At 58.9% G+C, this 115,343-nt stretch carries 100 protein-coding genes (2 of these 100 only partly in view); 28 read left to right on the top strand and 72 right to left on the bottom strand.

Annotated elements, in window-relative coordinates:
• The 6 genes from UM93_RS05005 to UM93_RS04980 form a co-directional block, all read right to left on the bottom strand.
• On the bottom strand, nt 1–415 hold the 5' portion of the coding sequence (locus UM93_RS05005) for a GntR family transcriptional regulator (RefSeq protein WP_045074075.1). The gene continues 374 nt to the left of window position 1, outside the view; the window shows 415 of its 789 coding nt (coding positions 1–415); it begins with the start codon at nt 413–415; the stop codon falls past the left edge of the window.
• Nucleotides 416–517: 102 nt separating this feature from the next.
• Nucleotides 518–919: a cytochrome c oxidase subunit 4 gene (locus UM93_RS05000; RefSeq protein WP_045074073.1), complete on the bottom strand. Its 402-nt coding sequence runs from the start codon at nt 917–919 to the stop codon at nt 518–520.
• The gene (gene ctaD / locus UM93_RS04995) at nt 920–2,641 is read right to left on the bottom strand and encodes an aa3-type cytochrome oxidase subunit I (protein ID WP_045074071.1); all 1,722 of its coding nucleotides are present in this window, start codon (nt 2,639–2,641) and stop codon (nt 920–922) included.
• Between the two features lie 12 nt (nt 2,642–2,653).
• Nucleotides 2,654–3,526, bottom strand: a complete 873-nt coding sequence (gene ctaC, locus UM93_RS04990) for an aa3-type cytochrome oxidase subunit II (RefSeq protein WP_045074069.1) — start codon at nt 3,524–3,526, stop codon at nt 2,654–2,656.
• Nucleotides 3,527–3,756: 230 nt separating this feature from the next.
• Nucleotides 3,757–4,131 (bottom strand): HesB/IscA family protein, encoded by a 375-nt coding sequence (locus UM93_RS04985; RefSeq protein WP_157874102.1) that lies wholly within the window; start codon nt 4,129–4,131, stop codon nt 3,757–3,759.
• 234 nt (nt 4,132–4,365) lie between these two features.
• Nucleotides 4,366–5,793 (bottom strand): dipeptidase, encoded by a 1,428-nt coding sequence (locus tag UM93_RS04980; protein WP_045074067.1) that lies wholly within the window; start codon nt 5,791–5,793, stop codon nt 4,366–4,368.
• A 64-nt stretch (nt 5,794–5,857) separates the two neighbouring features.
• On the opposite strand from UM93_RS04980, the gene UM93_RS04975 reads away from it, so the two are divergent.
• On the top strand, nt 5,858–6,466 hold the full coding sequence (locus UM93_RS04975) for a DUF3043 domain-containing protein (protein ID WP_045074065.1): 609 nt from the start codon (nt 5,858–5,860) through the stop codon (nt 6,464–6,466).
• Nucleotides 6,467–6,567: 101 nt separating this feature from the next.
• On the opposite strand, the gene UM93_RS04970 is transcribed toward UM93_RS04975, so the two are convergent.
• Nucleotides 6,568–7,644, bottom strand: a complete 1,077-nt coding sequence (locus tag UM93_RS04970) for a quinone-dependent dihydroorotate dehydrogenase (RefSeq protein ID WP_045074063.1) — start codon at nt 7,642–7,644, stop codon at nt 6,568–6,570.
• Nucleotides 7,645–7,725: 81 nt separating this feature from the next.
• Between UM93_RS04970 and UM93_RS04965 the strand changes: the two genes are divergently transcribed.
• The 3 genes from UM93_RS04965 to UM93_RS04955 are packed head-to-tail and all read left to right on the top strand — an operon-like array spanning nt 7,726 to nt 11,457.
• On the top strand, nt 7,726–9,384 hold the full coding sequence (locus UM93_RS04965) for an FAD-binding dehydrogenase (RefSeq protein WP_045074061.1): 1,659 nt from the start codon (nt 7,726–7,728) through the stop codon (nt 9,382–9,384).
• Between the two features lie 7 nt (nt 9,385–9,391).
• Entirely contained in the window at nt 9,392–10,399 is a 1,008-nt protein-coding gene (locus UM93_RS04960; RefSeq protein ID WP_045074059.1) for an alpha/beta hydrolase, read from the top strand.
• A gap of 5 nt (nt 10,400–10,404) precedes the next feature.
• Nucleotides 10,405–11,457 (top strand): alpha/beta hydrolase, encoded by a 1,053-nt coding sequence (locus UM93_RS04955; protein WP_045074057.1) that lies wholly within the window; start codon nt 10,405–10,407, stop codon nt 11,455–11,457.
• 20 nt (nt 11,458–11,477) lie between these two features.
• Here the strand turns inward: UM93_RS04955 and UM93_RS04950 are convergent, their stop codons facing one another.
• The 4 genes from UM93_RS04950 to leuA all read right to left on the bottom strand — a co-directional run bounded on the left by UM93_RS04950 (nt 11,478) and on the right by leuA (nt 16,421).
• Complete coding sequence (locus UM93_RS04950; protein ID WP_045074055.1) at nt 11,478–12,293, bottom strand: isoprenyl transferase; 816 nt, start codon at nt 12,291–12,293, stop codon at nt 11,478–11,480.
• 7 nt (nt 12,294–12,300) lie between these two features.
• Entirely contained in the window at nt 12,301–13,056 is a 756-nt protein-coding gene (gene recO, locus UM93_RS04945; protein WP_045074053.1) for a DNA repair protein RecO, read from the bottom strand.
• A gap of 140 nt (nt 13,057–13,196) precedes the next feature.
• The gene (locus UM93_RS04940) at nt 13,197–14,390 is read right to left on the bottom strand and encodes a hypothetical protein (protein WP_052663633.1); all 1,194 of its coding nucleotides are present in this window, start codon (nt 14,388–14,390) and stop codon (nt 13,197–13,199) included.
• Nucleotides 14,391–14,672: 282 nt separating this feature from the next.
• Nucleotides 14,673–16,421: a 2-isopropylmalate synthase gene (gene leuA, locus UM93_RS04935; RefSeq protein WP_045074051.1), complete on the bottom strand. Its 1,749-nt coding sequence runs from the start codon at nt 16,419–16,421 to the stop codon at nt 14,673–14,675.
• A gap of 293 nt (nt 16,422–16,714) precedes the next feature.
• On the opposite strand from leuA, the gene UM93_RS04930 reads away from it, so the two are divergent.
• Nucleotides 16,715–18,676 carry a M13 family metallopeptidase gene (locus tag UM93_RS04930; protein ID WP_045074049.1) on the top strand — a complete coding sequence of 654 codons (1,962 nt, stop codon included), beginning with the start codon at nt 16,715–16,717 and terminating at the stop codon, nt 18,674–18,676.
• Nucleotides 18,677–18,789: 113 nt separating this feature from the next.
• Here UM93_RS04930 and UM93_RS04925 read toward each other — a convergent pair whose 3' ends face one another.
• The 5 genes from UM93_RS04925 to UM93_RS04905 form a co-directional block, all read right to left on the bottom strand.
• The gene (locus UM93_RS04925) at nt 18,790–20,343 is read right to left on the bottom strand and encodes an LCP family protein (RefSeq protein ID WP_045074047.1); all 1,554 of its coding nucleotides are present in this window, start codon (nt 20,341–20,343) and stop codon (nt 18,790–18,792) included.
• Nucleotides 20,344–20,440: 97 nt separating this feature from the next.
• Entirely contained in the window at nt 20,441–21,382 is a 942-nt protein-coding gene (gene era / locus UM93_RS04920) for a GTPase Era (protein ID WP_045074045.1), read from the bottom strand.
• Nucleotides 21,375–22,703 carry a hemolysin family protein gene (locus tag UM93_RS04915; RefSeq protein ID WP_045074043.1) on the bottom strand — a complete coding sequence of 443 codons (1,329 nt, stop codon included), beginning with the start codon at nt 22,701–22,703 and terminating at the stop codon, nt 21,375–21,377. Before UM93_RS04915 ends, era begins: the two co-directional genes overlap by 8 nt.
• Before the next feature lie 20 nt (nt 22,704–22,723).
• Nucleotides 22,724–23,197 (bottom strand): rRNA maturation RNase YbeY, encoded by a 474-nt coding sequence (gene ybeY, locus UM93_RS04910; RefSeq protein ID WP_045074042.1) that lies wholly within the window; start codon nt 23,195–23,197, stop codon nt 22,724–22,726.
• Nucleotides 23,194–24,246 carry a PhoH family protein gene (locus UM93_RS04905; protein WP_045074041.1) on the bottom strand — a complete coding sequence of 351 codons (1,053 nt, stop codon included), beginning with the start codon at nt 24,244–24,246 and terminating at the stop codon, nt 23,194–23,196. The genes ybeY and UM93_RS04905 overlap by 4 nt, the downstream gene beginning before the upstream one ends.
• A gap of 313 nt (nt 24,247–24,559) precedes the next feature.
• Here UM93_RS04905 and UM93_RS04900 point away from each other — a divergent pair, with 313 nt between their 5' ends.
• A complete protein-coding gene (locus tag UM93_RS04900) occupies nt 24,560–25,450 on the top strand; it encodes a GerMN domain-containing protein (protein ID WP_052663632.1) in 891 nt (296 codons plus the stop codon).
• Here the strand turns inward: UM93_RS04900 and UM93_RS04895 are convergent.
• Nucleotides 25,447–26,298, bottom strand: a complete 852-nt coding sequence (locus UM93_RS04895; RefSeq protein WP_045074037.1) for a LysR family transcriptional regulator — start codon at nt 26,296–26,298, stop codon at nt 25,447–25,449. The genes UM93_RS04900 and UM93_RS04895 overlap by 4 nt on opposite strands.
• Nucleotides 26,299–26,403: 105 nt before the next feature.
• On the opposite strand from UM93_RS04895, the gene UM93_RS04890 reads away from it, so the two are divergent.
• A complete protein-coding gene (locus tag UM93_RS04890; protein WP_045074035.1) occupies nt 26,404–27,129 on the top strand; it encodes an SDR family NAD(P)-dependent oxidoreductase in 726 nt (241 codons plus the stop codon).
• Nucleotides 27,130–27,165: 36 nt separating this feature from the next.
• On the opposite strand, the gene UM93_RS04885 is transcribed toward UM93_RS04890, so the two are convergent.
• The 3 genes from UM93_RS04885 to hrcA all read right to left on the bottom strand — a co-directional run bounded on the left by UM93_RS04885 (nt 27,166) and on the right by hrcA (nt 30,153).
• Nucleotides 27,166–27,909: a 16S rRNA (uracil(1498)-N(3))-methyltransferase gene (locus UM93_RS04885; protein WP_045074033.1), complete on the bottom strand. Its 744-nt coding sequence runs from the start codon at nt 27,907–27,909 to the stop codon at nt 27,166–27,168.
• Between the two features lie 61 nt (nt 27,910–27,970).
• A complete protein-coding gene (dnaJ, locus tag UM93_RS04880; protein WP_045074031.1) occupies nt 27,971–29,104 on the bottom strand; it encodes a molecular chaperone DnaJ in 1,134 nt (377 codons plus the stop codon).
• A 38-nt stretch (nt 29,105–29,142) separates the two neighbouring features.
• A complete protein-coding gene (gene hrcA, locus UM93_RS04875; RefSeq protein ID WP_045074029.1) occupies nt 29,143–30,153 on the bottom strand; it encodes a heat-inducible transcriptional repressor HrcA in 1,011 nt (336 codons plus the stop codon).
• A 198-nt stretch (nt 30,154–30,351) separates the two neighbouring features.
• Between hrcA and UM93_RS04870 the strand changes: the two genes are divergently transcribed.
• Nucleotides 30,352–31,176 carry a DUF3097 family protein gene (locus UM93_RS04870; RefSeq protein WP_045076894.1) on the top strand — a complete coding sequence of 275 codons (825 nt, stop codon included), beginning with the start codon at nt 30,352–30,354 and terminating at the stop codon, nt 31,174–31,176.
• Between the two features lie 43 nt (nt 31,177–31,219).
• Nucleotides 31,220–31,642: a DUF4870 domain-containing protein gene (locus UM93_RS04865; RefSeq protein ID WP_045076892.1), complete on the top strand. Its 423-nt coding sequence runs from the start codon at nt 31,220–31,222 to the stop codon at nt 31,640–31,642.
• Here the strand turns inward: UM93_RS04865 and hemW are convergent.
• Together hemW and lepA are read right to left on the bottom strand one after the other, a co-directional pair.
• On the bottom strand, nt 31,631–32,860 hold the full coding sequence (hemW, locus tag UM93_RS04860) for a radical SAM family heme chaperone HemW (RefSeq protein ID WP_045074028.1): 1,230 nt from the start codon (nt 32,858–32,860) through the stop codon (nt 31,631–31,633). The two genes, UM93_RS04865 and hemW, sit on opposite strands and share 12 nt — an antisense overlap.
• Before the next feature lie 24 nt (nt 32,861–32,884).
• A complete protein-coding gene (gene lepA / locus UM93_RS04855) occupies nt 32,885–34,747 on the bottom strand; it encodes a translation elongation factor 4 (protein WP_199921809.1) in 1,863 nt (620 codons plus the stop codon).
• A 70-nt stretch (nt 34,748–34,817) separates the two neighbouring features.
• Between lepA and UM93_RS04850 the strand changes: the two genes are divergently transcribed.
• Together UM93_RS04850 and rpsT are read left to right on the top strand one after the other, a co-directional pair.
• Entirely contained in the window at nt 34,818–35,234 is a 417-nt protein-coding gene (locus UM93_RS04850) for a type II toxin-antitoxin system PemK/MazF family toxin (protein ID WP_052663631.1), read from the top strand.
• A gap of 171 nt (nt 35,235–35,405) precedes the next feature.
• A complete protein-coding gene (gene rpsT, locus UM93_RS04845; RefSeq protein WP_045074025.1) occupies nt 35,406–35,669 on the top strand; it encodes a 30S ribosomal protein S20 in 264 nt (87 codons plus the stop codon).
• A gap of 492 nt (nt 35,670–36,161) precedes the next feature.
• Here rpsT and holA read toward each other — a convergent pair whose 3' ends face one another.
• The 5 genes from holA to leuS form a co-directional block, all read right to left on the bottom strand.
• A complete protein-coding gene (holA, locus tag UM93_RS04840; protein WP_045074023.1) occupies nt 36,162–37,175 on the bottom strand; it encodes a DNA polymerase III subunit delta in 1,014 nt (337 codons plus the stop codon).
• 79 nt (nt 37,176–37,254) lie between these two features.
• The gene (locus tag UM93_RS17045) at nt 37,255–38,946 is read right to left on the bottom strand and encodes a ComEC/Rec2 family competence protein (RefSeq protein WP_157874099.1); all 1,692 of its coding nucleotides are present in this window, start codon (nt 38,944–38,946) and stop codon (nt 37,255–37,257) included.
• 118 nt (nt 38,947–39,064) lie between these two features.
• Nucleotides 39,065–39,910, bottom strand: a complete 846-nt coding sequence (locus UM93_RS17040) for a helix-hairpin-helix domain-containing protein (RefSeq protein WP_052663629.1) — start codon at nt 39,908–39,910, stop codon at nt 39,065–39,067.
• 98 nt (nt 39,911–40,008) lie between these two features.
• Entirely contained in the window at nt 40,009–40,953 is a 945-nt protein-coding gene (locus tag UM93_RS04825) for a DegV family protein (protein WP_045074021.1), read from the bottom strand.
• A gap of 31 nt (nt 40,954–40,984) precedes the next feature.
• Entirely contained in the window at nt 40,985–43,492 is a 2,508-nt protein-coding gene (gene leuS / locus UM93_RS04820; protein WP_045074019.1) for a leucine--tRNA ligase, read from the bottom strand.
• Nucleotides 43,493–43,836: 344 nt separating this feature from the next.
• Between leuS and UM93_RS04815 the strand changes: the two genes are divergently transcribed.
• Nucleotides 43,837–47,289 carry a bifunctional proline dehydrogenase/L-glutamate gamma-semialdehyde dehydrogenase gene (locus UM93_RS04815; RefSeq protein WP_045074018.1) on the top strand — a complete coding sequence of 1,151 codons (3,453 nt, stop codon included), beginning with the start codon at nt 43,837–43,839 and terminating at the stop codon, nt 47,287–47,289.
• A 176-nt stretch (nt 47,290–47,465) separates the two neighbouring features.
• On the top strand, nt 47,466–48,506 hold the full coding sequence (locus tag UM93_RS04810; protein ID WP_052663628.1) for a PDDEXK family nuclease: 1,041 nt from the start codon (nt 47,466–47,468) through the stop codon (nt 48,504–48,506).
• A 73-nt stretch (nt 48,507–48,579) separates the two neighbouring features.
• Here the strand turns inward: UM93_RS04810 and glpK are convergent, their stop codons facing one another.
• The 3 genes from glpK to UM93_RS04795 all read right to left on the bottom strand — a co-directional run bounded on the left by glpK (nt 48,580) and on the right by UM93_RS04795 (nt 52,730).
• Nucleotides 48,580–50,094 (bottom strand): glycerol kinase GlpK, encoded by a 1,515-nt coding sequence (glpK, locus tag UM93_RS04805; protein ID WP_045074016.1) that lies wholly within the window; start codon nt 50,092–50,094, stop codon nt 48,580–48,582.
• A gap of 44 nt (nt 50,095–50,138) precedes the next feature.
• Nucleotides 50,139–50,891, bottom strand: coding sequence for an MIP/aquaporin family protein (locus UM93_RS04800; RefSeq protein WP_045074015.1), 753 nt, complete (start codon nt 50,889–50,891; stop codon nt 50,139–50,141).
• A gap of 81 nt (nt 50,892–50,972) precedes the next feature.
• Entirely contained in the window at nt 50,973–52,730 is a 1,758-nt protein-coding gene (locus UM93_RS04795; RefSeq protein WP_045074013.1) for a glycerol-3-phosphate dehydrogenase/oxidase, read from the bottom strand.
• A 73-nt stretch (nt 52,731–52,803) separates the two neighbouring features.
• Between UM93_RS04795 and UM93_RS04790 the strand changes: the two genes are divergently transcribed.
• The 4 genes from UM93_RS04790 to UM93_RS04775 are packed head-to-tail and all read left to right on the top strand — an operon-like array spanning nt 52,804 to nt 56,626.
• On the top strand, nt 52,804–53,790 hold the full coding sequence (locus UM93_RS04790) for a sugar-binding transcriptional regulator (RefSeq protein WP_045074012.1): 987 nt from the start codon (nt 52,804–52,806) through the stop codon (nt 53,788–53,790).
• A 9-nt stretch (nt 53,791–53,799) separates the two neighbouring features.
• Entirely contained in the window at nt 53,800–54,633 is an 834-nt protein-coding gene (locus UM93_RS04785; protein ID WP_045074010.1) for an aldo/keto reductase, read from the top strand.
• The gene (locus UM93_RS04780; RefSeq protein ID WP_045074009.1) at nt 54,630–55,544 is read left to right on the top strand and encodes an alpha/beta fold hydrolase; all 915 of its coding nucleotides are present in this window, start codon (nt 54,630–54,632) and stop codon (nt 55,542–55,544) included. Before UM93_RS04785 ends, UM93_RS04780 begins: the two co-directional genes overlap by 4 nt.
• A complete protein-coding gene (locus UM93_RS04775; protein WP_045074008.1) occupies nt 55,541–56,626 on the top strand; it encodes a glycosyltransferase family 4 protein in 1,086 nt (361 codons plus the stop codon). The genes UM93_RS04780 and UM93_RS04775 overlap by 4 nt, the downstream gene beginning before the upstream one ends.
• Before the next feature lie 31 nt (nt 56,627–56,657).
• Here the strand turns inward: UM93_RS04775 and UM93_RS04770 are convergent, their stop codons facing one another.
• The 7 genes from UM93_RS04770 to UM93_RS04740 all read right to left on the bottom strand — a co-directional run bounded on the left by UM93_RS04770 (nt 56,658) and on the right by UM93_RS04740 (nt 63,519).
• Complete coding sequence (locus UM93_RS04770; protein ID WP_045074007.1) at nt 56,658–58,691, bottom strand: primosomal protein N'; 2,034 nt, start codon at nt 58,689–58,691, stop codon at nt 56,658–56,660.
• Nucleotides 58,692–58,830: 139 nt separating this feature from the next.
• Entirely contained in the window at nt 58,831–60,033 is a 1,203-nt protein-coding gene (metK, locus tag UM93_RS04765; RefSeq protein ID WP_045074006.1) for a methionine adenosyltransferase, read from the bottom strand.
• Nucleotides 60,034–60,077: 44 nt separating this feature from the next.
• Nucleotides 60,078–61,385 (bottom strand): bifunctional phosphopantothenoylcysteine decarboxylase/phosphopantothenate synthase, encoded by a 1,308-nt coding sequence (locus UM93_RS04760; protein ID WP_045074005.1) that lies wholly within the window; start codon nt 61,383–61,385, stop codon nt 60,078–60,080.
• Nucleotides 61,386–61,399: 14 nt separating this feature from the next.
• On the bottom strand, nt 61,400–61,678 hold the full coding sequence (rpoZ, locus tag UM93_RS04755; protein ID WP_045074004.1) for a DNA-directed RNA polymerase subunit omega: 279 nt from the start codon (nt 61,676–61,678) through the stop codon (nt 61,400–61,402).
• 24 nt (nt 61,679–61,702) lie between these two features.
• Nucleotides 61,703–62,281 carry a guanylate kinase gene (gene gmk, locus UM93_RS04750; RefSeq protein ID WP_045074002.1) on the bottom strand — a complete coding sequence of 193 codons (579 nt, stop codon included), beginning with the start codon at nt 62,279–62,281 and terminating at the stop codon, nt 61,703–61,705.
• The gene (gene mihF / locus UM93_RS04745; RefSeq protein ID WP_045074000.1) at nt 62,281–62,616 is read right to left on the bottom strand and encodes an integration host factor, actinobacterial type; all 336 of its coding nucleotides are present in this window, start codon (nt 62,614–62,616) and stop codon (nt 62,281–62,283) included. Before mihF ends, gmk begins: the two co-directional genes overlap by 1 nt.
• A gap of 186 nt (nt 62,617–62,802) precedes the next feature.
• The gene (locus tag UM93_RS04740; RefSeq protein ID WP_045073998.1) at nt 62,803–63,519 is read right to left on the bottom strand and encodes a maleylpyruvate isomerase family mycothiol-dependent enzyme; all 717 of its coding nucleotides are present in this window, start codon (nt 63,517–63,519) and stop codon (nt 62,803–62,805) included.
• Nucleotides 63,520–63,804: 285 nt separating this feature from the next.
• Here UM93_RS04740 and UM93_RS04735 point away from each other — a divergent pair, with 285 nt between their 5' ends.
• Nucleotides 63,805–65,283 (top strand): MDR family MFS transporter, encoded by a 1,479-nt coding sequence (locus UM93_RS04735; RefSeq protein ID WP_045073997.1) that lies wholly within the window; start codon nt 63,805–63,807, stop codon nt 65,281–65,283.
• A gap of 100 nt (nt 65,284–65,383) precedes the next feature.
• Here the strand turns inward: UM93_RS04735 and pyrF are convergent, their stop codons facing one another.
• The 7 genes from pyrF to pyrR are packed head-to-tail and all read right to left on the bottom strand — an operon-like array spanning nt 65,384 to nt 74,196.
• On the bottom strand, nt 65,384–66,229 hold the full coding sequence (pyrF, locus tag UM93_RS04730) for an orotidine-5'-phosphate decarboxylase (RefSeq protein ID WP_045073996.1): 846 nt from the start codon (nt 66,227–66,229) through the stop codon (nt 65,384–65,386).
• Nucleotides 66,230–66,231: 2 nt separating this feature from the next.
• Nucleotides 66,232–69,549, bottom strand: coding sequence for a carbamoyl-phosphate synthase large subunit (gene carB, locus UM93_RS04725; RefSeq protein ID WP_045073994.1), 3,318 nt, complete (start codon nt 69,547–69,549; stop codon nt 66,232–66,234).
• A complete protein-coding gene (carA, locus tag UM93_RS04720) occupies nt 69,549–70,748 on the bottom strand; it encodes a glutamine-hydrolyzing carbamoyl-phosphate synthase small subunit (RefSeq protein ID WP_045076882.1) in 1,200 nt (399 codons plus the stop codon). The genes carB and carA overlap by 1 nt, the downstream gene beginning before the upstream one ends.
• Before the next feature lies 1 nt (nt 70,749).
• Entirely contained in the window at nt 70,750–71,295 is a 546-nt protein-coding gene (locus UM93_RS04715) for a PH-like domain-containing protein (RefSeq protein ID WP_045073993.1), read from the bottom strand.
• A complete protein-coding gene (locus UM93_RS04710; RefSeq protein WP_045073992.1) occupies nt 71,295–72,599 on the bottom strand; it encodes a dihydroorotase in 1,305 nt (434 codons plus the stop codon). The genes UM93_RS04715 and UM93_RS04710 overlap by 1 nt, the downstream gene beginning before the upstream one ends.
• The gene (locus tag UM93_RS04705) at nt 72,596–73,603 is read right to left on the bottom strand and encodes an aspartate carbamoyltransferase catalytic subunit (RefSeq protein ID WP_045073991.1); all 1,008 of its coding nucleotides are present in this window, start codon (nt 73,601–73,603) and stop codon (nt 72,596–72,598) included. Before UM93_RS04705 ends, UM93_RS04710 begins: the two co-directional genes overlap by 4 nt.
• On the bottom strand, nt 73,600–74,196 hold the full coding sequence (pyrR, locus tag UM93_RS04700; protein ID WP_045073989.1) for a bifunctional pyr operon transcriptional regulator/uracil phosphoribosyltransferase PyrR: 597 nt from the start codon (nt 74,194–74,196) through the stop codon (nt 73,600–73,602). Before pyrR ends, UM93_RS04705 begins: the two co-directional genes overlap by 4 nt.
• 134 nt (nt 74,197–74,330) lie before the next feature.
• Here pyrR and UM93_RS04690 point away from each other — a divergent pair, with 134 nt between their 5' ends.
• Complete coding sequence (locus UM93_RS04690) at nt 74,331–75,911, top strand: PrsW family intramembrane metalloprotease (RefSeq protein ID WP_052663627.1); 1,581 nt, start codon at nt 74,331–74,333, stop codon at nt 75,909–75,911.
• Between the two features lie 186 nt (nt 75,912–76,097).
• Here UM93_RS04690 and nusB read toward each other — a convergent pair whose 3' ends face one another.
• From nusB to rpsD, 13 genes are all read right to left on the bottom strand, one after another.
• On the bottom strand, nt 76,098–76,547 hold the full coding sequence (gene nusB, locus UM93_RS04685; protein WP_045073986.1) for a transcription antitermination factor NusB: 450 nt from the start codon (nt 76,545–76,547) through the stop codon (nt 76,098–76,100).
• Nucleotides 76,547–77,107, bottom strand: coding sequence for an elongation factor P (efp, locus tag UM93_RS04680; protein WP_045073984.1), 561 nt, complete (start codon nt 77,105–77,107; stop codon nt 76,547–76,549). The genes nusB and efp overlap by 1 nt, the downstream gene beginning before the upstream one ends.
• Before the next feature lie 86 nt (nt 77,108–77,193).
• Nucleotides 77,194–77,718, bottom strand: a complete 525-nt coding sequence (locus UM93_RS04675; protein WP_045073982.1) for a tetratricopeptide repeat protein — start codon at nt 77,716–77,718, stop codon at nt 77,194–77,196.
• Entirely contained in the window at nt 77,715–78,806 is a 1,092-nt protein-coding gene (aroB, locus tag UM93_RS04670; RefSeq protein WP_045073980.1) for a 3-dehydroquinate synthase, read from the bottom strand. The genes UM93_RS04675 and aroB overlap by 4 nt, the downstream gene beginning before the upstream one ends.
• On the bottom strand, nt 78,799–79,365 hold the full coding sequence (locus tag UM93_RS04665) for a shikimate kinase (protein ID WP_052663626.1): 567 nt from the start codon (nt 79,363–79,365) through the stop codon (nt 78,799–78,801). Before UM93_RS04665 ends, aroB begins: the two co-directional genes overlap by 8 nt.
• Nucleotides 79,362–80,561: a chorismate synthase gene (gene aroC / locus UM93_RS04660; RefSeq protein ID WP_045073979.1), complete on the bottom strand. Its 1,200-nt coding sequence runs from the start codon at nt 80,559–80,561 to the stop codon at nt 79,362–79,364. Before aroC ends, UM93_RS04665 begins: the two co-directional genes overlap by 4 nt.
• 31 nt (nt 80,562–80,592) lie before the next feature.
• Nucleotides 80,593–81,435 (bottom strand): shikimate dehydrogenase, encoded by an 843-nt coding sequence (locus tag UM93_RS04655; protein WP_045076879.1) that lies wholly within the window; start codon nt 81,433–81,435, stop codon nt 80,593–80,595.
• Between the two features lie 5 nt (nt 81,436–81,440).
• A complete protein-coding gene (gene mltG / locus UM93_RS04650) occupies nt 81,441–82,622 on the bottom strand; it encodes an endolytic transglycosylase MltG (protein ID WP_045073977.1) in 1,182 nt (393 codons plus the stop codon).
• A 44-nt stretch (nt 82,623–82,666) separates the two neighbouring features.
• Entirely contained in the window at nt 82,667–83,212 is a 546-nt protein-coding gene (gene ruvX, locus UM93_RS04645; protein WP_045073976.1) for a Holliday junction resolvase RuvX, read from the bottom strand.
• Nucleotides 83,212–85,902, bottom strand: coding sequence for an alanine--tRNA ligase (gene alaS / locus UM93_RS04640; RefSeq protein WP_045073974.1), 2,691 nt, complete (start codon nt 85,900–85,902; stop codon nt 83,212–83,214). Before alaS ends, ruvX begins: the two co-directional genes overlap by 1 nt.
• 66 nt (nt 85,903–85,968) lie before the next feature.
• Nucleotides 85,969–86,190, bottom strand: a complete 222-nt coding sequence (locus tag UM93_RS04635) for a hypothetical protein (RefSeq protein WP_199921807.1) — start codon at nt 86,188–86,190, stop codon at nt 85,969–85,971.
• A gap of 17 nt (nt 86,191–86,207) precedes the next feature.
• Nucleotides 86,208–86,585, bottom strand: a complete 378-nt coding sequence (locus tag UM93_RS04630; protein ID WP_045073973.1) for a DUF948 domain-containing protein — start codon at nt 86,583–86,585, stop codon at nt 86,208–86,210.
• Nucleotides 86,586–86,754: 169 nt separating this feature from the next.
• Nucleotides 86,755–87,381, bottom strand: coding sequence for a 30S ribosomal protein S4 (gene rpsD / locus UM93_RS04625; protein WP_045073971.1), 627 nt, complete (start codon nt 87,379–87,381; stop codon nt 86,755–86,757).
• A gap of 342 nt (nt 87,382–87,723) precedes the next feature.
• Here rpsD and UM93_RS04620 point away from each other — a divergent pair, with 342 nt between their 5' ends.
• The gene (locus UM93_RS04620) at nt 87,724–88,374 is read left to right on the top strand and encodes a hypothetical protein (protein WP_045073969.1); all 651 of its coding nucleotides are present in this window, start codon (nt 87,724–87,726) and stop codon (nt 88,372–88,374) included.
• Here the strand turns inward: UM93_RS04620 and UM93_RS04615 are convergent.
• Entirely contained in the window at nt 88,358–89,776 is a 1,419-nt protein-coding gene (locus UM93_RS04615) for a replication-associated recombination protein A (RefSeq protein WP_422784949.1), read from the bottom strand. The genes UM93_RS04620 and UM93_RS04615 overlap by 17 nt on opposite strands.
• Nucleotides 89,777–89,867: 91 nt before the next feature.
• Here UM93_RS04615 and UM93_RS04610 point away from each other — a divergent pair, with 91 nt between their 5' ends.
• Nucleotides 89,868–90,548: an acVLRF1 family peptidyl-tRNA hydrolase gene (locus tag UM93_RS04610; RefSeq protein WP_045073968.1), complete on the top strand. Its 681-nt coding sequence runs from the start codon at nt 89,868–89,870 to the stop codon at nt 90,546–90,548.
• A 30-nt stretch (nt 90,549–90,578) separates the two neighbouring features.
• Here UM93_RS04610 and UM93_RS04605 read toward each other — a convergent pair whose 3' ends face one another.
• Nucleotides 90,579–91,379: a hypothetical protein gene (locus tag UM93_RS04605; protein ID WP_045073966.1), complete on the bottom strand. Its 801-nt coding sequence runs from the start codon at nt 91,377–91,379 to the stop codon at nt 90,579–90,581.
• Between the two features lie 125 nt (nt 91,380–91,504).
• On the opposite strand from UM93_RS04605, the gene UM93_RS04600 reads away from it, so the two are divergent.
• Entirely contained in the window at nt 91,505–91,924 is a 420-nt protein-coding gene (locus UM93_RS04600; protein WP_045073964.1) for a GNAT family N-acetyltransferase, read from the top strand.
• Nucleotides 91,925–91,968: 44 nt separating this feature from the next.
• Here the strand turns inward: UM93_RS04600 and UM93_RS04595 are convergent, their stop codons facing one another.
• On the bottom strand, nt 91,969–92,781 hold the full coding sequence (locus UM93_RS04595) for a GNAT family N-acetyltransferase (protein WP_045073963.1): 813 nt from the start codon (nt 92,779–92,781) through the stop codon (nt 91,969–91,971).
• A 9-nt stretch (nt 92,782–92,790) separates the two neighbouring features.
• The gene (aspS, locus tag UM93_RS04590) at nt 92,791–94,569 is read right to left on the bottom strand and encodes an aspartate--tRNA ligase (protein WP_199921806.1); all 1,779 of its coding nucleotides are present in this window, start codon (nt 94,567–94,569) and stop codon (nt 92,791–92,793) included.
• Between the two features lie 161 nt (nt 94,570–94,730).
• On the opposite strand from aspS, the gene UM93_RS04585 reads away from it, so the two are divergent.
• Nucleotides 94,731–95,990 carry an APC family permease gene (locus tag UM93_RS04585; RefSeq protein ID WP_045073961.1) on the top strand — a complete coding sequence of 420 codons (1,260 nt, stop codon included), beginning with the start codon at nt 94,731–94,733 and terminating at the stop codon, nt 95,988–95,990.
• Between the two features lie 68 nt (nt 95,991–96,058).
• On the opposite strand, the gene hisS is transcribed toward UM93_RS04585, so the two are convergent.
• The gene (gene hisS, locus UM93_RS04580) at nt 96,059–97,408 is read right to left on the bottom strand and encodes a histidine--tRNA ligase (protein ID WP_045073959.1); all 1,350 of its coding nucleotides are present in this window, start codon (nt 97,406–97,408) and stop codon (nt 96,059–96,061) included.
• A gap of 194 nt (nt 97,409–97,602) precedes the next feature.
• Between hisS and UM93_RS04575 the strand changes: the two genes are divergently transcribed.
• The 3 genes from UM93_RS04575 (at nt 97,603) to UM93_RS04565 (ending at nt 100,840) form a co-directional block, all read left to right on the top strand.
• Nucleotides 97,603–98,403 (top strand): peptidylprolyl isomerase, encoded by an 801-nt coding sequence (locus UM93_RS04575; RefSeq protein ID WP_045073957.1) that lies wholly within the window; start codon nt 97,603–97,605, stop codon nt 98,401–98,403.
• 28 nt (nt 98,404–98,431) lie between these two features.
• On the top strand, nt 98,432–100,117 hold the full coding sequence (locus UM93_RS04570) for a DUF349 domain-containing protein (protein ID WP_045076872.1): 1,686 nt from the start codon (nt 98,432–98,434) through the stop codon (nt 100,115–100,117).
• 102 nt (nt 100,118–100,219) lie between these two features.
• A complete protein-coding gene (locus tag UM93_RS04565) occupies nt 100,220–100,840 on the top strand; it encodes a hypothetical protein (protein ID WP_045073956.1) in 621 nt (206 codons plus the stop codon).
• 10 nt (nt 100,841–100,850) lie between these two features.
• Here the strand turns inward: UM93_RS04565 and UM93_RS04560 are convergent, their stop codons facing one another.
• The 9 genes from UM93_RS04560 to pdxT all read right to left on the bottom strand — a co-directional run bounded on the left by UM93_RS04560 (nt 100,851) and on the right by pdxT (nt 110,764).
• Nucleotides 100,851–103,118: a RelA/SpoT family protein gene (locus UM93_RS04560; protein WP_045076871.1), complete on the bottom strand. Its 2,268-nt coding sequence runs from the start codon at nt 103,116–103,118 to the stop codon at nt 100,851–100,853.
• A 246-nt stretch (nt 103,119–103,364) separates the two neighbouring features.
• Nucleotides 103,365–104,393, bottom strand: a complete 1,029-nt coding sequence (gene secF, locus UM93_RS04555) for a protein translocase subunit SecF (protein ID WP_045073954.1) — start codon at nt 104,391–104,393, stop codon at nt 103,365–103,367.
• On the bottom strand, nt 104,393–106,177 hold the full coding sequence (gene secD, locus UM93_RS04550; protein WP_045073953.1) for a protein translocase subunit SecD: 1,785 nt from the start codon (nt 106,175–106,177) through the stop codon (nt 104,393–104,395). The genes secF and secD overlap by 1 nt, the downstream gene beginning before the upstream one ends.
• A 110-nt stretch (nt 106,178–106,287) precedes the next feature.
• Nucleotides 106,288–106,722: a preprotein translocase subunit YajC gene (yajC, locus tag UM93_RS04545; protein WP_045073951.1), complete on the bottom strand. Its 435-nt coding sequence runs from the start codon at nt 106,720–106,722 to the stop codon at nt 106,288–106,290.
• Between the two features lie 136 nt (nt 106,723–106,858).
• A complete protein-coding gene (gene ruvB, locus UM93_RS04540; RefSeq protein WP_045073950.1) occupies nt 106,859–107,977 on the bottom strand; it encodes a Holliday junction branch migration DNA helicase RuvB in 1,119 nt (372 codons plus the stop codon).
• Entirely contained in the window at nt 107,970–108,623 is a 654-nt protein-coding gene (ruvA, locus tag UM93_RS04535) for a Holliday junction branch migration protein RuvA (protein WP_045073949.1), read from the bottom strand. Before ruvA ends, ruvB begins: the two co-directional genes overlap by 8 nt.
• A gap of 84 nt (nt 108,624–108,707) precedes the next feature.
• Entirely contained in the window at nt 108,708–109,295 is a 588-nt protein-coding gene (ruvC, locus tag UM93_RS04530; protein WP_045073947.1) for a crossover junction endodeoxyribonuclease RuvC, read from the bottom strand.
• Nucleotides 109,296–109,326: 31 nt separating this feature from the next.
• The gene (locus UM93_RS04525) at nt 109,327–110,082 is read right to left on the bottom strand and encodes a YebC/PmpR family DNA-binding transcriptional regulator (protein ID WP_045073946.1); all 756 of its coding nucleotides are present in this window, start codon (nt 110,080–110,082) and stop codon (nt 109,327–109,329) included.
• Between the two features lie 34 nt (nt 110,083–110,116).
• Nucleotides 110,117–110,764 carry a pyridoxal 5'-phosphate synthase glutaminase subunit PdxT gene (pdxT, locus tag UM93_RS04520; RefSeq protein ID WP_234399382.1) on the bottom strand — a complete coding sequence of 216 codons (648 nt, stop codon included), beginning with the start codon at nt 110,762–110,764 and terminating at the stop codon, nt 110,117–110,119.
• 184 nt (nt 110,765–110,948) lie between these two features.
• Between pdxT and asnB the strand changes: the two genes are divergently transcribed.
• Nucleotides 110,949–113,615 (top strand): asparagine synthase (glutamine-hydrolyzing), encoded by a 2,667-nt coding sequence (gene asnB, locus UM93_RS04515; RefSeq protein ID WP_045073942.1) that lies wholly within the window; start codon nt 110,949–110,951, stop codon nt 113,613–113,615.
• Between the two features lie 95 nt (nt 113,616–113,710).
• Here the strand turns inward: asnB and UM93_RS04510 are convergent, their stop codons facing one another.
• Nucleotides 113,711–113,899, bottom strand: a complete 189-nt coding sequence (locus UM93_RS04510) for a YegP family protein (protein ID WP_045073941.1) — start codon at nt 113,897–113,899, stop codon at nt 113,711–113,713.
• 144 nt (nt 113,900–114,043) lie between these two features.
• Between UM93_RS04510 and UM93_RS04505 the strand changes: the two genes are divergently transcribed.
• Nucleotides 114,044–115,343 carry the 5' portion of a M3 family metallopeptidase gene (locus tag UM93_RS04505; RefSeq protein ID WP_045073939.1) on the top strand. It continues 734 nt past the right edge of the window, so 1,300 of the gene's 2,034 nt are visible here — the first part of the coding sequence; the start codon lies at nt 114,044–114,046; the stop codon falls past the right edge of the window.

Raw genomic sequence — 115,343 nt, 5'->3', positions numbered from 1 at the left:
GGAATCGAACCACTAACTGGCCTTCATGCAATTGCAGTTCCCGCGCAATGCTGGCGCCAGCTGGCACCAGTTCAAAGTCCAGCACCTTGGCGTCGGGCACCATGCCACGTCGCTGCATCTCCTCCGAGTAGGAGGTAAGTTTCACTTGTAGATCGACCTTGGGTCGGTGCACGAAGGTGCCGAGTCCCACCACGCGATCCAGGATCTCGGCGGAGACCAACGAGTCAATAGCTTGTCGCACCGTCATTCTGGCCAGGCCAAACCGAGCCGCAATGTCCCGCTCCGAGGGAATCGGTGAGCTCTGCGCCGCCCTTCCGGAGACGTAGTCGCGCAGGATAGCTGCTAGCTGCAGATATAACGGCGTCTTAGCCTGCCGATCAATCTCGCCAAGAATGTCCTGAGCCGAGTCCGCCATTACTACCCTCCTGTCGCGATCTAAAACTTAACTTAAAAAGTAAAGCTGTGTTGCCGCAGACCCACTATCCTGTCCGCGGCAACACAGCTTTAGCTGAATAACTTAGTGTGCGTGGTCACCGCGGCTGTATTCGAAAACCCAGCCAACCAAACCGATCACTGCCATACCGGCGGCGATGAAGACTACCCACCAGCCGACGGCCAAGCCCAGGAAGGCAGTGGCGCAGGATGCGCCGAGCACGAGCGGCCACCAACTCCACGGGCTGAAGTGGCCCTGTTCACCGGCACCCTCATGGATCTCACCGTCGGTGCGATCCTCAGGCCGCAAGCCCACTCGTTTAGCGGTGAAAGCCAGGTAGAAGCCGATCATGCCGGCCAGGCCGCCGACCAGCAGAATGCCGAGGATACCCACCCATTCATCCCAATGGGTCAGGAAACCGTAGATCACCGCGACTGGAACAAAGAAGAACGCGCCAATTCCGAAAAGTCGAGATTCGAGTTGCATTTATGCGTCCTTCTGGTCAGCCGGGCCGAATACTGCAGCGACCGGGTTGTTGGGCGTGTAGGCCTGCGAAAGCTCCGGGTGATGCAAGTCCAGAGCGGGGCGCTCCGAACGGATTCGCGGAATCGAGGTGAAGTTGTGCCGCGGCGGCGGGCAGGAAGTCGCCCACTCCAGCGAGGCACCGAAGCCCCAGGGATCATCCACCTCGACCTTGCGTTTGGAGCGCCAAGTGACGTAGACGTTCCAGAAGAACGGGATCAGCGAGGCACCGAGCACGAAGGAGGAAATGGTGGAGAACTGGTTCATCCAGGTGAAATTATCTTCCTGCAAGTAATCCGCGTAACGACGCGGCATGCCGAGCACGCCAAGCCAGTGCTGAATCAGGAAGGTGCCGTGGAAGCCGAGGAACAGCATCCAGAAGTGAATCTTGCCGAGCCGCTCATTGAGCATCTTGCCGGTCCACTTTGGCCACCAGAAGTAGAAGCCAGCGAACATCGCAAACACCACGGTGCCGAAGACCACGTAGTGGAAGTGCGCGACCACAAAGTAGGTATCAGAGACGTGGAAGTCCAGCGGCGGCGAGGACAGGATGATGCCGGTCAGGCCACCGAACAGGAAGGTGACCAAGAAGCCGATGCTCCACAGCATCGGTGTTTCGAAGGTCAACGAACCTCGCCACATGGTGCCTATCCAGTTGAAGAACTTCACCCCGGTGGGCACCGCGATCAACATGGTCATAAAGGCGAAGAAGGGTAGCAATACCGAGCCGGTGACATACATATGGTGTGCCCACACCGTGACAGAGAGCGCGGCGATACCAATAGTTGCGTAGACCAAGCCCTTGTAACCAAAAATCGGCTTGCGGCTGAATACCGGGAAGATCTCGGAGACGATGCCGAAGAAAGGCAGCGCAATGATGTACACCTCGGGGTGGCCGAAGAACCAGAACAGGTGCTGCCAGAGAATGGCACCGCCGTTTTCGGGGTCAAAGATATGCGCACCAAAGCGTCGATCAGCGCCGAGCGCGAACAGTGCGGCGGCCAGCGGCGGGAACGCCATCAGCACCAGGATTGAGGTAACCAGAACGTTCCAGGTGAAGATTGGCATCCGCCACATGGTCATACCGGGGGCACGCATACAGATGATAGTGGTGATGAAGTTGACGCCACCCAGAATGGTGCCGAAACCGGACAAGGCCAAGCCAAAGACCCAGAGATCACCACCGATACCCGGGGTAAACGTGGTGTTAGACAACGGCGCATAAGCGAACCAGCCGAAGGAGGCAGCCCCCTGCGGGGTGATGAAACCGGAGACTGCGATGGTGCTGCCGAACAGGAAGAACCAGAAGGCCAGTGCATTCAACCGCGGGAAGGCCACATCGGGAGCGCCGATCTGCAACGGCATGATCGCATTGGCGAAGCCCGCGAACAGCGGGGTGGCAAACATCAGCAACATCACCGTGCCATGCATGGTGAACAGCTGGTTGTACTGCTCTTTGGTCTGCAAGATCTGCATACCGGGCTCGAAGAGCTCGGCACGGATCAACAGCGCCATCACACCGCCGAAGCAGAAGAAGATGAAGGAGGCGATCAGATACATGTAGCCGATCGTCTTGTGGTCAGTCGAGGTGATCCAGTTGACGACAATGCGTCCCTTGGACACCGGTACAACGCGTTCTTCGCTCGCCGGTTCTGCAATGGCTGGGCGTTCGTAGGTAGTAGTCACCTGTCCGGACCCCTATTTCTTCTCGTTCAGATTGGGGTTACGGTCATACTCGCTACCGAGGCTACCGGTGTACCCAGCTTCTTTAAGTTGCTTCAAATGAGCTTGGAACTCTTCTTCAGTGACTACCTTGACTCGGAAGAGCATCTCCGAGTGGTATTCACCGCAAAGCTCAGCGCACTTGCCGTCGAAAGTCCCCAGCTTCTCCGGTGTGAAGTTAATGTAGTTGGTCTTGCCCGGGATCATGTCCCGCTTCTGCAAGAAGGCAGGGACCCAGAAGGAGTGAATCACGTCGCGGGAGTTCAGCTGTAACTCAACACTCTTGCCGACCGGCAAATACAGCGTAGGCAGCTTATCCTTATCGATCGAGTCACCATTCAGGTGAGCCTGCACGCCGCCTTCATAAACGGCTTCTTTGACCTCGTTGCCGGAGAGGTAGTTGAAGTCCCAGGCCCACTGCTTGCCCCGGACATCGATAGTGACCCCGGGGTTATCGACCCGGGCATCGAGCTTCTGCTGATCCTGATCGGTGAAGTAGAAGAAGACCAACACCATGAACAAGGGAATGGTTAAGTAGAAGATTTCCAACGGAAGGTTATAGGAAATCTGCTTCGGGTAGCCAGTGGTGCCCTTACGACGCCGGTAGGCGATGATGCACCAGATGATCAGGCCCCAGGTGAGTACACCCACCGCGAGGGCGGCGATCCACGAGTTCACCCACAGGGTGATAATCGAGCCGGTATGGTTCGTGACACCCGGCTCGGTCGGCAACCAGCCGTTCTTCATCTCCGGGGTACATGCCGACAAAACCAGTGCGCTGGCTACTCCTACTGCTGAAACAGCGAGGACTTTAGCGCGTCGGCTGCCGGTTCGATGCTGCGAACTCACAGACGGCCCTTCCTTTTTGTAACTGGCCTGGCTTGGGGTGCCGCGGCCACTTTCCGTGCTCATTACCGTATTAAAACTTATGTTCTACTACTGCGTGTAGAGAGTATTCCCTTAGAGCTTACCCCGCTCGGGAACTTTTTGCGCACACTGTGTCTGGCGCGGCGGCCGAAGCCACCGAGACATGAGAATGGCCCGGTTAAACCGGGCCATTCTGAATGCTTAGATCGCGCTTAGTGGAACGAGTCGCCGCAGGCGCAGGAGCCGCCAGCATTCGGGTTGTCAATGGTGAAACCCTGCTTGGAGATGGTGTCCTCGAAGTCGATGCTGGCACCGTCCAAATAAGGAACGCTCATCTTATCGACGACTACCTCGACGCCGTCGAAGTCACGTACCGCATCACCGTCGAGCATCCGCTCGTCAAAGTAAAGCTGGTAAATCAACCCCGAGCAACCGCCAGGCTGAACCGCTACCCGCAAGCGGAGATCGGTGCGGCCTTCCTGCTCGAGCAAGCTGCGAACTTTCTCTGCCGCCACATCGCTCAATGCCACGGCATGGGTCGGCAGCTCGGCCGACGTCTCTGGAGAGGTATCAGTTGTGGTCGTCATAGTGTCCATAATACTCTCAACCACACTTCCCGCTGAGATGTTCCCGGTCACATATCGATGTTCCGGTTTCCTGAGCTGGAGTCCAGCATTTTCCGCCGCTTAGACACGAGACTTCGCGTGTCGGCTTCGCCGCCACGCGGGAGCTCGCGAGGCGCGGCTAAAGAATGTTGGACTCCAGCTCAAATTAATAGTTCAGCCTTCCCAACGATGTTCACCTCGGCCCCAGACGATTTGTCAGCCGAGGTTGAGCTTCGCCATCAGCAAAGCTTCTGCTACTACCGCCTTTTCAAACTCCGCTAGATGCAGCGATTCATTGGCACTGTGGGCGCGCGAGTCTGGGTCTTCCACTCCGGTGATCAGGATCTGAGCCTCGGGGTAAAGCTCGGTAAGGTCAGCGATGAAGGGAATGGAACCTCCCATTCCGGATTCGACCGGCGGCACGCCCCAGGACTCCCCCAGTGCCCACAGCATGGACTGGGCCGCCGCAGCGGAGGTATCGGCAGCGAAAGCGTTCCCCTGCTCACCGGGGATGAAGGTCACCTTAGCTGTTGCCGGGATACGCTTCTCTACATGTGCCCGCACCGCCTCCATGGCTTTTGCCGGGTCCTGGCCGGGCGCGAGCCGCAAGCTGAACTTGGCGGTCGCCCGAGGCTGGATGGTGTTAGAACTGGTGGCCACCGCTGGTGCATCAAAGCCGATGATTGACAGTGCAGGCTTCGACCAAAGCCGACCAGCGATACTCCCGACTCCGGCAAGTTCAAGACCGTCAAGAAGCGAGGCATCAGCACGGAAATCAGCCTCCGGGTAATCAATGCTTGGCTCCTCGGCACTGTGCAGCCCCTCGATCGCCACGCTGCCATCCTCGTGGTGGAAGGTGGCGATCAGGCGAGCCAGCTGGGTCGGCGCATCAAGTACCGGGCCACCGAACATCCCTGAGTGCACAGCGTGCTCGAGTACCTGAACCTCTATGCTGCCATCGATGAGCCCACGCAGACTGGTGGTCAAGGCGGGTACCCCCACCTTCCAATTACCGGAATCAGCCACCACAATCACATCGGCGCGCAGTAACTCCTGATGCGCGGTGAGGAAATCGTGGAATGTCGGCGAACCGGCTTCCTCCTCGCCCTCGATAAAGAGAGTCACGCCGAGACCGAAATCGGCACCGAGAACTTCGCTGACCGCCCGCAGCGAGGCGATATGGGCCAACACCCCTGCCTTGTCATCGGCGACACCGCGCCCCCACAGCCGACCGTCGCGCTGCTCGGGCAGGAAAGGACTGGAATTCCAGAGCGACTCGTCTCCGGGTGGCTGCACATCATGGTGTGCGTAGAGCAAGATTGTCGGTTTACCGGGCTGCGCAACTTTGCGGGCCACCACCGCGGGGCCACCGGGAGTACCGTCGGCCTTCTCGACGCGCAGGATCTGGACGTCGTCAACCCCAGTGCTCCTAATCAGCGCCGCGACAGCTTCGGCGCTACGGTCAAGTTCGGCGGGATCGAAAGCAGCCCAGGCAATGCCCGGAATCTTTGCCAACTCGATAAGCTCTGTCACGGTTTGCTCAAAGCGGGCCTGCACCTTCTCACGCAGTTGTTCAACGACAGAGCTATCCGGAGTGTTCTGGGCAGTGGCGGTGTGCTGTTCTGAAGAGGGAATGCTGGTCATGATCCGAACCTTACCGCTCCCCTCCAATGAGTCCAAGACAGATGACAGCGGGTATCCTAGATAGGTGTTTGGAAGAAATAAAGAAGCCGCAACCGCCCAAGAAGTCGCCGATCAATTGGCCGCCGCCGATCAGGACGCCAAGCAGAAGGCCGATCCGCGAGCATCGAAGGGTGTGCCGACCCCTAGCCGTAAGGAGCAGGAGGCGGCACGCAAGCGCCCCTTAGTACCCAATGACCGAGCGGCCGCAAAAGTGGCTGATCGGGAAGCCCGGCGCGAGGCACAGCTGAAAACCCGAGCTGCTCTCGATACCGGTGATGAGCGATTCTTGCCGCTCCGCGATAAGGGCCCGCAGAAGCGCTTCACCCGCGATTTCGTCGACGTGCGCACCAGCATCGGCGAGTTCGTGATGTTCATTGCGCTAGCAATTGTGGTTCTTACCCTCTTCTTCCCCGACGCCTCAATGGTCTCCTGGGTCTTCATCTTGTTCTGGGTGATGGTGATCGCCGTGGTGATCGATTCGATCCTGATGGGCCGACGCCTGAAGAAACGACTCATCGCTAAGTTCGGCTCGGTGGAGCAAGGTGTGGTCTGGTACGGCACCATGCGTTCGCTGCAGTTCCGCCGGCTCCGGCTGCCCAAGCCGCAGGTCAAGCGCGGACAGAAGCTCGACTAAGACTTGACTCGCTGCGGTGCTTGGCTGAGCATTGCCCGCTGCAGTAAACCTGGCATCTGTTAATTCAGTGGTGGCGGTGTCGCTGCAGCGGTGTGGCGGCTTCAGGCGGCGTTACGTCGTAGCTTGAGTAGCCCTCGATTGATCCGGGAGACCCAGAACGGACCTTCGTAGAGGAACGCCGTGTAACCCTGGACCAGGGTGGCCCCTGCTTCCAGACGCTCCTGAACGTCAGCGGCTGTTTCCACTCCGCCCACCGAAACGATGGTGAGCGACTCCCCCGCAGCGGCGCGCACCCTGCGCAGCACCTCAAGCGAGCGTTCCTTCAACGGCGCGCCGGACAGCCCGCCCACGCCATAGCTCATCACTTCTTCGGCCGGGGTATTCAGGCCTTCCCGGGTGATCGTGGTATTGGTGCAAATAATGCCGTCCAAGCCCACTTCCAGCGCCAAGGCGACAACATCGTCGATGTCTTGGTCTGACAGATCCGGGGCGATTTTCACCAGCAACGGCACCTGGTAACCGGCTGATTCGTACGCTGTGCGCTGCACCTTGATGAGCAGCGGACGCAGCGAGCGGACATCCTGCAGCAATCGCAAGCCAGGGGTGTTGGGCGAGGAGACATTGACCACCAGATAGTCGGCCTGAGCGGCGAGTTCGCGGGTGCTGACCAGATAGTCTTGCACCGCCTCGGTCAATTCGACCTTCTTTGTCTTACCGATATTCACCCCGATCACCGGCCTGGCTTGACGGTATCGTCGCTCCAAAACCTTCTTCGCCGCCGCTAACCGGGGCGCCACCGTGGCCGCGCCGTCGTTATTGAACCCCATCCGATTGATCAAGGCACGATCATCTACCAGCCGGAAAAGCCGGGGCTTCGGATTTCCGGGCTGGGCCTGGCCGGTGATGGTCCCCACCTCGATGTGGCCGAAGCCTAGATTCGCCAAGGCCGCCACGCCATGACCTTCTTTATCGAAGCCGGCGGCCAGCCCAAAGGGCGAAGCAAAGGTCCTCCCCAGGGCCTGCACCCGGAGTTCGGCGGACGGCTGAGTGATCCTACGGAGCACCGGGCCGGCACCGAACCGCTCGGCGAGGCGGATCAAGGTGAAACCGATGTGATGGGCCCGTTCGGCGTCCATCCCGGAGAACACCACACGGAAAAAGGCAGGGTAAAAGCGCATGTTCTTCATTTTCCTGCCCAGCTACCAACAACAGCAAACTGATACTGCCCGGCCCGGCCATCCTTCGGGTTAGCATGAAATATGGCAACGGGGCAGCATTCAGCAGATCTTATTGTTATTGGCGCGGGCCTGGCAGGCTTGGTCGCGGCCTGTGAGGCGTATAACGCTGGCCGTACAGTGTTGATTCTTGATCAGGAACCAGAAGCCGCACTGGGTGGTCAAGCTTTTTGGTCCTTCGGCGGGATGTTCCTCATTGACTCTCCGGAGCAGCGTCACCTAGGCGTTAAGGATTCAGAGGAACTAGCGCTCTCCGATTGGTTCGGCACCGCGGGATTTGACCGAGCCGAAGACTACTGGCCGCGTGAGTGGGCCAAGGCCTATGTGCACTTTGCTGCCACTGAAAAACGTTCCTGGCTACATTCCTTGGGTGTCCGGTTTTTCCCCCTTGTACAGTGGGCGGAACGAGGTGGCTATGACGCACAGGGCCACGGCAACTCGGTGCCACGTTTCCACGTCACCTGGGGCACTGGCCCCGGGATTTTGGCTCCCTTCCTGGACAAGATCAAGGAGGGCATTGCCGCAGGCAGGGTTCGGATTGCCTATCGGCATCGCGCCACTGAGCTCATCAGCAGCGGTCCCCGGGTGAGTGGAGTGCGCGGCGAAGTCCTAGAACCCTCGACGGTGGGAAGAGGCGAGCAAAGCAGCCGTACGGTGGTGGCTGACTTTGAATTTTCAGCCCAGGCCGTGCTGGTCACCTCTGGCGGCATCGGTGGCAACCACCCAAAGGTGCGCGAGCAATGGCCCGCCGGAGCGGCCCCGGACTACCTCATTTCCGGTGTACCTGCTTCGGTCGACGGTGATTTCCAGGATGCCGTACTGCGCGCCGGCGGCAGCCTGATCAACACCGATCGGATGTGGCACTACCCGGAAGGCATTCATAACTGGGATCCGGTGTGGCCCAAACACGGTATCCGAATCTTGCCCGGACCCTCCTCGCTCTGGCTCGATGCCAACGGCCAGAAGCTTCCCACCCCACTTTTCCCCGGTTTTGACTCACTCGGTGCGGTTCGTCATATCGTCGCCAGCGGCCATCAACACTCCTGGTTCGTCTTGAACAAGACGATTATTGGCAAAGAGTTCGCCCTCTCTGGCTCAGAACAGAACCCCGACCTGACCGGCAAAGACATCCCCGCCCTGGCCAAGCGCGCGCTGGCCGGAGTGCCCGCACCGGTGCAAGCATTCCTCGACCACGGCGTGGACTTTTTGCAAGCGAACACGCCCGAGGAACTCGCGGAAAAAATGAACGACCTGATCGGTGAACAGCTGATTTCCGGTCCTGGATTGCGGGAAATGATCGAGGCCCGGGACCGTCAGGTCAGCAGCGGGCTGGGTAAGGACATGCAGCTGAACGCGATCCGGGAAGCTCGACGCTTCGCCACCGATAAGATCATGCGAGTCGTTCCACCGCATCAGATGCTGGGCAAGGAGCATGGTCCGCTCATAGCCGTGCGGCTATCGATCCTGACCAGAAAATCTCTCGGTGGGATTCAAACCAATCTGGCCGGCCAAGTGATCGGCCACGACGGCGACCCGATTGACGGCCTCTACGCCGCTGGCGAAGCCGCTGGTTTCGGCGGCGGCGGCGTGCACGGTTACCGGGCTCTGGAAGGCACCTTCTTGGGCGGCTGCCTGTTCTCCGGTCGTACCGCTGGCCGGGCGGCCGCCCAAGCCTGCCGCTGAGCTTGTTATGGTTAGTCAAAATTGGCAGCCTGATGTTCTCGGCACCGGATATGAATCAACTGTTCTCGACGTTGGTCGTCAGGGCGCTGAACACGAAATAGCCACCCTGATCAGGCACTTCCCCGAGTCTCAGGATTTCTTGCCGGATCAGGCGCTGCTGTTCATCCATGGCTGGAGCGACTACTTCTTCAATACCGAGTTAGCTGAGTTCTTCACCAACCTTGGTATCGCCTTCTACGCACTCGACCTGCACAACCATGGCCGCAGCCTGCGCACCAGCAGCGTCGGCGGCTTCGTCGGTGATCTGGCCGATTACGACACCGAGCTGCGGAAGGCACTAGAGGTGGTAGTCGAGGACCTGCATGACCACTACGGCGAAACTGGACAAGCACCGCGGATCGCCCTGATGGGTCATTCCACCGGTGGTTTGGTCGCCGCACTGTGGACAAGTCGGTTTCCGGAAACGGTCAGCCACCTGATCTTGAACAGCCCGTGGCTGGAAATGCACGGCAGCTCCTTCGTCCGGCATGGAATGTATTCCATGGTCGAACCGCTGGCTAAGTGGTGGCCACAGAGCAGAATCAAGGTGCCGGAACGAAACTTCTACTGGCGTTCCATCTCCTCCCGAGCCGAAGGCGAATGGGACCTCGACGACGAGCTACGACCACCACTAGCCTTTCCGATGCGCTGGGGCTGGATGAGTGCCATCCTAGCGGGCCAAGCCCAAGTCGCTAAGGGACTGGACATTCCCGTGCCTATTCTGGTGATGATGAGCGCACGCAGTCTGAACGGCCCACGCTGGCGTGAAGGAATGCGCAGCGCCGATGCGGTGCTTGATATTCAAACCATGGCGGCACGCGCCATTACCCTGGGCCAGAGCGTGAGCATTGAAAAAATCGACGGTGGTCTGCACGATGTTCTACTCTCTGAGAAGACCGTGCGCGAGGAGGCTTACCGGAGATTGCGTCGGTGGTTGCGAGGATATTTACTCACTGATACCGCGGAGAAAGGGTAAAAGATATGACGGTGGAGACCTCGACCCGCTCGCAGTGGGAACAAGACTACTTGGGACCGCACTACCAAAAGCTGAGCCTCAATCTGGGTGTCGACGACGAAGGGCCGGTAGTTGCCACCCTGGTGCGGTATCGGCCTAAGAACAGGTTGATTCCCGATCGCTCTTGGTGGCAGCGCGTTGTCGAACTCACCACCGAGGAGCCTCCGCAGCCCAAAGAAGCCGTGCTCTACCTGCATGGCTGGGCTGATTACTTTTTCCAGACCGAGTTAGCGGAGTTTTTCAGCAATCGAGGGGTGTCGTTTTATGCTCTCGACCTACGCAAATACGGCCGAAGCCTCAGAGAAGGCCAATCGGAGGGTTTCACCGAGGACTTAGCTATCTATGACGAAGATTTGGCCGCGGCGCTGGACGCCATCCGCGCCGATTTGGGTGAGGAGCACCGGGTACATTTGCTGGCACACTCCCTTGGCGGCTTGATCGCCGCGTTGTGGGCCGACCGGCACCCCGGCATGATAGCTTCACTAATCCTGAACGGCCCATGGCTCGAATTGCAAGGCAGCCGATTTCTCCGACAGATTGCCACCCATCTAGTCGATCCTTTTGTCAGGGCAGATCCTAAACGCATCTTTAACCATCCTGATATGACCGCCTACTGGCAATCGGTGAGCAGCACGGCACACGGTGAATGGGACCTCGATCCACGCTGGCGACCGGCGAATTCCTTCCCGTTCCGGGCGGGTTGGATCAAAGCCGTGTTGAACGGGCACGCCCAGGTTTCCAAGGGGCTGCGGATTGACGCCCCCATCCTGATGCTACTTTCCGAGCGCAGCCTGATCCAGGCCGATTGGAGCGAGCAGATGCAGGGCGTGGACGCGGTCATTGACGTGCAGCAGATGGCCAAGCTGGGTTTGCAAATAGGTCATCGGGTGATGGTGAACCGATACGCCGGCGGCCTGCACGATATTTTCCTGTCCCGCCAGCAGGTGCGGCTAGCCGCTTATGCCGATCTCGGTCACTGGTTGCGCGCCTACGGCCCGGAAAATCCAGCCAGCCACTGAGCGACCCCCACTAAAGCGTTCTAAGTCTGCACGGCGGAGGCATCGACAGCGCCGCCGTAGCGACGATCACGACTAGCGTAGAGGTCGACCGCTTGCCAGAGCGTTCGACGATCCACATCCGGCCAAAGCGTGTCAAGGAAGACGAACTCGGCGTAGGCGCTCTGCCAGGGCAGGAAGTTTGAGAGTCGCTGCTCGCCGCTGGAGCGCATGAAGAGATCAACATCGGGCAGATCCGGCAGGTAGAGATGCCGCTGGATGGTGCGCTCTGAGATGGCTGAAGATTTCAACCGTCCGGCTTCAACTTCACGAGCTATCGAAGCCACCGCATCGGCCAGTTCAGCCCGGCCGCCGTAGTTAACACACATGGTCAGCGTAATGGTGTCGTTGTCCTTGGTGCGTTCCTGAGCGACTTCCAATTCCTTGATCACCGAGCCCCAGAGCCGGGGTTTCCGTCCCGACCAACGGACTCGCACTCCCCAAGCATCCAGCTGATCGCGTTGACGGCGTAACACATCGCGGTTGAAGCCCATCAGGAACCTCACCTCTTCGGGTGAACGCCGCCAGTTCTCGGTGGAGAAAGCATAAACGGTGACGTACTTGATGCCCAGTTCAATAGCGCCGGCCACCACATCGAGCAGTGCTGGCTCCCCCGCTTTGTGACCTTCGATACGGGTTAAGCCACGCTGATTCGCCCAGCGACCATTGCCGTCCATCACGATGGCGACGTGTTGCGGGATCAACTCAGCGGGCAGCTCGGGTTTGATCGCCCCTGAAGGATGCGGCCAGGGCGCCTGGACCGGAGGCTTAGCTGTACTTCGAGTGGACCGTGGAGCCATTTACCTGCTAATTTCTCTCGACCAAACGCAAAGAACGGACATTCCGTTCAAGATGCCATTGCACAAAACTTGCCACCAAGCCTGCGGCCTCCCGACGATGAGCGGGTTCGGAGTTATCCGCCACTGACCAGTTACCGCTCAACAACGCCGCCAGCAGGCTCATGGTCTGAACAGCCGGGGATGGCGATCCGGGTGGTCGGCAGTCGTGACAGACCGCGCCGCCAAGCGCCGCCGAAAACGCCGAGTGCGGACCTTCGGTGCCGCAGCGCGCGCAGGCATCAAAACTTGCCGCCCAGCCAGCGGTGGCGAGGGCGCGCAGTAAGTAAGAGTCCAGGATCAACTCCGCCGCGTGCTCACCACGGGCAAGGGCTCCGAGTGCGCCTACCAGCAACCGGTATTGTGCGCCCGCCGATTCGGCATCGGCGTCGGTCAGTTTTTCAGCTGTCTCGGCCATCGCGGTGGCCACGGTATAGCGATCGTAGTGAGCCGCGATCGACTGGCCGTAGGGGCTCTTAGTGACCGCCTGGGAAATGATGTCTAAGGTACGACCAGAGACCAGTTGCAAGTCTGAAACCATGAACGGTTCAAGTCTTCCGCCGAATTTGCTTGAAGTGCGCCGCACTCCCTTGGCAACGGCCCGAATTTGACCGCGTTCGCTGCTCAGCAGAGTGATGATCCGATCGGCCTCCCCCAGTTTGTGGGTGCGCAGCACCACGGCGTCCACCCGATAGGTGTGCGCAGCAAATGAGGAACGACCGGACACCGCTCCATTCTGCCACTTAGCGAGCCGAGGCGTTGGATTGACAAGCGATTATTCGCCAGCAGACGAAGTTGAGGGTGTGGTCCAGGTGTATACACCCGGACCACACCCTCAACAATCAACGCTGCGAGTGATGCGTCATTTTAGTGCGCGGGCTTAATGCCCACTTTGAGCTTGTCCCAATCAGCCTTGGTCAGCTCATGTTCGTGATGCTCAACTTGCTGTTCAGCCGAGGGGGTTGCCGATTCCGCCAGGCTTCCGGCGCCACCGACCGCGCCGCCACCGAACTGGATTTCGGCCCAGTTATTGGAGGCTAGCAGCGTTGACTTGCTATTGCTTCGATTAATGTCAGTTGATACCGTGCCGCTCGCGGTACCGTTGCAGTTCCAGTCAATCGGCTGGTTCGCCGGACCGGTGTTGGTGACCGTGGTGGAGCCAGCGCAGTAGAACTTCGTCTTCCAACCAGCGGCGAGGCTGCCCAAGCCGTTTGACTCGTTCAGGCTGCTCTCGTTAAGCGAACCGGGGTTCACGTTTGAGTAGCCGAAGTAGAAGGTGCCATCGGTACGGGGCACGCCGGAGAACTGGAAGGAGTAGTTCATCACCGAAAGGTAATTCGGTTTGTAGTTACCGTCATCAGCACCGCCGTGGCGCAGGCCGAGGGTGTGTCCAAACTCGTGCACAAAGGTGCCCACCTGCATATCCTGCGTGGTGGTCCAACCACAGCGCGGCCCCATTGTGACAATGAAGGTGTCATTGGGCAAGGCGAAGGCATTGCCGCTGCTGCAGGAGCTATCGTAATCATCGGCCCAGAGCATGTAGTAGAACACCGCGGCGCGCTTCGAATCGAAATTAGCGGACTTGATCGCATTAGTCTGCGACAGCGCCGGGCTCAGGTTCGAATCGTAGGGAACCTGATTTCCGCCGCCCAGGTTGTAGTTGCTGCCACCCGCTGTACCGGCATCCAGATGAAGCTTAATACCGTTCACACCGTCCGGATTGGTCACCGGAGCGGTGGCAAAAACGTTCACCATCCGATCAAAGGCCACCGTGCTGGACGGCAAAAGCCCTTGCATGTAATCCATCTCCACGAAAAGATCCTTGTGGTTTGGGTTAGCTCCCATGGCGGGAAGATTGACGTCAATCACGCCATCCCCATTTGCGTCATAACCCTGGGTTTCCCAGATATCGGGTAGCTTATCGCCGTCGGTGTCGACCAGCGCTGCCGGGGCGGCATTGGCTGGTGCGGCAAAAAGGGCGGCGGCCCCGAAGCCGCTCAAGCCAAGTGCTAAAGCGGCGCTTACCGCTAAATACTTGGTCCGTGAAGATTTTTCTGACATGGTGAAGACCTTTCCTCCAGAGGATCTTGCCGTTGCCAGAACGCCTCCGTGCCCGGCTAGCACGTCATTGTGCAGCGGGTCGAAGAGGTTCCGTGTGCGGTAGCACACGCATAGAATTACCGAGCCAAGCTGAAAGCAAGCTGGGAAAAGCCGATGATTTTTCCCCCAAGCTGTGGTTTTGCTGGGATTTCAATGAACATCAGGTGTCGGTGGGCAGCCAAATCAGCTTGGCTGCCCACCGACAGTTAGACACTCACCTTGCGGCTTAGCGGAACCGGTCGCTTAGCTTTCCTGGCTGTCCCTAATAGCTCTGTTTACCGCTGAGATGACAGCTTTGAGCGAGGAAGTGGTGGTGTTCGGGTCGATGCCGACACCCCAGAGCACCCGATCTCCCACTGCACATTCAACATAGGCTGCGGCTTGCGCGCTACCGCCCTCGGAAAGGGCATGTTCGGTGTAGTCGAGCACGCGCAGATCAACGCCGTCTTCTCGCAAGATGGTCAGCAGGGCGGCGATCGGGCCATTGCCGGTGCCGCTACGGCGCTGTTCTACCCCGTCGATGACCATCGTCGCACTCAGCGTGGTCGAGCCGTCGTCGCCGGCTTCGACATTGGTCGCGCCGAGGGTGTATCGCCCCCACTGCCCGGCAGCACTTTCGGCCGGGCTCGGCAAGTACTCGTCAATAAAGATGTTCCAAAGCTCGCCACCGCTAACTTCGCCACCGGCAGTATCGGTACGCCGCTGAATCACTGAGGAGAATTCAATCTGAGCCCGCCGTGGCAAATCCAAATTGTGTTCACTCTTCAACAAGTAAGCGACGCCGCCCTTACCGGACTGCGAGTTCACCCTGATCACCGCTTCGTAGCTGCGTCCCAGGTCCTTAGGATCGACCGGCAAATATGGCACTGCCCAGACCATGTCTTTGCTGTCCTTACCCGCTGCCGCAGCGTCGCGTTCCAAGGCCTCGAAGCCTTTTTTGATCGCGTCCTGATGCGAGCCAGAGAAGGCGGTGAAAACCAGATCGCCGCCATAAGGCAGTCGCTCCGGCACCGGTAGCTGGTTACAATACTCAACGGTGCGGCGGATCTCATCGATATTGGAAAAGTCGATCATCGGATCCACACCTTGGCTGAACAGGTTCAAGCCCAGGGTGACCAGATCAACATTGCCGGTTCGCTCACCATTGCCGAACAGGCAACCCTCGATCCGGTCGGCACCGGCCAAATACCCAAGTTCTGCGGCGGCAACCCCGGTCCCCCGATCATTGTGCGGATGCAGGGACAAAATGATTCCCTCGCGGGGGTGCAGATTCCGGCTCATCCATTCGATTGAATCGGCATAGACGTTCGGAGTGATCATCTCCACGGTCGCCGGTAAATTCACGATGACTTGATTATCGGCTGATGCCTCAAAAATATCCGCAACCGCATTACAGACCCGCACCGCATAGTCCAGTTCAGTGCCGGTAAAGGATTCCGGCGAGTACTCGTAAGTGATCTTGGTGTCGGCCAAAGTTTCTTGGTACTTCTTGCAGAGCAACGCTCCCTGGGTGGCGATTGCCATCACGCCGTCCTGATCCTCATTAAAGACGACCCGGCGTTGCAGCACAGAGGTTGAGTTATACAGGTGCACAATCGCCTGCTTGGCCCCCATCAGAGCCTCATAGGTGCGCTCAATCAAATGTTCGCGCGCCTGAGTGAGCACCTGGATGGTGACATCATCCGGAATGTGATTGCCCTCAATCAGCTGGCGGACAAAGTCGAAATCCGTTTGTGAGGCGGATGGAAAACCAACCTCAATCTCCTTGTAGCCCATCCGTACCAGCAGATCGAACATTCGCAATTTGCGGGCCGGACTCATTGGATCGATCAATGCCTGATTTCCGTCGCGGAGATCAACCGCGCACCAACGCGGAGCCTTGGTGATCCGCTTATCGGGCCAGCTGCGATCGGGCAGCTCTACTTCAATCTGTTCGTGAAAGGGCAAGTAGCGGTGGATGGGCATTCCAGAGGGTTTTTGTGCGTTTCGCATGGCAGCAGGCCTATTCTTTGGGTTCTAAAGGATTCCGGGCCGGGTACAGCAAAACTCCGCGGCGAGGAATCGGCCTGCTCGAGATCAATCCGCTCTCAACACGGAGATTATCGAGTTCTGGCCTCGCCGCGGCAGCTAAGAAGGAGAGTTCCAGCGCGCACGAAAGTAGCGTAGCACGACGCGTAGGATGAGAGTGAACTAGGTTACATCGCTCTAGGAATCCGAGAGCTTAGGGCAACAGCAAAACTAGAAAACTCCGAGAAATTCAGAGAACTTAGGGGAAAGAGGCATTAATGACGCCGTCCGGCACTTCCGCAGGCATTGACCAAAGCACCTTCGAATCGACAGTACGTCCACAAGACGATCTATTTCGCTACGTCAACGGACGATGGCTCGACTCTCACGACATTCCTGCGGATCGAGCCTCTGTGGGTTCCTTTATCGATCTGCGCGATGCCTCTGAGCTCGCGGTCCGAGAACTCATCGAAGCGGCCGCCGCCAAGCCGGACGGCGATGTGCTAGAACGCAAAATCGGCGATCTCTATGCCAGTTTCATGGCCGAAGAAGCCGTGGACGCCGCTGGCATCACACCGCTTAGCGATGTCATCCGCGCGGTCTACGCGACTCAGAGCGCCAATGAGCTGCTCTGCCTCTCCGCCAAACTTCAGCGCGGAGAAACGTCGGGAGCTATCGGTTTCTACGTCTACAACGACCCGGGTGATCCTACCCGATACCTTTTCCAGTTGTACCAAAGCGGTTTGGGGCTACCCGATGAAGCCTATTATCGCGAGGAGAAATCGGCCGAGCTGCGGGAAAAGTATCAGCAACACGTGGCCAAAATGTTGGAGCTGGCTGGGGTGGCCGAGTCCGAGGAGGCTGCCGAGCGGGTGATGGGCCTGGAGACCGCTCTGGCCGCAGGCCATTGGGATAATGTCACCCTGCGTGATCCGCAAAAAACCTATAACTTGCTCAGCCGCGAGCAAGTGCTTGAACTCTTACCCGGCTTAGCTGGTTGGTTCGAGGCGCTCGGCGTTTCCGCTGAACAAACGGCTGAGGTTGTGGTGCAGACTCCTGACTTCTTCAGCACGGTGGCACAGCAGCTTAGCGAACAGCCGCTGCAAGCCTGGCAGGATTGGCTGGCAATGAGAGTGATTTCCTCGGCGGCCCCCTACCTTTCCTCCGATATTGTCGCTGAAAACTTCGCTTTCTACGGCACCGCACTCAGTGGAGCCACCGAAATTCGCGAACGCTGGAAGCGTGGCGTAGCTCTGGTCGAGGACGGACTAGGCGAGGCGCTCGGTCAGCTTTATGTCGCGAAGCATTTCCCGCCCGAACACAAAAGTCGGATGGAGAGTTTAGTTGCCGGACTGATTGAGGCCTACCGGGACTCCATCCAGTCGTTGGACTGGATGAGCGAGGAGACCAAAGCCCGCGCGCTGGAAAAGCTTGGCAAATTCGTGCCGAAAATCGGTTACCCGAATAGCTGGCGCGATTATTCGACCTTGCAGATTTCGGCCGATGACTTGTTAGGTAATGTGCAGCGCGCACACCTTTTCGAACTCAATCGGCAGCTGGCCAGAATCGGTCAGCCCATCGATCGGGAGGAATGGCTGATGACGCCGCAAACCGTCAATGCCTATTACAACCCGACGATGAACGAAATCGTGTTTCCAGCCGCGATTCTGCAGCCGCCTTTCTTTGACGCTAACGCCGACGACGCGGCGAACTTCGGAGGTATCGGGGCGGTCATCGGTCATGAGATTGGTCATGGATTCGACGACCAGGGTTCCCAGTTCGACGGTGAAGGTGCCTTGAATAACTGGTGGACAGATGCCGATCGTGCCGCTTTCGAAGAACGTACTGCGCAGCTTGTCGAACAATACGAGGCGCTTAGCCCGCTTGCAGCTCCGGAACATCATCTCAATGGGAAGCTCACCCTGGGTGAGAATATTGGTGATCTAGGTGGACTGAGCATTGCCTATGCTGCCTGGCAGCTAGCACTCGCTGGTGAACAGCCAGCTGAGATTGATGGGCTGAGCGGTGCAGAGCGGTTCTTCCTCTCTTGGGCCGAGTGCTGGCGAGGTAAGCACCGCCCAGAGGAAGCCATCAGGCGAGTTTCTACCGATCCGCACTCCGCCAATGAATGGCGTTGCAATCAGGTGGTAAAGAACTTGGACACTTTCCATCAAACCTTCGGCACAGTCGCCGGAGACGGCCTCTGGCTCGATCCGGCGAACCGAGTGCGCATCTGGTAAGCAACTGATTCGCAGCAGCTTGTAGCGCTGCGCAGAGGAAGTCAGACTGTCCTCCGCGCAGCGCTACTTTTGTCTTATCTATTTGCGCTGTTTGCCCAGTTCTGCTTTATGGCTCAGCGTGGCAGGTCGTTGACGTCCTGGCACTGAATGGGCTGATCTGCGGTACCGGCCACCACGTCCTTGGGGACTGTCACACTGCCGTATTTCGTTCCGGTAGCGAAGTCTGCGCCGACAATCAACTGAACTCCGTTCATGGCTGGTGCAGACACTAGTGAACTGGCGGGGATGCCAAACAGTGCTGCTACATCCTTCGCCACGTCGGCAAAACCTGTGCCATAGAGCAGTTGGCTGCTAGCCTGATTCGCCACTGCCTCGCCTTGCACCGATCCGGTATACCCCGCGGTGCCGAGCAGTTTGAGCAGCTCAGCCGCACGCTCGGGTAAGCCGGAGGCATTACTCACCACGACAGGCTGGATCGATTTGTCGTAGCTGACGGTGGCTGGCGCGGTCGTCTTACTGCTCGGTGCTGTGGGACTTTGAGTGCTGACCTTCGGTGAGGTTAGCGAAGTGTCACTCCGTACCGCCTGAAAGAGCTCGGCCGCCGTTGGTTCGCTGAGCACTAGGCGGTTACTGTCTGCCGGGTCCGCGCCGCTGGGAACCGTGACGAACGAGACTTGGGACAAGTCGATGTCCTTCAAACGGTTGGCCATTGTGATCAATGCAGCAGGGCTAGCCAAGCTAGTGTCGACGGTCAGATTTCGGGTCACGATATTGGCGATATTGTAAAGTTTCGGCAGGTCGGTGAGAGTTCCTTCACTCTTGATTTTCCTGGTCATTGAGGCCAGAAAAGCCTGTTGGGCTTTAATTCGGTCGGTGTCGCCGGCGTTACCGAAAGCGTGTCGGGTGCGCAGGAAAGCTAGCGCTTGTTCGCCCGAGATGCTTGATTTTCCGGCTGGCAGATCAAGTCCAGAGGCCGGATCCGTCACGGCTTTGCTGACACAAACATCGACCCCGCCCAGCGCCGCGGTCAGATCCTTGACAGCGGTAAAGTCCGCCAACATGAAATGGTCAATTGTCAGTCCGGTAAAGGCGTTAATGGTCGCCACAGTACAGCCCGGGCCACCGAGCGAAAGCGCCGCATTGAGCTGAATACTGGGCTGCGCTGGCAGCGGATCTCCACCGTGAGGGTTCTTGCAACCCGGGAACGGCACCATCAAGTCACGAGGGAAACTGATCACCGAAACGTTCTTGCGATCCGCCGAAAGGTTGAGCAGCATCATCACATCGGAATTGCCGTACCCGGAGGATTCATCCTCACTGCCATAGCTGGCATCCTGACCTGACCGAGTGTCGGTCCCCATGATCAAGATCTGAATAGGGTCATGATCGTCGTCAGCTACCGGGCCGTTCTGACCATTCAGCCCAGCGTTTAGATCCTCTGTTTTGATATTGCCCTGCAGTTGCAGGAAAAGAAAGGCAGCAAAGCCGATGCCAGCAACCAGTACCAGGGCTAAGCCAGCGGAAGTGATTTTCAGCCATCGAGGGGTTCGGCGTCCGCGCAGATGTCGAGTTGGCTCAGTAGCAGGGGGCTTCGGAGCTTCGCCCGAACCGGATAGCTGGCGCTGGGTGGAGGCGCCATTGCCTCGGATTCTTCGGCGACCGCTCATCTAGCAGCACCCTTCGTTGATGACAGAGTTATCCATTTTACTCTCGGGTGACTACGCTCAAGCCATGCTGAGCCTAGGAAGCTGCTGTGTTAGCCAACTAAAATCCGAGTTTGCCCAGTTGCTTGGGGTCTCGCTGCCAGTCTTTGGCCACTTTGACGTGCAGGTCTAAGTAAATCCGAGTGCCGAGGAGTTTCTCGATCCCCTCCCTGGCCTTACTACCCACCTCGCGTAGCCGCGAACCACCTCTGCCAATAATGATGGCCTTCTGCGAGGGGCGCTCGACATAAAGGTTGACGTGGACGTCTAGCAGCGGATTATCTACGCTGCGTCCTTCGCGCTCTTGAATTTCCTCGACCACAACCGCGAGCGAATGCGGTAGTTCGTCACGAACGCCTTCCAGGGCCGCTTCCCTGATGAGCTCAGCGACCATCACTGAGACGGGTTCGTCGGTGAGTTCGCCTTCCGGATAGAGCGCTGGAGATTCAGGCATATGACTGGCCAGCACCGAAGCAACAGTATCTACTTGAAAGTCTTCAGTAGCGGAGACTGGCACAACATCGTAAAAGCCTTCGCCACCGAACACTTCGCGGCCCAGCGCGGCAACCGCAATCAGCTGCTCGGTCAGTGCGGCTTTACTCACCAGGTCTGTTTTAGTCACCAAAGCAATAATCGGTTTGCGCGGCAGATTGGCTAGCTGATTTGCGATAAACCGATCCCCCGGTCCGATTTTCTCATTGGCAGGCAGACAGAAACCGATGCTATCCACTTCGGAGAGTGTGCCGGCAACCAGATCATTGAGTCGCTGGCCAAGCAACGTGCGCGGCCGGTGCAAACCGGGGGTATCGACCAGGATGAGCTGAAAATCCGGGCGATGCACAATTCCGCGAATAGTGTGCCGGGTAGTCTGCGGCTTAGCCGAGGTGATCGCCACCTTGTGTCCGACCAGGGCGTTGGTCAAGGTTGACTTTCCGGCGTTGGGTCGCCCGACGAGTACCGCGAAACCCGCACGGTAGGGAGTGTCTGCATTTTTTTCAGTCATTATTCTCCGCTTTGTTCTCTGCTTTCCTTGACTGCTCTTCGTTGCTTTCAGCGTTGTCGAAGCGCTGACCGGGAAGGTCAATTCTATGGGCGATCAGATGGCTAACCCTATTACGGCGTCCTTCCAGCCGCTCAGCCCTGAGTTCAAGGCCATCAATAACCACCTCGCTACCGACAATAGGCACCCGACCCAGGTGTTTGGCTAGCAAGCCGCCAACTGTGTCAACCTCGTCATCCGCTAGATCCAGATCGAATAGCTCACCCAGGTCGTCAACACTCATCTTCGCGTTCAACCGATAGTTCCCTGCGCCGAGATCCTCAACTTCCGGAGTTTCAGAGTCATACTCATCGACTATCTCACCCACGATTTCTTCGATCAGGTCTTCCAGCGTGACCAGTCCTGCAGTGCCACCATATTCATCGATCACAATCGCAACATGGGTCGATTCGCGTTGCAGTTCACGGAGCAGATCGCCGACAGCTTTGGATTCCGGTACATAGCGGACTTCTCGACTCAGCATCTCGACGGTGGGACCGGCCTCGGTAGCAGCAAGTCGTTGCTGAGTGGCCACCACGTCCTTCAGATAAAGCACCCCCAGCACCTGGTCGGCGTCTTCACCGATCACCGGGACTCTTGAATAACCAGACCTGATAAAGAGCGCGAGAGCCTGCTTGAGCGAGGAACCGCGCTCAATACTGACAATGTCGGTGCGCGGCACCATCACCGCGCGTACCAGAGTGTCATCGAGTTCGAAAACGCTTTGAATCAGCTCAGCTTCTTCGTCTTCGATCATGTCTGACTCGCTAGCCCGGTCGACGAACTCGCGGAATTCTTCCTCCGAGGCGAAAGCATTTTCGGTGCGTGGCGCCCCCGGAGCAACCGCATTACCCAGATTGATCAACCAGCGCGGGATAGGGCCAAGCAACCAGCAGAGCATTCGAATCAGCCAGGCGGTGCTGCGCAAGACGGCCACCGGATGAAGCCGGCCCAGCTGCCGTGGCGAAACTCCGACCAACACGAAGCCGACGGCAGCCATCACAACTGTGGCCAGCAGGCCGGCCAGCCAAATATTATCGATCAGGTTCAAAAACAGCATGGCCACCGCCACTGCGGCTGCCATTTCGAACCAGATACGCCAGAACCTCAGCGCATTTTGATGGGCAATCGGGTTGTTCAAAATACGACGTAAGGACGCTTGCCGATTGCGTCGTAGCTGATCGCGTTCCTCTTCGATCGCTTCGATCTCATGCCGGGGGAAGAAATTTAGTGCCGCTTCAGCCATCGTCAGAACAGCGGCAAAGGCAACGAAAAGCAGTGCCATTACCGTAAGAATTGCGGTAATCACGCGATGGTCTCCGCAGGTGCCTCACGGCCCAGGAAGCCGCTGAGCAGTTCGCGTTGCAGGGCGAACATTTCAGCTTTCTCTTCCGGTTCTGCATGGTCATAGCCGAGCAGGTGCAGGATGCCGTGAGTTGCGAGCAGCAAAACCTCATCCTGAACGCTGTGTCCACCAGCTTTCGCCTGCTCAGCGGCGACCTGCGGGCAGATCACAATATCGCCGAGTAGACCACTGGGCGCCGGGCGCGCCGAAGTGCCGGGCCGCAGCTCGTCCATCGGAAAGGACAGCACATCAGTGGCGCCCGGCTCATCCATCCACTCAATGTGCAGCTTCTCGATGGCTTCGCGATCGGCCAAGATGAATGACAGTTCCGTTTGCGGGTGCAGATAAAGCCGTTCGAAAATATAACGCGCTAAGCGCACTAGATCCTCTTCGGCAACCTGCTCCCCCGATTCATTATTTACTTCGATACTCATCGTTGGCCGCCTTGATCGCCGTGCTGAGATTTCCGCTGAGAATCTTCCGTCCAGCGCGCATAAGCATTCACAATGTCACCAACCAGCCGGTGCCTGACCACATCGGCGGCTTCCAAATTAGCAAAGGAAATACCGTCGATCCGTTTCAGGATGCCTTCCACAACGCGTAGGCCAGAGCGCGCCCCAACCGGCAGGTCAACTTGGGTAATATCGCCGGTGACCACCATTTTCGAGCCGAAGCCCAAACGAGTCAGAAACATCTTCATCTGCTCAGCGGTGGTGTTCTGCGCCTCATCAAGAATGATAAATGCGTCGTTCAGGGTTCGCCCGCGCATATATGCCAGCGGTGCCACTTCAATGGTGCCAGCAGCCATTAATCGGGGGATGCTCTCCGGGTCGATCATGTCGTGCAGGGCATCGTAGAGCGGTCGTAAATAGGGATCGATTTTATCGCTCAAAGTACCTGGCAGGAAGCCCAGTCGCTCTCCGGCCTCCACCGCCGGGCGGGTCAGGATGATCCGGCTGACCTCCTTTTGCTGAAGTGCTTGAACTGCTTTTGCCATCGCTAAATACGTCTTGCCGGTGCCCGCCGGGCCAATGCCGAAAACGATGGTGTTGGCATCGATCGCGTCGACGTAGCTTTTCTGATTAAGCGTTTTGGGACGAATAGTACGACCGCGACTGGTCAGAATGTTGTGGGTCAGCACATCAACCGGGCTGCTTGGCGCCTGAGCAGCGAGCATTGACACCAGCTGTTCCACCACCTCCGGGGTGATAATGGTTTGCCGCAACACCAGGGCCCTGATCTCGGCAAACAGCCGCATAATTCTGGGCACTTCTGCTTCCGGTCCAGAAACCGAAAGCTCGTTACCGCGGGCGAGGAAACTGATCGCTGGGAATTTCTTCTCAATAGCGCGCAGGGCCTGATCTTCGCCGCCCAAAGAGGCAACCATTTGTTCCGGAGAATCGAAGGTGATGGATTCGGTGCGGACTCCTGCCACGGTGTGTGGGAAAGCAGTCGAATTGAAACTTGCAGTTGAATCAGTCATGGCAGCGGCTCGATGGCCTTACGCTCGCTTTCGGAAGTTAATAACGGTGCGGTTGACTCCATCTTAACTTGTCTTAGCTCACATCCAGCTATTGCTGAGACGCCGGAAAGATCGCAACTGACGGTCTCGGGCTGATCTCAAAACTATTTCGATCTGGTTGCAGTTCGGCTGGAAGTCAGAAACTCGGTGCTTAGCGTCTCATCGCTATGCCAAGCTAGAAGACGTGCTTTTCGCCGTGGGGAGCCGAATCACTAGGAGATAGACGATTAGACGGAAGAAAACTGGACTGAGACAGCTTATTGGGTGGACAGCTTTGCTGCTCGCCCTGTCGGCGGTGCTTGCGTTCACTGCCTGCACCAATGGGCAGAGCAGCACTCAGGCCTCCAATCTGCCGACCAATGTCTCGGCCGAAGCGGGCAGCCTAGGTTCCGCTCCACTTGAAACTGCTGCCGCGGCACAGGGCAACCTGCAAGTTCCGGTGTATTGGATTGGCCGGACCAAGACCAAGGCGGCCTTGTACCGCGAATTCTTACCGCTAGAGAGCGGCGCTGATCCCATTCAAACAGCTGTCCAGCTGATGACCAGCAGCAAACCCCTCGACCCCGATTACTCAAGCCCTTGGTCGAAACCATCCAAATTCGCGGCCTCACTCTCGGACAAGAACGTCATTACTGTTGATCTGTCGGCAGATGCGTTTAGCAAGTCCATCGACAATACGACAGCCCAATTGGCAATCCAAGAACTGGTCTATACCGTGACTGGAGCGGCCGCCAACGCCGGTCTAGTTGATTCAAATCAGGTGGTCCAGGTCTCGATCCTGGTCGACGGTCACACCGATTTCATGGCTTTTGACCAGGTCAAGCTCGACCGTCCAATTAGCAGGGATGCAACCGTTCAGGCGCCGATCTGGGTGATTAGTCCGCAGCAGGGTGCGGTCTTCAATAGCGGTGTGATCACCGTAACCGGACTCGCCTCTGTCAATCTCAGTAAGCTCAACTGGCTGATCCAGCGGATTGAACCCGGCGGAGGTAGGCAGAGTTATCAGAGTGGCAGCACGGCCCTACAGAAAACCACTAAACAAGGCAACTTCAGTTTTTCCATTAGCCCGCCCCCGGGCAATTACGAACTAGTGGTGTTCCATGCCGATTCCTCGGCTTCGGCCAGTCAAGCCGACCCCGACAGTAAGGCTTTTAGCGTCCGCTAGCTGCCACTAAAAAGCCTCAGCGCGGCACTGACAAGATCCGCGACAGCCCGGGATTTGCTGTGCGCTGGCCAGGCCATAACGGTTATCACCGCAGCTGCGTCCGGCACCGGGAGCACTGCATAATCGTCACCCAAGGTGGTGCCAAGAGACTCCGGCAGCAGCGCGCAAGCCCGTCCGAGCATGATCAGCTGGATCAGTTGAGTGAAGTCACGAACTTGCGGGCCAGCGCCCTCGGGGTAGCTGCCGTCCGGTCCTGGCCAGCGCGGCAGTGGCAACCCCGGTATAGTCCTCACCTCTGTGATCGACAACTGGCCGCGGCTGGCCAGCGGATGCGCCGCAGGTAACACCAGCACTTGTTGCTCGGTATGCAGTTCCTCGGTTTCAAGCCCCGCCGTGAGGTCATAGGGAAGCTGCAGCAGCGCAACGTCGGCACGTCCACTGCGCAGCAGGTTTTCCGGTTCACCGGGGCCACAGAGCAGTACCTCGATGGCTGCGGCACTCGGATCTGCCGCATAGCTATCCAGTAACCTCGACAATAATTCTTTAGCGGCCCCGGCCTTAGTGGCCAGCCTAACCCTGAACGGGCTTGCGGCAGCATGCCGAGTGCGACGCTCGGCGGCCTCTACCGCTTCCAGGGCAACCCGGGCCTCGTGCAGCAGCACAGAGCCGGCTTCGGTCAGCGCAATGGTGCGAGCGCCACGATCCAGCAGAATCACTCCGAGCCGTCGTTCGAGTTGCTGAATAGCTCTCGACAGCGGTGGCTGCGAGATCATTAATCGCTGTGCCGCCCGCCCGAAGTGCAATTCCTCCGCGACGGCGACAAAGTATCTCAGCTCCCGTGTCTCCACTAGGTCATATTATCTGGCTCTGACCACCAACAATACCCCTGGGGTATCGTCGGGTAGGTGATTGGTCTTGGACGAGGGCGCCGAGACCGCTGCAGCATGTAGGTTATGACTGAACAGAGGATTGCGCTTATCACCGGCGCTAATAAGGGAATTGGTTACCAGATCGCTGCTGGTCTGGGGGCGCTTGGCTGGCGCGTCGGGGTGGGAGCGCGCGATCAGCAGCGACGCGATGCAGCGGTCTCTCGACTGCGCGACGCTGGAGTCGACGCCTTTGGTGTTCCGCTGGAGGTGACGGATCAGGCAAGCGTTACTGCGGCGGCCGAGTTAATCACCAAACAGGCCGGAGGGCTAGATGTTTTGGTCAATAATGCCGCTATTACCGGCAGCCTGCCGCAGCATCCGAGCACCCTCGATGTTGGTGTGGTAGCAGCAGTTGTCGACACCAATGTACTCGGGGTGATCCGGGTGACCAACGCGATGCTACCGCTGCTGCGTGCCTCAGCGGCTGCCAGAATCGTCAATATCTCCAGCAGCGTGGGCTCGCTGACGCTGCAAACAGCGCAGGGCGTTGACTTGGGGGCAGTCCCCACCGCCTACTTGGCCTCCAAGACCTTCCTCAACGCGCTCACCATCCAGTACGCCAAGGAACTACGGGGCTCCAATATTCTGGTCAACTCTGGCTGCCCGGGCTTCACCGCCACCGACCTCAATGGTTTTAGCGGCGACCGCACTGCGCAACAAGGCGCCGCCATCGCCATTCGACTAGCAACTCTGCCGGCTAACGGCCCGAGCGGTGGCTTCTTCAACGAGGCAGGAACCGTGCCTTGGTGAGCTCCAAACACCTCAGTGGTGGCGGTGTTGAAAGCCTTACCAACGTCCCAAATGCTGGCTGAGCACGCTAATCGCCGCTGGCCCAGCTGTAGACGAACGAAGTACGTGCTGGCCTAGTCTCAGTTGCACCGCTCCGGCCGACGCGAAGAGCTCTAGTTCGCGAGGTGATATTCCGCCCTCCGGTCCGACAATAATGAGCAATTGCTGGCACTCGGCCAAGTCTGGGAGATCGGCGAGCGAACCACTCGCCTGCTCATGCAAGACCAAGAGTTTGGCCGAGCTTCCGAGCTGGGCCAAGGCAGTGCTGTCGAGCAGTCCGGTCACCTCAGGCAGCCAGGCTCGTCGGGCCTGTTTAGCCGCGGCCTGCACAATCTTCCGCCATTTAGCAAGCGACTTTTCAGCCCGATCCGCCTTCCAACGAACAATGGAGCGCTCCGCTTGCCAGGGGATGATTGTGTCCACCCCGAGCTCGGTGGCGGTCTCAATTGCGAGTTCGTCTCGACCATCCTTCGCCAAGGCCTGCACCAAGGTGATGGTCGGGATCGCCGGTAGCTCCCGTCGACGCGCCGCGACGCGCACCGTCAGAACACCCTGCTGGGCACTTTGCACGATGCATTCCAGGCGTAGGCCGCGACCATCGACGAGGTCGACGCTCTCCCCTTGGCTGAGCCGCTTCACGGTTGCCGCATGATGCCCCTCGGTGCCGGTGAGTTCGTAAACATCATCCACCGAGAGGTCACTGACTTCGTTGGCATCGGCAAAGAAAATCGGATTCGTCACTCTCCGAGTTTAGAGCCTGGACCGCGATCAGGTGTGCCGCCGGGTGACTCCAGCGATGCCGCTAAAGGTGACCGAGCTTATCTCGCAGTTTGGCGAAAACCCCGCCCGAGGCCGCGAGCTTACCCTCGGTATATTGCTCACCACGCAACGCAGCGAGTTGTTTTAACAACTCCTCCTGCGCCGCATCAACTTTGGTCGGGGTCTCAATGTTGAGTTCGATTTTCAGATCGCCCCGCCCCTGGCCGCGCAAGTGAGTGACCCCGAGCCCGCGCAAGGTAAGCACCTCGCCTGACTGGGTGCCTGGTTTGACGTTGAGCTGCTGGGTGCCGTCGAAGGTCTCAATATTGAGCTCAGTGCCAAGCGCAGCGGCCGTCATCGGAACATTCACGCTGGCATGCAGGTCATCGCGTTCCCGAGAGAACAACGCATCCCGATTGACCCGCATCTCAACATACAGATCTCCGGAAGGGCCGCCTGCCGGGCCAGCTTCACCTTGGCCGCCGAGCTGAATCCGGGTTCCGGTATCGACGCCCGCAGGCACCTTAATGGTCAACGAACGGCGTGAACGTACCCTGCCCTCACCCATGCACTCATTACATGGCTCCGGAATCACTGTGCCGTGCCCCTGACAGGTGGTGCAACTGGTCACCGTCATCACCTGACCAAGAATGGAACGCACCGGACGCTGCACCTGCCCACTGCCGTGGCAGATCTCGCAAGTTTGCTCCGTGGTACCTTCGCGGCAACAAGAACCCTGACAGGTCTCGCAGAGCACCGCAGTGTCAACTTCAATCTTCTTATTTACACCGAAAACCGCTTCCCGAAGCTCGATTCGAACCCCGATCAGCGCATCCTGGCCGCGTTGTTTGCGCGGAATTGGCCCTTGTCCCGAACCACCTTGACCACCGAAGAAGGTTTCAAAGATGTCCTGGAACGCGAAGCCCTGACCGGAGAAGCCACCGCCACCGAAGCCTGAATCAGTACCGTTTTCGTTGCCTGTGGTGTCGTAAACCCGACGCTTCTGCGGATCAGAAAGCACCTCATAAGCGTGCGAGACGTCCTTGAACTTCTCCTCGGCGTCGTCCCCTTGGTAAACATCGGGGTGATATTTACGCGCCAGCTTACGATAAGCCTTTTTGATTTCCTCACCGGTCGCATCGCGGGAAACACCCAATGCCTCATAATGATTGGTCAAAGTTGTACGTTCTCTTTCTCTTCGAAACTACACACCGGCTAGCCGGCCAAAATTCTTGATAGGTACCGAGCGACGGCGCGAACCGTCGCCATAGTATTGGGGTAGTCCATTCTGATCGGACCCAGCACGCCCAGCTTCGCGGTACCGCTGCCATAGGCGGTGGCCACTACCGATGCCTCCGAAAGCGAATGGTAAGAGTTCTCCCGGCCAATGCTGACCGCGACTCCCCTGGCATCCTGCGCCATCTCGGAGAGCAGCCTAAGCATCACCACCTCCTCTTCCAACGCGTCCAAAACGGGACCGATGCTCAGCGGGAAATCGACATTGGAGCGGGTCAGATTTGCTGTCCCGGCGACCATAAAACGCTCTTCTCGGGCTGCCTGAGCGAGCGCCAGCAAGCCCTCGGCGAGCACCCGCGCAGCGGCGTCAACCGTCACCGGGGCTAAGCCGAGCACCGCGTCGAGGGCAGACGAAAGCTGGCTCACCTGGGTTCCAACCAGTGCGGAGAGGAACTGGGTGCGCAGTTCGGAGAGTTCCTCGCTACTGAGCTGTTGACCGAGGTCAAAGACACTCTGCTCGACCTTGCCATCGTCGAGGATCAAGACCAATAAGACCTGGTGGGGTGCCAGCAGCACGAATTCGACATGCCTAACCGCCGAATTTAACGAGGTGGGGTATTGCAAGACGGCCACCTGGTTAGTCAGCTGAGCTAAGGTGCGCACGGTGCGCTCCAAAACGTCATCCAGATCCGCTGGCCCGCTCAGCACAGCCTGAATGGCTCGCCTCTCCGCTACTGACAGAGGCTTGACCTCGGTGATCCGATCCACAAAAAGACGGTATCCCTTATCGGTGGGGATCCGTCCCGCCGAGGTATGAGGGGCGGTAATCAGCCCCTCTTCTTCCAGCGCGGCCATATCGTTACGAATGGTGGCACTAGAAACACCCAGACGATGGCGATCAACTAGGGCCTTTGAGCCTACCGGTTCGCGGGAATTCACATAATCTTCAACAATGGCCCGCAATACTTCGAGCTTGCGCAATTCGCTCATTCCCGCCTCCTCACCTCGGTATCGCCGCTTGGGTATGAATTAGCACTCACCTACTCCAAGTGCTAAGTCTAATACTTTCCGGGCCGGCTTGATTCCGTGGCGCAGGCGTGTCAGCCAGCGGCGAACCAGCGAGTAGGACAGACTTGAGGAGTGAGTTCCTCTTTTGATTACACCTCCTGGGGCCCGGCCGCACAGCCAATGAAATCGGCACGAAAGAAGCTTTTGCAGGTACCTGCGAGTCCCGGCGCGGTCTTCGAGGACGTGCAGAGCGGCTGGGTCGGTGCGGTGATTCGCACCGAGAAGTCCGGTGGTATGCACATTATGGTGTTGGAGGACCGGCGTGGGAAGACAAAGTCCTTTCAGCTCGGCTTCGGCTTCCTGGTGGACGGCGAGCCGGTCGAGGCGATCGCCCCGGTGGCGACAGCCAAAGCGCCAGCGAGTTCAACCCAGCGCACCGCCTCCGGTTCGGTCAAGGTTGCTGGCGCCCGGGCCAGGGTCGCCCGCGCGAGCAGAATTTGGGTCGAGGGCAAGCACGACGCTGAGCTGGTGGAAAAAGTTTGGGGTGACGACTTGCGGCTGGAAGGCATAGTGGTCGAACCGCTTGGCGGTATCGACGATCTGGTCGCTGCGGTGCGTGTTTTCCAGCCAGGACCGCAGCGGAAACTTGGCGTTCTGGTTGATCATTTAGTGCCGCATTCCAAGGAGTCCAGAATAGCTGCTGAGGCGATGTCGCTACCGGGAGCGGCTGGCAATGTACTGCTGGTCGGGCACCCCTACGTCGATGTTTGGCAAGTGATTAAGCCTAAAGCTCTGGGAATCGCGGAATGGCCGACAATCCCGCGAAATATTGAATGGAAACGCGGCATTCTGCAGGCATTCGGTTGGCCCTCCGCGGATCAAGCAGATATTGCTCAGGGCTGGCAACGACTGCTCAGTAAGGTAAATAGCTATGCCGATCTGGAGCCGACATTATTAGCTCGAATTGAGGAAGTCATAGATTTCCTGACGACTGAAGTATCCTGATGAGGGAGTTTCTTTTGTTAGCGATCAGCGAGGACAGTCAGTGATTTTTCCTGGTGGAGATGAGGACGCTCAGCAGCAAGCTGAACGTCACACCCAACAGTTCGAGTCGGCCCCAGCGCGAGCACTTCCGCTGACTGCTACCGAGGATCAGCAATTCGCTTTTCTGGCCCATTGTGGCGGCATCCTTGGCTTCTTCCCGTCCCTGATTATCTATCTCATTTTCAAGGACCGTGGTCCTTTTACCGCTCAAGAGTCCAAAGAAGCCTTGAACTTCACCCTGCCGCCCACCGTGCTGGCCATTATTCTCAATATCTTGGCAATCAGCATTCCGGTCGTTGGCAGCGTATTTGCCATCCTTGCCGCGGTGATCTGGGCCACTTTGACGGTTTTTTCGGTCATTGCAGCAATTCATGTCAATCGCGGCAACCCATATCGTTATCCGATGAATTTGCGGCTAATCCGCTAGTAACTCACGCACCACGCCGTCGGCGAGCAACCGCCCCTTCAGGGTGAGACTGAGTTCTCCCCGGAAGGCGCGTGTCGGGTCGATGAGTTCACGGGCGATCAGCGAGGCGATTGCGCTCTTCGCTTTCACCCCAAGAGTACTAATCGCTAAGCCTTCAGCTAACCTGGCCCCAAGCATCACATTTTCGAGTTCCCTGGTCTGCGGGTCCAGAACTTCACGCGCGGCAGCGGGCGAAACACCGTCGTTAAGCCGAGCAGCATAGGCAACGGGATGCTTAACATTCCACCAGCGAACCCCGCCCATATGTGAGTGCGCACCCGGACCGATCCCCCACCAATCGTCGCCCCGCCAATACGCCAGGTTATGCTGACAAGCATCATCCGGAGTTCGGGCCCAGTTGCTCACCTCGTACCAGCTCAGCCCGCCCCGGCTCAGTAGCTCTTCGGCTATTAGATACTTTTCGGCATGATCATCATCGTCGATCATCGGCACCTCACCGCGTCGAATTTGCGCCGCCAACCGAGTGCCCTCCTCAATGATGAGCGCATAGGCGGAGAGGTGATCAGGCTGATAGCTGAGCGCAGCTTCGAGTGACTCTCGCCAATCCGCCAGTGATTCCCCGGGGGTGCCGTAAATCAAGTCGATACTAACTTTTAGACCAGCCTGCCTAGCCCACTCGACAGCCTGCGGCACACGCTCCGGACGGTGTGTGCGGTCCAGCACCTTGAGTACTTTCGGCACCGCCGACTGCATGCCAAACGAGACTCTGGTGAAGCCAGCCTGCGCGAGCCTTTGCAGACTCTGCTCAGTGACCGAGTCCGGATTCGCCTCAGTGGTCACCTCAGCGTCCTGCTCAATTCCCCAGTGTGCAATGGCAGCGCCGAGAATAGCGGCTAGATCGTCAGCTGGAAGCAGCGTCGGCGTGCCACCGCCAAAGAACACCGTGCTGAGTTTGCGCTCAGGCATCCCCGAAGCGCTTAGCGCACGGGCCGCGAAGTCAAGTTCCTGGATCGCGGTGCCGGCATAGGCTGCCTGCGAGGCACCGCCGCCCAGTTCAACCGCGGTATAGGTGTTGAAGTCGCAATAACCGCAACGCACCGCGCAGAACGGAATGTGCGCGTACAGGCCAAAACGCCGGTCCGTTGCCCGCTGGGCTGATTGCGGCGGCAACACGCCGTCGGCCGGAGCCGGATCCCCCTCAGGCAAAGTGCTCGGCATACTTAGCTCTCCGCATCCTGGCGACTATTTCTTCGCCTTATCTTTGCTGTCTTTACTGGATTCGGAGGAGAGCGCCGCGATGAAGGCCTCTTGTGGCACTTCTACCCGGCCGACCATCTTCATTCGCTTCTTGCCCTCTTTTTGCTTTTCCAGCAGCTTACGCTTACGGGTGATATCGCCGCCGTAGCACTTGGCCAGCACATCCTTCCGAATCGCCCTGATGTTCTCCCTAGCAATGATCCGAGCACCAATGGCAGCCTGAATCGGCACCTCGAATTGCTGACGGGGAATCAACTCGCGCAGCTTGCCGGTCATCATCACACCGTAGGAGTAGGCCTTATCACGGTGCGTGATGGCGCTGAAAGCGTCGACTTGCTCACCTTGCAGCATAATGTCGACCTTGACCAGGTCAGCCACCTGATCGCCGTCGGCTTTCCAGTCCAGCGAACCGTAGCCACGGGTCTTCGATTTAAGGATGTCGAAGAAGTCAAAGACGATCTCAGCGAGCGGCAGCCGGTAGCGGATCTCCACCCGATCCTCGGAAAGGTAATCCATCCCGCCTAGGATGCCACGACGGCTCTGGCAGAGTTCCATAATGGCGCCGACAAAATCGTTCGGTGCCAGAATGGTGGCGGAAACCATTGGCTCGCGAACTTCAGCGATCTTACCGGTCGGGTACTCACTCGGGTTGGTGACGTGGACGATCTTCTTGTCCTCCAAGGTCACCTCGTATTCAACGTTCGGAGCAGTCGAAATCAGGTCGAGGTTATACTCCCGTTCCAAACGCTCCCGGGTGATTTCCAAGTGCAGCAGCCCCAGGAAGCCGACCCGGAAGCCGAAGCCCAAAGCTGCCGAGGTCTCCGGTTCATAGACCAGGGCGGCGTCATTGAGCATGAGCTTTTCCAGTGCATCGCGAAGCACCGGATAGTCGGTGCCATCCAGTGGGTAAAGCCCCGAGAACACCATTGGCTTCGCATCTTCGTAGCCGCCGAGCGATTCCTTGGCAGGCTTGTGCAGACCCGTGACAGTATCTCCGACCTTGGACTGACGGACGTCTTTTACCCCGGTGATCAGGTAGCCAACCTCGCCCACTCCGAGCCCCTTCGACGGCGTTGGCTCCGGTGAGCTCACGCCGATCTCCAGTAACTCGTGCGCGGCACGGGTGGACATCATCTGAATCTTCTCGCGCGGGGTCAACTGACCGTCGACCACCCGAACGTAGGTGACTACGCCACGATAAGTGTCGTAGACGGAGTCAAAAATCATCGCCCGAGCCGGGGCGTCAGGATCACCCTGCGGTGCCGGCAGCTCATGCACGATCTGATCCAAAAGAGCTTCGACGCCAACCCCGGTCTTGCCGGAGACCATCAGTACGTCCTCCGGTTTGCCGCCAATGAGGTTCGCCAGCTCAGCCGCATATTTTTCGGGTTGCGCGGCGGGCAGATCTATCTTGTTCAGCACCGGGATGATGGTCAGGTTATTTTCCATCGCCAGGTAAAGGTTCGCTAGCGTCTGAGCCTCGATGCCCTGAGCAGCGTCGACCAGCAGAATGGCACCCTCGCAAGCCGCCAGGGAACGGGAGACCTCGTAAGTGAAGTCAACGTGACCGGGGGTATCGATCATATTTAGGCAATAGGCCTGCCCGTCCACTTCCCAGGGAATGCGCACTGCCTGCGACTTAATGGTGATGCCGCGCTCGCGCTCAATGTCCATCCGGTCCAGGTACTGCGCCTTCATATCGCGCTGTTGGACGACGCCGGTCAGCTGCAACATGCGGTCCGCGAGAGTAGATTTCCCGTGGTCGATGTGGGCGATAATGCAGAAGTTCCTAATGATCGCCGGATCGGTCGCGGCGGGCACCGGTGCGGTGCGGGCCATGGGTGACACAGATGTTCCTCACTGTTGGGGTGCTCCCCTGGTAAACGGAGCAAATTCAATTCTCCCATATGCTGGTGCTGTGAGTGACGAAGCAGCTGATTATCACGGCCCCGGCACCGTCAGATATGCCCCGCAGCCGGATGGCGAGCCTGACCCCGGTGAAATCGTCTGGACCTGGGTCCCGTTTGAGGATGATCCGACGCAAGGGAAAGATCGCCCGGTGCTGCTGATCGGCAACGACGGACCGTGGCTGCTCGGCTTGATGATGACGAGCAAGGACCATGTGCAAGGTAGCGCTGTCGATCAGCGCACGCATCGTGACTATGTTGACGTCGGAATCGGCGGCTGGGACAAGCAGCAGCGCGCAAGCGAGGTTCGGGTGGATCGTATTCTGCGCATCGCGGCGGAGAAAATTCGCCGCGAGGGTGCCGTGCTCGGTGCCGAGCCCTTCAACCAGGTGGCCGATGCCCTGCGACTACGACATGGCTGGCGCTAAACTCCCATCTAACCGGGAAAGTCTGCTAAAATTTATTGCTGTGTGTCCGCGCAGGTCGGCGGTCACGACGGATCAGCCGGACGTTCACCAAAATCGAGCATCCCCACGCCGCTGTCAATGGTTGATTCAACGCCCTCTAGACCATTTCCGCTTTAACAAGAGAGTTCATACGTGGCTAATATCAAGTCCCAGAAGAAGCGCATTCTCACCAACGAGAAGGCACGCCAGCGCAATGTTGCTGTCAAGTCCGAGCTGAAGACTGCGGTTCGCGCAGTCAACGAAGCCATCGAGGCTGGCGACAAGGAAACCGCAACCACCGCGCTGGTTGCTGCTAACCGCAAGCTGGACAAGGCTGTCAGCAAAGGTGTTATTCACCTGAACCAGGCAGCCAACCGCAAGTCTGCGATCTCCAAGAAGGTCAGCAAGCTTAGCTAAGTTTTCTAAACACTGATGGCCGGTCCCTTTCGGGACCGGCCATCAGTGTTTAACACTTAAAGCCGGTAAACCTCAGGCTACGTCCCTAACATCCCCTTGCTAGGGGATAGAAATTCCATATTTTTCCTTGACGAATCGCCAAAATAGCGGCACTGCCTCGGCCGCAGGCCTTTCGATTCTTTCGTCCCATCCGGTAACCGAACGATGCTCAATCACGACAAACCCTCGCGGCGGAGGCTTCATCGATTCGGGCGATCGAACCTAGATAAAGTCTTTTGGCGCTTTTCCCAATGGCCGAGAAGTCACATGTAGATCGTACATAGAGGTTCTTCCAGCCAGACGATTTGCGCCGCTGCCGCTCACAATGCTTTCGAGGATATCGAGAAGGTAGTGCGGCTCTTCTTGGCGAGAGCTAACCGCCCGGATAGAATCAACGATCTCATCCCAAGGCCTTGGGATGAACCGAACCCCGCCTGCAATGCTGCTCACCTATCAGCGCCCGCGCGCCGCGGTAGCAATGATAGTGACTGCCCGCTCCACGGCGTAGACCGGATCGCGGGAAGCACCTTTCACCTGGGCATCGGCGAGGGCCAGCGCGCGAATCGCTTCGGCCAGCCCTTCTTCGCTCCAGCGCTCTGCTTCGCGACGCGCCTGGTCAACTTGCCAGGGCGCCATCCCGAGTTCCTTGGCCAAACCCGCCGAACTCCCTCGGGCACCATAAACTTTCGCCACCGCACGAACCTTCATCGCGAGCGAGGCCACCAAGGGCACCGGATCAACACCGGTGGCAAGCGCGTGTCGCAAGCTGGAAAGCGCCACTGCGCCGTTCCCGGCGACTGCTGCATCGGCGACTTTGAAAGCTGTCGCTTCAACTCTGCCGCCATAATATTTGTCCACTAGCTCAGCGCTAATCGGACCGTCCACGTCGGAAACCAGCTGACTACAGGCAGCGGCCAATTCGGAGAGCTGCGAACCAACCGCGGCGACCAGGGCGCGCACCGCTTCCGGAGCGATTCTGCGGTTGGCAGCTTTGAACTCTGCCACCACAAATTCCGCCTTTTCAGAATCTTTTTTGAGCGGCTGGCACTCCACAAAGGGAAAACCAGCTGCCTTAACGGCGTCGAGGAGTTTCTTACCACGCACCCCGCCGCCATGCTGTAGGACCACCACGCAATCAGTCTCAGGCGATTCAAGGTAACTCAGCGCCTCAGCGAGGAAAGTGTCACTCATACTCGCCAAGCCAGAAATTTCAATCAGCTTGCTCTCACCAAACAGTGATGGACTCGCGGCCATCATCAGCTCACCCCCGGCGTATTGGGCGGCCTCTAAGCGGGTAATCTCAAGATCCGGGTGCGCTTGACGCAAAGCCATCCGAACCGTCTCCATCGCGCGGTGAGCAATGTATTCTTCGGGTCCCTGGATCAGGATGATCGGAGCCGCCGGAATCGCCCGCCAGCTGACAGTATTCGCCTTAGCCGCGCTCTTTGCTGTTTTAGCCGTTGCCACCCCTCAAGCCTGCCATGCGATACCGACATTGGAAAACCAATGACTAGAACCGACAGCCATCTACGGTCTGCTGAATCGGCTACATCGGCAAACCGTAAAGCCGAGCGAATAACCATCGACTTGCCAACCAGCCCAGCAGCATTACTAGCGCTAAGCTCAGACCTCTGAGCAAGGCTTTCAGCAAGCAACAGAGGACAGCTAGCCCGGGAGCAGCAGCCAGCAGCTCGGCTACCCACCGACCGCGGCGGGAATACAGCACACCAGCGGCGAGCAGCAATAATGGAGCGATCGCCATCAGCAACACTCCCGGAACACCTTCCGGCCACGGCAATGAGGCCCCAGGCAAGGCGGCAAAAAATCGTGCCACATCGGCGACCCACCCAGCGCCCAGGCCGGAAATGAACAACAACGGGCTCGCAAATCCGGGAGCCAACAGGAGCAGTGGGATGGCGACTATGCCGGCTAAGGTACAGATCGTCACCACCGGCGCCGCGAGGATATTGGCAAACAGCGCATAACTGCTGAATTTCGGTGTCAGCAACACAATCACGGGTGCACAGAAGAGCTGCGCTGTCAGTGGTACCGCCAAAGCTAGGGCGATGCTTTCTGGCAGCCAGCGCGCAAGAAGCTTCTGGATTGCCTGAGCACTGGTAATCAGTCCGAATGTCGCTAACACCGAGAGCAAAAAACCAAAGTCTAAGGCGAGCCATGGATCGATTAGCAGCAGCACCAGCACGGCAGTAGAAAGTAAAGCCAGCTGCTGTTTGCTACGCCCGCCGAGCACTGCCACCACACCGAGCACACCCATCGTTGCTGCCCGCAGCACACTTGCCTGTGCCCCAACCACGATGACAAAACAACTAAGCGCCAAGATACCAGCGAGTGCAGAGAGATAACGCGGCAGTCGCAGAGTGCGGGCCAGCAGCACGATACCGATCAGCACCACGCTGCAGTTCATCCCACTCACCGCAGTGAGGTGGCTGAGACCCACAACTTTCATCGCTTGGCCAAGAGCTGGCGGTAATCCACTTCTATCCCCTATAGTCATCCCCGGCAGTAGTGCGGCAGCGTCGGGCCAGCTGGCAGCCCAGACCGATAGAGAGTCGGCTCGCAGCCGCTGTCTAAGGACGTCGACCACTGTGATCGAATCCGAGGCGCTCAACACAGTTGGCGTGGTTTTCGGCAAGAGCAGAAGCCGGGTCTTAGGTGCACCAGGGAAGGGTCGCAATTCGCCCAGTATCCTGACAGTGTCCCCTCCTCGCAGCCCCAGCCAATGCTGGTCCCCCTGCACTCTAACCGGTAGGTTGACGGAGCTGCCTTGCTCGCCGCGAGAGGCTCGCGTTATGGTTGCAGCAATCAAGTCCGTTGGTAGCGAATCGCCGATATCCGTCGGAGATTCGTCAATGTGGAGTTCAAATTCGAGAGTGCTCCGTTGCATCGAACCCTGCTGAATCAACTCTGGAATCCGCGCTGTGGTCACCGCATTTGAAAACAATAAAAACACTGTCGCTAGCCCCACCGTCACTACGCACTGCCAAAGCGGTGCAGCACCGTATTTCCCATACGCAATGACGACTACAACGAGGATGGCCAGCCCCAAGAGGCTAAACCCCACTACCTTTGCTACGGCAGCGGGTAATTGGATGCCAGCCGCAGCAGCCAACCAGCAGCAAAGACCGGCTGGAAGCAACCTCACGTCGTTCCAGAGTGCGGCACCACGCGCTCTGGGCTGCCGCAGCTTCAGCTTCAGACCGCGCAGCGACCGCCGCACCAGCCCGGTATATAAGTTACTTTGGCGCCGAGGCTCCGAACCACGCCGCAGCGCAACTTCATGATGGTCTACTGCGCTCCGATACTGTTGCCAGCTTCGCTGCACTTTTCCCGGCCGCTCAGACCGCAATCAGTGGGAGCAATGCCTCAAGCATCTTGCTGCCTATACCGGGCACAGAATCCAGATCATCCGGTTTCTTAAAATCTCCGTGCTCATCATGCCAGTCCCGAATACGTTGAGCCAGCACCGGACCGACCCTCGGCAAAGTAAGTAACTCCGTGACCGAGGCGGTATTGATATTGACCTTTAACCCGCTTATTCCGGCTAGCCCGCCGACGCTACCCTTTTGCACTCCGACTGCTGAGTTATTCAGGACCGACTGATTTGCCCCGGAGCTGGCAGTGCTCGAACCACCAGCAGCGAGTGTACTTGCTGCCTTCGCTTGCGCACTGCTCGGCACCATAATCTGTTGACCATCTTGCAGCGTAGCCGCCAAATTGAGAGCACTCAGCGCAGCCGTCTTCAGAGCACCTCCAGCGGCCTGAATTGCCTGGTAGACCCGACTCCCCGGCGGCACGTGTTGCACACCGGGATGAGTCACTTCCCCCACAATATGCACCACGAAACTGGCAGCTCCGGTCTGTCCCGAGGCCGAAACAGAAGCCGAAACAGTACTTGCCGGGTTTGGGGCTGGAACTTTGTCCGAGCCAACTCGCAAACTGGGTACCTGCACCGAGACCTGTTGCATCCGACCGTCGCCCGGCCCGGTATTGGTATTTATCAGCCAACACACTACTGCTAGAACTGCGGCCAGCAGCACAGTCGCTATTGCTGCCTTGGCAGTCACCCGCCAGCGTATCTTTTGTCGTAAAGACTCAACCCGAACCGCAGATTGAACCTCCGCTTCGGGGAACAATTGCGCCAGTCTTGAGCTAAGCGCGAGATGCTTATTGCTGCTTGCCATCCCATCAAGCTATGCCGAGACAATCATGAGCTCAATAAGAGTATCGCTGGATGTGTGAAAAACGGCCTTTGGCCGGGGATGTGCAGGAGGAGTTAACGCTATTCAACGCCGGTGATTACCACGGCCAACACACCAAGTCCCACATGCGCGGCTAATACTGCTGGTAGGTCGCTGATGAAGGCGAGTTCGGGTGGTACCGGCATGGCGCGGACTCGATCCAAAAGGTTCTCAGCTTGGTCAGGATTGCCGAAATGATGCACAGCCGCTTGGCACTGCACCTTCTGAGCTTTCCGATCAATAATTTCTTGCGCGACCAACTCGTCCATCCTGGCAATCGCTTTGGCACTGGACCTCACCCGCTCCAGGGGAACCACCTGACCATTAGCTACGCTCAAGATCGGCTTGATCGCGAGCACGGTGCCAAACCAGGACGCGGCCGCTCCAATCCGACCACCGCGGCGCAACTGTTCAAGCGAGGGAACATAGAAGAAAACCTTGCTGCTCTGCAGCTGCTGATTGACAATAGCCAGCACCTGCTCAAAGTCGTCCCCCCGTTCAGCGGCACGTACCGCAGCCTGCACCGCGAACCCTTGAGCCATCGCGACAGTTCGGCTGTCCAGCACGTGCACCGGGACCTCTACTCGTCCCGCGGCCAGCCTAGCTGCCTCTACGGTGCCAGAAAGCTCAGCAGAAATATGCACCGAAAGTATCTGCTGATAACCCTGATCAGCCAAGCCCTGGTACACCCGTTCGAAATGACCGGGCGAAGGCCTAGAGGTTTTCACCGGCTTACCGGCGGCTAGTGCCAAGCTCAAGGTGCTCAGCAGCTCCGGGTCGCCTTCATCGAAGATCTCGCCGTCCACCATCACCGGCATCGGCACCACAGTGAGGAGCTCGGATCGGAACCCCGCTGGTAGGGCGGCGGCAGAGTCAGTAACCACTGCCAGCCGAGGCTCAACGACCGCCGACGGGGCGCTCTGCCGGTCGCCCGGTAGCCGCAATTTAGCACGCAACCAGCCGAGCGGCCCCTCCGAACCCGTCATGCCCTAACCATGCGTGCTCAAAACTTGGCGCCTATGCCGGAACGATATTGACGAGCTTGGGTGCCCGCACGATAACCGTGCGAATCTCCCGACCGGCGAGAAACTTCTGCACATTTTCGGAGGCCAAAGCCAACTCCCGCAGTTGCTCCTCGTCAATGTCAGGGGTGACTTCCAAGCGTTCGCGTACCTTGCCCTGCACTTGCACCACGGCGGTCACAGTCGACTCAACTAGCAGTGCTGGATCCACTGTCGGCCAGGAGGCGCGAGCTACGAAGTCCGAATGCCCCAGTTGTTCCCACATATCGTCTGCAGTGTAGGGCGCAAACAGGCTTAACAGGATGGTCACCGCTTCGGCGGCTTCACGGGCCGCTGGATCAGCGGCTCCGGCGCCTGAGTCGATTGCCTTCCGGGTGGCGTTCACCAGTTCCATAATCTTGGCGATAACGACATTGAACTTATGTGCGTCCAACAGTTCGGCCGCCTCGGCCACAGTTCGATGCGTCACCGAACGCAAGGCAGAATCTCCCTGCCTCGGGTCACTATCCACTGGACTAGAAACGTCCTGAGCCAAGCGCCAGGCTCGAGCCAAGAACTTCGCCGAAGCGCCAGGCGAAACATCCGCCCAGTCCACATCGTCCTCGGGCGGCGAGGCAAAAATCATTGTCAGTCGAACCGCGTCGACACCGAATTTATCCAGTTGCTCCGACAAATCAATGCCATTGCCCAGCGACTTGCTCATCGCCTTTCCGCCATTGATTACCTGGCCCTGGTTCAGCAGCGCTCCGAAGGGCTCCTGCGCACTAACCATGCCTAAGTCAAAAAGCACCTTCATAAAGAACCTGCTGTACAGCAGATGTAGGATCGCGTGCTCGACGCCACCGACGTACTGCGCCACTGGCATCCAGTTTTTGGCAGCTTCTGGCTCGAACGGCAGGTTCTCATTCTGGGCTGAGATATAGCGCAAGAAGTACCACGAAGAGTCCACGAAGGTGTCCATGGTGTCGGTATCGCGCTGCGCCGTACCGCCACACTTCGGGCAGCTGACATTGACCCAATCCTGCGCAGCGGCCAAGGGTGAAGTACCCTTCGGCGCCAGGTCTTCACCACGCAGATTCTCCGGCAAACGCACCGGCAGCTGATCGTCTGGTACCGGCACTTCACCACATTCGGCGCAGTGAATGATCGGGATCGGCGCACCCCAGAAGCGCTGGCGGCTCAACAGCCAGTCACGTAAACGGTAGTTAATGGTTTTTTTGCCGCTCTGCGCAGTTTCCAGCAACTCGATGGCCGCCGGAATCCCTTCCGCCTTGCTCAGTCCATCAAGGCTGCCTGAATTGATCAGCGTGCCTTCACCCACCGTGGCTACTCCGGAAACAGCTGGATCGTCTTCACCGGTATCCACTACTACCCGCACCGGCAGCCCAAAGGCACGGGCAAAGTCCAAATCGCGTTGATCGTGCGCTGGCACCGCCATTACTGCGCCGGTGCCATAATCGGCCAGCACATAATCAGCCGCCCAGATCGGCATCCGTTCCCCGGAAAGCGGGTTGATCGCATAACGTCCCAAGAAGACGCCAGTCTTTTCCCGTTCGGTAGCTTGCCGCTCAATCTCGGAGAGCTTCTTAACGTCTTCCTGATAGGCGCGCAGTTGCTCCCGGTGCTCATCACTCACCAGCTCACCAGCCAGCTCCGCATCGGCTGCAACCACGAAGAAGGTAGTGCCGTAAATGGTGTCCGGCCGCGTGGTGAAAACGGTGATCTTCCGATCCAGACCCTCAATTTCGAAGTCCACATGCGCGCCGGCGGAGCGGCCAATCCAGTTCCGCTGCATGGCCAGCACTCGCTCCGGCCAGTGACCTTTGAGCGGTTCCATATCGTCCAGCAGCCGATCAGCATAATCAGTGATCTTGAAGTACCACTGATTCAAGCTCTTCTTGGTCACTGGGGTGCCACAACGCTCGCAGGCGCCATTGACTACCTGTTCATTGGCCAGCACGGTCTGGTCTTTGGGGCACCAGTTAACCGGTGAATTCTTCCGGTATGCCAAACCCTGCTGATAAAAACGCAGGAACAGCCACTGCGTCCAGCGATAGTATTCCGGATCGGAGGTGTGCAACTCACGTGACCAGTCCACCGCGATCGCGTAGCGCTTGAACGAGGTCGCCTGGGTCTCGATATTGGCGTAAGTCCACTCCGCCGGGTGCGCATTGCGCTTGATTGCAGCGTTCTCCGCGGGCAGTCCAAAGGAGTCCCAGCCGATTGGGTGCAGCACGTCAAAGCCCTGCAACTTCAGGTAACGAGCAACGACGTCGCCCATCGCGAACGCCTCGGCATGACCCATGTGCAGATCACCGGAAGGATAAGGGAACATATCCAGCACATAGCGCCGCTCTTTTGAGCCGTCGTCGACCGGTTCAAAGAGCTTCGCTTCCTCCCACCGCGGCAGCCACTTCGCCTCCATCGATGCGACATCATAGCTCTTGGCTGTATCGTCGACCGGTTGAGTGACTGACTGCTGGCTCTCTGTCTGCTGGCCCATGGCCCTGCCTTCCCTGACTAAAAACTTTCCGCCAAACGTGGACATACAAAAGCCCCTCGTGGCGCGCTAACACCGGGCAAGGGGCAAACCGTACAGCGAACTAAAACTACCGCTGCACGGCTATCTAAGCAGTCCAAAACGTTGGCGGAAGAAATGCATAGCTCAACTTTAGCGCATTCTGTTCACCGCTCTGATGGTATCTGGTCAAAAACACCCCGTAAGGGGCGATATTCTTATCTTGAATGCTTCAGGCATTCGTGCCGAGGAGGAGTGCTCCCACGGCCGATCGGCCACCCGTCAACCCTAAAATCACGGCTGGCCCGTCATTTGATAGGTCTTCTCATATGCCTCAAATGTTTGCTCCAGTAAACCCACGCCCCGCAGAAATCGCCGACGACGCCGTCGCTCTGGTTCGAAAATGGCTGGAAACACCAGTTTCCGATTCAGCCAAAAAAGCGGCTAGTTCCGCTGCCCTGCTGGCCGAAGTACTTAAAGACCAAAATGGTCTTGACTTCACCATCGGTTTCGTGGATCGGGTGGTGCGGCCCGAAGATCTCGGCGTCGCCGCCCGCAATCTCGCCCTGCTAGCCCGCAGCACACCCAAATTCCTCCCTTGGTACATGAAAGCTGGCGTGCGGATCGGCGGGGCCTTCGCACCGTTGCTGCCCTGGGCCGTGGTGCCGGTAGCCCGGGCCATTCTCCGCCAGATGGTCGCCCACTTGATCGTGGATGCCCGCCCCCGCCAGCTCGGCCAATCGATCGCCAAGCTCAAGCACGATCACACCCGACTCAATATCAACCTGCTCGGCGAAGCGGTGCTGGGTGATAAAGAAGCCGATGCTCGATTGGCAGGTACCAAAGAGCTGCTCAACCGCCCCGATGTGGACTACGTCTCGATCAAAGTGTCCTCGGTGGTCGCCCAGATCAATATGTGGGCGTTCGAAGAGAGCGTGCAAAAGATCACCGAGCGCTTGGTACCGCTTTATCTGGACGCTGCGTCCTCGGCCGAACCCAAGTTCATTAACTTGGACATGGAGGAATACCACGATCTCGATCTCACCGTTGCTGTTTTCAAGCGCATCCTTGATCGTCCGGAACTACGCACCCTAGAAGCCGGCATTGTTTTGCAGGCTTATCTGCCCGATGCCCTGGGCGCTTTGCAAGACCTGACCGAATGGTCCAAAGCCCGCCGCGCCGCCGGTGGAGCGGGAATCAAGGTCCGTCTAGTCAAGGGCGCGAACCTGGCGATGGAGAAGGTCGACGCAGCCATGCACGGCTGGGAACTCGCTACGGTAGCCTCCAAGCAGGACGCCGACACTAACTACAAACGCTGCCTGGACTGGGCGCTCCAACCCGAGAACACCGACGCAGTGCGGCTTGGGGTCGCCGGGCACAATCTTTTCGATATTGCCTTCGCTCACCTGCTGGCTGAGCAGCGCGGTGTCTCCGGACAGATCGAATTCGAAATGTTGCTCGGTATGGCCGAGGATCAGGCTGACGCGGTGCGCCAGGACGTTGGCTCACTGCTGCTCTACACCCCGGTGGTCAAGCCGCAGCAGTTCGATGTGGCCATCAGCTACCTGATCCGACGGCTGGAAGAGAACGCCAGCCAGGAAAACTTCATGTCTGCCGTCTTCGAGCTGACCTCGAACCCGCAGCTATTGGAGCGTGAGACTCAGCGCTTCCTAGCCTCGCTGGCTGAGCTCGACGCCGAGGTACCGGAACCCAACCGTCGGCAGCAAACTGACCGGGCGCCACAGTTGCCTGCGAGCGGCTTTGCGAATGCCGATGACTCTGATTCCTCGCTGCCGAATGTTCGGGCCTGGGGCCGCGAAGTTCTCGCTAAGGTGCCAGCGTCAAAGCTTGGTGTCGATTTAGTGAGCAGCGCTGCTTTTGATAGCAATGAAGCGGTTGACGTACTGATTGAGCGAGCTCTTGCGGCGCAGGCCGAGTGGGCTGCCCAGGGCGGCGAAGGCCGGGCTGCGCTGCTGCGACGCGCCGCCATCGAACTCTCCAAACGACGCGGCCAGCTTATCGAAGTTGCCGCTAGTGAGACCGGTAAGACGCTAGCCGAGGGCGACGTCGAAATCAGCGAGGCGATTGACTTCGCCAACTACTACGCGCTGAGCGCCACCAAGCTAGAGCAGGTTCAGGGCGCGACCTTCGTGCCCTCGAAACTTACCGTGGTGACGCCGCCGTGGAACTTCCCGATCGCAATCACCGCCGGGTCAATCCTGGCTCCGCTGGCCGCCGGCAGCACCGTGATCGTCAAACCCGCGCCGCAGGCAAAGCGCTGTGCTGCAGAAGTCGTCGAGGCGCTCTGGGCGGCGGGTATTTCCAAGGACGTGCTGATCTTCGCTGATGTGGCTGAAGGCCCCATTGGCCAACACCTGATCTCACACCCTTCCGTTGACCGAGTGATTCTGACCGGCGCCTACGAAACTGCGAAATTGTTCCGCTCCTGGCGGTCGGATTTGCCGTTGTTAGCTGAGACTAGTGGCAAGAACGCCATCATCGTCACCCCTAGCGCCGATCTCGATGTAGCTGCCAAGGACGTGGTGAAGTCAGCTTTCGGGCATGCAGGGCAGAAGTGCTCGGCGGCTTCATTGGTGATTTTGGTGGGCTCGGTGGCTGATTCAGACCGTTTCCGGAACCAGTTGGTTGATGCTGCATCATCCCTTAAAGTCGGGTTCCCAGACAATCCCGAAACCGAGATGGGCCCGATTATCGAACCCGCGGCTGGAAAGCTGAAGACCGCGTTGACCACCTTGGGCGAAGGTGAATCATGGCTGGTAGAGCCCCACAAGCTCGACGTCGAAGGTCGGCTCTACTCCCCCGGCGTGCGCACCGGGGTACAGCCCAATAGTTACTACCACCTGACCGAGTTCTTCGGCCCGGTGCTGGGTATTATGACCGCTAAGAACCTGGAAGAGGCGATCGAACTGCAGAACGCCTCGGCCTACGGTCTGACCGCAGGTTTGCACACGATGGACGCCGCCGAACTCAGCCTTTGGCTGGAAAAAGTCCAGGCTGGCAATCTATACGTGAACCGCGGTATCACCGGCGCAATCGTGCAGCGTCAGCCCTTCGGTGGCTGGAAGCGTTCGTCGGTGGGCGCTGGTGCTAAGGCTGGTGGGCCGAACTACTTGGTACACCTGGGTTCCTGGCAACCTGCTGTGATCGAGGGCGAGCGGACCGCGCCGCTGCGTCCCGCCGTCGAGCAGGCGCTCAAGGCTGTATCGGCCGAGCTCTCTGGTGAGGAAACGGCATTCTTGAACCGTGCTGTAATTGACGATCAGCTGCAGTGGTCGGCCGAGTTCGGTGTAGCCAAGGATGTCTCGGCGCTTGGCGTCGAGCGGAACGTGTTCCGTTACCTGCCGCTGCCGGTTGAGGTCCGTTGGGTTGCTGACTCCGCTGCTGCGATGCTGCGAGTGGTGGCCGCCGGTCACCGAGCGGGTAGCAAGCTGACCGTCTCGCTGGCCACCGAGCCGAGCACACCGGTGCGGAATGCGCTGACTCAGCTCGGCGTCGCGGCCTCGGTTGAGGACCAAGCTGCCTGGGCTAATCGAGTCGCAGCCAGAGGCGCCGTCCGAGTGCGTTTGGTGGGCGACGTCGACCGCGCGGCCGAGCAAGCCCTGCTGAGCGCGAGCGAAGGGAGCCCGGACATCGCGATCTACGCGGGCCCGGTGACCGAGGCTGGCCGGGTTGAATTGCTACCGTTCCTGCACGAACAGGCCATCGCAATCACCGCGCACCGCTTCGGCAACCCAGACAATATCTCCCACACGGTGTTCTAAGCCCCGACTTCTCCCCGCGAGTTCGCGGTTAAGTCTCGGATTCGCCAGTAATTACTAGCGAATCCGAGACAAAGTAACGAACTCGCGGGGGGCGGGGGGACAAGCTCGCAGCGGATTATCCACAATGGTGTTCAGCGCTATGGCATCCCGTTAGGTTCAAGGGGAAACTCTTCCTCATGAATCAGCAACCGCCAGCCCAGCAATTTGCCCCACGCCCTCCGGTCCACGGTACAAAGCATCATGATCAGCGTGGCGAACTTCGGCTACGGAATCGACGACTTCTGCTCGATGATCGCTGGCCCTCTGAAGAACTTCAAACCAGGCCTCAGCTCAATGAAGCAGGGATTAATCATCTGCTATTGGATGAGTTTTTAGATCTCGGATTGGTGACAAGAGTCCGCAGCGGCGTCTATCTGAGGACTGAAGTCTGGAAAAACACCCAGTCTTGGGAACGCGCGGATCTACAGCTTTCTGCACATTCCCTGCTCGCACCGGGTCACTATCTTTACACTCATCAGAGCGCTGCTCGTCTGCATGGCTTGCGGACCTGGGGACTGGACCAACGGATTCACGTCAACCTGCCTTACCGGTGGTCTCGAGACGGCTTTGCCGCTGATCTGGTTTCGCACTATTCAGTGGTCTCACCGAATGAGGAACGTCTGGTGATCAATAACAGCAATCAGGTCTTCAGGGTCACTTCGCTGGAACGCACGGTGACCGATTGTGCCAGAGTGCTTGGATTCGAACGCGCGGTGGTGATTGGCGATCATGCCTTGCGAGAAGGAGCCAATCTGACACAGATGAACACGATGCTTGCAAAAACGCCGGGAAGTCGCGGTGTACGTCGCGCCCGCGCTGTGCTGGCAGCTCTCGATCCACGTTCCGAATCAGTGGGCGAGTCCCGCACTAGGCTGCTTCTCAGTACCTTGAACATCGAACAACCGGATCCCCAGCTGGTGATCGAGACTAACTCAGGCAGTTTCCGAGCTGACTTCGGTTGGCGCGAGGCCAAGGTGATCCTGGAATTCGACGGCAAGAACAAATACTTCGACTTCTCCCCCACCGAGGACGTAATTTTCCAAGAGCGACGCCGCGAAAAAGCCCTGGTCGCGGCTGGCTGGCGGGTGATCCGGATCGAATGGACGGATCTGGACCGTCCCGTTGAGCTTCGCCGCCGGTTGGTAGCTGCCTTAAACAAGCGCGAGTTCGCGGTCTAGTCTCGGTTTCGCCAGTAATTACTAGCGAAACCGAGACTAGACAACGAACTCAGCGGTAGAAACTGTCCGAATGCTAGCGGACGTCCTCGTCTACCCAGTCCATCGACTTGGTGACTGCCTTCTTCCAGAGCCGCAGCTGGCGGTCCCGTTCGGAGGCTTCCATTTGCGGTTCCCAACGCTTGTCTTCAGCCCAGTTCGAGGAAAGTTCCCCAAGGCCATTCCAGAACCCAACGGCCAAGCCAGCAGCGTAAGCCGCCCCCAGCGCAGTGGTTTCGGTGACCTTCGGACGAATCACCGGAACCCCGAGGATATCGGCTTGGAACTGCATTAGCGCATCGTTGGCGACCATACCGCCGTCGACCTTCAGCTCGGTCAACGGAACGCCAGAATCGGCGTTCACCGCATCCAGCACCTCACGGGTCTGGAACGCAGTCGCTTCCAAAGCTGCCCGAGCGATGTGGTTGCGATTAACATAACGAGTCATGCCAACAATGGCGCCGCGAGCATCAGAACGCCAGTACGGTGCAAATAAGCCCGAGAACGCCGGGACAATGTAGACCCCGCCGTTATCCTCTACCGCAGCAGCCAATTCCTCGACCTCAGGAGCGGTGGAGATCATCCCCAGGTTGTCACGCAGCCACTGAATCAGTGAGCCGGCGACGGCGATCGACCCTTCCAGCGCGTAGTGCGTCGGAGCGTCACCCAGCTTGTAACCGACAGTGGTGAGCAGTCCGTTCTTGGAACGGACGATCTCTTCGGCCGTGTTGAAGATCAGGAAGCAACCAGTGCCGTAGGTGTTCTTCGCCTCGCCCGCCTCGAAAGCAGCCTGCCCGAAGGTCGCGGCTTGCTGATCGCCGAGGATGCCCGCGACCGGAACTTCGCGGAGCAATTGCGAGGTGTGCACAGTGCCATAGACCTCGGAGGAGGATTTGATCGCGGGCAGCATCGAGGCTGGCACGCCAAAGGCGTCCAGAATTGACTGATCCCAGGAAAGCGTCTCCAGATCCATAAACATGGTGCGTGAGGCGTTGGTGACATCGGTGATGTGCACACCGCCGTCGACGCCGCCGGTCAGGTTCCAGGTAACCCAGGAGTCGGTGTTGCCGAAGAGCAAGTCCCCAGCCTCAGCCCGCTCACGCGCGCCCTCGACATTGTCCAGGATCCACTTGATCTTGGTTCCGGAGAAGTAGGTCGCCAGCGGCAAGCCAACTTTGTCTTTGAAGCGGTCTACTCCGCCGTCGGCAGCCAGCTGATCCACGATGTCCTGGGTGCGGGTGTCTTGCCAGACAATCGCGTTGTACACCGGCTCACCGGTGTTTTTGTCCCAGACCACAGCGGTCTCACGCTGATTAGTGATGCCAACCGCGGCAATATCGTGCCTGGTCAGATTTGCCTTGGAAAGCGCGCTGCCAATCACTTCACGGGTGTTGTCCCAGATCTCGGTCGCATTGTGCTCAACCCAGCCTGCCTTCGGGAAGATCTGCTCGTGCTCTTTCTGACCGGTGGAGACGATGTTGCCATCGTGGTCAAAGACAATTGCTCGGCTCGAGGTGGTGCCTTGGTCAATCGCTATTACGTACTGCGGCATGATGAACTCCTTTGTCGATGCCTGTGAGTGCGGAGATTACTGGCTTATTTGACCCAAACTGACACCAGCGGGGCGGCCACGGCGGCAATCGCACCACCGATGAGCGGGCCAACCACCGGAATCCAGGAATAGCTCCAGTCGCTTGAGCCCTTGCCCTTGATCGGCAGGAAGGCGTGCGCGATACGCGGGCCGAGGTCACGAGCAGGGTTAATGGCGTAACCGGTGGGACCACCGAGCGAAGCGCCAATGCCAACCACCAAGAGCGCGACGGCGAGCGGGCCAAGGCCGCTGGGCGTACCGGCGAAGAGGATCACCACGAAGACCAGCACGAAGGTAGCGATGATTTCGGTGACAAGGTTCCAACCGGTGTTTCGAATAGCCGGGCCGGTGGAGAATACACCAAGCTTGTTCGCCGGTTCCGGTTCAGCGTCGAAGTGCTGCTTATAGGCTAGCCAGCACACTACTGCGCCAATAATGGCACCGAGCAATTGGGCCAGAATGTACAGGCCGATGGTGCCGATATTGATATCCACGCCGGGCACGAACTCGTGCTTGCCCTGCATCAGATTATTGATTGCAACACCGACGGTCACGGCAGGGTTCAAGTGCGCCCCGGACTTGAAGGCGACGTAGACGCCGGCGAAGACGCCGAGGCCCCAGCCGAAGTTGACCATCAATGTACCGCCAGCGTTGCCCTTCGTCCCCTTGAGGGCAACATTGGCGACAACGCCGGTTCCCAATAGGATCAGTACGGCGGTGCCAAGTAATTCGGAGAGAAATATCTCCATAAGATTCATCGTCTTTGACTCCTCAATAGGAATGTTCAACCGATTCCGAGCGAAAACCGGCGTTCTTGATGTTTAGGCCCCCAACTGCCTTTAAGCCACCAAGCTTTGTACCTGGACCCGATGATAGTGATCCAGGACAAACTCTGCGTGCCGGATTTCGAAGTCGACTCTTTCCTCGTTCCAGTCCAGTGGACCACGCAGAGCGGACGCCAGTTCGGCGAGCAACTCCTCGGTCACCAGGCCCCGGAAAGCCAAAGAGGTTCTTCTAATCAGCACATCGACCAAATGGCCGACTTGTTCGTGTGACGCGATATATGCCACTTCGCGCACACTTAGTTCATGAGTCGAATCTAATACCTTGTCCTCGCCTGCCTCAAGGTATTCGATCACTTGATTTGCTCGCGAACCATAGCGAGTCAGCAACACCAAGGCCCGTTCGGCATCGATTTGCTCGCTGGTGTGGTCCAGGATCCAACGTTCGACGGCCGCTTCGGTAGCGGGGAAATCAACACCACCGCCAATCGGCAGCTTCGCGGTGGAAACCTTGCGCTGCTTCCCCAGCAAAGCCAGCACGTCGTTGGTCAGATGCTCGCTCAAAGCACGGAAAGTTGTCCATTTGCCGCCCACCAGGCTGAGCACTGGGATCTGACGTCCGGCCACCGAACGATCGGCGCGCTCAATCCGGTAATCGCGGGAGACAAAACCGGGCTGGGTGGCGTCGTGTTTAGGTAGCGGGCGGACGCCGGAGAAGGAGTAGACGATCTGCTCGCGCGCCACTTCAATGCTCGGGAAGACATGGCCGATCAAATCGAAGAAGTAGTCAATCTCTTCTTCGGTGCAGACGGCATCTTCACGCATATCGGCGTCGACGTCGGTGGTGCCGACCAGCACCCGGTCCCCCATCGGGTAAATCAACACAATCCGGCCGTCAGTGTGCTCGAAGAAGATCTCCCGGCCAGCGCAGGCCGCCAAAAGCTCGGGGTGTTCAAGCACAATATGCGAGCCCTTGGTGCCGCCCATAAAGGAACTCGCAGCACCCATCGCAGCGTTTGTTTCGTCGACCCAGGCACCGGTGGTGTTAACGATCAGATCCGGGGTGAAGCTGAAACTGTCACCGGTCAATTGATCCACTAGCTCGACGCCGTCCGCCGAGATGCTGTTGACCGCCAGGTAATTACTGGCTCGGGCCCGAGATTCCTCGGCACTCAGACCGGCCTGCTCACCGTCTCGCAGCACGTCCAGAGTGAGCCGCTCGGGATTGTGCACCGAGGCGTCGAAATAGGTGGCCGCGTACTTGATTCCTGAATTCAGTTTCGGCAGGGTCTGCAGGGCTTTCTTGCGGCCCTGGAACTGGTGACGCGGCACGCTGCCGCCGTCGCGAGAGAAAGAATCGTAAAGGCTCAGCCCCAGTTTGATCAGGAACGCACCGCGCTCCTTCGGCTTGCCCTGCTGCTTATGCGTGAGGAAGCGCAGCGGGGCGTTGAGCACACCGGAAACGGTGGAGAAGATCGGAATGGTCGTTTTTAGCGGTTTGACATAGTGAGGGGCAATTTTGAGCAGGCCATTACGCTCCTGAACCGATTCTTTGACCAGTCTAAACTCGCCGTTTTCCAGATAGCGGATACCGCCGTGAATCATATGCGAGGAGGCGCCGGAGGCACCTTGGCAGTAGTCGCCGCGCTCCACTAGGGCCACATCGACGCCCTGCAGGGCTAAATCGCGGAAAGTGCCGACACCATTGATGCCGCCGCCAATGACTAGAACCTGGGCTCGCGGGCGTTGCCGAAGAGCTCGAACATTCTCTCGCTCACTACTCGAAGGAACCACTGTGTTCTGCTGCTGCGTCATACGTTCTATTCTTTAAGTAACGTGAAAATTCAGTCAAGCTAAATGCACAAACGTGCAGAATGGTGATGAGACGATGCCCCGTCAGCAATCCTTGAATAATTCTGACAGTCTGCGGGCCGCCCAGATGTACTACCTGCAAGACCAGACAATGGACGCTATCGCCCACGAACTGCATACCTCCCGCTCAACCGTCTCACGGCTGCTCTCGGCCGCTCGTAACAGCGGACTGGTGCAGATTCAGATCCGTTCACCCCGTGAGAGAACTCCTGAATTGGAGCGTGAAATCCGCAAAAGGTTCGGTGTCGACGCGCATGTTGTGCCGGTACCGGACACGCTCAACGAAGGTGAGGTTCTGGAACGGGTGGCCCTGCAAGCCGCTCGGACCATCACCCCGCTGGTGGATTCAAATGCGATTATCGGGGTGGCCTGGGGTTCCACCCTGAGCGCGGTGAGCCGCCATCTGCGGCAGAAATCCACTCACGATTGCACAATCGTGCAACTCAACGGTGCGGGCAATACCCGTACCAGCGGTATTACTTACGCCTCCGAAATCCTGCGCCGCTTCGGTCAGGCTTATAGCGCGAAGGTCGAGCAATTCCCGGTACCCGCCTTCTTTGACCGACCTGAAACCCGAGTAGCGATGTGGCAAGAACGCAGCGTGCAGCGCGTGCTGCGGTTACAAGAACGAATGACTATGACCGTCTTCGGCGTCGGCTCCACCGACGCCGACGTGCCCAGTCACGTCTACACCGGCGGTTATTTGGATGAGACCGATTTGGACGAGTTGGCGGCTAGCTCGGTGGTCGGCGACGTCGCCACAGTGTTTTTCCGAGCCGATGGCAGCGACAACGGGATCGCGTTGAACGCTCGCTCCTCGGGCCCGCCATTAGCTCTGTTACGCAATGTTCGGCGTAGGATCTGCGTGGTCTCAGGGGTATCAAAGATCAACGGACTACGCGGCGCATTAGCGGCCGGCCTAGCCACCGAACTCATTCTGGATGAAGCGACGGCGCGCCGCCTGGTGGAAGATAGTGCCACCGAGCTACCCACCAACCGGTAAAGTCGAACCATGACTTCGCCGCTGTTTACCCTAAATTCGGCCGCGCGGATTCCACGTCAAGGCTACGGCGTTTACAAAGTTCCGCCCCAGCAGACCGCCACCCTGGTGCGGCAGGCAATTGAGGTCGGCTATCGACTGATTGATACCGCGGCGCTCTACCTGAACGAAGAGGGCGTCGGCCGAGCGGTTCGTGAGGCCATCGCTGACGGCTTGGTGCGCCGGGACGAGCTCTTCATCACGAGCAAGTTATGGAACGATCAGCAGGGCTACGACAAGGCATTGCAGGGCTTTGAAGAGTCTCGGCAACGACTCGGCCTTGATTATCTCGATCTCTTTCTGATTCATTGGCCAGCCCCCAAGCAAGATCGCTATCGCGAAACCTATCGCGCCTTCGAGACCCTGCTAGCCGATGGCAAGGTCCGTTCGATCGGCGTCAGCAACTTCCTGCCAGAGCATTTAGAACGCCTGCTCCAAGATAGTTCCGTGGTGCCGGCGGTGAATCAGGTGGAACTGCATCCTTGGTTGCAACAAGGGCCGCTGCGAGCCTTTCACGCCCAACACGGCATCCTCACTCAAGCTTGGAGCCCGCTGGCCCGCGGCAAGATTCTGGACGACCCGCAACTGCTCGCCCTGGCTGAGGAGACCGGGTTGAGCGTGGCGCAACTGTCCCTGTGCTGGTTGCGTGAACTAGGCATTAGCGCCATTCCGAAGGCCTCCAGCCCAGCTCGAATGAAGCAGAACCTCGAGTTGCCTACCGCCGCCCTGCCCGCACAGCTGATGGCGCGAATCGCCCAACTCGACCGCAATCAACGGGTCGGCTCTGACCCCAGGAAGGTCGAATGAACCGTTACGAACCGCAGTTGCAGGATAGAGCGAGCAGAAAATCGGTACGGATCGCCGGTGCCCAAGCACAATACTGGGAGTATCCGGCCAGTCCGGTCACCGAGTCGAGTCGAACGATTCTGGTGGTGCATGGTTTCCGCGGAGATCACCACGGTTTAGAGCGCGTGGTCGAGGCACTGCCAGGGCATCGACTGTTGATGCCCGATTTGCCCGGTTTTGGTGAATCCGAAGCATTTGCGCAGCGCACTCATGACATCGCTGGCTACGCAGAATTTTTGCGCGAATTCATCGCTGCACTGAAACTGTCCAACGACGTCGTGCTGCTTGGCCATTCTTTCGGCTCGATTGTGGCGAGCCACCTTGTCGCCCAGCACCCGGGAAAAGTCAGCGAGCTAATTCTAATTAATCCAATAGCTGCCCCCGCCCTGGAGGGTCCACGAGGGGTACTCTCCAAACTGGCTCAGTTTTACTATTGGTCGTCCGCTAAATTACCGGAAAAACTGGGGCAGTCCCTGCTGCGCAACGGTCTCATCGTTCAAGTGATGAGCGTGACGATGGCCAAAACCAAAGACCCGGAACTGCTCGAATTCATCCACGGGCAGCACCACGCCTATTTCAGCTCTTTCGCCAATCGGGACATGTTACTGGAGGCCTTCAAAGCCTCGATCAGCGGCAATGTTAGACAAGTTGCCCAGAAACTCACCCTTCCCACTTTGCTGATCGCCGGTGAGAAGGATGAAATAGCCGCCTTGCCGGCGCAGCACAAGTTACTGCAGCTCTTACCCGAGGCAGAGTTGGAGGTCATTCCCGGCGTCGGCCATCTCATTCACTACGAAACCCCGCTACCTGCCGCTCAAGCCATTGAGCGTTTCCTGACCGCACATCCGCTCAGCTCGAAAGCCAGTGAATGAAAATTGTGATGGACGCGAGGTTCACTCGCACAGATTTCCACGACGGAATTAGTCGCTACGGTGCCAGCTTGATCGAGGCCACCGCGAAAATTGCGGACGTCACCATGCTGATCAACGATGAACGTCAACTCAAGCTGCTTCCCGAGGTTCCGTGGGTCAAGGTCAATAGCCCGCTGTCCCCGATGGAGCTCTTTATTAGCCGCAAGGTCAATCCACTCGGCCCAGACGCGGTCTTTACCCCGCTGCAGACGATGGGCTCCTGGGGGCGGAAATATGGTCTCATCTTGACCCTGCAAGATCTGATTTACTATCAGCACCCGGAACCACCGGGGTTCCTGCCACTACCGGTACGCATCCTCTGGCGGCTCTATCACAAGGCTTACTGGCCGCAACGAGTGCTACTCAACCGCGCCGACCTAGTGGCAACCATCTCTGCAACCTCACAGTCACTGATTGAGAAATTCCGGCTCACTAAAAGACCTATCAGAATTATTGGCAATGCTCCGCAACCGGGCAAGAAACCACGGGACCCCGCGCAGAAGCCGGAAAAGAGCCTGGTCTACATGGGTTCCTTCATGCCCTATAAGAACGTGGAAACCATGATCCGAGGCATGGCGGAGCTTCCCGAATTCACCTTGCACCTACTCAGCCGGATCACTCCGCAGCGCCAGTCCGAGCTTGAAGAACTGATCCCCGCTGGCGCGAAGGTAGTCTTCCACAACGGAGTGAGTGACGCCGAGTACGACCAGTTAGTCTCCACCGCTACCGCGCTAGTAACGCTCTCCAAGGCCGAGGGCTACGGGCTGCCACTTGTCGAATCGATGACCCTGGGCACCCCGGTAGTGGTAGCCGACACCGAGATCTTCCGCGAGGTAGGTGGAGATGCAGCGAGCTATGTCCCCGCCGATGACTCCGCCGCCTTTGCGGCTGCTGTCGCCAAGCTGAGCGAGCCCGGCGAGTGGCAACACCGCTCGCAGGCTTCGCTGGCACGGGCCGCTACCTACAGTTGGCAGCAGTCCGCCCAAGCACTGCTGGCAATGGCTGAAGAAGCCGTTGAGTTGCGGGGCAGCAAGAAAGCCTAAGAAAACTCCTCCAGCTGAATGCAACACAGTATCAGAGCAGGTCAATACCGTCTGCGCGAACCTGCACGGGCGCTGCATACCTGGAGGCTGAGAGGCTCGCCTTGGTCGAGCGCAATTCGGCCAACACCTGTTGGGCCAGCCCATAAGGAATAAAGATCAACGCCCGATACTCCTCATCACCGGGGCTCGCGGCAAAGCTATTGAGCAAAGTGGGGCCGACAATCCTAATTCCCTGTTCCTCTTCGGGCAGCTCCAGCTGAGCTAGGAAATTTCTGACCGCTAACAAAGCACCTGTGATCGCGACCATGCGCACCGCGGGAGGTAAAGCAAGGGAGCTTCGTTCCGCTAGCTCACGCTCGGCAAAACCTGCCGGATCCCAACGAACCAAAGCGGCGGAAGCCTCGGTTTGCGCTGCGGTCAGCACCACCGTGCCACCATCACCAGCGGCTCGTACTAAAGCCGCAGCAGAAAACCACCGCCGCGCCGCTTCCTCCGCGGCACGCAAATTCTCACGCCGCATCAAGGTATCCCCGTCCAACAACAACGCTGCGGCGTAGCCATTGGTCGCCACCGGTTCGGCGCCCACGGTGGCCACCACCAGGGCCGGCTTATCGGGCACCGAGGCCTTCACGTGATCGTTTGCCGAGGAAATTATTTGCACTTTGGGGAACGCCTTGCCCAGTTCCTCAGCGGTACGTGCCGCACCACTGACGGTGCGCCGTAGTTTGCGGCCACCACAGTGCGGGCAAACGAATTTATGCTCCGGTGTGCCACACCAGCGGCATTGCACAGTTGCTCCAGCCTTGCTTTGACCGAGCGGACCAGCACACTTCGTGCAGCGTGCAGACTCCCGGCAGCTATCGCAAGCTAGCGCCGGAACATAACCACCCCGAGCCACTTGGACCAGCACCGGTCCCTGTAATAAACCCTGTTGGGCAACCTGCCAGGCCCGGTGTGGCAATCGGGCCAGCTGCGCGAGCGGGTCGCGTTCAGTTTCAAAGCTATCGCTGGTACTAATCACCCGCGGCACAAGGCGCCGCGTGACAGATCGTTGTGGCGCGATGGCCTGCAGCCAGCCGGTAGCCAGCAGCCGTTGGACTTCGGTGCTTCGGGAATAGCCGGCCAAGACCAGCGCACTACTGTGTTGTTCGGCTCGAAGCAGCAGAACGTCGCGGGCATGCTGATAGGGTGCCCGTTTTTCGATCAGCAGATCATCACCATCGTCCCAGCAACACAACAAGCCGAGATTTTGCACCGGGGCGAAGGCTGCCGAACGAGTGCCCAGCGCAATGGTGACTTCGCCGCTCAGTAGCTTCAAGAAATTTCGGTAGCGAGGAGTTGGTCCATCTTCAGCGGTCAGCCGAACGAAGCTCTGCTCCCCCAGTAATTCAGCAACTGCGCTGCTCAGTAATTCTAGGTCGCGCTGATCCGGCACTACTGCTATCGCTCCCCTGCCGCTACCAGCACAGACAGCTATCATTTGAGCTATTTGCCGATGCCAGGACAATTGGCCGTAGCCTTTCAGCGCGGTGAATGCTCCGCGCGGGCTGCCTCCGGCGGCTAAATGTTCAAGAAATGGCCGCGCTAGATCAAAGCCGTCGAAGAGATCGGCGGAGAGCGTAACGCTTAGCAACGTCGGCTCTTGCGCGGCTGTAAAGCTCTGCTCCACTTTGGCGACCCGCGGCGGAATAGCTACCCGCAGCACATCGGAAACCGTGCCGGCGTATCGGGCCGCCACGCTCTGCGCCAAGCTGAGAATCTCGGGGGTCAGTACCGGTACCGGGCTAACCACTTTACTGAGATTGGCCAGTCGATGTTCGGTGCTGGCAGTGGCTACCCGCTCCAGCAAATATCCGGCGAGCTCCTGGCCAGCGAAGCGTACCTTGACCCGCACCCCGGGCTGCGCTTGTTCGTCCAGCTCAGCTGGAATTCGGTAGTCAAAGGGACGATCCAGGTGCGGCAACGAGGAATCGACCAGAACCCGCGCAATCGGTAGCTGAGCTGCCGACAGGGCGCCCTCGGGTTCGGGAATCTCGGGCAGCGGCAAAAGCGCTTCAGTGGTCAAAGCACTCCTTCGGCTGGTCGGTTTCCTCTAGTTAATCATGAGGCAGCGACAAGCCGCTGATAGCTCGGTCAACCACCAGTTCGACGCAGCTGACAAAGCAGCCGTGGTGAAGGCTGGGCCGTGCCGGAGGGTATGGTCTTTAGGCGCCGAAGTAAGACTTCAGCGCCTCAACTCGATCCAGTCGCTCCCAGCTGAAGTCAGCGTCCTCCCGACCGAAGTGGCCGTGAGCCGCCGTCTTGGCATAGATCGGGCGTTTGAGATCCAAATCATTAATAATGGCTTGCGGACGCAGATCGAAAATCTCCCGGATAGCATCGCTAATCTTGGCGGGGTCCACCGTTTCGGTGCCGAAGGTCTCAACGTAAGTGCCGACTGGGCGAGCCTGGCCAATCGCGTAAGCGATTTGAATCTCGGCCCGACTAGCCAGACCTGCGGCTACCACGTTCTTCGCTACCCATCGCATTGCGTAGGCGGCAGAACGGTCAACTTTCGACGGGTCCTTACCTGAGAAGGCGCCGCCGCCGTGCCGAGCCATTCCGCCGTAGGTGTCGACGATGATCTTGCGGCCGGTCAGCCCGGCATCACCCACCGGACCACCCACCACGAAGGCGCCCGCCGGGTTCAGGATGTTCCTGGCCGCAGAGATATCGAGGCCTGAAGCGGCCAATACCGGGTCAATGACCACTCGGGCAAGATCCTCGCGCAGTTGGTCTAGAGAGGCATTCTCGGCGTGCTGACTGGAGATCACTACGGTCTCAACGCTTACCGGCTTATCCCCGTCGTAGCCGATGGTGACCTGGGTCTTACCATCCGGACGTAGGTAACTCAGCTCGCCACTCTTGCGCACTTCGGAAAGTCGCTCTGAGAGTCGGTGCGCCAAGAAGATCGGCGTTGGCATGAAAGTTGCCGTCTCGTTGGAGGCGTAACCAAACATCAAACCTTGGTCGCCAGCGCCCTGCAGATCGTAGCTATCAGTGCTGCCCGCCCTGGCCTCTAAAGAGTTAAAAACACCGTCGAAAATATCCGGCGACTGCTGGCCTATCGACACCGAAACTCCACATCGGGCACCGTCGAAGCCATTCGCTGAGGAGTCATAACCAATATTCAAAATGGTTTCCCGAACAATCTGCGGGATTTCCACATAAGCCTCGGTGGTCACCTCACCGGCAACATGAACCAGGCCGGTGGTCGCCAAGGTTTCCACCGCAACCCGAGATTCGGGGTCGGCACTGAGCAAAGCATCCAAAATGGAGTCGCTGATCTGGTCACAGATCTTGTCCGGATGCCCCTCGGTCACTGATTCCGAGGTAAAGAGGCGCAGAGATTCCTTGCTAACAGTCACTTATTCACTCTAACTTCCGCAACCACAGAGAATGATATTGATCCTCAGCGGGCCGCTATTTTGTTCACAATTCGTTCAATGACGGCATCGGCGACAGCCTGCTTGCTGCCTTCCGCCTTGAGTGGTTCGGAGCCATCACGGTCCAGGATGAGTACCTGATTAGAATCCTGTCCGAAAGTCCGCTCACCGCCCTGTGGTCCTTGACCTACCTGGTTCACCACCAGTAAATCGCAGCCCTTACGTTCCAGCTTTGCCTTGGCGTAGTCCAATACGTCCCCGTGCTCATCTCCGGTCTCGGCGGCAAAGCCAACAATCAATTGCGAGCCACCGACGGCATTGCGATGGTTAACGACCCCAGCCAAAATATCGGGGTTCCGCACTAGGGTGATCACCGGATCGGCAGTGTCATCACGTTTTTTGATCTTCGATTGCTCGGTGTGGTCCGGTCTGAAGTCTGCCACCGCTGCCGCCATAATCAGCACATCGGCCGACTCGATGGCGTGCTCAGTTGCAGCCTGTAATTCCAGCGCTGTCTCTACTCGGATGATTTCGACACCTTCGGGGAGTTGCACCTCCAGATGAGCCGCAATCAGCACCACCTCAGCTCCCGCATCACGAGCGGAGTTAGCCAAAGCGATGCCTTGTTTCCCCGAAGAACGATTGCCGAGATAACGCACCGGATCCAAGGGTTCCAAGGTGCCGCCCGCGGTAATAACAACTTTTTTAGTCGATAGCGGTTTGGCTGCCGAGCCGGCCAGCTTGGCAGCGCCGTTCAACCCTGCGCCGTTCAACCCTGCACTGTTCAACCCTGCACCGTTCGATCCGGCACCGTCCACGAGCGCCAGCGCGGCGGCAAAAATATCCTCCGGCTCCGGTAACCGACCCGGGCCGGAGTCGCTGCCGGTCAACCGTCCGACTGCCGGTTCAAGAACGGCAACGCCACGAGATCGCAGCGTCGCCACATTGGCCTGAGTCGCTGGATGAGCCCACATTTCCGAGTGCATGGCCGGGGCGAACAGCACCGGTCCGTGAGCCATCAGCAAGGTGTTAGTGAGCAGGTCATCGGCATGGCCGCCAGCGGCCCGGGCCAAAAGATCAGCCGTCGCCGGGGCAACTACGATCAGATCAGCCTGATGGCCGAGCCGGACATGATTGACTTTCTCCACCTGGTCGAACACGTCGTTACTCACCGTGTGACCGGAGAGCGCCTCCCAAGTCGCCGCACCGACAAAATTGAGCGAGGCCTCAGTGGGGATGACCGTCACGGAGTGACCCGATTCGGTAAACAGCCTTAAGAGAGACGCCACCTTATAGGCAGCAATCCCGCCACCTACTCCCAGGATGATGCGCATTAGCTCTGGGCTAGCTACTCAACGACCTCGGTAGCTTCAGCAGATTCGATCGGCTTGGCTACCAAAAGGCCCTCATTGACCTCACGCAAAGCGATGGAGAGCGGCTTTTCATTGAGCTTAGTGTCGACCAGCGGGCCAACGTGCTCGAAAAGACCCTCGTGCAGCTGCGCGTAGTAGGCGTTGATCTGACGTGCGCGCTTGGCACCGAAGATGACCAGGCCGTACTTCGAATCAGCAGCCTCAAGCAGCGAATCGATCGGCGGGTTAATGATGCCTTCGGCAGGATTAGACACAAATACTCCAAAAATTACTGAGACTCACCGCGGTTTTGCGGTCAGCCCCATGAGGGAAACGAGCTCGTCTGCCGCCCTTTGTACACTGTCATTGATAATCGTGTGATCGAACTCGGGTTCGGCAGCAAGTTCCATTTTAGCGGTTTCCAGCCGACGATGCTGCTCCTCGGCTGTTTCGGTGCCGCGACCGATGAGTCGGCGCACCAATTCTTCCCAACTCGGCGGTGCTAAAAAGACAAATCGGGCATCCGGAACAGCTGCTTTAACTTGCCTAGCTCCCTGCAGATCGATCTCAAGCAGCACCGCTTTACCGGCCGAAACTGCTTCCTCGACTGTGGAACGCAGAGTGCCATAACGATTCTGGCCGTGCACTACAGCCCACTCCAAAAAAGCCCCCTCGGAGATCAACTGATCGAACTCTTCAGGGCTCTTAAAGAAATAGTGCACCCCATCAACTTCGCCGGGACGCGGAGCCCGCGTGGTAGCCGAAACGGAAAGCCAGACTTCGGGGTAGTTATCTCGAATAAAAGTAGAAACGGTACCTTTGCCGACGGCGGTCGGACCGGCTAAAACTGTCAGTCCCGCATGGCCCGGTTGCGGCACTAGGAACCTGCCTGACGGGGGCTGGAGTCAATAAGCTCAATCAATGCCTTGCGTTGGTGTACGCCGAGACCACGAAGCCTCCGGGTGTTAGCGATGCTGAGCTGGTCCATGATAGCGGCAGCACGTACCTGGCCAATTCCGGGCAGGGCTTCTAATAATTCGGTGACTTTCAAACGTCCTAGTGCTTCCTCTGTGTCAGCGGCAACAATCAGCTGGCCGACGGTAACCTTGCCTGCTTTGAGTTTGTTCTTTGCCTCTGCGCGGATGGTACGAGCCTGGGCAGCTTTCTCCAATGCCGAAGCTCGTTCTTCCGCAGTCAAAGGTCTTAAACTCACTGTTAACCTCGTCTAACCTCGCTTGCGCTCGCCGAGGCGTCGGCGACGACTAATAACTTTCCTTGAAACTTATCCGTTCCGGGCCAGCAAAATCAATCCCATTGGCTCGCCAACTCGCTGGCTGAACGGGCCAGTAACACAGCTGCCGACCTCTTTCAGTGCTCGACTGCCGCAGAATAACGCGTCTCAGGGCACTAGATCGGCTTCCAGCAGTCGTTCCAGAATCTGCGAGTCACCGCTGATCTCAGCCAGTTCAAGCAGCGGACGCCGCCGCCAGAGCCCCAGGAAGAGATCACTCGGCGAGGCGAGCAGCACGGCTTGCGGCTCGCCTTCACCCACTTGCCAGCTCGCGGAGCCAGCCTCAAAACGCACCGCCGCCGGATATTCCAGCATCCCGGCCCTCACTCGCTGCGGAAGCAATACGCTCAGCACTTCATCCACGCCGTCCAATGCGATGCTTTCTGGGATCTCGGGAGCTGCTTGCCCCATCGCCTGTGCGAGGTCCTCGACATGGACGAGATGTTCCATATTCTGCCGACGGAACCAAAAAGCAGCTAACCGAGGGGGTGGCCCGAAATTCCAGCTTGGCAAGTCCGGATTGCTGTGTTCTAGGCTCCAGAGTAGCTGCGGGGCGGATTTGCTGAAAGCGTCGAACGGGTCTGAGCCGGGAGCGGACTCCTCGGTGCGCGGCGCGGGTCGCTCTTGGCTACCGACGAGTTGCAGGGTGGCGTGCACCCATTCCTGCACGCTGCCGAGATGGCGATAGAGCGCAGCGATATCCCAGCCCGGACAAGATGGCACCGGAGCGTTAGCCAATTGCCGAGCCAGCTCAAGCCGTCCGAAGAGGAAATCCATCGAAGTCTGCAAGGAGGCGAGCTGTTCTTCAGCGGAAACAGTAGTCATACCGACAGCTTAGGCGCTCCGGGAAACCGCGAACCGGAAAATATTTGCCTCACTGTCTCGACACGTGGTCGGCCTTGCACCTATTGTTTAACGGTGAACATCTGATTTTGAGCCATCCTTGAGTTGGCTTCTCCGCAGCGGATTCCACTAACTAGCACGGCCTAGTTCAGCGATGCACCGCACCAACGCCGATCACCAGTTCAGCGACGAAAACATTCCAGGGAATACATTCTGCCCAGCTAGCCGTTTTGCCGTCAGACTCGTAATACCATTTTGAGGAGAATAATGACCGAGACTCTAAGTCACCCGCCCAGTCCTGACGTACAACGTCGTAATATGCAGGTGATCTATCTGTTGCTGGCCGCAACCTTCGTGGTTTTCCTCAACGAGACGATTATGAGCGTCGCGCTCACCCCGTTGATGAATGACCTTAAGGTCGACCCGAACACCGTGCAATGGCTCTCGACTGCCTTCATGCTCACCATGGCGGTGGTGATTCCGATCACCGGCTTCCTGCTGCAGCGGCTGAGCACCCGTCAGGTCTTTATGACCGCGATGATCCTGTTCAGCCTCGGCACCCTACTGGCTATTGTGGCGCCTGGCTTCAGCGTGCTCTTGATCGCCCGGATCGTGCAGGCCTGCGGCACCGCCATTATGATGCCACTGCTGATGACCACTATTTTGCAATTGGTGCCGGCCTCGTCCCGGGGTAAGACAATGGGCAATATCAGCATCGTGATCTCAGTGGCCCCAGCTATCGGCCCGACCATTGCCGGGGTGATCCTGAGTTTGGGCTCCTGGCGTTGGATGTTTGGCGTGGTGCTTCCGATCGCTCTGGCCATGCTAGCTATTGGCTATCGCTGGGTGCGTAATGTCAACGAACCGAGCAAAGCCCCGCTGGATATTGCCTCAGTGATCCTTTCCGCCTTCGGTTTCAGCGGCCTGGTCTACGGATTGAGCCAGCTGGGACACACCGGGGCGGATGCATCACCCGGTGTGCTGGTGGTTTCGCTCACGGTGGGTGTGGTTGCCTTGGTGGCCTTCGTGCTCCGGCAGCTCAAGTTGCAAAAGCGTGACGATGCCCTGCTGGACCTGAGGACTTTCCGCAGTTCATCTTTCACCGCTACCGTGGTGATGATGCTGGTGGCCATGATGGCGCTTTTCGGCACCATTATTCTGCTGCCGATTTATCTCCAAAAAGTGCTGCATGTGGAGAATCTCTGGGTTGGCTTGATGTTGCTTCCCGGCGGCTTAATCATGGGGCTGTCCGCTCCGATTGTCGGACGACTATTCGATAAGTATGGGCCAAGGCCGTTGCTGGTCCCTGGCACTATTTTAGTGACGGCAGTGCTCTGGATGCTTTCGACGGTCAATGCCGGAACTTCTCCTTACTTCATTTTGGTGATGCACATTCTGCTCAGCCTTGGCTTGGGCTTCACTTTCACCCCACTCTTCACAGCGGGGTTGGCATCGCTGGAACCGAAGTATTATTCACACGGTTCGGCCATTGTGGGCACCGTGCAGCAGGTGGCCGGAGCAGCTGGGACCGCTCTCTTCATTGCGGTGATGAGTTCGCAAGCGGCGAATCTAAGCATTTCGGGCTCGAGTGAAGAGGTGGCCACCGCTGCCGGTATTCGCTTGGCCTTTATGCTGGGCGCGATTCTCTTTACCGCGAATATCTTGATTGGTTTCTTCATTAAGAAGCCTGCCGATAGTGTTGAGGCCGAACTGCCAGCGGAAGGTGTAGAGGCACCAATCCACTAATCAGAACGACCACTCGCCGCTAGGCGGAGTGCTCAATGACTTGGGCGCGGCACTCAATGAGTGCCGCGCCCAACTCGTCCCGTCAGCGGTCCCGCGCTAGCTACAGATCTGCCAGGGTTCGCTCAGTCGCTTCGCGTAGCGCTGCCTGGTTTGGTCCGGCCGCAGCGATGCCCCGGCTGGAAGTGGCTAGCACCTGCGGGTACGCGGCACCAAAAACCCTACGCAAGTCAGCGCCGGTGGCACCTTGTGCACCGAGCCCCGGGGCCAAAATCGGGCCGCGCAGAGTGGTCAGATCAATCTCCAAAGCCTCGAGCGTATCTTCCACCGTCGCTCCCACTACGAGCCCTGTGCTGCCCCAACCAGCGCCCTGGCCGAGCACCCTAGCATTCTCTGCCGAGGCCTCACGAACGATCCCCGCCGCTACCGAACCGCTTGGCTCAGTAGCGCCGGTGTGCTGCACACTGGCACCCTCCGGATTCGAGGTGAGTGCCAGCACGAAAACTCCCCGCCCGGTACGCTCTGCAAGTTCTAGAGCCGGTCGCAGCGAGCCAAATCCCAGGTACGGACTCAGCGTGACGGCATCGGCTACCAGCGGGGACGCATCGTCCAGCCAAGCGCTCGCGTAAGCAGCCATCGTCGAGCCAATATCGCCACGCTTAGCGTCGGCAATAGTCAGCACCCCGGCAGCGCGGGCGGCGGCTAGCAATTCCTCGAGCACAGCGATTCCGGCTGAGCCGAAGCGTTCAAAAAGCGCCACCTGCGGCTTGATCACCGGCACTAAATCTGCCACCGCGTCCAAAATTCCGTGCGAGAAGCGTTTGAGCGCCACCACGTCATCCCCCAGCCCCCATTTGAGTAGCAGCTCAGGATGCGGGTCAATGCCAACACAGAGTTGCCCCTGGACTGCCATCTTGGCTTGTAAACGCTGGCCAAACTGCTCGATCATGGCTACTCCTTCGCCGCTGCCTGGAGCAGCGTTTCAGCATGCTCCTGAAGGCTATGAACCGTCCACTCGAAGCTGCGCATTGCCTCGATGGCGAGCACCGCAACGTTGAACTCAGCCACTGTGGTGATACAAGGAATGCCAATCGAAGTGGCGGCGGCACGAATCTCGTAGCCGTCGCCGCGAGCCTCACCACCCGAGGGAGTGTTGAACACCATATCGATCTCTCCGGCCACAATCAGATCCACAATGGTGCCCTCGCCTTCGGCACTTGTACCTTCGGCGACCTTACGCACCGTAGTGGATTGGATGCCGTTGCGCCGCAGCACCTCGGCGGTACCGCCGGTGGAGACAATCTCGAAGCCAAAGTCGGCCAGTAATTTGACCGCCATGATCACCGCCCGCTTATCTCGGTTGGCTACCGAAACGAACACTTTACCCTGGGTCGGCAACGAATTATTCGCTGCCGCTTGGCTCTTCGCGAAGGCGGTATCAAAGTGGCTGTCAATCCCCATCACCTCACCGGTGGAACGCATCTCGGGTCCGAGGAGGGAGTCGACTACGGCACCCTCCGGGGTGCGGAAACGGCTGAACGGCAGCACCGCCTCCTTGACCGCGACAGGGGAACCCACCGGCAGCGAGCCGCCGTCGAAAGCTCCCGGGCCGGACGCCGGTGGCAGCATCTTATAGGCACTGCGAAGCTGGTTGATGGTCACCCCGGTACCGATCAATGCGGCAGCCTTGGCCATCTGCACGCCGGTCGCCTTGGAGACGAAAGGCACCGTCCGGGAGGCTCGCGGATTAGCTTCCAGCACATAGAGTACGTCGGAGGCTAGGGCGAACTGGATATTAATCAAACCGCGCACCCCGACACCTTCAGCAATCGCCCGGGTGGCCTCGCGGACCCGGTCGATCACCGTGCCACCGAGCGTAATCGGCGGCAGCACACAGGCCGAGTCGCCGGAGTGAATACCAGCCTCCTCAATGTGTTCCATCACCCCGCCGAGGTAGAGTTCCTTGCCATCGTAAAGTGCATCGACGTCAATTTCGATCGCGTCCTCCAGGAACCGATCGATCAGGACCGGATGGTCCGGAGTGATCTCGGTGGCTCCGGCGATGTACTGAGAGAGCTGAGCTTCGTGATAAACAATCTCCATACCGCGGCCACCAAGCACGTACGACGGCCGAACCAGCACCGGGTAACCGATCTCATCGGCCACCCGCTTGGCGTCGTCGAAGGAAACTGCGGTGCCGTTCTTGGGCGCAATCAGAGCGGCCTGGTCGAGCACCCGAGCGAACTGACCGCGGTGTTCGGCCAGGTCGATGGCCTCCGGTGAGGTGCCCAGAATAGGCACCCCGGCATCGGCCAAGTCCTGAGCCAGCTTGAGCGGAGTCTGACCGCCAAGCTGGACGAAAACGCCCATCACTCCCCCGGTGCGTTCCTCGGCAGCAATCACCTCAAGCACGTCTTCCAAGGTGAGCGGCTCGAAGTAGAGTCGAGTGGAGACATCGTAGTCAGTGGAGACGGTCTCCGGGTTACAGTTCACCATCACGGTTTCATAGCCGGCCTTACGCAGCGCCATTGAGGCATGCACGCAGGAGTAATCGAACTCAATGCCCTGACCGATCCGGTTTGGCCCGGAGCCAAGAATAATAATCGAGGGCTTCTCGTGCAGTGCTATCTCATCCTGCTGATCGTAGGAAGAGTAATGGTACGGGGTATAGGCGGCAAACTCGGCAGCACAGGTATCGACCGTCTTGTACACCGGCCGAATACCCAGCGCCTGCCGGACGCCGCGCACCACACCTTCGGTGTTGTGCGTCAACTCGGCGATCTGGGCGTCGGAGAAACCGTGCCGCTTGGCGCGGCGCAGAACAGTTCCGTCGAGCTGGACGGTACCGCGAAGTTCTGCGGCCACCTCATTGAGCAGTTGCAGCTGATCCAGGAACCACGGGTCGATACCGGTCGCGGCGTAAAGCTGCTCAACCGTTGCTCCGCCGGCTAGCGCGCGCTGCACCTGGCCGAGGCGATTCGTGGTCGGTCGTTTTGCCGCTTCGAGCAGCTCCGGAACGTCGAGGGCGTTGACACTGCCGAAGTCGAGCTGCGCACCCTTCTGCTCGAGCGAACGGAGCGCCTTCTGCAACGCTTCAGTGAAGTTCCGGCCGATCGCCATCGCCTCGCCCACGCTCTTCATCGTGGTGGTCAGGGTGGGGTCGGCTGCCGGGAACTTCTCAAAGGCGAAGCGCGGCACCTTGACCACTACGTAGTCGAGGGTTGGCTCGAAGCTTGCCGGGGTTTTCTGGGTGATGTCGTTGGGAATTTCATCAAGGGTGTAGCCGAGTGAGAGTTTGGTGGCGATCTTGGCGATGGCAAAGCCGGTCGCTTTGGAGGCCAGCGCCGAGGAGCGGGAGACCCGAGGGTTCATCTCGATCACCACGACCCGTCCGGTGTCCGGTTCAATCGCGAACTGAATATTGCAGCCACCGGTGTCAACGCCGACTTCCCGGATCACCGCGATCGAAATATCACGTAGTTTCTGATATTCGCGGTCGGTCAGGGTCATTGCCGGAGCCACCGTGATCGAGTCTCCGGTGTGGACGCCGACCGGGTCAAAATTCTCGATCGAGCAGACCACCACGACATTGTCGTTCTTGTCCCGCATCATCTCAAGCTCGTACTCTTTCCAACCCAAGATGCTCTCTTCAAGCAATACCTCTGAGGTAGGGCTGTACTGGATACCAGCACCGGCAATACGGCGCAGATCGGACTCGTTGTAGGCCAGACCCGAGCCCAGCCCGCCCATCGTGAAGGAGGGCCGGACCACCAGCGGATAGCCCAGGTCAGCGGCGGCTTCAAAAGCCTCGTCCAAGGTATGCACGATATGCGAACGGGCAGACTCCGCGCCGCAGCGCTCCACCACGCCCTTGAACTTCTCGCGGTCCTCGCCTAGCTCGATGGCCGCGATATTTGCACCGATCAGCTCGACGTCGTATTTCGCCAAGACGCCGTTTTTATCCAGCGCAATCGCGGTATTCAGCGCGGTCTGGCCGCCCAAGGTCGGCAGCACAGCATCCGGGCGTTCCTTTGCGATGATCTTTTCGACCACCTCCGGGGTGATCGGCTCAACGTAGGTGGCGTCGGCGAACTCCGGATCGGTCATAATGGTGGCCGGATTGGAGTTGACCAGAATGACGCGCAGGCCCTCTTCCTTCAACACCCTCAAGGCCTGGGTGCCCGAGTAGTCGAACTCGGCCGCTTGGCCAATCACAATCGGGCCGGACCCGATCACCAGAACAGATTTTAGATCGTCTCTTTTGGGCATTATTCGCTGACCTCCGTGGTCTTTTCTGCAGTGCTGGCCATTAGGTCAATAAAACGATCAAACAGATAGGCGGAATCGTGCGGTCCAGCCGCAGCTTCCGGGTGGTACTGAACCGAAAAAGCGGGCAGATCCAAGCAGTTCAGACCTTCAACGACGTCGTCATTGAGACTGACGTGGCTCACCTCGACCCGGCCAAAACCGGGCTCAGGAGCGTCGCTGACCCGATCTTTCGGTGCATCAACCGCAAAGCCGTGATTCTGCGAGGTGATTTCCACCTTGCCGGTAGCCCGGTCCATTACGGGCTGGTTGATGCCACGGTGACCGTAGCGCAGCTTGTAGGTGCCAAAACCTAGCGCCCGGCCGAGGATCTGGTTACCGAAACAAATCCCGAAGAAGGGGATCTTTTGTCCCAACACCTCACGCAGCAAAGAAACCTGGCGATCCGCGGTAGCCGGGTCGCCCGGGCCATTGGACATGAAGACGCCATCCGGATTGACGGCCTGGACGTCCTCAAAACTACTGGTTGCCGGTAAGACATGAACCCGGACGCCCCGCTCGGCGAAGCGTTGCGGTGTCATCGCCTTGATGCCCAGATCGATCGCCGCAATGCTAAAAATGGGTGTCCCGTCGCCATTCGCGCCCTGCCAGCCGTGATCTTTCGGTTCAACGATGTAAGCATCCTCGACGCTGACCGTCTCGGCGAGCTGCTGCCCCTCCATCGAGGCTTGCGCAGTCACTTCGGCAAGCAGTTCCGCGACCGGTCGGGTGGCGGCTTCGCCGCTGAAGATGCCGGCCTTCATAGCACCGCGTTCGCGTAAGTGCCTGGTGATGGCGCGAGTATCGACGCCCTGGATAGCGATGATTCCCTGGGCGATCAGTTCTTCGTCGAGGCTGCGTTCCGAACGCCAATTCGAGGGTCGACGGGCGGCATCGCGGACAATGTAGCCAGCCACCCAAATCTTCCGCGATTCGGCGTCTTCATCGTTCACACCGGTGTTACCGATATGCGGCGCGGTTTGCACCACGAGCTGGCCGGCATAAGACGGGTCGGTAATGGTTTCTTGATAACCAGTCATTCCGGTGGCGAAGACCGCCTCGCCGAGAGCGGTGCCACTGGCGCCGTAGCTCTCACCGCTGAAAGTCGTACCGTCTTCTAGAACCAATAGGGCTTTGCCCGAGTTCTGTGTGGCCTGCGTCATCTCAGCCATCCTTTTCTGTGCTGTCTAATTCTTGAGCTTCTAAAGTCGGTGTCTCTGCCGGGTCTTGCGGAGCCAGCTTTTGCAATGCGAGGAACAACGGACCGCGATCGGCGGCACGTTGTGTGCGGAAGCCGGTATCTAATGCTTGCTCCCCTAATTTCCAACTCAGCACCACCAAACCGTCCTTTTCGACGAATTTGCCCGCCATCCCACTTTCCAGCCGGACACCGTCGTAATGCCCATTTGCAATGAAGAGATCCGGTGCCCCGCGACGTGCCAGCAAGATCCCTTCGGGGTGCAGACTGAGCTCTGCCTGAGTGCGCAGCCCCAGGCTGTGCACCGCGATCCGGTCCAGCCAATCGCCCTCAGTGGTGGTCGCCACGTACTGGCCTGGCACCGAAAGCTGAGCTTGGCTTAGCTCCGGCACCTCAGGGAGCGGCAAGGTCTCAGCCTGCCGACGCTGCCGGTTTCGCCAGCCCACCCAGATCAGCGCGAAGGCCGCGAGCACGAGCAGTACCGCGAAGATGGTTGGCCACAGCTTGTCCACTAAAGCGCTCCGACGTCGGTCGGTGTATTTAGCTCGCCGTTCAGCACGGTGGGGTGCCCATTCAGGAAGGTGGCTATCACAGCCCCGGGCAATTCCAAGCCAGCGAAGGGCGAGTTGCGCCCCTTGGTCGCCATCTTCTGTGGGTCGACTGTCCAGCGTGCGGCCGGGTCCACCAGGGTCAGCTGCGCGGTTTCACCAATTGCCAAGCTGCCGCCCTGCCAGGGTAACTGACCGATCGTCGCCGGGGTCTGGGAAGTAATCTTCGCTACCTGCTGCCAGCCGATCAGTCCGGTTTCCACCATGGTGTGCTGCACCACCGAAAGCGCTGTCTCCAAGCCGGTCATGCCCATCGCCGCTTGCGCCCATTCGCATTCTTTCGCCTCGCTAGGGTGCGGGGCGTGATCGGTACCGACGACGTCGATGGTGCCATCGGCCAGTGCAGCGCGTAAGGCTTGCACGTCTTCGGAGCTGCGTAGCGGTGGGTTGACCTTGAAAACAGGATCGTAGCTGCGCACCAGTTCGTCGGTGAGTAGCAAGTGGTGCGGGGTAACCTCGGCGGTGACCTTGACGCCGCGAGCCTTAGCCCAGCGAATGATCTCGACGCTGCCCGCAGTTGAGACGTGGCAGATGTGCAGCCGAGAATCGACGTGCTGAGCCAGCAGTACATCTCGGGCGATAATGGCTTCCTCGGCAACCGCCGGCCAGCCCTGCAAGCCGAGCACAGCGGACACCTCGCCCTCGTTCATCTGGGCGCCTTCGGTGAGCCTCGGCTCCTGCGCATGTTGGGCCACCACGCCATCAAACGCTTTGACATACTCCAGCGCGCGACGCATTAGCACCGGGTCCCAGACGCACATGCCATCGTCGGAGAACACCCTGACCCGAGCTCGAGAATCAGCCATCGCGCCGAGTTCGGCCAGCCGTTGACCGGCCAGGCCCACGGTCACCGCGCCCACTGGCCGCACCTCGGTCCAGCCAGCGTCCTGGCCGAGGCGGTAAACCTGCTCAACTACCCCGGCAGTATCTGCCACCGGCATGCTGTTCGCCATCGCGTGCACTGCGGTGAAACCACCCTTGGCGGCAGCCTGCGAGCCGGTCAGCACCGTTTCGGCATCCTCGCGACCGGGCTCACGCAAATGGGTGTGTAGATCGACCAGGCCCGGCAGCGCAACTAACCCTTCAGCGTCGATCTCAGTTGCCCCCGCCGAGTCTTCTAGCGGAGCAAAGCGCCCGTCAGCAACCAGCAGATCGGTGCGCTCGCCGCCCAGGACCGAAGCACCTTTGATCAAATATTTACTCATCATTTGCTCCGTTCAAAGTTTTCAGTTGCGCTACCGTGCGCTGAGCTCGAATTACCGCTCAGCAGCAGATAGAGCGCAGCCATTCGCACCGCGACGCCGTTTCTTACCTGATCTAGCACGGTGGACCGGGCAGAATCTGCCGCCGCGGAGGAAATCTCCAAGCCCCGGTTCATCGGGCCTGGGTGCATCACAATGGTGTCCTTAAGCCCGAGGCTATCCAGCCGTGCCAGCCGAGCGTCGTCGAAGCCCCAACGCCGCGAGTATTCGCGTTCCGAGGGGAAGAACGCGGCATTCATCCGCTCACCCTGCACTCGGAGCATCATCATCGCGTCCACCCCGGTGTCCAGGGTGGCGTCGAGGTCGTAGCTCACCGCAACGGGCCAGGAACTGACCCCGAGCGGCAACAGCGTTGGCGGCGCGACCAAGGTCACCGAGGCACCGAGCGTCTTCAGTAACCAGACATTGGAGCGAGCCACCCGGGAATGCAGGACGTCCCCAGCTATCGCTACCCGTAGCCCACTCAGATCGGAGCCAATCGAGTTAAGGCCACGCACCTTGGCCCAGTGCCTGCGCATCGTGAAGGCATCCAGCAGCGCCTGGGTGGGGTGCTCGTGAGTACCGTCACCCGCATTGATGACCGCGGCGTCGATCCATCCGGAGTTCGCCAGTTGCTGGGGCGCGCCGGAGGCACCGTGCCGAATCACTACCGCATCGGCGCTCATTGCTTCCAAAGTTTGCGCGGTGTCTTTGAGTGATTCGCCCTTAGAAACCGAGGAGCCTTTGACCGCAAAATTGATTACATCGGCGCTCAGCCGTTTAGCCGCTGCCTCAAAGGAGATCCGAGTGCGAGTGGAGTCCTCGAAGAACAGATTCACTACCGTGCGGCCGCGTAGCGCGGGCAGCTTCTTGACCTCGCGCTCGGTTACCGCCGCCATTTCCTCGGCGGTGTCCAAGATTTGCAGGGCATCCGCGCGGGCCAGATCGTGGGTGGAGAGCAAATGCCTCATGATGACTCCCCTGCCGTTGCTGGGCCCTCGATGATCACTTGCTCCGCGCCATCGTCGGTCTCGGCCAAATGCACGCGAACCCGTTCGCTGGAGGAAGTGGGCAGGTTCTTGCCGACGTAGTCGGCGCGGATCGGCAGCTCACGGTGCCCTCGATCGACCAGCACCGCTAGCCGTACGATGGTGGGGCGACCCAGGTCGACGAGCGCATCGAGTGCAGCCCTGATCGTCCGACCGGAGTAGAGCACGTCATCAACCAGTACCACCACCCGATTGTCAATGCCCGTGGTGGGTAGCTGGGTGCGTTGTGGCGCCCGGGTTGGCTGCCGGGAAAGGTCGTCCCGGAACATCGTGACATCGAGTTGCCCCAAAATATCGTCGGGGTTGATTTTCGGTTCCACGCTGGCAATTTTTTCCGCCAGTCTTCGCGCCAAAGGAAAACCTCGGCGCGGAATTCCGAGCAAAACTAGTTGCTCAGCACCTCGATTAGCTTCGAGGATTTCATGCGCAATGCGCGTCAGTGCACGGTCGATGTCCGCACTACTCAAAACCACTCGACCATTACTGGCCTGCGTGGTTTGAACAGAGTTGTTCATGCCGATGCCCCCTTCCCCGCCTCACAGGACGGAATTAAAGTGGATCATTGCAGTTAAAAACTACCACAGCAGTTTGCCCGGCGATTAGCGCAACTTCTTGGTTTCGACCGCCGGAGCACCGTAAAGTATGGGCTATGAGCAGCCCGTGGCAAGACCCCAATCAACCGCAGCATTGGCAACAGCCGGAGGGCCAACAATACGACCAATACGGTCAGCCAATCTACCCGCAGGCGCCGCTTGAGCAGCAACAAGGCTACTATGACAACACTGCTTCGCAGCAGGGCTACTCCGAATATCCGCAGCAAGCCTACGATCAGGGCCAACAAGGTTATTACGGCTACCAGCAGGAGCAAGCACATCAGGACTGGCCCCAGGGACAACCCGCTCAACAGCCAGCTCAGCAGTTTAACCAACAGCAATTCGGCCAGCAGCAATTCGCTCAGTATGACGGGTTCCAGCAATCACAACAGGCCTATACGCCGCTCAACCCGACCTGGATGGGCCAGGTCGAACCGCAAAACTACACGCCGGCACCGAACTATGCACCGACGCAGCCGATTCAGCCGGTCTGGACGCATCAGCAAGCTCGCCGCACCAAGCGAACTCTCAATGTGGTGCTCTTGGTGGCTATCACCTGCATTGTGGTGGCACTGCTCGCGATTTTCCTGGTGCTACCGAACCTTTACCGCGCCGCTGGCCCGGCTGGCATCATGGTCGGGTTCTTGCTGTCCCTCTTCCCCTTGGCTGCGGTGCTGCTCACCGTCTACTTCATCGACCGCTGGGAACCGGAGCCGCGCTGGATGCTTGGCTTTGCGCTACTCTGGGGTGCTGCCGGATCGATTGGCACCACGCTGCTGATCCAGCCAGTCTGGATCAAACTCTTCATGCCTGACGACCTCTCCAAGGCCGAGGCTTCGCAATGGCTCGCCAGCTTTGAGGCTCCACCGGTTGAGGAGTTCTCTAAGGGTCTCGGCATCTTGCTGATTGCACTCTTCGCCCGGAAATACTTTGACGGCCCGGTCGACGGCGTGGTTTACGCCGCTACCATCGCGGCAGGCTTCGCCTTCACTGAAAACATCCAGTACTTCGGCAGAACCTTCGTTGATCCCGACGGCGGTGCGCTGAGCCTTAGCATCATCTTCATCATTCGAGGTATTTTCAGCCCCTTCGGCCATGCGCTCTATACCGCTTGTACCGGCGTCGCGGTCGGCTACGCGGCTCGTAAGGGCAACTCCGGAATGATTATCGGCTTCTTCTTCATCGGTCTCATCCCGGCGATGATCTTCCACTACATCTGGAACAGTGCTCCTTCATTATTCGAACCAACCGATATCGCCAGTTTCCTTGGCTCTGTCTTCTTACAGTCGGTGGTCTACGAAGGTCCGCTGATCGTACTTTGGGGGGTTGGCATCTACTTCCTGCGCAAATCCGAAGCCAAGCTGACCCATCGAAGGTTGGCCGAATATGCGCAAAGCGGCTGGTTCACCCCGGAGGAGGTCAATATGATCGCGACCCCGGCTGGTCGACGCAATGCCATGGCCTGGGCGAAAACGTACCGTCGGACACAGCCGATGAAGGAATTTATCCGCAAGTCGACCTCATTGGCCTACACCAGGCAACGCATCCTAGTGGGCGCTAGTCAACGGCAGAACCAGCAAGATGAACAAGGCCTGCTTGACGAGATCACCGCGCTAAGACCTCTGGTGCTCGGCTAAGCCCAGCACCGCCCCGCCGAGTGTGCAGATCTACATCTTAAGAAGCATTCAAAACATGTAGATCTGCACACTCACCGATAGTTGAGGCCGCGAACGTGCCACCGCGCTCGAGGGGACCGGAACGACGAAGGCGCCGCCCACCTTAGTGGTGGGCGGCGCCTTCGTGATTCAGATCTCGATTGGTGGCTAAGCCAGCAGTGTCGGTTTGAGTTGCTGTAGTCGTCCCAGCAGACCGTTCACGAACTGCGGGGATTCATCCGTCGAAAGAGCCTTGGCTAGTTCGACTGCTTCACTCACCGCGACGCCGTCTGGAATCTCCTCGTTATAGAGCAATTCCCAGCTGCCGATCCTTAGGATAATCAGGTCTACCGCGGGCATCCGCTCGAGCGTCCATCCCTTGGCGTAGGTCTGCAAAAACTCATCGATTGTCTCTTGCTGCGCGGTGACACCGTCGATCAGCTCTACCGTGTAAGGAGCAATAATCTGGTCGGTGCTTTCGCGGCGCAATTGCAGAATCTCCGAGGCAGCCATCTCCCGCTGACCTGATTCGAAAAGAATATCCAGGGCACGACGCCGCGCTTTGCTCCGGGCCCGGGAACCACTATTACCGGTGTTGCCGTTGCTAGCAGAACTCACTAGTTAACTCGGCCCAGGTAGCTGCCATCACGGGTATCCACTTTGACCTTGGTGCCCTGCTCAACGAACAGCGGAACCTGGATCTCGTAACCGGTCTCCAGGGTGGCACCCTTGGTTCCCGCTGAGGAACGGTCGCCCTGCAGGCCTGGCTCGGTGTAGGTGATCTCCAAGATCACCGAAGCCGGCAGTTCCAGGTACAAAGGAGTACCTTCATGCAGAGCAATGTTGACGTTCTGATTTTCCAGCATAAAGTTCACAGCGTCACCGACAACAGCAGCGGAAACGGTGATCTGGTCATAATCTTGGGTGTCCATGAAGATGAAATCCTCGCCGTCCTGGTACAGGTACTGGTAATCACGACGGTCAACGGTCGCGGTTTCAATCTTCAGACCAGCGTTAAAAGTCTTGTCGACCACCTTGCCGGAGAGCACATTGCGGATCTTGGTGCGCACAAAAGCGCCACCCTTGCCGGGCTTGACGTGCTGGAACTCAATAACATTCCAAAGCTGCCCGTCGAGGTTCAGCACCGTTCCGTTTTTAATATCGTTAGTAGTTGCCACTGTGTCTCTTCCTGAAAGTTCAGCCGGGGATGTTCAACTTGTCAAAAAACCAGCACTTATTCTATCGCGTTTTTCACGCTCTTGATTCAGGCCACTGATTCGGCGCGCTCGGCCATTTCCCGCGCCCGTTGCAGGGCCACCGTGGAGGAGTAAATCAGCGGCGCAGCAGCGCCTGCGGCCACCCGCAATTCCAGGGCCGTTGAAAAGCTGTTCGCGGCAGCCTGATATTGGCCCGCGCGGAAATACGCTTTGCCGAGATGCTGCCGAATCACTGCCGCCATCTCGCTACCGCCAAACTCAGCGCTCAGGTTCCGCAATCGACGGATTGCCCGCTCGTTTTCATGCACCGCCGCGGAGAGGTCCGCTTCGAGGATTCTCAACGGCAATGAACCAGGCTCGGCCAATCGCGCTTCGGCAATCAGCTCCGCTGCCTTGCTGTTTTCACCCTTGGCCAACAGCACGAAAACCTGCGCCGCTGCGTCGTCGGTCGCCCGCAACGCAGCTTCGCATTGCTCCGCGTCGACTACCTCGCTCAACAGGGTCTCAGGATTAATAGCAATCCCCGGGAAGCCGCTTTCTGGCCAGTCAGCAAAATCTGAATACTCACTCATTCGGCAATCTCCTGATATGCGGCGAAAAGTAACGAGGTATCTGGCACATCCAGAATCCCCGGTTTCGCAACGTCGTCAAGAACCACGAAGCGCAGTAAATCACCGCGAGATTTCTTATCCCGACGCATCCCGTCCAGCAGTCCTTGCCAGCGATCCCGGCGGTAACTGGTCGGCAGACCGAGGGATTCCAGCACGCTGCGATGACGATCCGCCACCTCGTCGCTGAGTCGACCGACACTACGAGCAAGTTCGGCGGCAAACATCATCCCGACGGACACAGCAGCACCGTGTCGCCAGGAATATCGCTCAACCAATTCGATGGCATGGCCGAGGGTGTGGCCATAGTTCAAGAATTCTCGCCGCCCAGACTCCTTCAGATCCTGCGAAACCACCTCGGCCTTGACCGCGATCGCTCGCTCGATCAACTCACGGAGCACTTCTGATCCAGGATCTTTCACCGCTTGCGGGTCGGCTTCGACGAGCTCCAGAATTTTCGGGTCTGCGATGAAACCACATTTCACCACCTCGGCCATGCCGGAAATTAATTCATTGGCAGGCAAGGTCTGCAAAGCGTCCAGGTCTGCCAGCACAGCCGCGGGCGGGTGAAACGCGCCCACCAGGTTCTTACCCTCAGCGGTATTGATACCCGTTTTACCGCCCACTGCGGCGTCCACCATGCCGAGCAGGCTGGTGGGCAAATGAATCACTTTGACGCCGCGCAACCAGGTGGCGGCGACAAAGCCGGCCAGATCGGATACTGCGCCGCCACCGACCGAAACCACGGCGTCAGAGCGAGTGAAGTCATTCTGGCCCAGCACCTGCCAGCAAAAAGCAGCGACCTGAATGTGTTTGCCTTCTTCAGCATCGGGGATTTCAGCGGTTACCGCAGTGAAGCCCGCGGCGGTAAGCTCATCCCGCACAGTATCCCCAGTCAGCCGAAGCGCACGCGGGTGTACCACTAGGACCCGACGGACCCTTTCGCCGAGCAGCGTCGGCAGTTTACCGAGCAAACCGCGGCCAACCAGCACAGCATAATTCTCGGACGGTTGAGTGCCGGTGATCTCAATGACCGTTTCAGTATCATTCATTGCTTTCTCCTTGCACCGTTCGACTTAGCTGATCAATGATCAGCCGAGCTAGCTCCGATGCCTTGTGATCTTCAATCTCTAAGGTCAGATCCGCGAGCCGCTGGTAAACACAAGCGCGGTCCTTGAGTAGTTTTTCCCAGCGGGCCACGGGATCTTCGCTCTGCAGCAGCGGTCGATTGGTGGAGCGCAACAGTCGAGCCCTGACGTGATCGCTGCTAGCCGATAAGTAGACCACGGTGTGAGCGCTGAGTAGCTGCTGGGTGCCGGTATCCAAAACCGCTCCGCCACCCAGAGAGAGTACAAAAGGTTTCGATTGTGCGAGCAGCTGAGCGACGCAGCGCGCCTCGACCTGCCGGAACCACGCCTCACCCCGGGAGGCGAAGATTTCGGCGATCTTACCGTGCTGGTTCTCAATCTGCTGGTCGGAGTCAATGAAATCGCGACCCAGTTGACGTGCCAATTCCAAGCCGAGGGTGGTTTTGCCCACCGCCATCGGGCCGATCAGCACAATGCTGTTCGGCAACTTCTCCGGCCCTAGCGCTGCATCGGAGGGCGTCACAGCGGCTGAGAACCGAGTTCGTCTGGGATATTCGCCAGATACTGCTCGAGGTTACGCTTGGTTTCACCGAGCGAGTCGCCGGCGAACTTCTCCAAGACCGCCTCCGCCAGCACCAAGGCCACCATGGCTTCGGCCACCACTCCGGCGGCGGGCACCGCACAGACGTCAGAACGCTGATGATGAGCTTTGGCCGGTGCACCGGTGCTGATATCGACGGTACGCAGCGCACGCGGGACGGTGGCAATTGGTTTCATCGCGGCGCGCACCCGGAGCACATCGCCAATGCTCATGCCTCCTTCGATACCGCCAGCCCGATTACTCATCCGGTGAACCGCACCGTCCGCGGTCAGCTCGATTTCGTCATGCGCGGCCGAACCACGGCGCGCCGCACTTCGGAAGCCGTCGCCCACTTCAACACCTTTAATGGCTTGAATTCCCATCAGGGCAGCAGCCAGTCTGGCGTCCAGCCGGCGATCCCAATGTACGTAGCTACCCAGTCCCGGTGGCAGCCCATAGGCCAGCACTTCGACAACGCCACCTAAGGTCTCGCCCTCTTTATGTGCGGCATCCACCTCGGCAACCATGGCAGCAGAAGTGTCGGCGTCAAAGCATCGCAATGGGTCGGCGTCCAGCGCTGACAAATCAGCAGCTGTCGGAGTGGCTGCGTGCTCCGGCGCTGCTACCGTGCCAACCGCAACGGTGTGGCTGACCAGGGTGATGCCCAGTTGCTCAAGGAACGCCGAAGCCACCGCACCGAGGGCAACCCGCATCGCGGTTTCCCGCGCACTGGCCCGTTCCAGCACCGGCCGGGCCTCGGCAAAACCATACTTCTGCATTCCGGTGAAGTCTGCGTGCCCCGGACGCGGTCTGGTGAGCGGGGCATTACGGGCTTGACCTGCCAGTTCGGCTTCGCTGACTACGTCAGCGGCCATGATTTGCTCCCACTTAGGCCATTCGGTGTTGCCGACCTCAATTGCTACCGGGCCGCCCTGGGTCAGACCGTGCCGGACACCACCGAGCACCCTGACCTGGTCCTGTTCGAACTTCATCCGGGCACCACGACCATAGCCAAGCCGGCGACGCGCCAGCGCGTCCTGGATCTGCTGGGTACTAATCTCGATGCCAGCCGGAAGACCTTCAAGAATCCCGGTCAGAGCCGGGCCGTGGGATTCCCCGGCGGTAAGCCAACGCAACATAAAACTATCCTGCCACTATCTATGCCTCAAGTTATCGTCGAGGCAGCCCGATTGAGTCACACATCACATTCACTAAGCCGTTGCGGTCGGATATGACGACCCCACTGAACAGAGCGACTTGTTCAACTGCCTGGTAAAGCAACATTTCTAGACCAGAGACCACCGTCCCACCAGCCGCCTGCCATGCGCTGGCCAAGGCGCTAGGCCAGGGGTCATAGGCCACATCGAGCAGATATCCAGCGCTCGAAGTGACCGAGCCAAGCAGCTCATCGGCGGCTCCGGGCGGCAGTGTGCTCAGCACCAGCTCGGCGCGCAAAGCGCTAAGCGCAGCCAGTGGCAGTACTTCTAAGCTCAGCCCAAGGCGATCAGCCACAACGGCCAAAGCTCCTAGCTTGTCGGGGTTCCGGAGGTAGAGCTGAGCCTCGCCCCCGCCTAGCTCAGCTAGCGCAGCCAACGCAGCCAGCGCGGTGCCGCCGCCGCCCAGCACGATTGGCGGGCGGGAAAAAGTTTCAACACTGCGCAGACCGGCTTGCTGCAGCGCGTTAATGATCCCCGCCACGTCGGTATTGCTGCCGATCAGGGCGCCATCCTCGCGCACACGAACGGTGTTGAGCACGCCAAGTTTCGCCGCCACCGGATCTACTTCATCAACAAGGTCAGCAATAGCGGCCTTATGTGGCATGGTCACCGAGAGTCCACGCCACCCTGCTTGCTCCCGCAATCGCTGGACAAGGCCAGGCAACTCCCCCGCAGACACATCAATGGCCTGGTAGTCAATGTCCACGCCAAGCCAACGGTAGGCAGCTCGATGCAAGGCAGGAGACTTCGAATGCGCAATCGGATGCCCGATGACCGCTGCTTTAGCCGGGCTCACCGCAGTTACTGGCACTTCCCGGCATTGGCTTTACACCAGGCCTGATACTTGGTCACGTTCTGCTCATGTTGCGCGAAAGTGGTGGCATATAGCGTCTCACCGGTGTCCAGGTTGACTGTCACCCAGTAATAGTAGTTATTCGCCTCCGGTTTGGCTGCCGCGACAATAGCGGCGTTGGTCGGCGAGCCAATCGGGCCGATCGGCAGCCCGGGGTTAGCGAAGGTGTTGTACTTGTTCTTCTTATCGAGTTTCTGAGTATTGCTGATGTTGTAGGTTTTCAAGCCCAAGCCATAGGCCACCGTGGCATCCGATTGCAGCAATCCGCGGGTTTCCGCCGAGGTGTTCTTGAGTCTGTTCTCAATGGCACCCGAGATCTTCGCGTAGTTTGCTTCGTTCCCCTCGGCTTCGATGATGCTAGCGATAGTCAGCACGCGGTACTGTTCCTTAGCATCGGTGACCCCCGCCTTGACCAATTCTTCTTTAGTCTTCTGCACCATCTGGCTCAGAATCTCTTTCGCGGTCAAATCAATCGCGAACTGGTACTGGCCTGGCGCCAAATATCCTTCCAAGGACGGCGCGGTGGCTGGCAGCCCGAAGGCGGCAGGATCTTTGGCCAGCGCGGTGAATTCCGCCACCGGAATATCGGTGGCCGCCGCTAGTGCATCGAACACCTCACCCTGCCGGAGGTTCTGCTTGATTGGCGCATAGTGCACCTTCTGCTGGCTTGCTGCCAACAGCACGCTCACTGCATCGGCTGCTTTCATTTCTTCCTTCAGCGGGTAAACACCCGGCAGCAGGGCACTTTCACCGTTTGCGGCCTTGAGCGCGTTAAGGAAAGCGTTCTCACTGGCCACCACCTTTTTAGCGACCAACTCACTGGCCACAGTGCGGGCGCTAGCCCCTTCCGGCAAGGTGTAGACCACCTCAGGGCCACCCGGTCCCGGATAGTCTTTGGCGGTGTTGAAGTCGAGCATTGGACTGATCGCCTGCACCGCGAAATAACCGGCGGCCACAAAAGCCGCCAGGATCAAAATGAAGATCACCGTGCGGCGACGGCGACGTACCTTTCGCGAAGTACGCGCCAGGCGTCGCGATTGATCGTGATCCTGCTCGAAGTGCTCAATAACATTCTGGCCACCCTCGGAATCCAGACGAGCCGCTTCCGGGCTATCGAAAATGGGATTCATCGGGCTCCCCCAGCCTGATTAGTACAGATAGTAATGTGCTGTCCTCACCGTCCGGCAACGTCGGGTCGCTCTGCTTTAGCGACGTCGACGTGAGCGGGCACCAGTTCCCCCACCGGATTGCTCGCAGACTTTTCCATCTCTAAGGCGTGCTGCAAGATGCCAGCAGCCGCCACTTGATCAACTACTTTACGTTGCTCACGCCCGGGCACGCCAGCCGCCCGCAATTGCTGATGCGCGCTGACCGAGCTGAGCCGCTCGTCAATAAGACGTACTTCGCTGTTCGGAGCGGCCTCTGAGAGCAACTCTGCCAGGATCCCGGCCAGGTCCCTAGCCAGCTCCGCTGAAGCGCTTTCGGTGCCACGCAAAGTCTGCGGCAAGCCGACATAAACGATCTTCGCTTCCCGCGCCACGGCTTCTTTGACTATCAACTTGAGATCTGAATTCTTTTTCTGATCTCGGCTGAGGGTTTTCCAGGGCGTGGCCAGGATGCCGTCGGGGTCGCAGACCGCAACCCCGACGCGCACCGTGCCAACGTCGATACCTAATCTGACGCCGTGACGAACCGATTCACCCCGACTGTCCTCGGACACTAGACCGCCAGCACGGCTTGATGCACAGCCTCTAGCGCGGCCGGAATTTTGCTGGCATCGCTGCCGCCACCCTGGGCGACATCGTCCTTGCCGCCGCCACCGCCACCGAGCACACCAGCGGCAACTCGCACCAAAGCGCCGGCCTTCACACCACTTTGGCGTGCCGCCTCATTGGTGGCCACTAAGACCAAGGGCCGGTCGTTGGCGGTGCCGGTGACCGCAACGGTCGCTGCTTCGGAACCGAGGCGCTCGCGTAGATCTAGGGCAAGCGCGCGCAGATCCTCTGCACCGCTGACCTGACCGGCATGATGGGTCAACAGCCTGCTCTTACCCACCTGCTGAGCGGTGCCGACCAGCTCTGCAGCGGCCGCGGATAGCTGCTGCTTCCGGAGTTTTTCCAACTCTTTCTCGGTCGCTTTGAGCTTATTCAAGGTGGCACCGACTCGCTCGGTAAGCTGAGCCGAAGGCACCTTGAGCAGTTCGGTCAACTCGGTCACCAGGGCGCGTTCGGCCGCCAGATGCCGGAAGGCGTCAAGGCCAACAAAAGCCTCAACACGCCGATTTCCGGAACCAACTGACTGCTCACCAAGCAAGGTCAGTGAACCAATTAACGCGGTATTGTCCACGTGAGTACCACCGCAAAGTTCGCGGGACCAGGCACCGTCAATTTCCACCACCCGCACCCGGTTTCCGTAGTTCTCGCCGAACAGTGCCATAGCGCCGAGAGCCTTGGCCTCCTCCAGCGGCATTTCGCTGGTCTGCACCGAGAAGTTATTCCGAATAGCAATATTTGACACTTCTTCGATTTCGGAGCGGGTGGCCTGGCTCAGTCCCTCGCCCCAGGCGAAGTCGAAGCGCAGGTATCCAGCTTTATTGAAGGAACCGCGTTGCAGTGCCTCCGGGCCGAGAATTTGATGCAGGGCGGCATGCACAATGTGCGTCCCGGTGTGTGCCTGTTCGGCAGCGTGACGACGTTCGCGATCGACGGCGGCGCGGACCAGAGCTCCCTCCGGCACCTCGCCCTCGCGCACTACTGCTTTGTGCACGCTCAGGCCCTTGACCGGGCGCTGCACGTCGAGCACCTCAATAACAAAACCGTCTCCGGTGATCAGGCCGGTATCAGCGGCCTGGCCGCCTGCCTCCGCGTAGAACGGCGTCTCGGCCAGCACCAACTCCACCTCCTGGCCAACCCCGGCGCTGGCAATCCGCGAGCCACCAGTCAACAGACCACGGATGGTGGATTCACCATCGAGTTCCTGGTAACCGGTAAACACCGTCTCGCCCTGGGATAGCAGCTCGTTGAAAGCGCTTAGATCAGCGTGGCCGCTCTTCTTAGCGCGCGAATCGGCTTGGGCGCGCTGACGCTGCTCAAGCATAAGTGCTCGGAAGCCCGCCTCATCGACCTTGACGCCGGCTTCCTCCGCCATTTCTAAGGTCAGATCGATCGGGAAGCCGTAAGTGTCGTGAAGGGTAAAGGCATCGCTACCGGAAAGCGCGGTGTTATTGGCCTTCGACTCGATCACTGCCTCATCCAAGCGGGCGGTGCCGGAGGCAATGGTGCGCAGGAAGGACTTCTCCTCGGCGTAGGCGATCCGGCTGATCCGCTCGAAGTCCTCCTCAACTGCCGGGTAAAAGCTCTTCATCGCATCACGAGAAACCGGCAATAACACGGGCAGGCAGGGCTTTTCCACACCCATCAGCCGCATTGCTCGGACGGCACGGCGAATCAGTCTGCGCAAGACATAGCCACGGCCCTCATTGGAAGGGGCTACCCCATCGGAGATCAGCATCAACGCCGAGCGGACGTGATCTGCTACCACCCGGAGCCGGACATCATCGGTGTGGTGTGGATCAGCAGGATCCTCGGTTGAGCTGTATTCCTTGCCGGAGAGCTCAGCGGCAACGTCAAGCACAGGGCGGACCTGATCGGTCTCATACATATTCTCCACGCCCTGCAGGATCATCGCTAGACGTTCCAGCCCCAAGCCGGTGTCGATATTACGCTTTGGCAGCTCACCAGCGACGTCGAAGTCAGTCTTGCTGCGCACCGCGGAGAGCTGGAACTGCATGAACACCAGGTTCCAAATCTCTACATAACGAGTCTCGTCGGCAATTGGGCCGCCGTCGATGCCGTACTGTGCACCGCGATCATAGAAGATCTCCGAGCAGGGGCCACCAGGGCCAGGTTGTCCGGTATGCCAGTAGTTATCGGCCTTGCCAGTGCCCTGGATTCGCTCGTTCGGAAGGCCAATTTTATCCCGCCAGATGGCGCGAGCTTCCTCATCTTTCTCGTCCCCGTCTTCGTAAACGGTGACCCAAAGCCGATCCGGGTTCAGGCCATAACCGCCCTTGTCAATCGGGCTGGTCAAAAGCTCCCAGGCGTAGCTAATCGCCTGCTCTTTGAAGTAATCGCCAAAAGAGAAGTTGCCGCACATTTGGAAGAAAGTGCCGTGACGCACGGTCTTACCAACTTCTTCGATATCACCGGTGCGAATGCACTTCTGCACGCTGGTGGCTTTGTCCCAGGGCGGCGTTTCCCGAGCCGTGAGGTACGGAATGAACGGCACCATACCGGCGATATTGAACAGGATTGACGGATCGGTGGAAATCAGCGAGGCGCTCGGCACCACGGCGTGCCCCTTGGCTGCAAAGAAATCAAGCCAGCGTTGGGCAATTTCGTGGGTCTTCATGACTTTTCTGATCCTTACGTGAGTCGCGCTGAGTACGCTCTGGAGCTGCTCTGGGCGAGCAATGGGTTATTTCTCGGCATCCAAGCCGAGCGCGGAACGAAGTTCGCTTTCCCGCTGAGACATGCCGTCTCGCAGGGTGTCGACAAAATAATGCAGTTCGTCATTGAGCTTGCCGACCGCCCTGTTCAGGCCAGCCGGGCCAAGTGACTGCTGCGCTTGGCTGAATTTGCGCACCGCAATTACACCGATAGTGACACCCAGGCCAAGCCAAAAAATTCTTTTAATCATGACGCTTCCCTCGGTCTTCAGCGGCTGCGACGGCCGCGGCTCTGACCGCTCTTACGGGCGGTAAAGGCTTGCCGCACCCCATAGGAGAAGGATGCAACCTTGATCAAGGGCGAGCCAACGGTGGCTGCGATCAAGGAGGAGAGCGCGGAAATATTGGCGGTGGCATCTGAAACGTTTGAGGTCATACCATCGACCTTCTTCAGTTGTTCATTGGTAGTGCTCACGGTAGCAGTCACCTCGCCAATTAATGGCGTGGTCTCTTCGCTGAGCGAACGAATGCTGCCGCTGAGTTCATCAAAGACTTTGCCGAGTTTGAAAACCGGCACGGCTAGGATGGCGACCAAGATTGCGAATACTCCAGCGGCAATTAGCCCGGCGATATCCCCACCCGACATGGTGCCTCCTTACGTTCGTGGTTGATGTCTATCAGTACCTTACCGATTTCTGCCTGCCCTAGCGAAGGGAGCCAGTTTGAGACCGGCGATAGCCAGCAACTCTAGATACGACGAAGCCCGCGACCTGAGCCGCGGGCTTCGTCGTACCAGAGTCTTAAACTCTCAAGGTTTAGCGTGCGTAGAATTCCACAACCAGCTGCTCTTCGCAGGTGACCGGAACTTCAGCGCGCTTCGGACGACGAACCAGACGAGCCTGCAGGCTCTCCAGCTTGACGTCCAGGTAACCCGGAACGGCAGGAAGCACGTCGCGGTGCGCACCAGCGGCGGCGACCTGCAAGGGAGCCATCACTTCGCTGCGCGGGTGAACGTGAATCAGCTGGCCTTCGCCAACGCGGTACGACGGGCGGTCAACGCGGGCGCCATCAACCATGATGTGACGGTGCACAACGAGCTGACGAGCCTGGGCGATGGTGCGGGCAAAACCGGCACGCAGCACGAGCGCATCGAGACGCATTTCCAACAGCTCAACCAGGTTCTCACCGGTCAGGCCCTTGGTCCGGCGAGCTTCTTCGAAGACGCGAGTCATCTGAGCTTCACGGATACCGTACTGGGCGCGCAGACGCTGCTTTTCGCGCAACCGAACGGCGTAGTCGGAATCCTGTTTCTTGCGGGCGCGACCATGTTCGCCAGGTCCGTACGGACGGCGCTCAAGGTACTTAGCAGCCTTAGGGGTTAGAGCAATGCCGAGGGCACGCGAAATGCGAACCTGACGGCGGGCACGTGTGTTGTTAGCCACGGTGTCCTTCCAATGTCAGCAACAGTAATAGGTCTGGCCTCCACGCTGGAGAGTTAGGGCTGTTGCGGCCCATCGCTGCAACCACCGGGCATACTCACGTCGTCAGCTAGCTGAGAATAATCGCGAGGCTGGAGCCGGGGCTTGCCAGTTTTGCAGCTGTAAACAGTGCAGCGTCCATTCTAGCATTTTCTCTTGCGCGCTGCGGCACCCCAGTTAGCTCCACAGAGATTATTCGAACAGCCATAAATACAGCCATAAATTCCGCGTAAATATCCGCTCGCCAGGCGTAGCGGATTCGTAAAGTCCAGCCCCGGATCGGCCTTCTGCTGCCAGCCTTAATACATGACCATTTGCGTATCCCAATTCAACGATCACTCAGCCGCCTTTCAACGAGAGACCGCCGCACCGGAGGCTGATTTTATTGTGCTCGACGAGGCCGGTGACTTTAGTTACCACCGCTGCCAGAAAACCCTGGTACAGGCCTTTGAGGCACCCAGTGAGGCAATCTGTATCGTTGATCGAGCAGGTCTGGTGTATGGCCTGCTGCACGACGCAGATCGGCAGCTCAAGCTGAGCGCTTCACGTGGCCTGGTGGAGTTCCACTGGCTGCGGCAGGCCTGGTTGCGAACCCAAAATCTGCGCCCACAGTCCTACCCCCTGCACCGCTTATCACCGGCCAGCTCGGTGACTTTACTCAACGGAATGTTCGAGGCCCTGCAGCTCGAGCACTCACCTAGCATTGATCTGGCAGCCTGGACTGTGCGTCTTCCAGACGCTACTCAGCACCCGGTGAGTTTGGCTGCGGTGGAGCAATCGCTCGCTGAACTGGATTCTCTCGATCACGTGGTGGTTCAGGACCCTTTCGGCCACTGTTACTGTCCGGTGCGACATCAAACCCACCGTTTCCTGGCATCAGCGGCTGGTTTTATTAGCTACCAAGAGATCTCCCCGAGCGTGAGCTCCCCGCTATCAGGGCTTAGTCGCCGCGGATGATGCCCCGCAACTTTTCCAGCCTGCTACCCAGTTCACGCTCCGCGCCATTAGCCGTGGGTTGATAATAGTTGGCAGCTATCAGATCATCCGGCGGATACTGCTGCCTGGCCACCGAATGCGGTTCGTCATGGGCATAGATATAGCCCTTGCCATGCCCCAGCTGTTTGGAGCCAGGATAATGTGCGTCCCTGAGATGGAGCGGAATAGTCGTGCCCTTACCCGCCCGAATATCAGCAATAGCCGCGTTGATGCCCAGATAAGCAGCATTCGATTTCGGTGCGGTGGCCAAATGCACTACTGCCTCGGCAAGCGGAATCCGCCCCTCCGGCATGCCGATCATCTGCACCGCCTGAGCCGCAGCCACCGCTGTCTGCAGAGCGGTCGGGTCTGCCATCCCGATATCTTCGCTCGCCGAAATGATCAACCGCCGCGCGATGAAGCGCGGGTCCTCCCCCGCCTCGATCATCCGGGCCAAGTAATGCAGTGCAGCATCGACATCTGAACCTCTAATCGACTTAATGAAGGCGCTAATCACGTCATAGTGCTGGTCTCCGGCCCGGTCATAACGAACCGCAGCGGCGTCAATGGCTCGCTCGGCGTCGACCAGTTCCAGGGTGGGGATAGAATCTGCGGGCTCGCCGTCCGCTGACTCACTTTGCAATCTATCCAGTGCCACCCCAGCGGCCGCTTCTAAGGTCGTCAGCGCCCGGCGAGCATCGCCGGAAGCTAGCCGCACCAAGTGGTCCAAGGCCTCGTCGCTGAGAGCTAAGGAGTCATCCAGACCGCGCTGATCGACGACAGCCCGCTCCAGAAGTTCCTTAATATCCTGATCATCGAGTGGCTGCAAGGTCAGCAGCAGCGAGCGGGAAAGTAGCGGGGAGACTACCGAGAAGGAAGGATTTTCGGTTGTGGCCGCGACCAGGACCACCCAGCGGTTCTCCACTCCAGGCAGCAGCGCATCCTGCTGAGCCTTGGTGAAGCGATGTATCTCATCGAGGAACAGCACAGTGGTCCGGCCATAAAGATCCCGCGCGGTGAGCGCTTCGTCCATCACCCGGCGGACATCTTTTACCCCGGCCGTGATCGCCGAAAGTTCAACGAAAGAACGTCCTGGGCCACGGGCAATAACGTGCGCCAGCGTAGTCTTCCCGGTTCCGGGCGGTCCCCAAAGAATCACTGAGCTGGGTCCTGCTGCTGAATCGCTCGCTGCGCTGGCTAATCGACGGAGCGGCGATCCTTCGCCCAGCAAGTGCTGCTGACCGACCACTTCGTCCAGACTGCGCGGGCGCATCCGCACCGCGAGTGGTGCCCGGGCACGAGCCGAGCGAGCTGGCTGCGGGGCATTATCATCCCCGGGCTGGTCTTCTGGCTCGGTGTCAGCAAAGTCGAACAGATCACTCACCCCACCTACGCTACCTGTCCGCACCGACAATGCCGACAACACCGACAATGGAGACCACCAAGGTATAGCAACAACGGCTAACCTAGAAGGCATGTCCCCATCAGTCGCTGGTCCTAACGGCGCGGCGCCGGAAGCGAATACCGCGCCGAGCCGGACTGCCTGGGTCGCTGCTGAGCGGCTACCCGGCTGGCTGGATCGCTTCCGCAGTTCGCACGGTGAATTCTCCGTTCAGCCGCTGGACCAAGAACTGCTATTGCAGGCCGAGGACGGTAGCTCGGCGACCATCGCGGCGCCATGGCCGGTCGATGGCCGACCAGGACGCGGGGCTGACCCGCTGGAGCGGCTAATTTCAATGACCAGCCAAGCGCGCACCGTGCTGCTGCTACTCATACGTCGCGGCGGTTACGCTGTCGCGGTCACTCGCGGCGGCGAGGTACTGCATGCCAAAGTTGGCACCCGGTATGTGCAATCACGCACTGCCGCGGGCGGCTGGTCGCAGCAGCGATTCGCCCGCCGCCGGGCGAATCAAGCTGATGCCATGATCGAGGCGGTGGCGGCGCATGCTGCTGCGTTGCCGCTAGAAAGTGCTGAGTATCTGGTGCTTGGCGGCGATAAGAAGATGGCGGCGGCGCTCATTGCGGAGCCAGTGCTTTCCCCGCTGGCTAAGCTCAAGCGGCTCGCCTTTCTCGACGTCCCTGACCCGCGCGCCAAGGTGCTCGAGCAGGCCGCGAAACGCGTCTGCAGCGCTTTTATTAGAGTCACTGACGCCTGAACGTCTGCCTGAGGCTAGCGGCGTTGCCCCTCAGAGCTGCGTAGCGTCGGTCGCCGGAAAGTCAGCCAGGCCTTCATGACTATGCCGCATCCCAGCTTGGTAGAGATAGGCCTGGTGTTCTTTGAGTAGTTGCCGCCAGGCACCGGCTAAGGCGCCACAATCAGCAAGAAAATCAGCGTCCATCAGTTCTTCCTCACGGGCCGGAACGTCTAACACGATCACAGTATTGGCGGAATCTAAGACTGCCGGGATCGAGGTGAAGCCAGAACGATTGGGCCAAAAGTTAATGAACTCCAACAAGGTCTGCCCCAGGGCATCATGTAGTACGACGCGGGGGTTAGCACTGCCCGAAGCAGGGTGATAGGTTTCCTGGCCGAACCGCTGAGCCGCAATATCTCGGCGATATCCTCGGATTCGCTGGAAATTCTGGCTGCTCTGCACAAAAGCTGACATGGCGGACTCGCTAGGTAAATAGAGGCAATCCCTGACATTGAGTCTCACGTATTCCTCGACCACCTGCTCGCTGCTCTCCTGCTCGCTGCCCAGCTGCTCACCTCCCACCTGGCCGGTCAATAACCCGGTCAACAACTCAGCGGATACGGTGCGCATCAAGCCGGTTGCCAACTCGTTCCATCGCGCAACCGCAGCTTCGTTAAGCAAGTCGTTGAAATCGCCGGAGGTCACCACCCGACGGATAGCTTCAATCACCAGCTGATTCGACCACCCATTCCCGGCCTGTTTCGGACGGGAAGTAATACTCCACCAGGCGCGGGCGATTTCGGACTCACTGAGCTGCTGATCGGTCTCGCCTTGCTCCGCCCCAGCCTCCATTACTCCCCCTTTGGTTGATGCCGATAGTTCGCTCGACTCGTGCTGTCATTCTAAGGCTGGCTCTGCTGGCTGCTTCAACTCAGGCGCTCACGGCGGGTTCGACGGTGGCGCGCTAAGCTGAGCCAATGCTGAAGATAGAACTGGTGACAGCGGACGGCATTGGCCAGCAGGAACTTTTTGAGCTCTATCATGCCGTCGGCTGGCATGCCTTTGATCATGCCCCGGATAAGCTGATGGAGGCGATGCAGAACTCGACTGGAATCGCTCAAGCCCGGTTTAATGACAGGCTAGTCGGCTTAGCTCGGGTGGTCTCAGATCGGGTGTCCATTTGCTTCCTGCAGTCATTGGCCACCCACCCGGATTTTCAGCGCCAAGGTATAGGTAAAGCGCTGGTGGAAAAGGTCTTTGAGCCATTTCCGTTGATGGTGAGGGCGCTGATCACCGGCACCAGCCCGGCCCAACGCGCCTTTTATGAATCGCTTGACTTCATTGATCCTGAGCGGACCCTTCCCGAGCCTTCAACCGTTTTTCTGCGGCACTATTAGCGCAAAGCATCGGTGCAGCCCGATCAACTTTGGCCCGCGGAAGACTACTCAGCGATCGAATAGAAATAATCACCGGAGTGTTCGAAGCCCAGCCGAGTGTAGAGTCTGCGTGCCGCCGGATTGCTCCGCTCGACTTGCAAAAACACCCGGTTCGCTCCCCGTTCGCGGCCACGAGCAAGCAATCCGCTGATCAACTCACTGCCCATCCCTTGTCCGCGTTGAGCGGGGTCAGTGGCTAGTGCGGCTAAACCCGCCCAGCCGCTCTGCGGGTCAATGCTCAGCCTGCCGATTGCCGCGATCTGCCCCTGCCTACGGACTGAGCCGTAGATCGCGGTTCCCGCGCCGAATAGCTCGGCCAGCGTGGTTCTGCGGTGCTGAGCCTGTTCTCCCCCGGGCTGCATAAAATCGAGCCATTCTGCACTCGGACTGACGGTGTATTCAATCTCAAAGTCATCACGCTCAGCCAAGTCTGCGGGCATCGGCCGCGTCATCACCTCGGTTGCTGCCTGGTCCGTGTAACCGCGCTGCCTGAGTAATTCGGTCAACCCGGCCGGCTCGGTACGAAGCCGCCGCTGGAAGATACAGGGCAGGTCTAACGATCTGTAATGCGCTTCTGCAAACTGGACAGCACTCAATAGGCCCGCGCCCACTCCAGCGGCGCCGTCCTGCCGTTGTGTTGAATCGGCTTTTAGCGGCAGCACCGAATTAGCTCTTTTGGTTACCCCGCGCGCTGACCGCAGCAGCCAGCCCTGGTGTTCAAGGACTTCCAGGGCTGGCCAGCTTCGGTGCATCACCAAGTCAAACCCGGGCGAGTTCACTGCCCAGAGATCTTGCTGACTCAGCTGACTATCATGCAATGAAGATTTTTACGCTTCCGGCTTTTTCGGCACGAAATCGATACCGGCCTCTTTGCGCTGCTGCGCACTAATCGGTCCCGGCGCACCGGTCAGCGGATCGAAGCCTCCGCCGGACTTCGGAAAAGCGATCACGTCACGGATCGATTCAACCTTGGCCAGCAGGGCAACCGCGCGGTCCCAGCCGAAGGCAATGCCGCCATGCGGAGGTGCGCCGTACTTGAAACCTTCGAGCAGGAAGCCGAAAGCTTCCTGCTGGGCCGCTTCGTCCAGGCCCATGAGCGCAAAGACCCGTTCCTGGACGTCGCGGCGATGGATACGGATCGAGCCGCCGGCAATTTCGTTGCCATTGCAAACCAAGTCGTAAGCGTACGCCAGCGCGGCGGCCGGGTCCTGGTCGAAGGTATCCAGATACTCCGGTTTGGGCGAAGTGAAGGCGTGGTGCAATGCTGTCCATTCACCGCTGCCGACCGCAACATCGCCGGAAGCGGTAGCTGCGGCTGAGGACTCGAACATCGGGAAGTCCACAACCCAGAGGAAGGCGAAGTCATTGGGATCGATTAGCCCGGTACGGTGACCGATCTCCACTCGGGTGGCACCCAGAATCGACCAGGCATCGTCGCGCTCTCCGGCTCCGAAGAACACACAGTCACCCGGCTTCGCGCCTACTTTTTCAGCAAGGCCGGCCTTTTCGGACTCGGAAAGATTCTTCGCCACCGGACCGGTTAGCTCGCCGTCTTCCTGGATCAGCACATAAGCCAAGCCCTTGGCGCCACGTTGCTTCGCCCACTCCTGCCAAGCATCAAGCGTTCGCCGTGGTTGCGAGGCGCCGCCGGGCATCACCACCGCACCCACATACGGCGCCTGGAAGACGCGGAACGTGGTGTCCTTGAAGTATTCGGTAAGTTCGGTCAGTTCCAGGCCGAAGCGCAGGTCGGGCTTATCCGAGCCGTAACGAGCCATCGCCTCCCAGTAGGGCATCCGCTGGAGCGGGGTAGGCACCTCGACGCCGATCAGTTGCCACAAAGCCGTGGCGATACGCTCCCCGAGGGCGAGCATATCTTCCTGGTCCACGAAACTAGCCTCAATATCCAGCTGGGTGAATTCAGGCTGACGGTCGGCCCGGAAATCTTCGTCCCGGTAGCAGCGGGCGATCTGATAGTACTTCTCAAACCCTCCGACCTGGAGCAGCTGCTTGAAGAGCTGCGGCGACTGTGCCAGTCCATACCAGTTACCGGGGGCAAGCCGGGCCGGCACCACGAAATCGCGTGCGCCGCCGGGGGTGGAAAGCGTCATGGTCGGGGTTTCGATCTCCAGGTAGCCTTCGTCGTGAAGCAGTTCACGAGCTACCCGGTTCGCTTCCGAACGCAGCTTCAAGTTCCTCGCCATCGGTGCGCGACGCAGATCAAGATAGCGATGCTTGAGCCGAGCCTCCTCACCCACCACGCCGTCGCTGGCGTGCTCATCGATCTGGAACGGCAAGGCCGCCGACTCATTGAGCACGGTCACGGTATCCGCAATGACTTCGATCTGCCCGGTCGGTAGCGCCGGGTTCTCGTTGCCGGCGGGGCGCTGCTGTACGGTACCGGTGACCTGCAGCACGTACTCATTACGCAGTGAATGAAAATCGTCCTCATTACGGGCCACAACCTGGGCAACTCCGGAAGCATCACGGAGGTCGACGAAAGCCACCCCACCGTGATCACGACGGCGAGCAACCCAACCGGTCAAGGTTACGGTTTGTCCGATCAACTCGGTGTTCAAACTCCCGAGTTCATGAGTGCGCAGCACAGCGATCCTTTCAATGATTGAATGAAGAGAACAAGAAACTGCTGACCAGACCGCAGCCAGCAAACGGTAAATCCGCTCCTTACTCTCCGAAAAGTTTACAGTTTCTTGCACCATTCGATGACAACCAGCCATCCAGCAGCCGATCAGCGAGAGAGGGAGCGATGACGAGTCCGCGCCAGCCTAAGCTGTCACGACGACTTGGCTTGGTTGATGCGACCACTATCGGGATGGCCTCGATGCTCGGTGCCGGGGTGTTCGTGGCCTTCGCTCCGGCGGCTCAGGCAGCTGGTGACTGGCTCTTATTGGCGCTACTGCTCGCCGGGGTGGTGGCCTACTGTAATGCCAGCGCTTCGGCACAGCTGGCCGCGATTTATCCGGAAAGCGGTGGCAGCTATATCTATGGACGCGAACGACTCGGTCGCTGGGCGGGGTTTGTGGCCGGCTGGTCTTTTATTTCCGGGAAAATTGCCTCCTGCGCCGCAATGGCAATGACTTTCGGTCTCTATCTTTTCCCGGATCAGGCCCGGGCGCTCGCGGTGGCTGCAGTGGTAGTGCTGACCGGAGCGAATCTGCTCGGGGTCAAGAAAACCGCTTGGCTCGCCCGCGGGCTATTGCTTCTCACCCTCGGGGTGCTCAGCGTGGTGGTCGTTTCTTGCTTTGCGACGCCACCGCTGCCGACCACTTTGCTGCCAGCCTGGGGATCGTTCGGCGGGGTTTTTCAGGCCGCTGCCTATTTGTTCTTCGCCTTTGCTGGCTACGCCAGAATCGCCACCATGGGCGAGGAGGTCCGCTCCCCCCGTCGAACCATTCCATTGGCCATCCTGATCGCCCTCGCGCTCACCATGGGCATCTACCTCGCCTTGGCGTTTGGCCTGCTCAGATTCCTCGGCCCGGCTGGCCTAGCCGTTGCCGACACTCCGCTGCTAGCGGTTGGCCAGGAAAATCATTTCGCCTGGTTAGTCGGTCTGGGAGCGGTAGCGGCAAGCTTGGGAGCGCTGCTCGCCCTCATCGCGGGCGTCGGGCGTACCACACTGGCCATGGCACGCCATCAAGACCTACCCACCCCACTCGCCAAGGTCAGTCGACGATTCCGTTCACCCTATTTGGCCGAACTCGCTGTCGCTGTGGTGGTGATTGCGCTCATCCTGAGCAGCGATATCCTCACCGTGGTTGGCTACTCGAGTTTTGGGGTACTGATCTATTACGCGATCACCAACCTCAGCGCGCTCAGCCTCGATCGACGTCCCTGGTACGCACCACGCTGGCTGAATTTGCTCGGCTTCGCTGGCTGCGCTCTGCTGGCTTTCACGCTGCCCGGAGCAGCCATCCTCTGGATGGTAAGCATTATCGCCATTGGCTGCGTAGCCCGCGGACTCGTGCTGCTACGAAGGCAAAAGAGACAGCCGCCTGGGAGCGACTGAGCTGATCAATTTCAACTAAGCAACGTCACGCTGATCCGCTGGATCAACCAGTGCGGATTCGGTGATGCTTAGCTGGCCGGGGAGTTACGGGTAACTTGAGCGCGTAGCTCAGCTTCGGCGGGCTGCCAACTGTGCGGGTCGGCCGCTAGCTGCTCACCGCTACGGATATCCTTCACCTGGCTATTGCCGTCTTCGCCGAGGAACCAGACAAAGGGAATCCCGCGACGGTCAGCAAACTTAATCTGCTTGCCGAACTTCTCGGCCGAGACCGCAACCTCGGTGGCAATGCCCCGTGAGCGCAGCACCGCGGCGACGTCCTGCGCAGCTGCCCAGTCCTGATCGGCATTGAGCGCCACATAAACCACTGTCGGCACTGCCCGAGAAGCGGTCGCTAAGTTCTGGCTGAGCATGCGGGCCACCAGCCGACTCACCCCGATGGACAGCCCGACGCCGGGGAAAACTCGGTTACCTTTTCGCGCCAAAGCATCATAGCGTCCACCGGAGCAGATCGAGCCAAGAGCCTCATGGCCAACCAGTACTGTTTCAATCACTGTTCCGGTGTAATAGTCCAGGCCGCGGGCGATCGACAGATCGGCAATAACCGTCCCCGGAGCACGGGTAATCGCCGCGCGCAGCACACTGGAAAGCTCCGCCAGGCCTTCATCAAAGAGCTCGTTCTGCACGTTGTGACGCTCGGCTAGGGCGCTGACCTGATCGACGAAGCTCAGGTCGGCGCTGCGGATCTGAGCGAGTTCTAAAGCCGCCTGAGCTTGTAGTTCGCTGGCGGCCAGTTCCTCGCGCAGCAGTCGTGCCACTGCCTCGGCACCGATCTTCTCCAGTTTGTCGATATTGCGCAGCACTCCGGCGGTGTCTTCAAGCCCCAGGCCCCGGTAGAACCCTTCAGCCAGCTTCCGGTTATTGACTCGGATCTTGAACTCAGGGATCGGCAGGGCCGAGAGCGCATCCACCGCGAGCAGCACGATCTCGACGTCGTGGAGGAAGGGTAGCGCGCCGTCACCGACCACATCGAAATCTGCTTGGGTGAATTCCCGGGCCCGGCCTTCTTGCGGTCGCTCGCCACGCCAAGCCTTCTGAATCTGGTAGCGCTTGAACGGGAAGGTCAGGTAGCCAGCGTTCTCTACCACGTAGCGGGAGAACGGCACGGTGAGGTCGAAGTGCAGTGCCAGCGAAGCGTCCCCAGCACCCTCTTCGGCCTGCAGGCGGCTGACCGCATAGACCTCTTTGTCGATCTCGCCTTTGCGGAGCAATTGCTCGATGGTTTCCACGGCCCGGGTTTCAATGGAGCCGAAGCCGTGAAGTTCAAAAGTAGTGCGCAGCGAATCAATGACATGCTGCTCAACAATCCGTTCCTGCGGAAGTAACTCAGGGAAACCGGATAGTGAGGCATTTCGGGCCATCGAGCTCGTACTCCTTCTTGCGCGGTGCGCTTTTGGCATGCCGATGCAGCGCGTTGCATCGGGTATCTACTAAGGTTCTCACAGGACAGCAATAAAACTCTTGGGTAAACTGTCTGCGGCAACCAGTTTAGCCAGTTTTACCGGCGAGCCTGCTGAATTGCCACTCTGGCCAAAGACGACGACGAGGAGCTGCATTGGCGGCGAGCAAGAATGAGGCGCGGGAAACCAAAAAGCGGATAGCGCAAATGGCCGCCAAGCGTGAATTGCGGGAAGAGCAAAGCAAACGCCGGCGCCGCGACAATATTGTCGGGGCCGTCGCCGTCGTGCTGGTGATCGGACTCGCGGTATTACTGCAATTGACGGTTTTCAATTCGAATCCCACAGCCGAACAAGTAGCACAAGCGAAGGCTGGTTTAAGCAGCTCGGCCTCGCCTTCCGCCTCGCCGACCCCAACGGTTTCGCTGCCTGCCGTGCCCAACCCCTCGACCGCCGCTGGAAAGACCTTCACCGGTACGCTCAGTCTCAACGGCAAGCCGCTCGGCGTCAGTATTGATGGCACTAAAGCGCCACAAGGTGCCGCTGTTTTCAAGACTCTGGCGGATGACAAGTTCTACACCGACAAGACCTGTCACCGGCTGACCACCGGCAGCTTCGCGGTGCTGCAATGTGGTTCGGTGGACGGCACCAGCGCGGGCAGCACGCCGAATTTCACCTGGGGACCGGTGGAGAATGCGCCCAAGAACAATGTCTATCCGGCTGGCACCCTCGCGGTGGCCCGGCAGAGCAATAATGGCAAGAGCATGGGCACCCAGTTCTTCATCGTCTATAAGGACACCACCATTCCCGCCGACACCGCTGGTGGCTACACCGTGGTCGGCAAGATTACCAGCGGTCTGGACGTTGTCACCGAATTGGCCAAGGCGGGCACCGCCGATGGATCGAGTGACGGAACCCCGAAGACGCCAATCAAGATAGACTCGTTTACGCTCAAGTGATGCCCCGTCGATGGAAAGAGTTTTAGCGGTGACCGAACGTCAACAATCCGACGAAACAGTAAGCTCCACTCCAAGCTCTAGCGAAGACACGCTCAGCGTTGTTGCAGCTGCTGACCCCACGCCCAGCACTGCTGACGGCGACGGAGTTGATGCCAGCGGAGCTGAGGCTGCGGAGAAAGAGACTGCGCCTAGCGATGCGGCGGCCAATTCTGTGGCAGCCAGCGAGACAGCGACTGAAGAAGTGGCCGATGAAGTGACTGATGAAGTGACTGAGCAGGCGGCTGCGAGCGAGTCATTAGTTTCGTCAGAGCCGAGCAAGGCCTCCAATTCGGCCACGCCGAAGCCCACTCCGGCGCCGACAGCAGTGCCGTCGCCCGCTGCTTTCGCTGCGCGCCCCAAGCCACCGACTGACGCCACAAAGCTCCCCGCAGCACCGGTTGCTGCTCCAGCAAGCCTTGCAGTGAGCGCCGAAGCGGCTCGTTTTGGCCGAGCTGAGGAAGACGGTCATGTCTTCCTCATCCTCGATGGTGAAGAAGTTCCGGTTGGGCAATACCCCGGGGCGAGCAAGGACGAGGCGCTGGGCTATTTTGTTCGCAAGTTTGAGGATTTGCTGGCTCAGGTCGTCTTGCTCGAACAGCGCGTCGAGGCTAAGGCCCCGAGCACCGATATGCATAAAACTGTCAGCCATTTGCGCAGCCAATTAGCTGAGCGAAATGCTGTTGGCGATGTGCGCTCCACCGAAGCTCGCCTGGATGCCCTAGAGAGCAGCATCAAAGCACTGCAACAGGCGGAACGTGCGCAACACGAGGCCGTCCGTTCGGCTGAGTTAGCCTCCCGTGAGGGGATCGTTGCCGAAGCGGAAGCAATCGCTGCCCAGGACCCTGCCACGGTGCAATGGAAAACCGGCAGCACCCGAATGAACGAATTGTTCGACGCTTGGAAGCTGGCACAAAAAGACGGCGTGCGTTTGGGTAAAGCCACCGAGGACGCCCTCTGGAAGCGTTTCCGCGCCGCCCGGACGGTTTTCGACCGACACCGTCGCGCTTTCTTCTCCCAGCTGGACAGCGCCAATGCACTGGCCAAATCAGCTAAGGAAACTCTTATTCAGGAAGCCGAGGCTCTCTCCGACTCAACCGACTGGGGCGCCACCGCCGGTGAATACCGGCGGCTAATGGATCGGTGGAAAGCCGCTCCGCGGGCCAGCAAGAAGGAAGACGACGCGCTCTGGACTCGTTTCCGTGCCGCCCAAGAGAAATTCTTTGAGGCTCGGCAACGCGCCAATGCAGCAATCGATGAAGAATACGCCGGGAACTTGGTGGTCAAAGAGGCCCTTATCGCCGAAGCGAAGGCGCTCTTGCCGATTACTGATTTGAATGCGGCAAAGAAGGCCTTGCAGTCGATCCGCGACCGCTGGGAGGACGCCGGCAAGGTGCCCCGAGCCGATATGCAACGGGTGGAAGCTGGCCTGCGTTCGGTCGAGGACGCGGTGCGCAAAGCGGATGAAGAGCACTGGAAACGCACCGATCCGGAGGCTAAGGCTCGCACCAATAGCGCGCTGAGCCAGCTTGAAGCAGCCATTTCGGATTTGCAGCAAGAGCTCGCTAAAGCTCAGGCCAAGGGCGATGCCAAGAAGATCAAGGACGCTGAAGAAGCGCTGGCCGCTCGGCAGGCCTGGCTCGAGCAGATCCGCAAATCGGCTGATGAGCTGAGCTAGTCCACGATCTAGCAATTCCCACTGCCCCGGCGACTAAATGTGGTTATCCACAGTTGGCTGCCGGGGCTGTTTTCTTCCGCCGAGACGCTACATGCTAGGTGAATGGTCTCAGCTTCCTTTGCCGCAGCGCTCAATTACTCCCGTAGTGAATCGGCGCTGGGCTTGCTCTCCCCCGGCCGACTATTCAGTGCCACCGAGTTGCAGGCAATGGCTCGGGATCGAGTGCTGCAGCGGATTTTTGGTGCCTGTTACCTGCCCTCAGGCAGGCAGGTGTTACCGGAGCATCGGGCCGTGGCAATGTCCCTGTACTTTCCCGCTCAGTTGATTGATCGTTTAATCCTGGGACGTTTCAGCGCCGCCTGGGTGCACGGCTGCACCCCGCCACCGCCACGCGTTACGGCGCTGCTGGATCATCGACGTCGGGCAGGTATGTTGCCACCCTTTACTCAGTTGCAAGTGCATGAGGTCACCCTCGGGCGATTCGATGTAGTGGATCGTGCAGGGGTGCGGGTGACCTCGGTGCTGAGAACGGCTGTTGACTTGGCCTTTCAGCCGCGGCCAACCAGGCTTGGATGGCCTGATCCGGTCGAAGTACTGGCTCAGCTGTGCACTAGCAGCGAGCTGGCGTGCCCAACGACTTTGGTTTTGCGAGCCATTGAGTCGCTAGGCAGAGTGCCCTACAAGCAGAAGGCCATTAGCAGGGTGAGCAAGCTTTTCGACTAGCGCTTGCCTATCACTGGGGTCGACGCTGACTCCCCGTCGTCCGGTACACGTCAAAGACCCCGTCAATGCGCCGTACAGCGCTCAGAATGTGATTGAGGTACTTGGGGTCGCCCATTTCAAAGGCAAAGCGAGAGATCGCCAGCCGGTCGCTCGAGGTTTGCACGGTTGCAGAGAGGATGTTCACGTGGTTCTCCGAAAGCACCCGAGTGACATCGGAGAGTAGGCTCTTCCGGTCCAAGGCCTCTACTTGGATCTCCACCAGGAACACGCTTGATTGGGTCGGCGCCCATTCCACTTCGACAATTCGATCCGGCTGGTCACGCAATTCCACCACATTGCGGCAGTCGCTACGATGCACGGAAACCCCCGAGCCGCGCGTGACAAAGCCGATGATCGAATCCGGTGGTACTGGGGTACAACATCGCGCCAACTTCACCAGCACATCACCCACGCCGCGTACCATCACGCCGGAATCCGAGCTCCGCGGCCGAGGGCTCTGCGTAGTGGGGATGCTGTTGCTTTCGATCTCTTCCTCGGCGACCTGATGTCCACCGAGCGAGTCGACGAGCTTTTCCACCACTGAGGCAGCCGAGACATGGCTGTCGCCCACCGCAGCATAGAGCGTGGAGATGTCTGGATAACGTAGTTCTTCGGCAACTCCGAGCAGCGCCTCGTGCGTCATTAGCCGCTGCAGGGGCAGATTTTGCTTACGCATTGCCCTGGTGAGCAGCTCTTTGCCCTTATCGATCGCTTCTTCGCGACGTTCCTTGCTGAACCACTGCCTGATCTTATTCCTGGCCCGTGGGCTCTTGACGAAGTTCTGCCAGTCCTGGCTCGGGCCAGCGCCTTCCGCTTTCGAGGTGAAAACCTCAACCCAGTCACCGTGGTTCAGTTCGCTGTTCAGCGGCACCAGTTTGCCGTTGACCCTGGCACCGATGGTGCGGTGCCCCACCTCGGTGTGTACCGCATAGGCGAAGTCGACCGGTGTTGAGCCGGCAGGCAAGGCCATCACATCACCCTTCGGGGTGAAAACAAAAACCTCGCGAGCATTGATTTCGAAGCGTAGCGAATCTAGGAACTCGCCGGGGTCCTTAGTTTCCTGCTGCCAATCCACCAAAGTGCGCAGCCAGCCAAGGTCGCTATCCCGGCCTTCCGGCGCCGCCATCTTGCCGCCGGCCTGGCTCTTGTACTTCCAGTGGGCGGCAACGCCGTACTCGGCACGCTGATGCATTTCGTGGGTTCTGATCTGGATCTCTACCGGTTTGCCGCCCGGGCCAATCACCGTGGTGTGTAGCGACTGATACATATTGAACTTGGGCATCGCAATGTAATCTTTAAACCGACCCGGCAGCGGGGACCAGCGGGCATGCATGGCTCCCAGTGCGGCGTAACAGTCGCGAACCGAGTCCACGAGAATCCGCACCGCAATCAGATCATTGATATCGTCGAAATCTTTGTCCCGCACGATCATTTTCTGATAGATCGAATAGTAGTGCTTGGGCCTACCGGTGATGGTCGCCCTGATCTTGGCCACCCGCAGATCCTCAGTGATCTGAGAACGCACCGCCGCCAGACTCTTTTCCCGCTCCGGAGTGCGGTCCTCGACCATCCGCACAATTTCCTCGTAAACCTTCGGATAGAGCGCGGCGAAGGAGAGGTCTTCCAACTCCCACTTAATCGTGTTCATACCAAGTCGGTGCGCCAACGGGGCGAAGATCTCAAGGGTCTCACGTGCTTTGCGTGCGGAGGACTCGGGTGAAACATAGCGCCAGGTTCTGGCGTTGTGCAGGCGATCGGCCAGTTTAATCACCAGGACGCGAATGTCCTTGGCCATCGCGACCACCATTTTGCGCACCGTCTCGGACTGAGCTGCCTCACCGAAGGTCACCTTGTCCAGTTTGGTAACACCGTCGACCAGCATCGCCACTTCGGGGCCGAATTCCGCCCGCAATTGATCGAGAGTGTAAGGGGTGTCCTCGACCGTATCGTGCAGCAGAGCCGCAGCCAGCGTGGTACCGGTCATCCCCAGCTCGGCCAGGATGGTGGCCACCGCGACCGGATGGGTGATGTAGGGATCGCCGCTCTTGCGTTTCTGGCCGTCATGACTGCGCTCCGCAACCGCATAGGCCCGCTGGATCAGCTCGAAATCTTCGCGTGGGTTATTGGCTCGCACCACCCTGAGCAAAGGTTCCAGAATCGGCGAATGATTGGTGCTGCCCCGGCCAGTCAGCCGAGCAAGCCGGGACCGGGTGCGCTCTCGTCGACCGGGAGCGCCCACGCGCTGTGAAAGGTTAGCCGGGCTGGACGTGCTTGGCTGAGGATTCTGGGCCGCCGGAGTGGGGGCAGCCTGATCCGTTGAACTTGCCCGTATTTTTTCCTCCACGGTGCCCCCTTTCTAACCGTCGCCTGCCCGCCCGAGGTGCTCGCCAGCTACGTTAAATCAACAATCAATCCATCTAGTCTATGCCCGCCAGATACGACTGGTGACCGGCACCAAGGTGCCGGTCACCAGGATGGCTGTTTCCTAGGCTTTGACTTCAGCTACTTCGCTCTCAGCAGCCTGTGCTTGGCCGGCGATCCTCGCCTTGACCCGTTCGGCCTGCTTCACCAGCTCCGGCTCATTTTGCCGGAACAGAGCGTAGATCGGAGCCGCGATGAAGATCGTAGTCAAGGTACCGACGATAATGCCGATGAACAGCGAGAGCGAGAGATCGCGCAGCGTACCAGCGCCCAGCAGGAAGCTACCGATAAACAGGATCGATGCCACCGGCAAGATGGCGACCATCGCGGTGTTAATAGAACGTACCAGGGTCTGGTTCACCGCCAAGTTCACCTCCGAAGCGAAGGTACGACGGGTCGAGGTCTTGATGTCCGCAGTATTTTCACGGATCTTATCGAAGACCACCACAATGTCGTAGAGCGAGTAGCTCAGGATGGTCAGGAAGCCAATGATCGCCGATGGCGTTACTTCTACATCGGTGACGGCGTAGATACCAGCCGTGGTGACCTGCGCGAAAATCATTCCGACAATCGCCGCGAGCGACATCTTCCAGGTGCGGAAGTAAAGCGCCATCAAAATAGTCGCCAGCACCACGAAGACAATCAAGCCAATAAGCGCCTGATTGGTGACATCAGCACCCCAGGTTGGCCCGACGAAGTTCGAAGCGACCTGATCCTCTTTGACGCCATATGCCTTCACCAAGGCTTCTTTGACCTTAATGGTCTCGTCATCGCTCAGCGTGTCAGTCTGAATCTGCATGCTGCTATCGCCGAGCTTGGCGACCTTAGCGACTTTGCCGCCGGTGGCACCGGCCACAGCCTGCTCGCCCACCACTGTGCTGGTGTTCTGCACACGTGAGACGGTGAACTCGCTACCACCACGGAAGTCAATGCCGAGGTTAAAACCACCCTTGATCACCGGCACCAGAATGGAGCCGACCACCAGGATGGCGGCAATGATGAACCAGATGCGGCGGCGGCCAACAAAGTCATACGAACGTTTTCCGGTATACAGCTCGTTACCGAAGGTTGCGAAGTTAGTGAACTTGGCCATTAGTCGTTGTCCTTTGCTGCTCCAGCTGATTTTGCTGCACTAGCGACTTTTGCGGCGTCATCTTCGGTGGTAGAAGCTTTGCCGTTCGCTGCCAGCCTCTCGGCCAGTTTGCGTTCAGCAATTGTCTGCCGCCGTTCAGCCTCCCCCGCTGCCGCGGCGTTCTTCGTTTTCGCCGCCTTAGCGACCGGGCGATCAGCTGGGCTACGCAGACGCCCAGCACCTCGGTAGAGCGGTACTGCACCGAGCCGGTCTGGTGACAGTCCGGAGAAGCGGTGACCTTCGCTGAAGAACTTCCTGCTAGAAAGCATCTGCAGCATCGGATGAGTGAACATGAAGACCACAATGAGGTCAGCGATCGCGGTCAAACCGAGGGTGAAGGCGAAGCCTTGCACGTTACCCACCGCAACGAAATACAGCACCACGGCGGCGAGCAAGTTGACCGCTTTGGAAGCCAGCACGGTCCGTCGGGCGCGCTGCCAGCCATTAGCGACAGCGGCATTGAGGCTGCGGCCTTCGCGCAATTCGTCCCTGATTCTTTCGAAGTAGACGATAAACGAGTCGGCGGTTTGACCAATAGCCACAATCAAACCGGCCACACCGGCCAGCGAGAGCCGATAGCCCATGCCCCAGCCCAGCAGCGCAATCGCCAGATAGGTCAAAATGCCCGCGACCACCAGCGAGGCGACGGTGACCAAGCCCAGCACTCGGTACTGGAACAGGGAGTAAATCACCACCAAGAGCAGACCGATAGCACCCGCCCAGAGACCCATTTCAAGCTGCTGAGTGCCCAAAGTCGCTGACACTTGTTGTTCGCTCTGGATGGAGAAGCTGATCGGCAGCGCGCCGAACTTCAATTTATCGGCGAGTGCCTTAGCGCTGTCCTCGGTGAAGCTGCCGGTGATCTGTGACCTGCCGTCGGTGATCACCGCCTGCGAAGTAGGAGCTGAGATGACCTGACCGTCCAGCACGATGGCGAATTGACTCCGCGGGTCTTGCTGGCTGGCAACGTAGTAGCCATTCAACCGGGTGGTCACCTCGCGGAAGGCTTTAGTGCCTTCGGCGTTGAACTCCAGGTTGACCGCCCACTTATTGGTAGTTGCGCCCTGGGCACCCTGCTGTAAGCCGTAACTCGCACCAGAGATATCCTTGCCAACAACCTCAACCGGACCGAGAATGTACTTCATTCCGGTGCCGGGTTCACAGGCCACCGTGGCTTTTTTCGGATCAGCGTTTTCAATGGCCGGTGACACCGGAGCAACGCAGGAATAGCTTTCAAATAACTTGAAAACGTCCGGGGTCACCCAGTTAGGATCGCTGCCATTGGTCGGCGCCGCGGTCGGTTTGGGGATTTTGGCATCCGGGGTGAGCTGTTCCTTGGGAGTCGCCACACCCTGCGCCGAGGTGATCACCGGACGGAAGCTCATTGCTGCGGAGGCCTTGATCAGATCACGCTGCTCCTGGGTCGGCGTGCCCGGCATGCTGACAACCACATTGTTGCCACTCTGCGTGCTGATCTGGGATTCCGCGACACCGGAGCCATCGACGCGCTGACGAATAATCGAAACCGCTTGTTGCAGCTGCTCATCGTTGATGCTGCCATTGCCCTCAACCTTGGGGGCAAGGATCATCTGAGTTCCACCCTCCAAGTCGAGGGCAAGTTTCGGCGCCCAGCTGGCACCACCAAACATTGCACCGCCGCCTAGCAGCAGCACCAGTGCCACAGTGAGAGCACCGAGCCACAGAATGACTCTGCGACCTTCCGATGCGGGGCCTTTTCGCGCCATATGAATTCTCGGTTCTTTCTCGCGTGCTAAGGGTTCTTCGGGATAAGACGTTCTTACATAGCAACGCCGCCCAAACCGGAAGCCTGGACGGGCGCGCTATCTAGAGAAGACTACTTGTCCTTCTCGTTTTCTTTGTTCAGTCGAGCCAAGGTTTCTTCAGCCGTTTCATTGGCCGCCTGGTTTGTGGTGTCCTTCAGAGTCTCTTTGGCCGCTGCCGGAGTGCTCTCGGTCGGGTATGGACCGGTGAGTGAGGAGGCATCATCGGGAACAACCGGCGACTCCTCAGCTTCGACGCTGGCCGGGGTGAGGATCTTTGTCACTGCTTGACGGTGCACGGTTGCAGTGTTCCCCGGGGAGAGTTCCAGCACGATCTTGTTATCGGCCTCGTCCACTGACTGAACGGTGCCGAATAGACCGAAGCTGGTCATCACCTCGACGCCGGGGCCGAGCTGAGCTTGCTGTTCCTGTTGTGCTTTCTGCTGCTTGCGCTGCCGCCAAAAAGTGAAACCAATAAAAATAGCGAACACTGCAAAGAGCAGCAACATCGTAAGATCCACAGCAAAAAATCCATTCTAAGAACTATCGGGAGGCACCTTCAGGCTGATGAATGTGCCGAGCGTCATACCAGTCTAGAGCAGTTTTTCACGGATTTCTGTGGATTCGCCGCAAGCTGAGTCTGGTTCAGCTCCGATGGAACCATTCTGGCTCGGTTTCGGCGACTTCCTCTTCGCTTTCTAAGCTGTCGAAAAGTGCCGGGAACTGTACCGCGGAAGCGCCTTCCGGCAGGGGCAGACCCAGGTGCTGCCAGGCAGCGGGCATCGCAATCCGGCCACGCGGGGTGCGCCCCAAAAGACCTTCCCGGACCAAGAACGGCTCGGCGACCGTTTCAACGGTTTCCATTTCTTCACCTACCGCAATCGCCAAGGTGGATAGGCCCACCGGTCCCCCGTTGAACTTTCCGATCAATGCCTGCAATACGGATCGGTCCAGGCGGTCCAGACCCTTGGCATCAATCTCATACATCTCAAGCGCCGCGGAGGCATGAGAAGCCTCGATCGTCGATAAACCATGCACCAGGGCCCAGTCCCGGACTCGACGCAGCAGCCGGTTGGCGATCCGGGGCGTACCGCGGGAGCGTCCGGCAATCTCAGCGAATCCTCCTGCCGAAAGCTTGAGGTCGAGTAGCGCAGCTGAACGACGCAGCACCAGTTGGAGCTCTTCCTCTGAGTAGAACTCCAAATGCCCGGTGAAGCCGAACCGGTCCCGCAGCGGTCCGGGTAACAAGCCAGCCCTGGTAGTGGCCCCCACCAGAGTGAACGGCGGCAACTCAAGCGGGATCGCGGTGGCCCCGGCCCCTTTACCAACCACGATGTCGACCCGATAATCCTCCATCGCCATGTAGAGCATCTCTTCGGCGGGGCGAGACATCCGGTGGATTTCGTCTAAGAAGAGCACTTCGCCCTCGGTGAGCGAGGATAGGATGGCGGCGAGATCACCGGCATGTTGAATCGCCGGCCCTGAGCTAATTCTTAAGGGCGCGTTCATTTCGGCGGCAATGATCATGGCCAGCGTGGTCTTACCTAGTCCGGGCGGCCCGGAGAGCAGTACGTGGTCTGCGCTGCTGCCGCGCAATCGGGAGGCTTCTAGCACGAGCGAAAGCTGCTTGCGCACCCTTTTCTGGCCAACAAAATCGTCGAGGTTCTTAGGCCGCAGTGCTGCCTCGAGAGCACGCTCCTCGGTCTCGCCGCTCGCCGAAACCAGGGCCCGACCAGGATCCTCAGCAGCCTCGCGCTCAGACATTCAGGCCCCGCTTAGCGGTAGCGGCCGTACCGCGGCGCGCACCGTCTTGACCCAACCAGCGCAAAGTAGTGCGCAGGATCGTCGCAACATTGCCTTCAGCCAACATCTCGACCTCCCCCTCGGTGGCCTTATCGATACTGTTTAAGGCGTCCTTCTCGCTCCAACCCAGGCTGGTCATCGCGGCGACTACCTGCGGCTTCCACGCTGTTTGCGGTTCGTTCGACGTCGTATTCGCAGCGGTACCGTGTGGCACCAGCTTATTGGCCAGCTCCAGCACGATCCGACCAGCAACCTTGGGGCCAATCCCCGGCACTTTGGTGAAAGTCTTGCCGTCTCCGCTGGAGGCGGCGACCCGGATGGTCTCCGGCTCCAAAACCGCAAGAACGGCAAGCGCCAGCCGAGGCCCAATACCGCTCACAGTGAGTAAGATATCGAAAACCTCGCGCTCGTCTTCGCTGCTGAAACCGTACAGCGTCATCGAGTCTTCGCGCACAATCATCGAGGTGGTGAGGGTGGTTTCCTGCCCTAAACGCAAGGATCCCAGCGTCTTCGGAGTGGCCTGGACCAGCATGCCAACCCCATTAAGGTCGATCACCGCACTGGAAAGACCGAGCTGGGCAACCGGACCGCGAAGAAAACTAATCATCTGCACATCACCTTGAAAGAAACTATCCGAACATATCTACGAATAGCCTAGCTACTCCCCGGACGCTTTGCGCGACGCCACGCGCTAACGCCACTGCTGCTTGCTGGAACGCTCGCTGTTCTTCTTGGCCTTCGCCTCGGCTTCTAACCAAAGCTTTCGGGCCGGAGTCAGCTGACCACCGGCTGCGGCCGAGCTATTCGGTCCCGATCGCCATGCGTGGGTGATCGCCAAGGCCAGCGCGTCAGCGGCGTCGGCGGGCTTCGGCTCCTGCTCGAGTCGCAAGATCTTGGTGACCATTTTGGTCACCGCAGCTTTATCAGCTCTACCGCTACCGGTCACCGCTGCCTTGACTTCACTGGGCGTATGCAGAGCAACGGAGATACCACGACGCGCGGCGGCGGCAATCACGATGCCAGAGACCTGGGCCACGCCCATCACGGTAGAAACGTTCGTCTGCGAAAAGACCCGCTCCACCGCTAGCACCTGCGGCTGGTAGCGTTCCAACCAGCTTTCGATTGCCTCCGAAATGACCAGTAACCGCTGGGGCAATTCCATTCCGGCGGGGCTTCCCACCACGTCGACGGCCACCATGGTCGCGGTGCGGTTCGGGGCAATATCGACCACGCCAATACCGCAGCGGGTCAGGCCCGGGTCAACCCCTAAGACGCGCAGCGTGCCACTCCCGTCATCAGCATGGCAGCTACTAGTCTTCCTCGAGCTGAGCCATTACCTCGGCGCTGATATCGGCGTTGGAGTAGATGTTCTGCACATCATCAAGATCTTCCAGCGCATCGTAGAGCCGGACAAACTTCTTAGCGTTCTCCACATCGAGCTCTACCTGCATTGAGGGCACGAAGCCGGCTTCGTCGTTCTCATACTCGATACCCGCCTCGTTCAATGCGGTCCGAATCGCGGGCAGATCCTGCGGCTCGGAGATCACCTCGAAGTTTTCGCCCTCGTCCTTGACCTCCTCCGCGCCGGCGTCAAGTACCGCCATAAGCAGATCGTCCTCGGTCAGTTCGTTCTTCGGCAAGGACACAATGCCCTTGCGAGTGAACATATAGGCCACCGAGCCTGGATCGGCCATATTGCCACCATTGCGACCCACCACGAGGCGAACCTCGGAGGCTGCCCGGTTCTTATTGTCGGTGAGACATTCGATCAGAATTGCGGTGCCCTGCGGGCCGTAGCCTTCGTACATGATGGTTTGGTAATCCACCGCTTCACCGAGCTGACCGGAACCACGCTTGATCGCGCGGTCGATATTGTCGTTCGGCACAGAGGTTTTCTTCGCCTTGGTGACCGCGAGTTCCAGGGCAGGGTTGCCGGCCATATCGGGACCGCCCACCCGGGCGGCTACCTCAATGTTTTTAATCAGCTTGGCGAACGACTTTGCTCGCCGAGCGTCGATAACGGCTTTCTTGTGCTTGGTAGTGGCCCACTTGGAGTGACCGGACATACTCTGCTCTTCTCCTGTACTAGCTGTACTAGCCTTATGCTTCTTGCTTCATCATCCGAATAAACAACTCGTGAACCCGCAGCTCTCCCGGCATCTCGCCTTGCCCGGTCACCTCCGGATGAAAAGAGGTGGCCAATAGGTTGCCGGATCGCACTGCTACCGCGCGATCCTTTCCATCGATTCTAACCGTGGCCAAGCTTTGTACTTGCACACCGGACTCTTCCACCCACGGTGCGCGGATGAAAACCGCGTGCACGGGGCGCTCCGAATCGCTCAGACCCTTGAAGTCCAGGTCGGTCTCGAATGACTCCCGCTGCCTGCCGAAAGCATTCCGGCGCACCGTGATATCCAAGCCGCCCAGGGTGCGTTGCGGTTCACCACGCAGGTCCTTGGCCGGATCGGCGATTCGATCGGCGAGCAGAATCATGCCGGCGCAGGAACCATAGACCGGGCGCCCGGCAGCAATAAAATCTTGCAGTGGCTCGCTCAGTTCGAAGGCCCGGATCAGTTTGTCCATCGTGGTCGATTCACCGCCGGGCAGAATCAATCCGGAGACCTCGGCTAATTCACTGGCTCGACGCACCGGTTGGGCCGTTACTCCGCAAGCCTCGACAGCCCGAATATGTTCACGGACATCCCCTTGCAGGGCAAGAACCCCGACTCGCTGACTACGCAAATTCACCCAGTTATCATACGCCAGCCCCTCCTCCTCCCCCGGCGTCGAGTGTCGAGATGTGGGGCTTAAAACCGGATTTTAAGCCCCACATCTCGACACTCGGCTGGGCGGGCGGGGTGGGAATCCGCTCAGCAGGACCCGGTAGCACGTAGGATTGAGGCTGGTCTTTCTTTCAGTGAGGTAGAGGTATATGTGCGGAATTGCCGGGTACTACGGCTACAGTGCCGACGAAGCGATGCTCAAGGCGATGAGCGACACCATTGCCCATCGCGGCCCCGACGGTGAGGGTTTTTACACCAAGGACCAGGTCGGCTTCGCGCACCGCCGACTGGCAATTATCGACGTGGCACACGGCCAAGAACCGATGTTCAGCCAGGACGGCAAGACCGTTTTGGTCTATAACGGCGAAACCTATAACTACCTTGAGCTGCGGGCAGAACTCGAAGCCCTGGGCCGCAGCTTCGTGACTAACTCGGATACCGAGGTCGTGCTGCAAGCCTATGAGGAGTGGGGCGAGGACGCCTTCGATAAGTTCAATGGCATGTTCGGCCTGGCCATCCACGACACCAAGCTCAATAAGCTGGTGCTGGCTCGTGATCACTTCGGCATCAAGCCGCTCTACTTTGCCAGCGCTGGCACTCCGGACTCCCCTGCGCTGCTGTTCGGCTCTGAAATCAAGCCGCTGCTGGCCACCGGCAAGCTGGAAAAGAAAGTCAACGAACGGATCCTTTATCGTTACCTGCAGTTCCGGATTCATGACGAGGAAGCTGCCACCTTCTTCGAAGGCATTGACAAGCTAATGCCCGGCGAGAAGCTGGTGCTCGACACCACCACCGGCGAGTATCAAATCAGCATGTACACTCGCTTCCCCGAGGAGCTGAAGGAACTCGCCAAGATCGGCACCCCATACTCCAAGGAAGTCATTGACGAGTACCGTAGACGCTTCACCGAAGGCGTCCGGCTGAGATTGCAGTCCGAAGTCCCGGTCGGCACCGCGCTTTCCGGCGGCCTAGATTCCTCTGCCGTCGTGGTGACCATTAATAAGCTGATGCAGGAACAAGCCGCGGCTACCGATTCGCTTGGCGGCTCGCAGCAGACCTTCTCGGCGATTTTCCCGAACTCGATCAACGACGAAGAGAAATACGCCGACGCGGTGCTGGATCTCTGCCAGGGCAATGTCACCAGCCATAAGATACTGCCCAAGCCCTCAGAGTTCGAAGCCGATCTGCTGGACTTCGTGCGCACCCAGGAGGAGCCGATCATCTCCTCCGGCCCCTATGCCCAGTATCAAGTGATGCGCGAGGCTTCCAAGCATGTCACTGTGCTGCTCGACGGCCAGGGCGCCGACGAAATGATGGCTGGCTATATCCCCTACTACTTTGCCTATCTGCGGCAAATGAAGAAGCACGGTCAGTACAGCAAATTGGCCAAGGAAATGCTCTCCAGCAGCGATATCCTGTTCCGGCTCGCCCGGTTCCGGATTTTCGGCAAGCTGACCGCGAAGAAATCACTCAGCATCTCCAGCCTGCTGCGAAAGTCCTTCACCTCGCAGTACAAAAATGAGCGCTTCAGCAATGTACCTGACAATTTGAAATTGCGACTGATCGATGATTTGTTCCACAAGTCACTGCCCTCGGTATTGCGCTACGAAGACAAGAACACCATGCGTTTCTCGCTCGAGGGTCGGGTGCCTTTCCTGGATAAGGAAGTGGTGAAGTATCTGTTCAGCCTCAGTGATGAATCAATCATTAAGGGCGGCTGGAATAAGCGAATCCTCCGCGATGCAACTCGTGGCCTGCTGCCAGCGATGATCAGCAATCGGCGGAACAAGATCGGATTCACCACCCCGGAAGCCGAATGGTTCGTCTCGATGAAGGAAAAGCTCTACGAGATCTTCCTTTCCTCTTCCTTTGAGGCTCGTCCCTACTGGGACAATGATGCCGTGATTTATGCCTTCGAAGAGTACTTGAGCGGCAAATCGGCGCCGAACACCATGGTGTTCTGGCGGCTCCTGAATACCGAGCTCTGGCTGCGTGAATTCTTTGACGAGCCAGAGATCAAAGCCGGCATCGAAGGCAAGAGTGATTACATCCCGAATGCGGACAAGCAACTGGATATCACGGTTGATGCCGACGGCAAGACCTACCGGCGCTATCCACTACGCACCGAGGTTTTCTATAAGGAGACGGATCTCGACCCGGCCATCCTGAGCTACGTCAAACGCTTTGCCGACGGCTTGCCGACCGCGGGTGAAGAACACCTCAAGGCCACCACCGGCACGCCTTGGTACCTGTTCATTTCCGAGAAGATTGTCGCGATGACCCAGGGCCGCTCCATTCCGGTCTGGGACATTAAGGTCAGCGCCGCCGCCCGCACGCTCAGCCGCTTCGTGGTGCGCAACCCAGGCGGTATTGGTTTGGCCAGCCCCTGGTCAATGCAACTGGCCATTGAGGAAGTCGGTCTGCCCAGGATTCTCTGGGCGTCCTTCCGCTCAGTGATCGGTAAATTCCAGGGCAAGAAGGGCGTCTTCTACGAGGTCGTCGGACACAATATCAATGCCATTGATGGCGCCGCGGGCTACCAGGTCGGCACCTCAACCCATTCGGTGAAGTACGCGCCCAAGGATCCCGACGGTGTGGCCCGTAGGTTGAGCGCCAAAGTGCGGGCGGCGCTACCGGAGGAATTGGCGAAGAACTTCGCCGGTACCGCCATCATGGACGCCAACGATCTGGGCGTGGTCGTTCTCGGCCACGACACCGCACTGAGCAAAGAGGTGCTGGAGGGCATCTTCAAAGACAACCCACAAGGACAGACCACCGAGACCACTCCGATGTCCCTGGTCTTCACCCAGAACTAAGCAAAACAAAAAGTCCGCGCAAAACAAATGCTGAGGGGTTCGGAAGCGACAGCGCTTCCGAACCCCTCAGCATTAGCTTTACAACTGGATATTAACTAGCTGGATTCGGTGAGGTCCACGATGGGGCTATCGGCATTCCTACCGATCGAAGCAATGCCGTTCTTAGCCGCGGCCTTGGTGGTGTACCCCTCGGAGGAGAGGGCTATAACTTCCCCATTACCGGCCTTCAACCGGAAACGGAACTCGCCTGATTTGTCGGTATAGAGCTCATACTTGCCTGCCATAGCAACCTCTCTATCGGCGAAGCTTAGCGCCTCGCGTACAGTTCTGACCTGCCTAGTGTTTCGCAACCGGGCCCAGATGAAAAGACCTCGACGACATCCGCCGTCAAAGTTGTTTCGATCTGGACAACATGGAAGAGTCGTTTTATGCCCATCACCGTTGATGAACTCCGAGAAAATCCGCTACTTCGCGAAAGCCCTTTGCCCTACCGCTTGCCGGTGTTCAGCGAGATTCGTGCCGAACATTATCTGCCAGCTTTTGAAAAGGCTTTCGCCGATCACCTCGCTGAAATTGAGGCGATTCGGAATAATCCGGAGCCAGCGGACTTCGCCAATACCGCCGAAGCGATGGAGCGCTCGGGGACTCTACTGCGTCATGTCGCCCTGGTGTTCTTCAACATTTCCTCCTCCGACACCTCCGAGCAGCTGCAGGCCATTGAAACCGCCATTGCGCCACGGCTCAGTGAGCATATGGACGCTATTCAGTTGGACAGCAAGCTCTATGAACGCTTCAGCCAAATCGACACCGCTGGACTTGATCGGGAGTCTGGGCGCCTGGTCGAAAAGTACCGCGAAGAATTTATCAGGATGGGCGCTGCCCTCGATGATCAGGCAAAACAGCGCTTGCGCGAGCTGAACTCCACGCTTTCCGAGCTGAGTACCAAGTTCAGCCAAGACAGCCTGGCGAATCTCAACTCCGCAGCTGTGTTGTTCGACGAGGTTGCCGAGCTAGCTGGCCTCTCCAGCAATGAAATTGCTGCCGCGGCTAGCGCTGCCGAACAGACCGGGAACCTTGGGAAATACCTCCTGACGCTAATTCAACCGAGCGCTCAACCCGCCCTGGAATCGCTGCACAACCGACAGTCCCGACGTCGACTGCATGAGGCCTCAATCAGCCGCGGTCAGGGCCTAACTGATACCCGAACACTCGACTTGGCCGTACAAATGGCGACTCTCCGCGCGGAACGTGCGCAGATCCTCGGCTTTGAATCGCACGCCGATTTTGAAACCTCAGACCAGACCGCTCCCTCGCTGGCAAGCATCAATTCAATGCTCGGCCAGTTCGCCCCCGCCGCGGTCAAGAACGCCCTGGCAGAGGCTGCGGCACTGGCCGAAGAGGCGGGCCACAGCATTGAGCCCTGGGACTGGTCGTACTACTCGGAGAAGGTGCGCAAGTCCCGCTACGACGTCGACTTGCCCGCGCTTAAGCCTTATTTCGAACTTGAACGAGTGCTCAATGACGGTGTGTTCTACGCCGCCAATAAACTTTATGGGCTGAGCTTCACCGAGCGTCCGGACTTGCAGGGTTACCACCCCGACGCCAGGGTCTGGGAGATCCACAACGATGATGGCAGCGGGCTGGGGCTCTTCATTGGCGACTACTACACCCGGGACAGCAAGAACGGTGGCGCCTGGATGAACCCGTTGGTTGAGCAGTCGGATCTTT

This window comes from Psychromicrobium lacuslunae (assembly GCF_000950575.1).
Lineage (GTDB): Bacteria > Actinomycetota > Actinomycetes > Actinomycetales > Micrococcaceae > Renibacterium > Renibacterium lacuslunae.
The sequence above is the reverse complement of the archived record's forward strand: the minus strand, read 5'-3'. Positions and strand labels throughout refer to the sequence as shown.

Coding starts and splice junctions, on each gene's coding strand:
- UM93_RS04585 (WP_045073961.1), top strand. CDS start 94,731: ATGACGAGTCCGCGCCAGCCTAAGCTGTCACGACGACTTGGCTTGGTT.
- UM93_RS05000 (WP_045074073.1), bottom strand. CDS start 919: ATGCAACTCGAATCTCGACTTTTCGGAATTGGCGCGTTCTTCTTTGTT.
- UM93_RS04760 (WP_045074005.1), bottom strand. CDS start 61,385: ATGCGCATCATCCTGGGAGTAGGTGGCGGGATTGCTGCCTATAAGGTG.
- UM93_RS04940 (WP_052663633.1), bottom strand. CDS start 14,390: ATGTCAGAAAAATCTTCACGGACCAAGTATTTAGCGGTAAGCGCCGCT.
- UM93_RS04705 (WP_045073991.1), bottom strand. CDS start 73,603: ATGAGGCATTTGCTCTCCACCCACGATCTGGCCCGCGCGGATGCCCTG.
- UM93_RS04925 (WP_045074047.1), bottom strand. CDS start 20,343: ATGAGCGGTCGCCGAAGAATCCGAGGCAATGGCGCCTCCACCCAGCGC.
- carA (WP_045076882.1), bottom strand. CDS start 70,748: ATGACGCAGGCCACACAGAACTCGGGCAAAGCCCTATTGGTTCTAGAA.
- UM93_RS04800 (WP_045074015.1), bottom strand. CDS start 50,891: ATGAATCTTATGGAGATATTTCTCTCCGAATTACTTGGCACCGCCGTA.
- pyrF (WP_045073996.1), bottom strand. CDS start 66,229: ATGATCGAGCAGTTTGGCCAGCGTTTACAAGCCAAGATGGCAGTCCAG.
- UM93_RS04785 (WP_045074010.1), top strand. CDS start 53,800: ATGACTTCGCCGCTGTTTACCCTAAATTCGGCCGCGCGGATTCCACGT.
- UM93_RS04980 (WP_045074067.1), bottom strand. CDS start 5,793: ATGACCAGCATTCCCTCTTCAGAACAGCACACCGCCACTGCCCAGAAC.
- UM93_RS04620 (WP_045073969.1), top strand. CDS start 87,724: ATGACCATTTGCGTATCCCAATTCAACGATCACTCAGCCGCCTTTCAA.
- UM93_RS04635 (WP_199921807.1), bottom strand. CDS start 86,190: ATGATTAAAAGAATTTTTTGGCTTGGCCTGGGTGTCACTATCGGTGTA.
- UM93_RS04810 (WP_052663628.1), top strand. CDS start 47,466: ATGAATCAGCAACCGCCAGCCCAGCAATTTGCCCCACGCCCTCCGGTC.
- UM93_RS04565 (WP_045073956.1), top strand. CDS start 100,220: ATGGTCTCAGCTTCCTTTGCCGCAGCGCTCAATTACTCCCGTAGTGAA.
- era (WP_045074045.1), bottom strand. CDS start 21,382: ATGACTGAAAAAAATGCAGACACTCCCTACCGTGCGGGTTTCGCGGTA.
- aroC (WP_045073979.1), bottom strand. CDS start 80,561: ATGTTGCGTTGGCTTACCGCCGGGGAATCCCACGGCCCGGCTCTGACC.
- UM93_RS17040 (WP_052663629.1), bottom strand. CDS start 39,910: ATGGCAAGCAGCAATAAGCATCTCGCGCTTAGCTCAAGACTGGCGCAA.
- secD (WP_045073953.1), bottom strand. CDS start 106,177: ATGGCGCGAAAAGGCCCCGCATCGGAAGGTCGCAGAGTCATTCTGTGG.
- UM93_RS04985 (WP_157874102.1), bottom strand. CDS start 4,131: ATGACGACCACAACTGATACCTCTCCAGAGACGTCGGCCGAGCTGCCG.
- UM93_RS04600 (WP_045073964.1), top strand. CDS start 91,505: ATGCTGAAGATAGAACTGGTGACAGCGGACGGCATTGGCCAGCAGGAA.
- UM93_RS04795 (WP_045074013.1), bottom strand. CDS start 52,730: ATGACGCAGCAGCAGAACACAGTGGTTCCTTCGAGTAGTGAGCGAGAG.
- UM93_RS04965 (WP_045074061.1), top strand. CDS start 7,726: ATGGCAACGGGGCAGCATTCAGCAGATCTTATTGTTATTGGCGCGGGC.
- UM93_RS04890 (WP_045074035.1), top strand. CDS start 26,404: ATGACTGAACAGAGGATTGCGCTTATCACCGGCGCTAATAAGGGAATT.
- UM93_RS04690 (WP_052663627.1), top strand. CDS start 74,331: ATGAGCAGCCCGTGGCAAGACCCCAATCAACCGCAGCATTGGCAACAG.
- UM93_RS04675 (WP_045073982.1), bottom strand. CDS start 77,718: ATGAGTGAGTATTCAGATTTTGCTGACTGGCCAGAAAGCGGCTTCCCG.
- UM93_RS04740 (WP_045073998.1), bottom strand. CDS start 63,519: ATGACTACTGTTTCCGCTGAAGAACAGCTCGCCTCCTTGCAGACTTCG.
- UM93_RS04930 (WP_045074049.1), top strand. CDS start 16,715: ATGACGCCGTCCGGCACTTCCGCAGGCATTGACCAAAGCACCTTCGAA.
- UM93_RS04815 (WP_045074018.1), top strand. CDS start 43,837: ATGCCTCAAATGTTTGCTCCAGTAAACCCACGCCCCGCAGAAATCGCC.
- carB (WP_045073994.1), bottom strand. CDS start 69,549: ATGCCCAAAAGAGACGATCTAAAATCTGTTCTGGTGATCGGGTCCGGC.
- UM93_RS04905 (WP_045074041.1), bottom strand. CDS start 24,246: ATGACTGATTCAACTGCAAGTTTCAATTCGACTGCTTTCCCACACACC.
- UM93_RS04775 (WP_045074008.1), top strand. CDS start 55,541: ATGAAAATTGTGATGGACGCGAGGTTCACTCGCACAGATTTCCACGAC.
- leuS (WP_045074019.1), bottom strand. CDS start 43,492: ATGGGCCAGCAGACAGAGAGCCAGCAGTCAGTCACTCAACCGGTCGAC.
- UM93_RS04970 (WP_045074063.1), bottom strand. CDS start 7,644: ATGCGCTTTTACCCTGCCTTTTTCCGTGTGGTGTTCTCCGGGATGGAC.
- glpK (WP_045074016.1), bottom strand. CDS start 50,094: ATGCCGCAGTACGTAATAGCGATTGACCAAGGCACCACCTCGAGCCGA.
- secF (WP_045073954.1), bottom strand. CDS start 104,393: ATGGCCAAGTTCACTAACTTCGCAACCTTCGGTAACGAGCTGTATACC.
- ruvB (WP_045073950.1), bottom strand. CDS start 107,977: ATGTCTGAGCGCGAGGCTGCTGAGGATCCTGGTCGGGCCCTGGTTTCG.
- hemW (WP_045074028.1), bottom strand. CDS start 32,860: ATGCCGAGCACTTTGCCTGAGGGGGATCCGGCTCCGGCCGACGGCGTG.
- pyrR (WP_045073989.1), bottom strand. CDS start 74,196: ATGAACAACTCTGTTCAAACCACGCAGGCCAGTAATGGTCGAGTGGTT.
- UM93_RS04710 (WP_045073992.1), bottom strand. CDS start 72,599: ATGATGAGTAAATATTTGATCAAAGGTGCTTCGGTCCTGGGCGGCGAG.
- UM93_RS04510 (WP_045073941.1), bottom strand. CDS start 113,899: ATGGCAGGCAAGTATGAGCTCTATACCGACAAATCAGGCGAGTTCCGT.
- UM93_RS04780 (WP_045074009.1), top strand. CDS start 54,630: ATGAACCGTTACGAACCGCAGTTGCAGGATAGAGCGAGCAGAAAATCG.
- ybeY (WP_045074042.1), bottom strand. CDS start 23,197: ATGAGTATCGAAGTAAATAATGAATCGGGGGAGCAGGTTGCCGAAGAG.
- leuA (WP_045074051.1), bottom strand. CDS start 16,421: ATGCGAAACGCACAAAAACCCTCTGGAATGCCCATCCACCGCTACTTG.
- yajC (WP_045073951.1), bottom strand. CDS start 106,722: ATGTTGCTGCTCTTTGCAGTGTTCGCTATTTTTATTGGTTTCACTTTT.
- UM93_RS04525 (WP_045073946.1), bottom strand. CDS start 110,082: ATGTCCGGTCACTCCAAGTGGGCCACTACCAAGCACAAGAAAGCCGTT.
- UM93_RS04610 (WP_045073968.1), top strand. CDS start 89,868: ATGTCCCCATCAGTCGCTGGTCCTAACGGCGCGGCGCCGGAAGCGAAT.
- UM93_RS04870 (WP_045076894.1), top strand. CDS start 30,352: ATGAAATCGGCACGAAAGAAGCTTTTGCAGGTACCTGCGAGTCCCGGC.
- hisS (WP_045073959.1), bottom strand. CDS start 97,408: ATGGCCCGAAATGCCTCACTATCCGGTTTCCCTGAGTTACTTCCGCAG.
- mltG (WP_045073977.1), bottom strand. CDS start 82,622: ATGAATCCCATTTTCGATAGCCCGGAAGCGGCTCGTCTGGATTCCGAG.
- UM93_RS04955 (WP_045074057.1), top strand. CDS start 10,405: ATGACGGTGGAGACCTCGACCCGCTCGCAGTGGGAACAAGACTACTTG.
- UM93_RS04605 (WP_045073966.1), bottom strand. CDS start 91,379: ATGGAGGCTGGGGCGGAGCAAGGCGAGACCGATCAGCAGCTCAGTGAG.
- ruvA (WP_045073949.1), bottom strand. CDS start 108,623: ATGATTAGTTTTCTTCGCGGTCCGGTTGCCCAGCTCGGTCTTTCCAGT.
- asnB (WP_045073942.1), top strand. CDS start 110,949: ATGTGCGGAATTGCCGGGTACTACGGCTACAGTGCCGACGAAGCGATG.
- UM93_RS04915 (WP_045074043.1), bottom strand. CDS start 22,703: ATGGCACTGCTTTTCGTTGCCTTTGCCGCTGTTCTGACGATGGCTGAA.
- UM93_RS04790 (WP_045074012.1), top strand. CDS start 52,804: ATGCCCCGTCAGCAATCCTTGAATAATTCTGACAGTCTGCGGGCCGCC.
- UM93_RS04825 (WP_045074021.1), bottom strand. CDS start 40,953: ATGACGGGTTCGGAGGGGCCGCTCGGCTGGTTGCGTGCTAAATTGCGG.
- hrcA (WP_045074029.1), bottom strand. CDS start 30,153: ATGAGCGAATTGCGCAAGCTCGAAGTATTGCGGGCCATTGTTGAAGAT.
- UM93_RS04960 (WP_045074059.1), top strand. CDS start 9,392: ATGGTTAGTCAAAATTGGCAGCCTGATGTTCTCGGCACCGGATATGAA.
- aroB (WP_045073980.1), bottom strand. CDS start 78,806: ATGAATGATACTGAAACGGTCATTGAGATCACCGGCACTCAACCGTCC.
- UM93_RS04735 (WP_045073997.1), top strand. CDS start 63,805: ATGACCGAGACTCTAAGTCACCCGCCCAGTCCTGACGTACAACGTCGT.
- UM93_RS04950 (WP_045074055.1), bottom strand. CDS start 12,293: ATGGCTCCACGGTCCACTCGAAGTACAGCTAAGCCTCCGGTCCAGGCG.
- UM93_RS04630 (WP_045073973.1), bottom strand. CDS start 86,585: ATGTCGGGTGGGGATATCGCCGGGCTAATTGCCGCTGGAGTATTCGCA.
- alaS (WP_045073974.1), bottom strand. CDS start 85,902: ATGAAGACCCACGAAATTGCCCAACGCTGGCTTGATTTCTTTGCAGCC.